A 115,056-nucleotide genomic window follows, 5' to 3' on the forward strand; every position below is an offset into this window, starting at 1 on the left:
CTCCAGGATGTTGGGCTCGCCCCCGAGGGCCGCCAGACAACTCGGAAACACGTCGACCAGATGCGGTGCCTCGGCGTCGAAGGCGGGAAGGTCGGCCAGGAGCGGGGAGGGCACGGGGCAAGTCTGGCACACCGCGTCGTGTCAGCGTCGGGAGCGTCGGAGGCCCCCGGTATCATGGGTGGCAAATGACGCCGAGAACCCCCGAGCCCGCGCCCGACATAGTCGAGAACATCGAAGACATCGATGTGTCGAGCGAGATGCAGGGCTCGTTTCTCGAATATGCCTATTCGGTCATCTACTCCCGTGCGCTCCCGGATGCCCGTGACGGCCTGAAGCCCGTCCAGCGACGCATCATCTACCAGATGAGCGTGATGGGGCTGCGGCCCGACCGCGGCCACGTGAAATCCGCTCGCGTCGTGGGCGACGTGATGGGCAAGCTGCACCCGCACGGCGATGCGTCCATCTACGACGCGCTGGTACGCCTGGCCCAGAGCTGGACCCTCCGACTCCCCCTCGTCGATGGGCACGGCAACTTCGGCTCCCTCGACGACGGCCCCGCCGCATCCCGCTACACCGAGGCGCGCCCGGCACCCGCGGCCCTCTCCATGACCGACGGCCTCGACGAAGACGTCGTCGACTTCATCCCGAACTACGACAACACCGAGGTGCAGCCCGACGTTCTGCCCGCCGCCTACCCGAACCTGCTGGTGAACGGGGCGAGCGGTATCGCGGTCGGCATGGCCACGAACATGGCCCCGCACAACCTCATCGAGGTGGTGGCCGGAGCGCGCTACCTGATCACGCATCCGGCGGCCACGGTCGATGACCTGATGCAGTTCATTCCCGGCCCCGATCTTCCCGGCGGCGGTACGATCGTCGGGCTGGCCGGCATCCGCGACGCCTACGCCACCGGGCGCGGTGCGTTCAAGACGCGCGCGAAGGTCAGCATCGAGACCCTGACTGCGCGGAAGGTCGGGCTTGTCGTGACAGAACTGCCCTACCTGGTGGGTGCCGAGAAGGTCATCTCCAAAATCAAAGACGGCGTGAATTCGAAGAAGCTGCAGGGCATCTCCGACGTCACCGACCTCACCGACCGCACCAACGGGCTGCGGCTCGTGATCGGCATCAAGACCGGTTTCAGTCCTGAGGCCGTGCTCGAACAGCTCTACCGCCAGACCCCGCTCGAAGACTCCTTCAACATCAACAACGTCGCGCTCGTCAACGGCAGCCCGCAGACGCTCGGGTTGAAGCAGCTGCTGCAGGTGTACGTCGACCACCGCATCGAGGTGACGACCCGGCGTACGCAGTTCCGGCTGCGCAAGCGCCGCGAGCGGCTGCACCTGCTGCTCGGCCTCCTGATCGCCATTCTCGACATCGACGAGGTGATCCAGGTCATCCGCAATTCGGATGACACCGAGCAGGCGCGCACCCGCCTCATCGACGTGTTCGACCTCGACCAGTTGCAGGCCGACTACATCCTCGAACTCCGGCTTCGCCGACTCACGCGTTTCTCCCGCATCGAGCTCGAAACCGAACGGGACCAGTTGCTCAAGGAGATCGAACACCTCGAAGCACTGCTCGCCAACAAGGCGCTCATCCGCCAGACGGTCTCCGAGGAGCTCGACGAGGTGGCCGATGCGCTCGGCACGCCCCGGCGCACGTTGCTGACGGAGGCGCGGGCGGCAGCGCCCACCACGGCCGCGGCCCGCCGTGAGCAGGTGTCGCTCGAACTCGCCGACACACCGTGCCGCGTGTTCCTCTCCACGACCGGCCGAACGATTCGCGTCGACCTGCCGACGCCGGCTGAGATCGTGTCGGGCGGTGGCGACAGCGACGGTGGTGCAGATTCCCCGGCCGACGGCTCCGTGCCCGGCCGCAGCCCGCGACCCACGGGTGCGCACACCCGGCGCAGCAAACACGACGCCGTGCTTTCGGTCGTCGAGACCACCACGCGCACCGAGATCGGTGCCGTCACCTCGCTCGGTCGGTTGCTCAGGATGAGTGTGCAAGACCTGCCCGTGGCGCCGGCGAACTCCGTGCAGCTCGGAGCCGGCGTGCGCATCGCCGACTATCTGGCCGTCGACACGAAACGTGAGCAGATCATTGCACTCGTCTCGCTCTCCTCCGACGTTCCGATCGCGCTCGGCACCAAGCTCGGAACCGTCAAACGCATCATCCCCAGTGACTGGCCGAACAAGCCCGACTTCGAGCTGATCGCGCTGAAGCCCGGAGACGAAGTCGTCGGCGCCACCCAGCCCACCGAATCGTCTAACCTCGTCTTCGTGGCTTCCGATGCCCAGCTGCTGCACTTCCCCGCCGCCGCTGTTCGCCCGCAGGGGCGCACCGCGGGCGGCATGGCGGGTATCAGCCTGGGCGCCGGTGCCACCGTGATCGCGTTCAGCGCGGTTGCGCCCGGTGCGATCGCTCCGGACGCCACCACCCAACCCGTCGAGGGTGAGCTCGCCGAGGCATCCGCTACCCGCATCGTCGTGGCCACCGTCGCCAGCAGCTCGGGCATGCTCCCCGGCACCGACTCCGGCTCGGCGAAGGTGTCGGAGTTTAGCGAGTTCCCGCCCAAGGGCCGTGCCACCGGCGGCGTGCGCGCCCACCGGTTCCTCCGCGGCGAGGATGCCCTGCAACTGGCCTGGGTCGGCCCCGAACCGGCCCTCGCGGTCGCTTCAGACGGTGCCGTGCGCACGCTGCCCGAGCCGGGCGCGAAGCGCGATGCGTCGGGAACCCCGCTGGCGGCCCCCGTCGCCTCCATCGGCTTCGCCGCCACGCTCCCCTGAGCGCACCGGTGCTCGCGTCTGTTCGACCCCGCAGCCGTGATCCTCGATCAGGCTGAGCGATCGCTCGATCAGCTGACGTCGAAACGCATCTGCGCCCGGATGTAGTATTCCGAGCTGCTGACGATCCCCTCCCGCGCGATCGAGTCGCCCACGCGGAGGTCGATACTCTTCCAGTTGGCCAGCCCCGAGGCATCCGGAATCCGACCGAGGTAGGTGGCGTACATTGCGCCGACACGGTCGCCGGTGGTCTCATCCGACATCCAGAACTGATCGACCACCCAGTTGCGACCGTGTGTCGTCGCAAGATCGCCCCACCATTTGTAGTCAGCGGCGCTGCCGTCGCGCCCGAGCAGCGCGTTGTAGAGCGACTTCGCAGAGGAGGTGTTGGTCGAACCGTGGTTCGTGTACCACTCCGCCGACTCGTAGAGCGACTTCAGGATGTCGTCGGTCGAGATGTACCCGAGCTTCATGTCGGTCAGCCACATGGCCCGGCCACCGGCATCCGGGGCCCGGCCCAGGATGGACTGGTAAGCGTCGACGATGCGCTTCAGCCGGTACTCGTCGCTCTCGACGAAGTTACGGGCCATCCACGCCGCCGGTGTCTCGGGCAGCTGATGGTCGTTGTAGAACTGGAACACTGCGAGCCAGGGTCGGATGTCGTCGACACTCGGGGTGCGCTGGAGGAAGTCCCAGTACTCGGCGTAGACGTTCGCCTCGGGACCGGTACCGAGCGGATTGCCGGCGTGGAGATTCGGCCGCACTTCGCGGAGGGTCGGAGCGATCGTCGCGGTCTCGCCCTCGTCCAGCATGAAGGCCGAACCGATCTCTGCGTCGCCGAAGTCGGAACCCGAGTACCGCACTATGGCGACGTACTCCCCCGGCTGGGCGAAGCTGAACCGGAAGGAGCCGGTCGCGCCGACGGTCGCCCGCTGCTCGGCCGTGGGGTAGAAACCGAGGCCCTGGTAGGCGATGTAGATGTCGACGACGGCCTTCGAGTAGTCGATGCCCCGGTCGCAGCCGTCGCTGCATCCGACATGTCCGGTGATCGACCCGTTCTCGAGGAGGTATCCGTCGGCATCGATCGAGCTGCCGGGTGTGATGGGTACCGTGGCGCCGTCGGGGTAGAACCCGTAGACCGAGCGCCACGCCTGCAGCACGTGTTTCGGATCGGAGTCGTCGTAGAACTGGATCCAGTAGTCGCCAGCCGGAAGGTCTGCGAGCACGTACCGGCCATCAGCGTCGCTCGTCGTCGAGCGGGAGAACGTCACCGCCCCCGTCGCGTCGAACTGCAGCGCCGACACGGTCGCCCCCGGCAGCAGCAGGTGATTGGCCGCTGTCGAGCCGGTCACCTCTCCTCCGTCGGGTGAGCCGGCGGGGAGCCCTCTGCCCACAGGGGGTCCCGGCTTGACCACGGGCGGATGCTGTGGAGTCGTGTACGGATACAGCTTGTAGAGCTCGGGGACAGGGTCGAAGGCGGCTGCCGAGGCGGCATTGGCGATGAGAGCGGCGCCCGCCAGAACGGCTGCAAGCACCATTGACACGATGCGTCGCTTCATGCGTCGGCCTCCCCCAGAACCCGTGCTGCCCGCTGTGGCAACCTCTCGACGCTAACACGCAGACAAGACTCGGGAGTCTGAGAGTCCTCACACGAAAGAAGCGGCGGCGAGCATCCGGTTCATGATGCCCGCCGCCGCTTCGAGCGTTCGGGAAGGGTGCGCGCTAGCGCTGCTCGAGGAGTCTGTCTGACTCGTCGTGCCAGCTCTTGGCGATCGGGAAGAGCTTCGCGTGCACCTCACGGCCGTGGTGGGCGCAGAAGAGAAGGTCTCCGCTGTTCATCTCGACACGGATGTACGCCTGCGCACCGCAGCTGTCGCAGCGGTCTGCGCCGGTCAGCTGGCGGCTCACTTGCAGATCGCCCACCACGTCGGTCTCTGTTGCAATTGATTGCATCTTCTGGCTCCTCACGGGTCGATACCTCAGACAATCTGTAGAACCCATACAAGCATGAGTATGTTCCCGCGATGTTACATTCCCCTGTGTTTCGCTCTGCGCGTAGCAGAGCGGTGCAGGCGAGTGTCTTCGCGGCTGTGGATGGTGGATCTAACTAGGCTAAGACGTCGGAACGTCCGGGCGACCCGCCTTGACGTATCCGCAGAAACATCCCAGTGAACCCGCTGAGCTAAGGAGCACCTGTGGCATCGTCCGACTACTCCGCCAGGCACCTGTCGGTACTGGAGGGTCTCGAGGCCGTGCGCAAGCGCCCCGGTATGTACATCGGCTCGACCGGGCCGAAGGGCCTCATGCACTGCCTCTGGGAGATCATCGACAATTCGGTCGACGAGGCGCTCGGCGGGCACGGCGATGAGATCTCGATCATCCTGCACCCCGACGCCAGCATCGAGGTGCGTGACCGCGCCCGCGGCATCCCGGTCGACATCGAACCGCGCACCGGCCTCAGCGGGGTCGAAGTGGTGTTCACGAAGCTGCACGCCGGCGGCAAGTTCGGCTCGGGGTCGTACGCGGCATCCGGAGGTCTGCACGGAGTCGGTGCCTCGGTCGTGAACGCGCTGAGCGAGCGGCTCGACGTGGAGGTCGACCGGGACGGCAAGACGTTCGCCATGTCGTTCCACCGCGGTGAGCCCGGCAACTTCGCTGACCCGGTGGGCGGCGCACCGTCACCGCGTTCGCCCTTCACCCCCTTCGAGAACCAGAGCGAACTGCGGGTTGTCGGAAAGGTGAAGCGGGGCGTGACCGGCACACGCATCCGCTACTGGGCCGACCCGCAGATCTTCACCGAACAGGCGCAGTTCCAGACCTCCGAGCTCGTCGACCGGGCACGCCAGACGGCGTTCCTCGTCTCCGGCCTCACACTCGACATCACGGACAATCGCGGTGAAGAGCCTCTGCACGAGACCTTCAGCTACGAAGGCGGGCTCGCCGAGTTCGTCGATTTTCTGGCACCGGATGCTGCGCTGACCGACACCTGGCGCCTGTCGGGTTCGGGCACCTTCGCCGAGACCGTTCCCGTGCTGAACAATTCGGGCGCGATGGTGCCCACCGAGCTCACCCGGGACTGCAGCGTGGACATCGCCCTGCGCTGGGGAACAGGGTATGAGACCGAAGTGAAGACCTTCGTGAACATCATCTCGACGCCGAAGGGCGGAACGCACCTCGCCGGCTTCGAGGCCGGGCTGCTGCGCTTCCTGCGAAAGACCGTCGACGACAACGCGCGCCGCCTCAAGGTCGGCAACGACAAGCTCGACAAAGAGGATGTGCTGGCCGGGCTCACCGCCGTGCTCACCGTGCGGCTGCCCGAGCCGCAGTTCGAGGGGCAGACGAAGGAGATCCTCGGCACACCCGCCGTGCGCGCCATCGTCACGTCGGTGGTCACGAAGGCGCTCACCGAGCGGTTCACCTCGACCAGGCGCGACGACAAGACGCAGACCGCGCTGGTGCTCGACAAGGTCGTCGCCGAGATGAAGTCGCGCATCTCTGCCCGGGCGCACAAAGAGACGCAGCGTCGCAAGAATGCCCTCGAGAGCTCTTCGCTGCCGGCGAAGCTGGTCGACTGCCGCTCGAGCGACGTCTCGGGCAGCGAGCTGTTCATCGTCGAGGGCGACTCGGCGCTCGGCACAGCCAAACAGGCTCGCAACAGTGAGTTCCAGGCGTTGCTGCCGATTCGAGGCAAGATTCTGAACGTTCAGAAGGCCTCGGTCAGCGACATGCTGTCGAACGCCGAATGCGCCTCGATGATCCAGGTCATCGGTGCGGGGTCGGGTCGCACCTTCGATCTCTCGGCGGCACGGTACGGCAAGATCATCCTGATGAGTGACGCGGATGTCGACGGCGCGCACATCCGCACGCTGCTCCTCACACTGTTCTTCCGGTACATGCGGCCGATGATCGACGCGGGCAGGGTGTTCGCGGCTGTGCCGCCCCTGCACAGGGTCATCGTGATGAACCCGGGAACGAAGCCCAACGAGACGATCTACACCTACTCCGAGGCCGAGCTGAGCGGCGTTCTCTCGGGGCTCGCGAAGTCGAAGAAGAAGTACCAGGAGCCCATCCAGCGCTACAAGGGCCTCGGCGAGATGGATGCCGACCAGTTGGCGCTCACCACGATGGACAAGCAGCACCGAATGCTCCGTCGAGTTCGGGTGGATGACGCGGCCGCCGCCGAGCGCACCTTCGAGCTGCTCATGGGTGACGACGTGGCCCCCCGCAAGGAGTTCATCATCGCCGGCAGCGACACCATGTCGAAGGACCGGATCGACACCTGAGTGCTCTTGGCGTGCCCTATTCGCTGAGGGGGGCCGACGCGATGGTCTCGCGGGCCTTCGCGGCGCGACGGTCGATCTCCACGAGGTCGGCCGGAGCCGCGGGCAGCGTCTCGCCGCGGCGGGCCAGCGCTGCCTCCAGCAGCCAGTCCGCGAGGGCGGGGTTGTTGGCGAGAACCGGCCCGTGGAGGTGGGTGCCGATGAGGTTGCCGACCCAGAAGCCCTCGGCACGATCATCCGGGGCCACCAGCACGGTCCCGTCGGCGTTCGCACCCGACGCAGCCACGGCCGCCGCGCCCGCAGACGCCCCGGGCCCCAACGCAGGCAGGTTGCCCCGACCGTAGACGACCGACCCGAGCGGGGTCGCATCACCGATCGACACTGAGGAGCCGCGGTTCTCGAACCCGACGAGGGTACCGAGCTTCGGCGACGAGACGACGAAGTCGCCCACTACACGCTCCCCCCCGACGACCGTCGTGACGGGGAAGACCCCGGCGCCGGTCAGCTCCGTGCCGTCGACAAGCGTCACCGAGCGCCCGAGCAGCTGAAAGCCGGCACCGACCGCGAGAAAGGGCACCCCGTGTGCCGCCAGCGCGCGAAGCGGCGGTGCAACGACGGGCAACCAAGCATACGTCTCGAGCTGTGCCGAGACCGGACCGCTGCCGATGAACACCAGGTCGACCGAGGCCGGCAGCGAATCACCGTCTTCGTAGCGTTTCACGCTCACGCTCACGCCGCGCGACTCTGCACGACGAACGAGAATTTCGACGTTGCCGTTCTCGCCGTTCATCCCGAGCGTTCGGGGGAACAGGTGCAGGATGTTCAGTCGATCGGCGGCCGACGACGCCCTCTCGGTGTCAGTCATGCCTGCCCACCCCCTTCGAGCTCCTTGAAGCCCAGAATCTTGCGAATGCCCATCATCTGCTCGTAGTTCAGGATCATCGTCTTTCGACCGTTCGCCGGCCGCGGCAGTGCGAGGAACCGTTTCAGGGCGGCCCGCACGTCGAGGTCGACAGAACCGACGGGAATGTCGGCGTACCCCAGGCGCACCGCGAACTGCCAGGCCTTCGAGCCGGTGATCACATCGACGTGCGACAGGCTCGAGAAGTCGATGTCGTAGATCCACGACGGATCGGGTGTGCCCTCGTCGACCGCCATGAAGACCTGTTCGGGCGTGGACCCCAGCGAATCGAGGTTCAACTGCAGGCTCGCCGGGTTCTTCATCATGATGATCTCGATCGATTCACCGGCGACCTGCAGCAGCTCGCCCCGACCGTAGACCGTCGACAGCCCGTTGAGGGCCGCGGTGACGAGTCCCGGGCGGAAGGCTGCTCCCATCACCGAGCGAGCGGTGGCGGTCGCTCCGGCCGCGTCGAGGGCGTAGTGCAGCCCACGCGCGGGCAGGCGCACGGCGATGTCGTGACCGTCGACCGCGAGTACGGCCTGGCTGTCACCGAGATCGGTCACCGTGACGGCGGCCTCGCGCGCACCGACTTCGGCGTGGGCATCACCGAACCGGTCGGCCGAGGCGACGCCGTGAGCGGCTCCTGCGATGAGCTCGGGTGAGGCCCCGAAGAACGAGACCTCCCGATCGCCCGGAATGCGTCGGTCCATGTCGACGAGGTGGTTGTCGTCCCGGTTCAGGATGAGAGAGGTCGTCGAGGTCATGGCGACCTGTTCGAGCATCCGCACCACGCGGTCGGGCTCGTGGTACCGGTTGAGCTGGTCGATCTGGATGTTCAGCAGGAGCACCGTGCGCGGCTTCAGCAGCTTCGCGAGCCGGGGGCCGTAGCCCTCGTCGACCTCGAGGATGGCGATGTCGGCGTCGAGCTTTCCGCCGAGCGACACCTGCGACAGCACGGAGGAGGCGATCCCCTGGGGCAGATTGCCGCCGGAGGGGTTCGTGAAGACCTTCAGGCCATGCTCGCGGAGGATGGCCGCGAGCATGTTCGTCGTCGTCGACTTCCCGTTCGAGCCCGAGATCGCGACGACCCCGCGGGGAATGGCCGAGATGGTGTCTTCGAGAAAGCGGGGGGCGATGCGGAGGGCGACGGTTCCCGGAATGGCGGAACCGCCCCCGCGCATCCGCGCGGCAACCCGAACAGCGCGACCGACTGCGACGGCTGCCGCGGTACGAACTCCCACCGGCTTATTCGAGGTAGTCGCGAAGCGACTGCGATCGGGAGGGGTGACGGAGCTTGGCCATGGTCTTCGACTCGATCTGGCGGATGCGCTCCCGCGTCACGCCGAAGGTGTCACCGATCTGGTCCAGGGTCTTCGGCATGCCGTCGCCCAGCCCGAAGCGCATGCGGATCACGCCCGCCTCGCGCTCGGAGAGGGAGTCGAGCAGCGACTCGAGCTGCTTCTGCAGCATCGTGAAGCCCACGGCGTCGGCGGGAACGACGGCCTCGGTGTCTTCGATGAGGTCACCGAACTCGCTGTCGCCGTCTTCACCCAGCGGAGTGTGCAGCGAGATGGGCTCTCGGCCGTACTTCTGCACCTCGACGACCTTCTCGGGCGTCATGTCGAGTTCGCGGCTGAGCTCCTCGGGCGTGGGCTCGCGACCGAGATCCTGCAGCATCTGCCGCTGCACGCGCGCCAGCTTGTTGATGACCTCGACCATGTGCACGGGGATGCGGATGGTGCGCGCCTGGTCGGCCATGGCACGCGTGATCGCCTGCCGGATCCACCAGGTTGCATAGGTCGAGAACTTGAACCCCTTGGTGTAGTCGAACTTCTCGACGGCACGGATGAGGCCCAGGTTGCCCTCCTGGATGAGGTCGAGGAACTGCATTCCGCGACCGGTGTAGCGCTTGGCGAGGCTGACGACGAGGCGGAGGTTGGCGCCGAGCAGGTGGCTCTTGGCACGCTGGCCGTCTTTCGCGACCCACTGCAGCTCGCGCTTGGCCGACGGGCTGAGGCCCTCGGAGTTCGCCAGCTTGTCTTCGGCGAACAGTCCCGCCTCGATGCGCATCGCGAGCTCGACCTCTTCGGCCGCGTTCAGCAGGGCGACCTTGCCGATCTGCTTCAGGTAGTCCTTGACCGGGTCGGCCGTCGCGCCGGTGATGGCGCTGGAGTAGACCGGTACGTCATCGTCGTCGTCGACCAGGGAGAGGACGAGGGCGCCGCTCGGCAGCGCCTCGGTCGTCGCGGTGCCGGTCGACTCCTCGTCGGTCTCGTCGTCGCCTGCCGTCGCTTCGGCGTCGGGGGCCACGGCGCCCGGTGCGATGACGACCACATCGTCGGCGACGACGTCATCGGCCACCGTGTCGTCGGTGTCGACATCCGCCGTGTCGATGTCGACGTCTTCGTCTTCGACGTCGGGATCGGTGGTGGCCTTGCTCGCGGTCGCCTTGCCCCTGGCCGTGGCCCGGGGTGCTGCCGTCTTCTTTGCCGCCGTCTTGGGCGCGGCCGTCGTCTTGGTGGCAGCGGTCTTGGGCGAAGCGGTCTTCGGTGCAGCAGCCTTCGGCGCTGCGGTCTTCGTGGCGGCGACCTTCGTCGCGGGAGCCTTCGTGGTGGCCATACGGATCACCTTTCACACTGGTGGAGATGACGGGAGGGACTGGATGCGCCCCCGCGCCACTGTCAACCAGAGTTGTTTTTTGACATTACTAAGACCCATGTCAAGTGCTGGGAATTCGCGTGGCAGACACGCTGACCACCCCAGAACAAGAACGGGTCTCTAGAGACAATTATTGCACGGATTGCGAACCTTGGCCGACAGATGGCCCTTTTGTCAAGGGCGCTTTCGTGACCAGGCTGCAGAGAGTGCAACCCAGAGGGGGGCCACCGATATTCCCTCGTCTTCTTCGAGCTGCGCCCTCGCGCGGCGCCTCGCTCGCACCAGAAAGAGCACTCCGAGCCCGATCACCACGTATTGCACTGCGAATGCCAGCTTGAAAGCGCCCACGTCATACAGGGAAGCGCTGAAGCCGACGTTGTGCAGAGCATCCAGAATCACCCCGATGAGGAACAGCATCACGAAGCTCGCCGTGAAGCCACCGACGTTCACCACGCCGTTCGCCGAGCCCAGCGTGTGCGGAGGGTTGAATGTGCGGGCGAAGTCGAAGCCGATGAGAGACCCGGGCCCGCCCGCGCCCATCGCGACCACGAGCAGCACCACCAGCCAGAGTGGTGGTGTGCCCGGCCAGACGAGAACGGCCGTCCACACGACGCCCAGCATCGCCACGATCCCGAGGACCAGGTTCGACCGTCGCGTCGGGAAGCGCGCGGTCAACAGTCCCAGGATCGGCCCCGACACGAGGCCGACGACCACGATCACGACCAGCAGCCCCGAGGCCAGGGTCGTACTGTAGCCGAGCGCCGAGACCATGAACGGAAACCCCCAGAACAGCGCGAAGACGGTGCCCGACGACTGCGTCACGAAGTGAGACCAGAAACCGAGCTGGGTGCCGGGCCGCCGAAGCGTCGGGCCGAGGCGCTTCAGCACCACGCCGAGCGTCGGCTGTTCGGGCGCGGTCACCGAGGGGGGCCTGTCGCCAAGCACGAGCAGGCTCAGGATGAACGCCAGCAGCGCCACGGAGGCCGCCGACGTGAACGCCGCGCTCCAGCCCGCCTCGTGCAGGACGATGGCGAACGGGACCGCCGAGAGAATCTGGCCGATCGCCCCGAGGTTGCCCATCCACTGGGAGAGCTGCGGCACGATGCGCCCGCTGAACCACGAATTCACGAGGCGGATGACCGAGATGAAGATCGCGGAGTCGCCCGCCCCGACGAGAACCCGGCCGATCACCGCGATGCCGATGTCGGTCGAGAACGCCAGGGTGAGCTGGCCCACGACCATGACGGCGGTGCCGACCACGATGAGCAGCTTCGGCCCCACCCGGTCGATGAGGATCCCGTTCGGAATCTGCAGTGCGGCGTAGACGATGAGCTGCACGACGGCGAGCGTCGAGAGGATCGCGGCCGAGGTGTAGTAGCGATCGGCGGCCGAGACCCCGGAGACCCCGAGCGAGCTGCGCTGCAGCACGGCGGCGATGTACGCCAGTGCGGCGACACCGAACACGAACCAGGATCGTTTGGAGTTCACCGGGAGAGTTTACCGGCGAACCCCGAGCTCCTACGGTGCGGCCCGAAGGGCCGACCATATATTCAGAGCCCGCGAACCCCGAGCTCCTACGGTGCGGCCCGAAGGGCCGACCATATATTCAGAGCCCGCCGAACCCCGGCCCCGAGTCGTCGCCGCGCCGCTTGATGGCGAGGAAGTTCTCGAGCTCCGCCGCGATCTCGTCGGCCGAGGGCAGCTCGCCGTCTTCATCCGTCAGCGGCGACCGCAGCCCGGCATTCTCCATGTAACTGTCGTGTCGCTCCTCGAGCGTGCCGACCAGCTTCTCGAGCTCGGCGTTCGACTGGACCTGCTGGTCGATCTTGGTCAGGAACTCTCGCCCCTCCTCGCGCAGCCTGTCGGTGGGGAAGATCAGGCCGGTCGCTGCGCTGATGCTCTCGAGCGACGCCAGGGCGGCGAGCGGGTACTCCGTGTCGGCCAGATAGTGCGGAATGAGCAGCACGAACCCGGCCACCGGGTGACCGAGCTGCTGCAGCCGGTACTCCACGAGGTGCAGCGCATTGGAGGGCACCTGGGTGTGCGGCCGCCAGACCGACATGGCGTCGGTGAGCTCGACGCGGTTGCCACTCACCGTCACGCCGATTGCGCGCGTGTGCGGCACCGGCATGGGAATGGAGTGCACCCACGTCGTGGTCTTCGCCTGGAAACGGTCGACCAGGTGCAGAACGGCGGCGGTGAACTGCTCCCAGCGGAAGTCGGGCTCGAACCCGTGCAGGAAGAGGAACTGCTGCCCCACCTCGTCGCTCAGCAGGTACAGCCTCAGGGTCTGTGGCTGGTAGTCGGTGAGGTGGTCCTGGTCGAAGTCGATGATGGGCCGGCGGGCCCGGTAGTCGAGCAGCGTGTCGTTGTCGAACTCGGCGACGACACGGTTGTTCAGCGTGTCGAGCAGGTAGTCGCCGAACTGGCTCACGGCCGCCCCGGCGTCGGTGAAGCCCGTCAGGGCAGCAACCAGGGGCAGGCCCTCCGGGATCATCTCGACCTCGTCTGCCAGTTCGAACAACTCCGCCGGATCCTTCATACGTCCACTCTAATCTCGTCGTCTGACACCAGACCCTCGAACGATCCGCCTGTGGCGAACGCCGCGCGTAGCCGCGTCATAGGGTTGAACGTATGAGTCTCCCCGATATCTCCCTCACCCAGACGACCCCCGCTGAGATCGACGCCGATGCCCTCGTGCTGGCCACCGCGAAGATCGACGAGACGGTGGTGATCATCGGCGGGGAAGCCCTGCCGGAGGAGGCACGGGCCGCCCTCGAGGCGATGTTCGCGGGCCTCGGCCACGGCGGCAAGAAAGACGAGGTGCAGCGCGTCGGGCCCATCACGGGCATCCGTTCGCCCGTCGTCATCCTCACCGGTCTCGGCCAGAGTGACCAGACCCCGGATGCCCTGCGGTACGCCGCCGGAGCAGCCACCCGCCGCGTGCGGGGCCTCGAGACTGTCGCGCTGGGCCTGCCCGTGACCAGCGTCGCCGATGCTCGCGCCGTGCTCGAGGGAGCGGCCATGGGTGCCTACGACTACACCGAGTACCGGCACTCGACGCTCGAGGGTCGCCAGGCCGGCGCATCCTCCCTCGTGTTGAGCTCGGCCCTCGAAGGAGCCGATACCGCGATCGCACCCGCACTCGAGACCGCTCGCGCCGTGGCCCTGGTGCGCGATCTGGTGAACGCGGCCCCGCTCGACCTGTACCCGGCGACGCTCGTCGAGCGGGCCGAGGCCGCCGCCCGGAGCCTTCCGGTCACGCTCAGGGTGTGGAACGAGGAGGCGCTCGAGGCGGAGGGGTTCGGCGGCATCCTCGGCGTCGGGCAGGGCTCGACGAGAGGCCCGCGACTGGTGCGCGTCTCGTACGAGCCGAGCGGGGCATCCCGACACCTCGCCCTGGTCGGCAAAGGCATCACCTTCGACTCCGGCGGACTCTCGCTGAAGCCGCCGGCGTCGATGATCGGAATGAAGAACGACATGACGGGGGCTGCGACCGTGCTGGCCGTGGCGCTCGCCGCCGCGGCGCTCGCCCTTCCGGTGCGCGTCACCGCCTGGCTCTGCATCGCCGAGAACATGCCCTCGGGCTCCGCGATCCGCCCCGGCGACGTGCTCAAGATCTACGGCGGCAAGACCGTCGAGGTGCTGAACACCGACGCCGAGGGGCGCCTGGTTCTGGCCGACGGGCTCGTGGCCGCCAGCGAGGAGCAGCCCGACGCGATCATCGACGTGGCGACCCTGACCGGGGCGCAGGTGACGGCGCTCGGCAACCGGTACGTCGGAGTCATGGGTGACGGCGAACTGGTCGCACAGGTGCTCGCGTCGGCGACAGCCACGTCGGAGACGCTCTGGCACATGCCGATGCCGGCGGAGCTCCGGCCCCTGCTGAACTCGGACATCGCCGACCTGCAGAACATGAGGCCCGGCAACACCGCGGGCGGCATGCTCATCGCGGCGATCTTCCTCCGGGAGTTCGTTGGCGACAGGGCCGACGGCACCGGCAGCATCCCGTGGGCGCACCTCGACATCGCCGGGCCCGCCGTCAACGGCGGCGAGGGATACGGGTTCACGGGCAAGGGGCCGACCGGCGTGACCGTTCGCACCCTGCTCGACCTCGCGGAACGGATGTCTGCGGAGTGACTCGTAGTAGGCTCGGGGGGGCGAAAAAAGTAGCTCGCCATCAAGACACCTGCCCATCCGCGGGTGCAGTCACCATGCTCGATGCATAAGGGAGTCTCTCAAGTGTCGGAAACCGATTTTGACATCGTCGTCCTCGGCGGCGGGAGCGGTGGCTACGCAGCCGCTCTTCGCGCCAGCCAGCTCGGCTTCACCGTTGCGCTGATCGAGAAAGACAAGCTCGGCGGCACGTGCCTGCACCGAGGGTGCATCCCGACCAAGGCGTTGCTGCACTCGGCAGAGGTGGCCGACGTGTCGCGCGAGTCGGCGAAGTACGGCGTGAAGACCACCTTCGAGGGCATCGACCTCGCCGCGGTCACGGCCTACCGCGAGGGCATCGTCTCCAGCAAGTTCAAGGGCCTGGAGGGGCTCATCAAGGCTCGCAAGATCACGGTGATCCGGGGCGAGGGCAAGCTCGTCGCACCGAAGACCGTTCGGGTCGGCGACGACCTCTACACCGGCAAGAGCATGATCCTCGCCACCGGGTCGTACTCGCGCACCCTCCCCGGGCTCGAGATCGGCGGCCGGGTGATCACCAGCGAGACCGCTCTCGCGCTCGACTACATCCCGAAGAAGGTCGCCATCCTCGGCGGCGGCGTCATCGGAGTCGAATTCGCCAGCGTCTGGAAGTCGTTCGGCGCCGAGGTGTCGATCATCGAGGCGCTCCCCCACCTCGTTCCCAACGAAGAAGAGTCGATCTCGAAGCAGTTCGAGCGCGCCTACCGCAAGCGCGGCATCGAGTTCTCGCTCGGCATCCGCTTCCAGAGCGTCACGCAGAATGACGAGGGTGTCGTCGTCACGCTCGAGAACGGCGCGACGGTCGAGGCCGACCTGCTGCTCGTGGCCGTCGGTCGCGGTCCGTCCACCGCCGGGCTCGGCTTCGAGGAGGCAGGAATCACGATCGACCGCGGTTTCGTCATCACGAACGACCGTCTCGAGACGAACATCCCGGGCGTCTACGCCGTCGGCGACATCGTTCCCGGCCTGCAGCTCGCACACCGCGGCTTCCAGCAGGGCATTTTCGTCGCCGAGGAGATCGGCGGGCTGAAGCCGCAGGTCGTCGAAGACGTCAACATCCCCAAGGTCACCTACTCCGAGCCCGAGGTCGCCTCGGTGGGCTACACCGAGGCGAAAGCCGTCGCGAAGTTCGGGGCCGACAAGGTCTCGGCGTACGACTACAACCTGGCCGGCAACGGCAAGAGCCACATCCTCGGCACCTCGGGTGTCGTCAAGGTCGTGCGGGTGAATGACGGCCCGGTCGTCGGCATCCACATGATCGGTGCCCGCGTCGGCGAACTGATCGGCGAAGGCCAGCTCATCGTCAACTGGGAGGCCTACCCCGAAGACGTGGCGTCGCTCGTGCACGCCCACCCGACCCAGAACGAGGCACTCGGTGAGGCGCACATGGCGCTCGCCGGAAAGCCGTTGCACGCCATGTGAGTGGCTTGCCCCAGCACGACCCGGCGATTGGGCTGCCCGCCTAAACTCGGTAACGACACACTGAAAATGCAGAACTGAAACGTCTTTCGAAGAGGAGACAAACTGATGAGCGAATCCGTCAACCTTCCGGCACTCGGCGAGAGTGTAACCGAGGGAACGGTGACCCGCTGGCTCAAGAACGTGGGCGACCGCGTCGAAGTCGACGAGCCCTTACTCGAAGTCTCGACCGACAAAGTCGACACAGAGATCCCGTCTCCCATTGCCGGTGTGATCGAGCAGATCCTGGTTCAGGAAGACGAGACCGTCGAGGTCGGCACTCCTCTCGTGACGATCGGTGACGGCTCGGGTGCCGGTGCCGGTGCTGCCGAGCCCGAGGCGCCCGCCGAGGCTGAGCCCGCTGCTGCCGAGCCCGCTGCAGTTCCCGCTGAGACGGTTCCGGATGCTCCGGTGCAGGCCTCGACCGACGCCGCTGCTCCCGACGCCCCAGCCTCCTCCGGCGAGGTGCCGTCGACGGATGCTCCGACCGAGGCCCAGGCGCCGGCCCCCGCTGCGGCTCCCGCCGCGCCCGCGGCACCCGCCACCCCCGCGGCACCCGCCACCCCCGCTCCGGCCGCTGCTGCTCCCGCTTCGGCGGAGCCCATGCCTGCAGCGCCTGCCGCCCCGACCCCGTCGGCCGCCCCGGCGACGCCGGCACCGGCCGCTGCTACTGCCACCCCGGCTGCTGCTCCCGCCGCTGCTGCTGCTCCCGCCGCTGAAGCGTCCGGTAGCAACGCCGGGTACGTCACTCCTCTGGTTCGCAAGCTCGCGCACGACCAGGGCATCGATCTCGCAACCGTCACCGGTTCCGGTGTGGGTGGCCGCATCCGCAAGGAAGACGTGCAGGCTGCGGTCGAAGCGAAGGCTGCTGCCGCCGCGGCGTCCTCTGCGGCGCCCGCCGCCGGGGCCGCATCCGCTCCGGCTGCAGCCCCCGCCCCGCTTGAGACGTCGCCGCTTCGCGGCACGACCGTTCCGATGTCGCGCCTTCGCAAGGTCGTCGCCGAGCGTGCGGTCATCTCGATGCAGACCAGCGCCCAGCTCACCAGCGTGGTCGAGGTCGACGTCACCAAGGTCGCCGCCTTCCGCGACCGGGTCAAGGGCGCGTTCGCCGAGAAGACCGGAACGAAGCTCTCGTTCCTCCCCTTCTTCGCGATGGCTGCCGCTGAGGCCCTGAAGGCCTACCCGATCGTCAACGCAACGATCGACGGTGACTCGATCGTCTACCCCGACCACGAGAACATCAGCATCGCTGTCGACACCGAGCGCGGACTGCTCACGCCTGTCGTGCGGAACGCCGGTGAGCTCGACCTCGCCGGTCTCGCTAAGGAGATCGCCGACCTCGCTGCCCGCACCCGCGACAACAAGCTGAAGCCCGACGAGCTCGGTGGCGGAACGTTCACGCTGACCAACACCGGTTCGCGCGGCGCGCTCTTCGACACGCCCATCGTGTTCCTTCCGCAGGTGGCCATCCTCGGTACCGGCATCGTCGCGAAGAAGCCTGTCGTCGTGACGGTCGACGGCTCCGATGCCATCGCGATCCGTTCGACGGTCTACCTCGCGCTGAGCTACGACCACCGCATCGTCGACGGTGCCGACGCCGCCCGCTTCCTCGTCGCGGTCAAGAACCGCCTCGAGGCCGGCGACTTCGCCGCCAGTCTCGGCATCTGAGCAGCACCGGAACACGCGCAACGCTCGTCAGTGCGCCGGCGGTCGTAGCTCCCCTAAGCGGGAGTGAAGATCTCCCTGATGCGCCACCCGGCCTCGCCCTTTACCAGAAGGAGCGAGGCCGGTTCTCGTTCACCCGCGTGCTCCTCTCCGGCCGTACTCCCTGTCTCGGTGCCGGGTCCCGGCGAATCGGGGGGTAGAGCGGCGAAAGGCTGTGAGCCGGTGGGCGGCTGCGGTTCACCGGGCTCGCTCGCAGAAGTCTGTGCGTCGGGCGGCTGCGGGCTCGCGGCCTGCGCGGCAGCAGGCTCAGCCCTGAGGAGCGCACTCGCCCCGAGCGCCTGAACGAGTGTCAGCACCCGGCCCTCCAAACGGTCAGGAGCCTGCGATACCTGCTCCCCCGAGGCCCGCAGCAGCGCGGCGACAGCGGCCTCGTCGACGGTGCGAGCCGCCGACCCCGCCTGATCGACTCCTGCCAGGCACGGGATCGACCTGGTTCGGAAGCACTGTGCCCGCGCCGCCAGAAGCGCAGCGCCTGCCGCTACCGGATCAGTGCCGACACCTGCCGCCACGGTCGCCGCCGCACCGGGGCTCGACACCGTGGGTTTTGCGGCAGCCGCCCCAGGCGCCTCCGCCTCCGCCCCCGCCCCTGCCCCGGCCCCGGCCCCCGCTTGCGATGCCGCGCCAGCCCTCACCGTGGACGTCGGCGCGGTACCGGGAACGACAGGAGGAGCCGCAGGCGAGGGCCCGCCAGCCGCCTCACCCCGTGGCGGTACAGCGAGAAGCGATCCTGCGACCGCCACAGCGCACACCACCGCGGCGACGATCGCTGTGCGTGGTCGGAGGCCGCGACGCGCCCCACCGTGGCCGCCACGCTCGCGTTCCCTCCACCAGTCCCGTGCGAGCCCCGGCGCCGATTTCGCCACCTCGCGCACCCGCGACGACAGCGCACGCATCCGGGCCCGGGGCCGCGCCGCGTCGAGGTCTGCCCGCGCGCGTTCCTCCACCTCCGACCGGATTCCCGCCAGCACGGCAGAACCCTCCGCCGCCCAGTCATAGCGCTCCCCCGCCCCCGGCGGCCCGGCCCCCGGCAGCTTCCCCACCCCAAGCTCCCCCGCCCCCGGCGGCCCGGCCCCCGGCAGCTTCCCCACCCCAAGCGGCCCGGCCCCCGGCAGCACCACCGCCTCGGGCTCCGCCATCGCGAACAGCTGTTCCTCGGCTTCGCGGTAGAAGGGCTCCCGCCGCCCTCGTTGCAGCGCAGCCAGCTCCGCGACCAGGAAGACACCGCACCCCGGCACGGCAGGCTCGACGCGACCCAGCGTGAGCTGCGCCAACGAGACGAATTGGCGGGCATCGTCGAACACTGCCCGCCTGAACCGCGCCGAACCGCGCGACACCCCCGCGCCCTCCCCTGCGCCACCCCCCGCGCCAACCCCCGCGCCACCCCCCGCGCCCGCCCCTGCACCCCCCAGCTCGAACTCCTGCGCCCCCTCCCACCCGTCGAGCACGGCCCGCCCGACGGGATCGAAGAAGACCTCCGCGGCCGTGATGCGACCGTGGGTGCACCGCAGGTCGTGCAACTCCCGCAGGGCCTGCAGGATCGGCACGAGAATGGTCACCGCCTCGCCCGGGCGGAGGGATCGGCGAGCGAGCAGGGCGGCGAGGGTCAGGGAGTGCACGAGAACGATGGTGCTGCACAACCGAGGAGCCGCGCATCCGGAACCACCGATCTGTGGAGAGTTCGCCCACAGCGCCACAAGTGGAGGAGAGGATGCCCACAACGGAGCAGCCACCGTGCGGCCGACTCGGTACCATAGGGGTATGGCACGCAGTAAAGAGAAAGCTCCGAAGGCTCCCAAGAAGCCGAAGGAAGACGGTCGCATCAAGCAGATGTGGCAGGTCTTCCAGATGACCCGTCGCTACGACAAGAACATCGTTCTCCTGCTCGTGCTGAGCATCCTGGTTCCCGTGGCGATCGGCCTCGTTCTTGCTCTGCTGCTCAGCGACGGCAACGGGTTCGTCATCGCGATGTGGATCGTCGCCGGCGTTCTGGCGGGCGTTCTGATCGCCCTCGTCGTGCTCGGCCGGCGCGCCGAGGCGGCCGCCTACGGGCAGATCGCCGGGCAGCCCGGCGCGGTCGGGGCTGTTCTCCGCAGCTCGCTCAAGCGCAGCTGGCGCGGCAGCGAGATGCCGGTCGCCGTCAACGGCAAGACCCAGGATGCCGTCTACCGCGCCGTCGGCCGCGGAGGCGTCGTTCTCATCAGCGAGGGCCCCAAGTCGCGCACCACCCGCATGCTCGAAGACGAACGCCGCAAGGTGCTCCGCGTACTGCCCAATGTGCCGGTCACCTTCCTCTACGTCGGCCCCGACGACGACGCCGTGCCCCTCCACAAGGTGCCGGCCCGCCTCAACCGCATCAAGGCGAACCTCACCAAGCCCGAGGTCATGGCCGTCAGCAACCGCCTCACCTCGCTCAGCTCGGGAAACTTGCCCATCCCCAAGGGCGTCGACCCCATGAAGGCCCGTCCGCAGCGCGGCCGCTGACACCCCGTCCGCAGCGCGGCCAATGAAGGCCCGTCCGCAGCGCGGCCGCTGACCCCCCGCCCGCTTTGCGCAGAAGCACCCAAACGAAACGGTTTGGGTGCTTCTGCGCAAAATGGACGCTCCCCGTCACACCGCCGAAACATCCTCGCCACAGTCGCTTCGTAGATTTGCCCCATCGGATACCGCATCGGAGCGGAGGATTTCCGCGTTCTGAGGGGTTCGTCCATGAGCAACAAAGTCCGTCTGCAGGCCGTGCGCGACGTCGAGGCCTACGTGCCTCCCGAGGTCAGCTTCACCGACACTGAAGCACCCGGGCAGGTGTTCGGCGAGAATGTCTTCAACCAGGTCGTCATGCAGAAGCGGCTTCCGAAGTCGGTCTACAAGTCGGTCATCGCGACCATCGAGCACGGCGCGAAACTCGATCCCCTCGTCGCCGATGCCGTCGCGAGTGCCATGAAGGACTGGGCGCTGGAGAAGGGCGCCACCCACTACGCGCACGTCTTCTATCCGCTCACCGGGCTGACGGCCGAGAAGCACGACAGCTTCTTCGAGCCGGTCGGCGACGGAACCGCCCTCGCCGAGTTCGCCGGCAAGACCCTGACCCAGGGTGAGCCCGATGCTTCCAGCTTTCCGAACGGAGGCCTCCGCAACACCTTCGAGGCCCGCGGCTACACCGGCTGGGATGTGACGAGCCCCGCGTACGTGCTCGAGAACCCGAACGGCAATACGCTGTGCATCCCGACCGTCTTCGTGTCGATGACGGGCGAAGCCCTCGACCACAAGACTCCGCTGCTCCGCTCGCAGCAGGCGATGGGCGCGCACGCCGAGCGCATCCTGAGGCTCTTCGGCCACACCGACCCCGAGCACGTCGTCTCGTACTGCGGGCCCGAGCAGGAGTACTTCCTCGTCGACCGGCACTTCTTTCTCGCCCGCCCCGACCTGCTGAACGCGGGTCGCACGCTGTTCGGGTCGAAGCCGCCCAAGGGCCAGGAGTTCGACGATCACTATTTCGGCGCCATCCCCGAGCGGGTGCTCGGTTTCATGATGGACACCGAGCGTGAACTCTTCAAGCTCGGAATCCCGGCCAAGACCCGCCACAACGAGGTCGCACCCGGTCAGTTCGAGATCGCGCCCATGTTCGAGAAGGCCAACCTCGCGGCCGACCACCAGCAGCTGCTCATGACCACGTTCAAGTCGATCGCCAAGAAGCACGGCATGGAGTGCCTGTTCCACGAGAAGCCCTTCCAGGGCGTCAACGGATCGGGTAAGCACGTGAACTTCAGCCTCGGGAATTCCGAGGTCGGCAGCGTGTTCGTGCCCGGCGACACCCCCCACGAGAACGCGCAGTTCCTGGTGTTCTGCGCGGCTGTCATTCGCGCCGTGCACACCTACGCGGGGCTCCTCCGCGCATCCGTCGCCAGTGCGACCAACGATCACCGGCTGGGAGCGAACGAGGCTCCCCCGGCGATCATCTCGATCTTCCTCGGCGACCAGCTCGCCGACGTGTTCGAACAGATCGCGAAGGGCCCGGCCACGAGCTCCAAGGGCAAGGGCAAGATGGTGATCGGCGTCGACACGCTGCCGGTGCTGCCGACCGACCCGGGAGACCGCAACCGCACCAGCCCCTTCGCGTTCACGGGCAACCGCTTCGAGTTCCGCGCGCCGGGTTCGATGCAGACCGTCGCGGGCCCGATGACCACGATCAACACGATCATGGCCGACTCGCTCGACTACATCGCGACGAACCTCGAGGCCGCCGTGGCCGAAGGAACCGATTTCGACCAGGCCGTGCAGACCATCCTCACCGAAATCATCAACGAGCACGGCGCGGTCGTCTTCAACGGCGACGGCTACGCGGATGCCTGGCCCATCGAGGCTGAGAAGCGCGGCCTGGCGAACCTCAAGACCACCCTCGACGCGCTGCCCGAGCTCATCACCGAGCCGGCCATGGAACTGTTCGAGAAGTACCACGTCTTCAACCACCGCGAGATGCACAGCCGCTACGAGATCGGGCTCGAGCAGTACGCGCTCACGATCGGGGTCGAGGCGCGACTGACGCTCGAACTCGGAACGACGGCCGTTCTGCCGGCGGCCATCCGGCACCAGACCGAACTCGCGGTGAACGTCGGTGCGCTGAAGGCTGCGGGAGTGGAGGCCGACACGACCCTGCTCGAGGCGGTGTCGGCTCCTCTTGCCGATCTGCGGGCGGGTCTGGTGACACTCAAGAGCGCGCTCGAGGCCGAAGGCCACGATGACGCCCTTGCCGAGGCCGAGCATGCTCGAGAGGCGCTGCTTCCCGCGATGGCCTCGGTTCGCCAGGCGTCAGACACGCTCGAAGACCTGGTGGCCGATGACCTGTGGCCGCTGCCGACCTACCAGGAGATGCTGTTCATCCTCTAGCGACGCACCAACACCGTTCCCGCGAAGACATCGTGGAGCCCGCGCTGGTCTGAAACCCAGATCAGCGCGGGAATGGTCAGGATGAGCAGACCGGTACGGATGATGGGGCGCCACCAGCCCGCGTAGGTGCCGTCGACCTTCACCAGGCGAAGGCCCAGCAGGAGGTGACCGAATCCGCCGCCTGTGAACACCAGGAGCACGATCTGCTCGGCCACGAAGATGAGGGTCGCAGCCCACGGGTTGCCGAAGAAGAAAGCAGCGTAGACGACAAAACAGACCGCCCAGTCGATGAGGAGTGCGATCATCCGCCGCCCGGGTCGACCGACCGAACCGCGCCCCTCCTGCGGAAAACCGAGGCGTTCACCGGGCCAGTTGCTCGGAGCGGCTCCGGACCAGCGGGAGGGGGGCTTGGCATTCGACACGCGATGAGTCTAGGTGAGCCAGCTTGGCGTCACCTCCTGTAACGTGCCCGAAACAATTGCGACACGGCAGAGTAATGGCTTCGCTGTACCCTGACGGGAGCCGCGTCTGCGACTGGTAGTGCCAGCCCTTCAGAACCACCCATTCAGTACCAACCATTTGGAGTCTCTCAAATGTTCAGCGATTCTTCCGAGGTGCTCAAGTTCATCAAGGACACCGACGTCAAGTTCCTTGATATCCGCTTCACCGACCTTCCCGGCGTGCAGCAGCACTTCAACATTCCCGCATCGACTGTCGACGAGGACTTCTTCTCCGTCGGCCAGATGTTCGACGGCTCGTCCATCCGTGGGTTCGCGTCGATCCACGAGTCCGACATGCAGCTCATCCCCGACGTGTCGACCGCTTACATCGACCCCTTCCGTGTCGAGCGCACCCTGATCGTCATCTTCGACATCTACAACCCGCGGAACGGCGAGATCTACAGCCGCGACCCGCGCCAGGTCGCCAAGAAGGCCGAGAAGTACCTCGCCTCGACCGGCATCGCCGACACCGCGTTCTTCGCTCCCGAGGCCGAGTTCTACATCTTCGACGACGTGAGATACGAAGTGAAGCAGAACAAGAGCTTCTACTCGGTCGACTCCAGCGAGGGCGCATGGAACTCGGGCCGTGAAGAAGAGGGTGGCAACCTCGCCAACAAGACCCCCTTCAAGGGCGGCTACTTCCCCGTCAGCCCGGTCGACCAGCACGCAGACCTCCGCGACGACATCTCGCTGAAGCTCATCGACTCGGGGCTCATCCTCGAGCGTGCGCACCACGAGGTCGGCACCGCCGGCCAGGGCGAGATCAACTACCGTTTCGACACCATGGTGCACGCGGCAGACGACATCCTGAAGTTCAAGTACATCGTGAAGAACACGGCCACCCAGTGGGGCAAGACCGCGACCTTCATGCCGAAGCCGCTCTTCGGAGACAACGGGTCGGGCATGCACACGCACCAGTCGCTCTGGAACGACGGCTCTCCGCTGTTCTACGACGAGGCCGGTTACGGCGGGCTCAGCGACGTGGCGCGCTGGTACATCGGAGGCCTGCTGAAGCACGCTCCCGCGGTGCTCGCGTTCACGAACCCGACCGTCAACTCGTACCACCGCCTAGTGCCGGGTTTCGAGGCTCCCGTCAACCTGGTCTACTCGGCCGGCAACCGCTCGGCGTCCATCCGCATTCCGATCACCGGCACGAACCCGAAGGCGAAGCGTATCGAGTTCCGTGCTCCGGATGCCTCGGGCAACCCGTATCTCGCCTTCGCCGCGCAGCTCATGGCGGGCCTCGACGGCATCCAGAACCGCATCGAGCCGCACGAGCCGGTCGACAAGGACCTGTACGAGCTTCCGCCCGAGGAGGCGAAGAACATCCCCCAGGTTCCCGCGTCGCTCGGCGAGGCCCTCCTGGCCCTCGAGGCAGACAACGAGTTCCTGACCAAGGGAGGCGTCTTCACGCCCGACCTGATCGAGACCTGGATCGAATACAAGCGCGAGAACGAGATCAAGCCGATCGCGCAGCGCCCGCACCCGTTCGAGTTCGAGCTCTACTACGGCGTGTAGCCACGCCACAGAACCGCAGAACCGCAGCACCGCACAGGGGCCGCACTTCCTCCGGGGGTGCGGCCCCTGTGGCGTTGCGGTGCGGCCGCCGCGCCGTGTCGGCGCAAAGGAGGACTGCGCGGGGCAGGGAAGTGGGAAATACTGGAGGGGTGTCCCGTCCCTCACGACTCCTGCGCTCTGCGGCCGTCGGGGTGCTGGCGGTGGCGCTTCTCACGTCGTGTACGACACAGATGAAGCTCAGCGCCCCGGTCACAGTGACCGCGACGGTCACGGCCACGCCGACACCCACGCCGACCCCGACGCCCACTCCCACACCGACACCCACGCCGACGGTCGTAGAGACGCCGGAACCGCCGCCTCCGCCCCCGCCGCCGACTCCCCCGAACGCCGTGGGCGGCCAGACCGACGGCGGGAACACCCCCACGACACCGGTCGTCGGAGACACGGGGCCGCAGTCCTACGCGGTCGGGAAGGTCTCGCAGGTCAACGACTATGAGTTCCGGTACACGGTCGTTCGGGAAGACCAGGTGCTCGCCATAGCCTCCCGCTTCAACCTCCAGGTGATGGATGTCGTGCGCGTGAATTTTCCCTGCGCCGACCCGCTCAACGTTCAACCGGGCGACGTGCTCGACATCCGGTGGCCCCTCGAATCGGAGCAAGTCGGCTGCTGACGGCTCTGCAGAGCGCCGCCCGGATCAGCCCAGATCAGCCCAGTTCAGCTCAGGCCAGCACGGGGCACAGCATCACGGGCTTCAGCAGCTGCTGGCGCTCAGCCATGAATTCCTCCTCCGAGACCCGACCAGCGCGACGACGGCGACCGAGTTCCCCCAGGGCCGCATCGATCTCCGCGACCCTGGCCCGGCGTTCCGCGCGTTCGGCAGCTCGGCGTGAGCCGGCGGCAGCGGCGACGAGCAGGTGCTGCACGTGTCGATGAGATGTCAGAATTCTGTTCGCTTTCACAACGAAGTCATTCGGAGACCCCCGAATACCGGATTGCTTCGATGGCCGTCACAGGGCAAACGCTCAGGTCGGGCGGAACGTATACCGGGCGCTACTGCTGGTTCTGCGTGAGAGTGACCCCGTACGAGGCTTCGGCGCTGTTGAAGAAGGTGTCGCGGTCGCGCACGATCGCCTGCGGCGGCAGCTGCTCTGATCGGGTCGAGGCCGTCGATGACCGCCGAACGGCGGTGCCGATGGCCAGAAACTCGATCAGTCCGTTGCCGAGGTCGTACACGTAGGTCTTGATACCGACGACATCGTCGGCTCCGACCGCCGTCGCCTGCTGCTGCACTTTGGCGAGCGACTCCTCGCGGGCACCGTAGATGAGCTGGGTCAGCTCGCTGATCTCCCCCTTGACGAGGTTCTTGAACGCCGAGGTGATGCCACCGACGAAGCCGAGCGAGTAGACCGAGGTGCCCATCACCAGCTTCATCGGCGCGTAGCCGATGCGTGCCAGGCTCCACATCTCCTCAGCCGTGAGGTCGCTCGTCACGACGCCGATCGCCTCGAGTGCCGGGTCGGACATGTCGTGCCGAGAGGCGGTACCCACCATCAGCATCTCCTGCACGGCCGTTCCGCCGAAGGGCAGGATGTTCGTGGTGATACCCACGACCGCGTTGGCCCCCACCGACTGCGCCTCGCCCACGATGCGCTGCAGCGCGAGGTTGCGGGTACGGGAGAACAGGTCGCTGTACTCGGTGACCTCCCCCCGGGCGAGCTGCCGGAACGCCCCCGTGATTCCGCGGCCCACCCCGATCGAGTAGGCGACGTTGCCCATCACGAACGAGACCGGGGTGTAGCCCGCGTCGATCTGGCAGAACAGCTCCTGCCCGTCGCTCGATGTCGTGAACGCGACATCCGGAACGCCCTCCTTCTGGTGCACCGTCGATGCCACCGAGAGGAACTCGATGTTCTGGGCGTGGAAGATCAGTTCGGTCGTGACACTTGTCGCGCCGTGCCCCTGGCTCTGCTGCATCTCGGCGATGAGCCGCTGCATCGACAGGTGTCGCCCCTGGGTGATCATGTCGGTGATCGCGCTGACCTCACCGCCCACCATCCCCCTGAACCCCGCGCTCAGCGACCCGAGAAAGCCGCGGGAGAAGACGCTGTTGCCGACCAGCAGGTTGCCCGGGTGGTAACCGAGCAGGTCGACGCAAAACATCTCGTTGCCCGACAGGCCGCTCAGCACCGACTGCCGACGGGGAGGGGTCGTGGGATCGGTCATGGCGTTCCTTTCACAGAAGCGAGCGAACCTCAGCCTACAGCGAACCGTAGAAGTCGCGCTCGAAGACGGCACGCGCACGGCGTGTGACCGCCAGGTAGTCCTCCTCGAGCGCCGTGGCCGACCCCGGCGGATACTCCAGCAGGCGTGCCACGCCCTCGAGCTGGCGCCGGTCGGCGGGCAGCACGTCGCCCGTGCGGTTGGTCCAGAGCGTCATCGCCGACCGCGCCCGCGACGCGAAGATCCACGCGTCACGGAGCTTCGCGGCATCCCCCTCGTCGACATACCCTGCTGCGACTTCGGAATCGAGAGCATCGAGTGTGGAGGTGGTTCTGAATTCCGGATGCTCGGCCCCGTGCTCGAGCTGGAGCAGCTGCACGTACCACTCGACGTCGCTCAGCGACCCGCGCCCCAGCTTGAGGTGCCGTGCCGGGTCGGCGCCCTGCGGCAACCGCTCCTTCTCCACGCGCGCCTTGATGCGCTTCACCTCGCGCACCGCGTTCTCCCCGATGGACGCGGGGTAGCGAACCTCATCGGCCACCGCCTCGAAATCGAGCATCAGCGCCGCATCGCCGACGACGCCACGTGCTCGCAGCAGCGCCTGCGCCTCCCAGGTGAGCGACCAGCGCCGGTAGTAGGCACGGTAGCTGTCGAGTGAACGGACGACGATACCGTTCTTGCCCTCGGGGCGCAGGTCATTGTCGAGCTCGAGCGGCAACCGGTGGTCTTCGGTCAGCCGCACGAGCTCGTTGACGATGAACCGCGCCACCGACTGCGCGGTCTCCGGGTCGACCGAGACCGCACGGTAGACGTACATCACGTCGGTGTCCGAGCCGAACCCGATCTCGCGTCCGCCGTACCGGCCCATGCCGATGACCGCGAACTCGATGCCGTCACCCCGGGCCAGCGCCGCCGATCCACGGATCGCGTCGAGCGTTCCCTGCAGGAAGACGGTGGTGATGTCGGTGAGCCCGCGCGCGAGCTCCTGCACGGTGAGAAGACCCAGGATGGCGGCGCACGCGAGACGCAGCACTTCCCGCCGCCGCGCGGTTCGCAGGGCGGCGGCCACGGCATCCGGCGTGTCGTGGCGCGCGATGGTGGCGCTCGTCTCACCCCAGAGCACGGCGAACGGGCGGGGTCTGAGCTCGTGGTCGTTCTCGAGCCAGGCTGCGGCCTCAGGGATGCGTTCGAGAAGCTCGGCCGCGAAGCGCGAGCCCGAGAGCACCTGGGTGAGACGGGATGCAGCTCCTGAGGAGTCGCGGAGCATCCGAAGGAACCAGTACGTCTCGCCGAGCGTGTCACTCAGCCGCCGGAACGCGAGCAGCCCGTAGTCGGGGTCGGCGCCGTTCGCGAACCACTGCAGCATGACCGGCAGAAGGTGCCGCTGGATGGCGGCACGCCGCGAGACGCCCGCGGTCATCGCGCGGATGTGGCCGAGGGCGCCCTTCGGGTCGAGAAACCCGATCGCGGCCAGGCGGGCGACGGCCTGCTCGCTGGTGAGGCTGATCTCGTCGGGGCCGAGCGCCGCCACCGCGGCCAGCAGCGGTCGATAGAACAGTCGATGGTGCAGCGTTCGCACGCGCACCTTGATGGCGTTCCAGATCTCGAGCAGGGCGGGCGCGCTCGGCGCCAGCTCGGTCGCCCGGGCGAGCACGCGCTGCCCGAACTCGTCGCGCGGAACCAGGTGCGTGCGCCGCAGCGCCCGCAACTGCAGGCGGTGCTCCATCAGCCGCAGAACCCGGTAGTCCCGGGAGAACTCGTGCGCCTCGACCCGGCCGATGTAACCCTGGTTCGCGAGCGCGGCCAGCGCGGGCAGGGTTCCGGCCTGCCGCACGAGGGGATCGTTCTGGCCGTGAACGAGCTGCAGCAGCTGCACGGTGAACTCGATGTCGCGAAGCCCGCCGGGCCCGAGCTTGAGCTGATAGTCGACTTCGTCGACCGGAATGTGGTCGGTGACGCGCTGCCGCATCTTCTGCACCGACTCGACGAACCCCTCGCGCGACGCACTCGTCCACACCCGGGGAGCGACCGCGTCGGCGTACCGGCCGCCCAGGGCGAGGTCACCCGCCAGCGGCCGCGCCTTCAGCAGCGCCTGGAACTCCCAGCTCTTCGCCCAGCGTTCGTAATACGCGATGTGCGACTCGAGCGAACGCACCAGAGCGCCGGCCTTGCCCTCGGGTCGGAGGTTCGGGTCGACCTCCCAGAGCGCCGGCTCCCTCGTCGTCTCGGTGATGCCGTGCATGGTCAGCATCGCCAGTGCGGTGGCGATGTCGATCGCGCGGGCGGTGCTGAGGCCCGCCTCCTCGTCGCCCTCCCCCACGAAGATCACGTCGACGTCGCTGACGTAGTTCAGCTCGCGGGCGCCGGCCTTGCCCATGCCGATGATCGCGAGTCTCGTCGAAGCCACCTCCGCGCTGTCGAAGTACCAGCGGCTCGCACCGCGAGTGGATGCCCGGCGGCGCGCACACGCCAACGAGGCGTCGAGCGCGGCGGCGGCCAGGTCGGCGAGCGTGTGTGCGATCAGGTCGACACCGGCCACCGGATCGGCCTGTTCGAGGTCGAACGCGGTGACCTGCGCCAGCACCCGGCGGTACCGGACGCGCAAGCGCACCCAGTCGGCATCGCCGGCGGCCGCGGCCGCGAATCCGTCGACGGCCGCCACGGCGCCCAGCAGATCGTCCTGCAGCTCCTCGGCCGTCGGAAGACGCGAGATGCGCTCGGCGAGAGCCCCGAGCTCTTCGGGGTGGGCGAGAAAGAAGTCGGCCAGCCCGCTCGATGCACCGAAGACGCGAAGCAGCCGGGTGCGGGTCGGCTCCTCGGCGAGCAGGCCGCGCGTGGTCACGGGGAGCGTCGCGTGCGGCCTCTTGTCGACCGCCTCCCGCCCGGAGCCCGGCACCGGCTGGCGGAGCATCTTCACGAGGTACGACAGGGCCTGGTCGGGGTCGGCGGTCATTCGCAGCGAGGCGAGCAGATCATCCACCCCCACCGCACCGATCTCGCTCGCCACCCCCAGGTCACGGGTCGCCTCCTCCAACTCGGAGAAGCCGACCCTGGCCAATTCGGTGAGGCTCAGCGAGCCGGGTACGCGTGCCATCGGGAGCTCGTTACAGCATCTCCAGGTTGCTCTTCAACTCGAACGGCGTGACCTGGTCGCGGTACTCGGCCCATTCCCTGCGCTTGTTGAGCAGCACGTAGTTGAAGACGTGCTCGCCCAGTGTCTCGGCGACGAGTTCACTCTTCTCCATCTCACCGATCGCCTGGTCGAGGCTGGCCGGCAGCGAGTTGTAGCCCAGGGCACGGCGTTCGGTGTCGCTGAGGCTCCAGACGTTGTCTTCTGCTTCGGCCGGCAGCTCGTAGCCCTCCTCGATGCCCTTCAGCCCGGCCGCGAGCAGCAGGGAGTAGGCGAGGTAAGGGTTGGCCGCCGAATCGATCGCACGGTACTCGACCCGCGACGACTGGCCCTTGTTCGGCTTGTAGAGCGGAACGCGAACCAGCGCCGAGCGGTTGTTGTGGCCCCAGCACACGAAGCTCGGGGCCTCGTCGCCGCCCCAGAGGCGTTTGTACGAGTTGACGAACTGGTTGGTCACGGCAGTGATCTCGGGGGCGTGCTTCAGCAGCCCGGCGATGAACTGGCGGCCGATCTTCGACAGCTGGTACTCGGCACCCGCCTCGAAGAATGCGTTCGAATCGCCCTCGAAGAGCGACATGTGGGTGTGCATGCCCGACCCCGGGTGACCGGAGAGTGGTTTCGGCATGAACGTCGCATAGACACCCTGCTCGATCGCCACCTCCTTCACGACGGTGCGGAAGGTCATGATGTTGTCGGCCGTGGTGAGCGCATCGGCGTAGCGCAGGTCGATCTCGTTCTGGCCGGGGCCGGCTTCGTGGTGGCTGAACTCCACCGAGATGCCGAGGTCTTCGAGCATCCGCACCGAGCGGCGGCGAAAGTCGTGGGCCGTGCCGCCGGGAACGTTGTCGAAGTACCCGGCCTTGTCGACGGGCTCGGGGCCGTCTTCGCCGTATTGCGACGACTTCAGCAGGTAGAACTCGATCTCCGGATGCGTGTAGAACGAGAACCCCCGGTCGCCGGCCTTGGCGAGGGTGCGCTTCAGAACATTGCGGGGATCGGCCACCGCGGGCTGGCCATCAGGGGTGGTGATGTCGCAGAACATGCGGGCAGTGGGGTCGATCTCGCCGCGCCACGGCAGGATCTGGAAGGTGGTGGGGTCGGGATGCGCGAGCACGTCGGCCTCGAACGACCGCGTCAGGCCCTCGATGGCCGAGCCGTCGAAACCGAGCCCCTCGGCGAACGCGCCCTCGACCTCGGCGGGAGCGATGGCGACGGATTTGAGGGTGCCCACCACGTCGGTGAACCACAGCCGAACGAACTTGACCCCGCGTTCTTCAATGGTTCGAAGAACGAAGTCGCGCTGCTTATCCATCGACGGTTGTTACCTCTCTCCGGCACGTGTTCTGCCGCTATTAGGCTAGTGGCTATGCCGAGACTTCGCTTAGCACTGGCCCAGACCAACCCCGTCGTCGGTGATCTCGAAGGCAACTCCGCCGAGATCGTCGCTGCCGTTCGCCGTGCAAGAGATGCCGGTGCCGACCTGGTCGCCTTCGGCGAGATGGCGCTCTCGGGCTACCCGATCGAAGACCTCGCATCGAGGCCGTCGTTCCTCGGTGCCTGCCGTGCGCGGGCCGCCGGGCTGGCGACCGAGCTCGACGAGGCCGGTCTCGGTGACATCGTCGTCGTCGTCGGGCATCCCGATGGCCCGTTCGAACCGCGGGCGTTCACCACCACGAACGCGCCGACCGCCATCGCCCAGAACGTGGCCTCGATCATCCAGAACGGAGAGATCAAGGCGCGCTACGCCAAGCACCACCTGCCGAACTACTCGGTCTTCGACGAGTACCGCATCTTCATCGCCGGTGACGAGCTGCTGGTGCTGCGGATGCGCGGAATCGACGTCGCCCTCATCATCTGCGAAGACCTCTGGCGCGACGGCGGCCCGGTGAACCGGGTGGCCTCGGCCGACGCCGGCATGCTGCTCGTCATCAACGCCTCGCCCTACGAGCGCGACAAGAACGAGGTGCGCCTGCCGCTCGTCGTGCGACGCGCGGTCGAGAACGACACGATCGTCGCCTACGTGAACATCGTCGGCGGGCAGGATGATCTGCTCTTCGATGGCGACAGCGTCGTCGTCGACCGGCAGGGCTCGATCATCGCGCGGGCGCCGCAGTTCGTGCCCCACCTCCTCGTCACCGACATCGATGCCGAGGCCGCGACGCTGGACGATCTGCCCCCCGATGTCGCACGCGTCACCCTCGAGCTGCCGATGTCGGGCTCCCTCACCGACCAGACGGCGCTCACCGCCGACGTGGCCGTGGTACCCGACGAACTCGAGCAGGTCTGGAACGCCCTGGTGCTGGGGCTCGGCGACTACGTGCGCAAGAACGGCTTCCGCTCGGTGACGCTCGGGCTGTCGGGCGGTATCGATTCCGCTGTGTGCGCCTCGCTCGCGGCCGACGCGATCGGCGCCTCCTCGGTCTATGGCGTGTCGATGCCCAGCCGCTGGTCCTCCGATCACTCCCGTTCCGACGCCGACGACCTCGCCGAGCGCATCGGCGTCCACTACGAGACGCAGGCGATCGCCGACCTCGTGCAGCCGATCGAGACGCAGCTCGCGCTGGACGGAATCGCGGCCGAGAACTTGCAGGCGCGCATCCGGGGCATCATCCTGATGGGCCTGTCGAACCAGCACGGCCACCTTGTGCTCACGACCGGCAACAAGAGCGAGCTCGCGGTCGGCTACTCGACCATCTACGGCGACTCGGTGGGTGGTTTCGCGCCCCTGAAAGACGTGCCCAAGATGCTGGTCTGGGAGCTGGCGCGCTGGCGCAACGCTTTCGCAGCCCGGCGCGGTGAGACGCCGCCGATCCCCGAGAACTCCATCTCGAAGCCCCCGTCGGCGGAGTTGCGGCCCGACCAGACCGACCAGGACTCGCTGCCCGAGTACGAGATCCTCGACGCCCTGCTGGAGGACTACATCAACGGCGGCTTCGGGCGCAACGAGCTCGTCGAGCGCGGATTCGATGCCGAAACCGTCGACCGCATCATCTCGCTGGTCGACCACTCGGAGTGGAAACGCCGCCAGAGCGCGATCGGCACGAAGATCTCCCGCACGGCCTTCGGCCGCGACCGCCGCCTCCCCATCACCTACCGCCCCACCGCCGTCGATTGACTCTCTTCAGAAGTGAGACACCTGCGGACACCTGAGACCGGTGCGCGTGTCTCACGTGTCCGCAACTGTCTCACGTGCCTTCCGTAGACTGGGCTGCATGTCAGAGCAGCCTCCCCGCAAACGCGTTCGCACCCGGCACTTCCAGAACGCGAAGGAGAACGGCATCCCGATCGTCGGGCTGACGTCGTACGACCAGCTCTCCGCAGCGATCTTCGACGCCGCCGACATCGACTTCCTGCTGGTGGGCGACTCGGCGGGCAACAATGTCTTCGGCAACGAGACCACGCTCGCCGTGACCGTCGACCAGCTCATCCCCCTGACCCGAGCCGTCGCCGGCGCCGCCAAGCGCGCGCTCGTCGTGGCCGACATGCCGTTCGGTTCCTACGAGGGCGGCCCCGACGACGCTCTGCGCACGGCCGTGCGTTTCATGAAGGAGTCCAACGCCCACGCCGTCAAGCTCGAGGGCGGGGTGCGGAGCGCCGCGCAGATCCGGCGCATCGTCGACGCGGGCATTCCCGTGATGGGGCACATCGGGTTCACGCCGCAGAGCGAACACGGGCTCGGCGGACACATCATCCAGGGCCGCGGCTCAGGGGCTGAACAACTTCTCGACGACGCGCGCGCGGTCCAGGCCGCCGGTGCGTTCGCCGTCGTGCTCGAGATGGTGCCGAGCGACATCGCCGGCCGCATCACGAAGGAGCTGAGCATCCCGACCATCAGCGTCGGTGCCGGCCCGCACACCGACGGCCAGCTGCTCGTCTGGACCGACTTCGCCGGCTTCTCGCAGGGCCGAACCCCCCGCTTCGTGAAGCAGTACGCGAACCTCACGCAGGTGCTGACGGATGCCGTCACCGCCTTTCGTGACGACGTCGCCTCCGGCGCGTACCCGGCCCCCGAGCACGAGTACGAGGGCTGACCTGCGGCTCGTCGAGCCTGTGCAGCGCGACCCGGGGTCAGTCGTTGGCGGCGTCTTCTTCGGCCCACTTGGCGGAGTTGGCACGAAGCTTCTCGAGGGCGTGCTCGGCCTCGGCCCTGGTCTCGAACGGGCCGACGCGGTCGGGGGCCGGCGAGACATACCCGAGCTCGACGTCGCCGGTCGTGAGGTTGTACCAGTACTGCTTCGACGGGTCGCCGGACATGAGAGCTCCAAGGGGTCGTGAACTACGATCGATCCTATGCCCAAGGACTCAGCAGGCCACCTCACCCCGGGCCGGGTCTCTCCGCTCCGAACCGTTCCCGCAAGCATTCCCCGACCGGAATACGTCGGCCGCAGAGACCCGGATGAGGGCGGCGGCAGCGACGTCTACTCCGGCGAGGAACTGGCGAGCATCCGCGAGTCGTCACGCATCGCCGCCGAGGCTCTCGCCCACGTGGGCGGGCAGGTGCGCCCGGGTGTCACGACCGACGAGTTGGATGCTCTGGGTCACGCCTTTCTCATCGAGCACGGCGCCTACCCTTCCACTCTCGGCTATCGCGGCTACCCCAAATCGCTCTGCACGAGTGTCAACGAGGTCGTCTGCCACGGAATCCCCGACAGCACTGTTCTCGATGAGGGCGACATAGTGAACATCGACATCACGGCCTACCGGAACGGGATGCACGGCGACACGAATGCGACCTTCTTCGCAGGCGAGCCGAGCGAGGAGGTGCGCCTGCTCGTGGAGCGCACGCGCGAGGCCATGAACCGAGGCATCAGGGCGGTCGCACCGGGCCGACAGGTGAACGTGATCGGCCGGGCGATCGAATCGTACGCGAAGCGGTTCGGCTACGGCGTCGTGCGCGACTACACCGGGCACGGTGTCGGGCAGCAGTTCCACTCGGGGCTGGTCATTCCGCACTACGACGCCGCACCTCGCTTCGACGACGAGATCGAGGTGGGGATGGTGTTCACGATCGAACCGATGCTCACCCTCGGGGGCCAGGCGAACGAGCTGTGGAGCGACAACTGGACCGTCGTCACCCGGGACCGGTCTGTCAGCGCCCAGTTCGAGCACACGCTGGTGGTCACCGAGCGCGGTGCCGAGGTTCTGACCCTGCCAGAATAGAGTCACGCGCGCTTCAGCATGGAAGCGGGAAACGAGGATCCACGATGACTGGCAGCACAGACTCTTCGATTGCCATCGGCATCGACATCGGCGGCACGGGCATCAAGGGTGCCATCGTGAACACGGCGACCGGCGAACTGCTGAGCGACCGCATCAAGCTCGACACCCCCGAGGGTGGCAAGCCGAAAGACGTCGTCGCCACGGTCGAGACCCTCCTCTCCCAGCTGTCGGATGCTCCCGCCGGAGCTCCCATCGGTATCGACTTTCCCGCCGTGGTTCAGAACGGCAAGACCATGTCGGCTGCGAACGTGTCGAAGAAGTGGATCGGCCTCGAGGCCGAGAAGCTGTTCGAAGACGCTCTGCAGCGCGACATCACCTTCGTCAACGATGCGGATGCCGCAGGGTACGCCGAGGTGCGCTTCGGTGCGGCGAAAGGCAAGAACGGCCTCATCATCATGACGACGCTCGGCACGGGCATCGGCACGGCGATCATCTACAACGGTGTGCTGATTCCGAATGCCGAGCTCGGGCACCTGCAGATCGACGGCGGCGACTACGAGCACAAGGCGTCTTTCGCAGCCAAGGAGCGAGACGACCTCAACTGGACGCAGTGGGCCGCACGCCTGCAGACCTACTACGCCGAGCTCGAGAAGCTGCTCTGGCCCGACCTCATCATCGTCGGCGGTGGCGTGTCGAAGAGCCACGACGAGTTCCTGCCGAAGATCTCGATCAACACTCCCCTGGTGCCGGCGACCCTGCGAAACAACGCGGGCATCCTGGGCGCAGCCTCGCTGGCCCTCGAGCCGAAGGTGCTTCCGAACGCGAACCAGCTCGTCGGCGAACCGGGCGAGAGCGCCCACAGCCTGCGCTGAAGCACCCCGGTGGGGTGGGCGCGAAAGGGCCGGTCACTACGCCGGGTTCTGTCTGAGGCCCGCGTGCGAGCACGCGAACCCGTGGACGGCCATCTATCTACGACGTACGTTGCCGCACGCCTCCAGCGGTCTACCCGAAGACACGACGAGCAGCCGTATTGCCTTCTGTCTGACCTTGCTCCGGGCGAGGTTTACCGAGCCAGCCATGTCACCATGGCAGCTGGTGGTCTCTTACACCACCGTTTCACCCTTACCCCGGCCACCCGGAGGCGGCCGTGGCGGTCTGTTCTCTGTGGCACTGTTCTCTCGGGTTGCCCCGGGTGGGTGTTACCCACCGCCCTGCTCTGGTGGAGCCCGGACGTTCCTCGGCGACTGTCGCACCCGCGAACGGATGATCGAGCCGACGCGACCGTCTTGCCGACCCTTTCGCGTGACCCAGTCTAGCGAGGATCGCCCGCACGGCCCGACCCCTGGGGCCAGACAGCTCAGAGGCCGGACTCCTCCGTGCGCACCAGGATGCAGCTGCTGTCGGGGTCGAGCACCACGTCGTCGGGCGCCGCGAGCCTGATCTTCGCCAGGTCGCTCTCATGCAGCTTCACATTGCTGCCCATGGACACTCCGCGCGTGAGCAGTGCCGCGCCGATGCCGTAGCGCTGCCGTTGGCGATCGTAGAGCGCCAGGAGTTCATCGCCGATGCCGCCCGCGATGAGGTCGCGGTTCAGCTGAACGCCCTTGCGCTCAGCATCCAGTGTCACGAGGGAGGCGTCGCGGCTGGTTCGGAGGGCATCCTGTTCGGCGGTCAGCTCGCCCATCTCCTCCGTCACGACCGCCAGCCGGGAGTTGATCTCGTCGATGCGCTCCATCACTGCGAGCTCGATGTCTTCGAGGTCGCTCTGACGCTTCGTGAGCGACGTGATCTCGTGCTCGAGACCCTGGATGTCTTTCGTCGACGTGCTGGTCTGCAGCCGTGCGCGATCGCGCTCCATGCGGGTCGTCACCACGTGCACGTCGGACTCGACGCGGGAGATCTCTAGCTCGGCGTCTTCGAGTTCACCCCGCACTGAGGCGAGCCGGTGCGACACCGTACCGATCTGCGTCTGGAGTTCGGCCAGCCGCTTCAGCTCGGGGAGGGTCTTCGCCTGATGGCCGAGCTGCGCGAGGCGGGTGTCGGCGGCCTGCAGGTCGAGCAGCGACCGTTGCTCTGAAGCGGGTGCTTTCATTTCGAAGATCCTTCGGTTCTGTATGGAGTTCGGGAGGCGGTTCAGGATGTCGCGGTCACTGTGTCACGACGAAGTCCCACGGGTCGGTGCGCAGCTCGCTCACGGTCACGGTGACCCCTGGCAACGCCGCCCGCAGTTGTTCGGCGGCGACGTCGAGCCACAGCCACTCGCTCGCCCAGTGTGACACGTCGACGAGCGCCGGACCGCGACCGAGAGCCCCCTGCTCCTTCGCTTCCGACGCGGGATGGTGCCGCAGGTCGGAGGTGATGTAGACGTCGGCGCCCCGTACGCCCGGTTCCCCGAGCAGCGAGTCGCCGGCTCCCCCGCAGAGGGCGACCCGCGAGACCAGCCGTTCGTAGTGCCCTGCGACCCGGATTCCGGTGGCCGTGGCCGGCAGCAGTTCGGCGAGCTGCAGGGCGAGGCGACCGAGCGTGATCGGTTCGACGAGGGTGCCGACCCGGCCGATTCCGGTACCGACCACCGCCGACCGGCCGCGCGCGGCGACGAGGGGAACGGCATCCTGAAGCCCGAGCCGCGAGGCGATGACGGCGCAGACGCCGTTCTCGACGATGTCGGCATTGGTGTGGGCCGCGACGAGGGCGCAGCCGCCACGGATGAGACGCGCGAGCAGCGCGCCCTTGTAGGTGCTCTCGGCGACGGTGGTCACTCCGCGGAGGAGGAGAGGGTGGTGCACGAGCAGCAGGTCGGCCGACAGGTCGAGCGCTTCGTCGACGGTCTCTGCCACGGCATCGACGGCGAGATGGATGCTCGTGATCTCGGCGTCGGGCGACCCGCTGACCAGGCCGGGGGCGTCCCACTCCTCGGCATTCTCCAGAGGCCAGAGCTGCTCGATGACGGTATTGACCGTTCGGAGGGTGGAAGTCACACTGTCAACTCTACTGGCGACCCGTACTATAAGCTCTCAGCTTCTATGACGGGAATATCAGCTCCGGGCTGATATCGCGAGGAGCACGATCGCTCCCCCGGCGACGGCCCAGCTGACCAGACTACCCACGAGGAAGTACTCGGCTTTGGTGCCCGAGAGACCATCTCCTGAGCCGGCGTCGTTCGCGATCTCGGGAAAGCGCACAATTCCCTTCGCTGCCACGAGTGCGGCGACGATCGGGTAGTACCCCGCCAACACCATGCCCACGATGAGCAACCGCTCGAGCGGCCCGATGAGGCGGCCGCCCTTCAGATCGGCGTGGGTGCGGCCTCCGTCGACTGTCGGTCGGCCCGCGCTACCGCCGGCGCCGACCCGCAGGGTGGTGCGTACCAGGATGTTTGCGCTCTCGCAGAGAAAGAGCAGCACTCCGAAGCCCAGGGCCAGTGCCGCAAGCGGAACCTCCCGCAGTACGGCCGACGGCGCGTCTGCGTGGCCGTCGACGAGAAACCCCTGTGCCGTGACGGCGGTGCGATCGACGAGGAGGAGCAGGATGAGCACGGCGACGAGACCCACGACGGCGCCCCGGCCGCCCAGCCCCGACCGATGCTCGGCCGAGGTGGTGAACGCGAGCCAGCCGCCCGCGGCGAGCAGTGCCATCAGGGCGAACACGACAGGTACCCCGAGTCCGGTGACAGCGATTGTCGCCAGTGCGAGCCAGATCACCGCGACAGCGGCCGCCGCAGCCGCCGTCGCGGTGCGGCCCCGGCCGAGCGCCCGGTTGCGGCAGAGGTCGGCGAGACCGATCGCGGCGAGGAGGAGAGCGGTCAGCACGGTGCCTCCGCATCCCGCAAACCCGCATCCCGCACACCCGCATCCCGAAGGTCCGCATCCCGAAGCTCCGCATCCCGCAGCGACTGGATGCCCGCCTGCAGGGCGGTCACGCCCGAACGCCGGATCGACTGCGACACCGCCGACTGCGAGATCTGCTCAGCCTTGGCCATACTGGCCTGCGAACGACCGAGCCAGGTGCCGAGCGCGAGGCGCCTCTCGCGCCCGCTCATCTGGCTGACGACGTGGTCGCGGCTGAGCAGGTAGGCGTTCACTGACGCCTCGAGCACTGCCGTGCCGGCGGCCGTGCCGGGCTCGGCGTCACGGAACCAGCTCCGGAGGGAGGGCACCCGGGTGTCGGCACGCTGGTGTGCCTCGTCGATCGCCTCGCGGGCCGACCACCACCCCGGTCCGTCCTGGATGATACCCGTCAGCCCGGTGCCCACTGAGCGGATCTCGCCGCGACCGATGCCGAAACGGCAGTCGACGGGTTCAGGCATCGAGAGCCTCGCGACCAGCGTCGCCTCGAGCGCGTCGGCCACCGTCGCGTACACCGCCTGGAATTCGTCGCCCACGGTCGCGGCCAGCGGCTCGACGGGCCGCGTTCGGTCGTTCACTGCGTTCAGTGCCTCCTCGATGCGTACCTGCATCGAACTCCGCTCGGGAATGGCGCGGGAGTCGACGAGATCGAGAATCACCGCAACTGGTACTCGTTTCACCATGACTTAACCATACTGCTTATATTCACTGACTATTAGCTCTCAGCTAATAGTTTTCGAGTCCGGCCGATGAGACACGGTCACAGTGAACTTGGCACTCTGACCGATGACCAGAGTGGCCCCGACGAGCCGCCGCAGGTCGGCCTGGTAGGCGAGGTGCGAGTTGAAGACCGTCAACAGCCGGCCGCCCGGGGCGAGCACCCGTCCCGCCTCCCGGAACAGCTCGAGCGCCACGCCCGTGTGCACTGAACTGTCGACATGGAAGGGTGGATTGCACACGATGAGGTCGGCCGAGCCGTCGGGCTGCGCCGTGAGACCGTTGTCGCGCACGACCGAGACGCGCGAGTCGAGCCCGTTCGCCCGCACCGTGGCGAGCGCCGAAGCGCACGCCGCAGCGGACTGGTCGGTGGCGATGACACGCAACTGCGGAAAGCGGATCGCCAGCACCGCCGCGATGACCCCGGTACCGCAGCCGAGGTCGATGGCGACGGGCGAAGCCGCAGGCGGCACCACCGCTTCGAGGAACTCCAGAACGAACCGTGTGCCGATGTCGAGCCCGGTACCGGCGAAGACGCCACCGTGTGCGGCGATCGAGATTCCCAACTCGTCGTTCACCGCGACCCTGGGGTAGGGCCGGGCATCCGGAGCAGAAGCCTCAGAGCCAGCCACAGAGCCAGCCACAGAGCCAGCCACAGCGCCAGCCACAGCGCGCGGAACCCGGGCGACCAGAACCCGGGACTTCTGCCGCGCGAGGGACGCGCGTACGTCACCGAACGACTCACCGAGCGTGTCGTTCATGGCACGCGAGAGGTGCTTGATGCGGCCGCCACCGAAGACGGCCACATCGGGGTGAGCGAACCGGGCCACCGCATCGGCGATCTCGTCGAGCTCCGCCAGCGCCCGCGGCAGCTGCAGAAGCACGACCCGCGCATCTGCCAGCAGCTCTTCGTCGAGTGGCAGTGAACGGTAGACGCCTCTCAGCCCGAGCCGCGCCGCGTTCGCTCGGAGGGCCTGCTCGCCGACCAGTCTGTCCTGGTGCACCCGGATGCCCGCCAGCCCGAAGGCGTCGGCGGCGCCCAGCGTGAGCGCTCCGTACCGGTCACCGATCACCACCACGGAACCGGCCTCTGCCCCGAGAAGCGACGGCGCTGCCTCGTCGAGGATGAGCCGGTCGGTGGCATCGCTCGCGAACAGGTTCGGCGCCTCGACATCCGGCGTGCGCCGCAGCGTCTCGAGCAGTTCGTACATCGCACCAGTCTCCCGCACACCGCCGACACCGGGGCACAGCCGACACCCGCGCCCCGTCGATATCGTCAGCCCCCCGGATGACGACGAGCCACCGCACACCCCCCGTCACCGCGGGCTATCATCGGGACATGACCGCCGGGGGCACGACGACAGCCGGGATCCGCCTCACGGGGCTCGACGTCGCCCGCGGCATCGCCGTTCTCGGCATGTTCGTCGCCCACACCTGGCCGGCCTCCGACAGTGCATTCTCGGAACTCCTCACGACCGTGGCGGGCGGGGAACGCCCGCGCACACTCTTCGCGGTGGTCGGCGGTATCTCCCTCGCCCTCTTCGTGCAGAGTCTCGGGCGGCGTGCCGACTTCGACACCCGGCGCATCCGGCAGACCGTGGCGGTGCGGGGCGTCGCCCTCGTCGCCCTCGGACTCTTCCTCCAGACGATGTACAGCGGCGTCTCCGTCGTACTCGACACCTGGGGTCTGCTCTTCCTCGTCTTCGTCCCGCTGCTGAAAGCCCCGACCCGGTGGCTGGTGGGAGGCGCACTCATCGCACTGCCGGTGGGCGTCGCCCTGCAACTGGCGAGCGCACGGTGGACGCCGCGGCTCACTCCCCAGGGCAGCCTGTTCACGCAGCCACTCGACTGGTTCGTGTCGGGCAGCTATCCCCTACTCATCTGGGTCGCCTTCCTCGCGGTCGGCTTCGTGCTGGCCCGCCTCGACATCACCCGCAGGCAGACGCAGCTCTGGATGCTCGGCGGCGGCCTCGCGATCGCCGTGCTCGCGAACCTGCTGCAGTGGTTCGCGCTTTCTCCCGAGACCTTCGCCGGCGAGGTGGCGCTGCACGCCTCGGCGGCGGCCGTCGCGGTGGCAGTGGTCTCAGCGCTCAGCCTGGTGACGACGAGCAGGGCCGTGTCGATCATCCTGTACCCGCTTGCGGCGGTGGGGATGATGCCCCTGACGATCTACACCGGCCACGTGCTCGCTCTGGCGTTGCGGTACTGGATCGACCCAGCCCAACCGCGCATGAGCGAGACCCTCTGGGTGGTGCTCACCATTACGAGCCTAGTGCTGGCGACGCTGTGGCGGAGGTTCCTCGGGCAGGGACCGCTCGAGCGGGTGTTGCGAACCGTGGACGGCAGCGCGCCACCCACACGCCCCGTTCAAACGAGCCGCAGAACCTCCCGAGCGAGGGCCTAGCCCTTCGCGGGCCTAGCCCTTCCAGGGAACCGTGGTCACCGGCTTGCCGAACTGGTCGACGGTGTCGACGCCGCTGTTCGCGACCACGTCGTCGAAGGTGGCCGACGAATCATTCGGCAGGGCCATGAGTTCGACGCGGCTGTCGAGCCCGTCGGGGCCGACCACCACTGCACGCTGGCTGGGGTAACTGCCCTGGCCCATGAACATGGTGCCTCGGCCGATGAGGGAGTTTCGTGCCGTCTTGATGCCGCCGAGCTGCATGACGCCGACACCGATTCCGTGGGCGCCCTTGTCGCCCGAGGTGACGATGTTGTAGCCGTTCACGGTGGCGCCCACCCCACCGCTGAGTTCGAGCTGGTAGCCGCCGAGCGCCGAGTTGCCCTCGAGGCGGATTCCGTTGATGTTGAGCTCGGAGACACTCGAGGCGGTGTTCGTGGTCGGGATGGCGAGAAAGCCGCGACCGGCCTTGTTGCCCTGGCCGCAGCCGATGATGCGCACGTTGTCGAAGCGGGCGTTCGTCGGTGCGATGCGCACGCCGCCCGAGATGCAGTTGATGATCTCGGTGTCGCGCACCACGACATCGATGGCGTTGATTCCATCGCAGTCGTAACCCCAGCTACCGGCATTGATGATGCGCAGGCCGTCGATCACGTTGGCGTAGGAGTACTCGTCGTTCGCCGCCGTGAAGACCTCCCGCGCAGCGAAGATCCCCGCCTTGCCCGACCCGGAGATCTCGAGGTCGACGAACCGGCTGTGCAGGAGCGAGCGCGTGTAGATGCCATGGCGCCCCGCGCTGGTGCCGAAGATGCTGAAGTTCTTCAGCGTGACCCGGGCCTTGTTGTTGGCGCCGGGCCCGGTGCTGGTGCCGGTCTTGCCCTTCACCACGAACGCATCCCCGGTCGAACCGGAGATCTGACGGAGCCGCGTGACACCACGCCCATAGCCCTCCACGATGACCTCGGGGAAGCCGTAGGGCACGCCGGAACCCACCTGGCGGGCGATGGCGGGGTCGTCGTAGTTGAACCCGGTGCTCCGCACCCGGATGTCGCCGGGCGGCAGGTACCCGTGGCCGCCGGTCTTCATGAGGGCCAGGAAGAAGGCGTTCATGGCGACGGTGTGGTCGGCGTCACCGGATTTGAAGCCGAACTGTTCGGGGTAGTAGACCCGCGATTGGTCACCGACGACGGTGGCCGCCTCGGCGCTCGACGGCTGCGAGAGTACCGGTGACACCGCTGCTCCGACCCCTGCCGTCGCGGCGGCCGCGAGCAGGATGTTGCGGCGGCTGATACCGTTCGCCGCCGGTGTCGATCCGCTGTCTTCTGGCCCGGCCTGAAGCATGATGGTTCTCCCCCGAATCGTCACTGCTGTGGGCCCTACCGGGATCGAACCGATGACATCCACGGTGTAAACGTGGCGCTCTACCAGCTGAGCTAAAGGCCCTGGTTATAAAAACCCTAACAGGAGCTACACGCGCGCGGGCTCGAGCTCCTCCAGTGCGGCGCGGTAGGCCTCGATGGAGCGTGGTTCGCCCGGCGCGGTGATGAAGCTGGCACGGATGATGCCGTGGGTGTCGATGACGAAGGTGGCCCGGTTGGAGAAACCCTTGCCCTCCAGGAACACGCCGTACTCCTTCGCAACCTCGCCGTGCGGCCAGAAGTCGGCGAGGAGGTTGAAGTCGAAGCCCTTCTCCTCGCTCCAGGCGCGGAGGGCAGACTTTGAGTCGACCGAGATGCCGAGCAGTTCGATGCTGTTGTCGCGGAACAGGGCGATGTTGTCTTCGAGGGCGCAGAACTCGCTGGTGCAGACGCCCGAGAAGGCGAGGGGGTAGAAGACGAGCACGACCGGCTTGACGCCGCGGAACTGGCTCAGACGCACCTTCTCGCCGAACTGGTTCGACAGTTCGAAGTCGGGGGCGAACGTGTCGTTTTCGAGTGCCATGACAGGCGATCCTTCCGGTGACAGGTACCTTGCCCGCCAGACCCAAGCTCGAAGTCTAATCCCTTAGGCTTGTCGAGGCTCAGGAATCCGTGAACCGGAACCCCGGCTGTGTGAATGATCTCTACAACAAAGAAGAGAGAGGTTGACGTTGACTGTCAACGACCAAGACCCGTATTCGGTCACGAACATCGATGCCGATCCCGACGAAACCGCCGAATGGTCTGAATCCCTCGACCAACTGGTCGCCGCTCGCGGCCACGGCCGCGCCAGGGAGATCATGCTCAGCCTGCTGAAGCGCAGCAAAGAGCTGCACCTCGGCGTTCCGATGGTTCCGACCACCGACTACATCAACACCATTGCTCCCGAGAACGAACCCGACTTTCCCGGCAACGAAGACATCGAGCGCCGCTACCGCGCCTGGATCCGCTGGAACGCCGCCATGCTCGTGCACCGCGCCCAGCGCCCCGGCATCGCCGTCGGTGGGCACATCTCCACCTACGCCTCCAGCGCGTCGCTTTACGAAGTGGGCTTCAACCACTTCTTCCGCGGGCAGGATGCCCCGGGCGGCGGCGACCAGGTCTTCATCCAGGGTCACGCCTCCCCTGGTACCTACGCCCGTGCCTTCCTCGAGGGCCGGCTCGACGAGAACAGGCTCGACGGGTTCCGCCAGGAGAAGTCGCACGCGGGCGGCGGGCTGAGCTCGTACCCGCACCCCCGCCTCATGCCGGAGTTCTGGCAGTTCCCGACCGTCTCGATGGGCATCGGCCCGATCAACGCGATCTACCAGGCCCAGGCCAACAAGTACCTCACCAACCGCGGCATCAAAGACGCCAGCGACCAGCAGGTCTGGGCTTTTCTCGGCGACGGCGAGATGGACGAGGTCGAGAGCCGCGGCCAGCTGCAGGTGGCCGCCAACGACGGTCTCGACAACCTCAACTTCGTCATCAACTGCAACCTGCAGCGCCTCGACGGCCCGGTGCGCGGCAACGGCAAGATCATCCAGGAGCTCGAGAGCTTCTTCCGAGGCGCCGGCTGGAACGTCATCAAGGTCATCTGGGGCCGCGAATGGGACTCGCTTCTGCAGAACGACAGCGAGGGCGCCCTGCTCAACCTGATGAACACGACTCCGGATGGCGACTTCCAGACGTACAAGACCGAAGACGGCGCGTTCGTCCGTGAGAACTTCTTCGGGCGCGACCCGCGGGCTCTGAAGCTCATAGAGGACTACAGCGACGACCAGGTCTGGGGCCTGAAGCGCGGCGGCCACGACTACCGCAAGGTCTACGCCGCGTTCAAGGCGGCCTCTGAGCACACGGGCCAGCCCACCGTCATCCTCGCCCACACCATCAAGGGCTACGGCCTGGGCAAGAGCTTCGAGGGCCGCAATGCGACCCACCAGATGAAGAAGATGACGCTCGAAAACCTGAAGATGTTCCGCGACGAGATGCACATCCCCATCACGAACGCGAAGCTCGAAGAGAACCCGTACCTCCCCCCGTACTACAACCCGGGTGAGGGCGACGAGGCCATCGAGTACATGCACGAGCGCCGCCGGGCGCTCGGCGGCTACCTGCCCGAACGCCGCACGAAGCACACGGCGATCACGCTGCCCGACGACTCGGCCTACGCGATCATGAAGAAGGGCTCCGGAACGCAGGAGATCGCCACCACCATGGCCTTCGTGCGCCTGCTGAAGGAGATGACGCGGTCGAAGGACTTCGGCAACCGCGTCGTGCCGGTCATCCCCGACGAGGCGCGCACCTTCGGTATGGATGCGTTCTTCCCGAGTGCCAAGATCTACAACCCGAACGGCCAGCACTACACCAGTGTCGACCGCGACCTGCTGCTCGCCTACAAGGAGAGCCCGCAGGGCCAGATCGTGCACGTCGGCATCAACGAGGCCGGTGCCGTCGCCGCGTTCACCGCAGCGGGCACCTCGTACTCGACGCAGGGCGAGCCGCTCATCCCGGTCTACGTCTTCTACTCGATGTTCGGTTTCCAGCGCACGGGCGACGCCCTCTGGGCCGCGGGCGACCAGATGACCCGCGGGTTCATCATGGGCGCGACGGCCGGTCGCACCACGCTGACCGGCGAGGGCCTGCAGCACGCCGACGGCCACAGTCACCTCATCGCCTCGACCAACCCGGCCGTGGTGTCGTACGACCCCGCATACGGATACGAGATCGGCCACATCGTGCGCTCGGGCCTCGAGCGGATGTACGGCGGAACGCACAGCGATCCGAACGTGATGTACTACCTGACTCTCTACAACGAGCCGATGGTCATGCCCGCGGAGCCCGAGAACGTAGATGTCGAGGGCATCGTCAAGGGCATTCACTACCTCAAGGGTGGTTCGGTCGACGGGCCGAAGGCGCAGATCCTCGCCTCCGGCGTGGGTGTGCCGTGGGCCCTCGAGGCCCAGCAGCTGCTGGCCGACGACTGGGGTGTCTCAGCCGATGTCTGGAGCGTCACGAGCTGGACGGAGCTTCGCCGCGACGGCTTGCGCGCCGAGGAGCACAACTTCCTCAACCCGAGTGAGCAGCCCCACGTGCCGTACCTGACCGACAAGCTCTCGGGCTCGCACGGTCCGTTCGTCGCGGTCAGCGACTACATGCACGCGGTTCCCGACCAGATCAGGCAGTTCGTGCCCGGTGACTACGCCACGCTCGGGGCCGACGACTTCGGCTTCAGCGACACCCGGCCCGCCGCCCGGAGGTACTACAAGATCGACGGCCCGTCGGTGGTCGTGCGCGTGCTCGAACAGCTTGCCGCACGTCACGAGGTCGACCCGAACGCACCGCAGTGGGCGATCGACAAGTACCGTCTGCACGACGTCGCCGCCGGCACCTCCGGATCGGCGGGCGGCGAGAGCTGAGCGGCCAGGAGGCCGCCCCCGCGGCTGCACCGCACACACCGCCAACATCGAAGATGGCCCGCACAAAAGAACAGACGCTCGCCTGGCTCCGCACGGTGTCGGGCGAGTTGTCGACCGCGACGATCAAGAAACTCGACGAGACGCTTCCCTGGTACGGCGACATGCCGCCGGGGAGGCGCTCCGCCGTCGGACTGGTCGCGCAGGCCGGTATCAAGTCGTTCATCACCTGGTACGACGACCCCACCACGACCACCTGGATCGCCTCCGACGTCTTCGGTGCGGCTCCCCGGGAACTGCTGCGCTCGGTGAGCCTGCAGCAGACGCTCCAGCTCATCCGCGTCGTGGTCGAGGTCGTCGAAGAGCGCATCAAAGGCGACCAGTCCCTCCGCGAGGCGATCCTGCTCTACTCGCGGGAGATCGCCTTCGCGTCGGCCGACGTCTACGCCCGTGCCGCCGAGGCACGCGGCCTCTGGGATGCGCGGCTCGAGGCGCTCGTCGTCGATTCCATCCTCTCGGGTGAGTACGACGACGAGCTCCCGAGTCGCATTGCCGCCCTCGGCTGGCACGGCCACGGCGCGGTCAGCGTGCTGGTCGGCACGACGCCGCGGATGCTCGACGTCGACCAGCTGCGCAGAACCTCACGCCACCTGGCGGCCGACGTTCTGATTGGCGTGCAGGGCGGCCGGCTGGTGCTCGTCATCGGTCGTTCCCAACCCGCGGTCGGAGCGGCCGACGAACCCCTCCCGGGTGCTGCCGTCGAACCCACGCTCTCGTTCATGGAGATCGCCAAGGCGCTGGAGCCCGGCTTCGGGCCCGGCCACCTTGTTCTCGGACACGAGGTGCCGAGCTTGGTCGACGCATCCCGCAGCGCCAAGGCGGCCCTGGCCGGCTTCGCGGTCGCCAAGTCGTGGCGGAACGCCCCACGGCCGGTGTATGCCGACGATCTGCTACCCGAACGCGCCCTCGCCGGCGACCCGCTCGCCCGGTCGACGCTGGTCAACCGGGTGTACCGTCCGCTGCAGGACCAGAGCCCCGAACTCATGACCACACTGTGGTGCTACCTCGACAACGGGCGGTCGCTGGAGGGCACAGCCCGGGAACTCTTCGTGCACCCCAACACCGTGCGCTACCGACTCAAGCGGGTCTCCCACGTGATCGGCTGGGATGCGACCGGCGCCCGTGAAGCCCTCATCCTGCAATCGGCGCTCATTCTCGGGTCGATGAACGAACCTGACCCGGCCGTGCGTCGTCGTTAGAGGCATTCGCCAATACTTTCCCCCATCTTTGTGCGCTTTTCGACACCGACTCCTTCCCAACCCTTGAAAGACTGAACTCCATGATCGTGATCGTCTGCCCCGGCCAGGGCTCACAGACCCCCGGCTTTCTCGCACCCTGGGTTGCAGAACCCGCCTTCGCCGGACACCTCGACACCCTGTCGCAGCTGGCGGGGCTCGACCTGGTGAAGCACGGCACCGAGAGCGACGCCGACACCATCCGCGACACGCGCATCGCCCAGCCGCTCATCGTGGCGGCGGGCCTCCTGGCGCTCGGCGCCCTGCTGGCCGACGGTCGTCGCAGCCGCGTGGGGGGCGTCGCCGGCCACTCGGTGGGGGAGATCACCGCCGCCCAGGCCGCCGGCATCCTCACCGAGAGCGAGGCGATGACGTTCGTGCGCGAACGCGGGGCGGCGATGGCCGAGGCTGCCGCGATCACGCCGACGGGCATGAGCGCAGTGGTCGGTGGCGATGAGAGCGAACTGCTCGCGGCCCTCGCCGAGCTCGACCTGGAGCCCGCGAACTTCAACGGCGGCGGCCAGATCGTCGTAGCCGGTGCCCTCGAGAGGCTGGCCGAACTCGCCGGTGTCGCTCCCCGGGGCGCCCGTGTCATTCCGCTCCAGGTCGCCGGCGCGTTCCACACCCGGTACATGCAGCCCGCGGTCGAGCATCTCACCGATGTCGCGCACACGCTCTCCCCCACGCATCCCTCTCTTCCCATCTGGACCAACCGCGACGGTGGTGTGGTCGACACCGGGGAGTCGTTCGTCGACTTGCTCGTCGGCCAGGTCTCGTCGCCGGTGCGCTGGGACCGCACGATGGCGTCGTTCCTCGACGCCGGCGTGACCGGCATCATCGAGGTCGCACCGGCCGGCGCCCTGGTCGGGCTGGCCAAGCGGGGCCTCCGAGGGGTTCCGTCGGTGGCCATCAAGACTCCCGACGACCTGCCGGCCGCCATCGAGATGCTGGAGCAGAACGCATGAACCGCCCCACACTGCAGCAGTCGAAGGGCCACGAGTTCACGCGCATCTACGCGATGGGCGCAGCCCGGGGCGACCTCGTCGTCGGGAACGAGGAGCTCGTCGAGGCCATCAACTCCTCCGACGAGTGGATCCGCCAGCGTACCGGCATCATCGAACGGCGACGCGCATCGAAGGACATCACCGCCGTCGACCTCGCCGTCGAGGCTGGTCGAGAGGCGATCGAGACGTCAGGCATACGCCCCGACCAGATCGGTGCAGTCATCGTGGCGACGGTCAGCAACCCGGCGGTCACCCCCTCGGTCTCGGCCCTCGTCGCCGAGCGCGTGGGTGCGGGTACCGCTGCGGCCTACGACATCGAGGCCGCCTGCGCCGGCTACGCGTACGCCATCGCGCAGGCAGACGCCCTGGTGAGATCCGGCGTCGCCGAGTACGTGCTCGTCATCGGTGCCGAGAAGCTCAGCGACTTCGTCAACCCAGCCGACCGAACCATCTCCTTCCTGCTCGGCGATGGCGCCGGGGCGGCCGTCGTCGGCCCCAGCGACTTCCCCGGCATCTCGAAGTCGATTCTCGGCTCCGATGGGTCGAAGTGGGGAGCCGTCGGCATGGAGGGCACCTACGTCGGCTTCCGGGCCGGTGAGAACGAGTGGCCCACCATGCGGCAGGAGGGCCAGACGGTCTTCCGCTGGGCCGTCTGGGAGATGGCGAAGGTCGCTCAGCAGGCCCTGGACGCGGCCGGTGTCACGGCCGCCGACCTGACCGCTTTCATTCCCCACCAAGCCAACATGCGAATCATCGACGAGTTCGCGAAGGTGCTGAAGCTGCCCGACAGCGTCATCATCGCGCGTGACATCGCCACGACAGGCAACACGTCGGCCGCCTCGATCCCCCTCGCGACGCACCGGCTGCTCGCCGAGCATCCGGAAGCCGCCGGAGGCCTCGCCCTGCAGATCGGTTTCGGCGCAGGTCTCGTTTTCGGCTCGCAGGTCATCGTCCTGCCGGGGAACCCGCCCGCTCTGACCTAAACTGAGTGTCGCCTCAAACGACTCAACTGTCGAACGAGAGACCCCCAACACGCCTGACTCAGGCGCCATCCAAGGAGACAAATAATGGCATTTTCCACCGAAGAAGTTCTTGCTGGCCTGGCCGAGCTCATCAACGACGAAACCGGCATCGCTGCCGACACGGTGGAGCTCGACAAGTCGTTCACCGACGACCTCGACATCGACTCCATCTCGATGATGACCATCGTCGTGAACGCCGAAGAGAAGTTCGACGTCAAGATCCCCGACGAAGAGGTCAAGAACCTCAAGACCGTCGGTGACGCTGTGACTTTCATCACCAACGCGCAGGCCTAGGCTCCCGCAGCAGCGCACCACCCTCCGGATGACCGGGGTCGCCTCCCGCGCCCCGGTCTCCTGCACCACCCGCCCGTCTGATCCACAGAAAGTCCAGCTCATGAGCAAACGAATCGTCGTCACCGGAATCGGTGCCACGTCTCCCCTCGGCGGAACGGCCGAAGAGAGCTGGCAGGCCCTGCTGGGCGGCGTTTCGGGCAACCGTGCGCTCGAACAGGACTGGGTCGAGAAGTGGCAGGTGCCCATCACGATGGCCGCCCAGGCGGTCGTCCCCTCGGCCGACGTGCTCACGCGCCAGGAGACCAAGCGCCTCGACCCCAACAGCCAGTTCGCCCTGACCGCGGCCCGTGAAGCCTGGGCTGACGCCGGGTCCCCCGAGATCGACCCCGAACGCCTCGCAGTCGACTGGGCCACCGGTATCGGTGGCCTCTGGACGCTGCTCGACGCCTGGGACACACTGCGCGAGCGAGGCCCACGCCGCGTCCTGCCGATGACCGTCCCGATGCTCATGCCGAACGGTGCGGCCGCGGCCATCAGCATGGACCTCGGCGCACGCGGCTTCAGCCGTACTGACGTCTCGGCCTGCGCGTCGAGCACCGAATCGATCGCGAACGCCTACGATCACCTCCAGGCCGGTCTCGCCGACGTCATCGTCGCCGGCGGCTCCGAGGCGAGCATCCACCCGCTCCCCATCGCTTCCTTCGCCGCCATGCAGGCGCTCTCGAAGCGAATGGATGATCCCGCCACCGCCTCACGGCCCTACGATGTCAACCGCGACGGCTTCGTGCTCGGGGAGGGCGCGGCGGCCGTCGTGCTCGAGACGTATGAACACGCCGTCGCCCGCGGGGCGAAGATTTACGCCGAACTTCTCGGTGGGTCGGTCACGAGCGACGCCTACCACATCACCGCTCCCGACCCCGAGGGCTCGGCAGCGGCGCGCGCGATGAAGGCCGCCGTGGAGAATGCCGGCTACACGCTCAGCGACGTCGGGCATATCAACGCCCATGCCACCAGCACCCCGGTCGGCGACATCGCCGAGTACAACGCCCTGCGCCGCGTCTTCGGCGAAGCAGTCGAGGGCATCCCGGTGTCGGCCACGAAGGCATCGACGGGTCACCTTCTGGGCGGTGCCGGTGCCATTGAGGCCATCTTCGTGATCAAGGCTCTGCAGGAGCGGCTCGCTCCTCCGACGATCAACCTCCATGACCAGGATCCCGAGATCAAGCTCGACGTCGTCATCTCACCGCGTGCCCTGCCGCCGGGCGACCTGCTGGCGATCAGCAACTCCTTCGGCTTCGGTGGCCACAACGCCGTGGCGGCCTTCAAGACGGTCTGACGCCCGCCTCACCCACCCGCACGCGCACGCCCGTGATGGCTCGAAGGGCCCCAAATCGTGCCACAGCCGGGGCCGTCCAACGATTTTGGCCCCTTCACGGCCAGTCACCCGACCGAGTGCAGCCAGACCACGGGCGCAAAATCGCTGGCGTACCGGAACGGCTCGAGTTCGTCGTCCCACGCCTGGCCGAGGGCCAATCGCAGCTCGCGGTGCAGCTCGAGCGCGTTCGTGCCAGCGGACTCCATGGCTGCACGCACGCGATCCTCGGGGATGACGGTGTTGCCCGCGCTGTCGGTCTGCGCGAAGTAGATTCCGAGATCGGGCGTGTGCATCCATCGTCCGCCGTCGCGGCCCGGGGCCGGATCTTCGGTGACCTCGTACCGCAGGTGCTCCCAGCCCCGCAGCGCCGAGGCGATGGCCGCGCCGGTGCCTGCCGGGCCCTCCCAGTAGAACTCGGTGCGCTGGGACCCGCGCAGTACGGGCTGCTCGATCCACTCGAAGTTCACCGCACGACCAATGGCGCGACCTGCGGCCCACTCGACGTGAGGGCAGAGCGCGCGAGGAGCGGAGTGAACGTAGACCACTCCGCGTGCGACTGATGCCACCATCTGTTTTCTCCATTCGTGAGGTACGTCTTCCCCAACGACCTGTGAATGGATGCTCGGGCCGAAGCGGCCCGGGAACGGTGGCAACCGTATTCAATTGTGCGGCCCACCTCGGCGAGTCCGCTGGCTCCAGTATGCCTGACCGGCGGGCCGAATGACAAGGCTGTAACTCACCGCGCTACGCTCATTCGAACGAGAAGGGTCGTGGTCGCGTGTCGGTGAGGTCGAGCATCCTGGCGCTGCTCACCCTGGGGCCGGCCTACGGACTGCAGGTGCATTCGGAGATCGAGGCACGCACCTCCCGTCTCGGCAGGATCAATGTCGGGCAGATCTACGCGACACTGACCCGACTTGTCGAGGCAGGCCTCGTCGAGCCCGTTTCTGCTGACCTCGACGGCTCCGTTCCGCCCGGAACGGCGGTAGCGCGACTCCCCTTCTATGAGCTGACAACCGCGGGCCGGCTCGAGGCCGGAACGTGGCTCGCCGGCGCACCGGAAGGAGAGCCCGCCTGGGAGGAGATGGTCGAACACATCCTTCTCGCGTGCACGCTGCCCGGTGCTGATCCGTTGCGGCTGCTGGGCAGTTATCGCACTGTGTGGAGTCGCAGCCCGGAATGCACCCCTTCCGAACCCCACGACCTCGCCGAGTCTGCTCGCCGCCAGCTCACGGAGGCGGCCCTCCGATGGCTTGGCGAGGTCGAGCAGCGGTGGATGTCGGGAACGCTTCTCACCCGCGCCCTGTCGAGTGACCGACCCCGTCGTGGGCGCCGGCCGGTTGCGCGCAGTTGACAGATTCTCGCTCCTTGCGGCTTATATGAGTATGCTTCATGTATCTGTCAGCCTGCGGCTCGGATGCCGCCTGCCTCCCTGGAGCGACCATGACCATCTCACGACTCACCGCATTCCTCCTCGTCGTACCTGCCGTGTGCACGGTTCTGTTGCTGGCGGGGTGCTCCAGCGCCTCGAACGACGTGCCACTGTCGACGGGAGCACCAACCGCCCGTGCCCAAGACCCGACCCCGCGCCCGACGGTCTCGGCACCATCCGTTGAGCAGACCGGTGACGTGTTCGCGCTGGCGGTCGGCGACTGCCTGAACGATGGCACAGACACCCATGTCTCAGAAGTACCGACGGTCGACTGCGCCACCGCCCACGACCTCGAGGTCTACTACGAGTTCGACCTCCCCGATGCCGAAGCATTCCCCGGAACGGGCCCGGTCGGCGATGCTGCCGAAACCGGGTGCAGGAACCAGTTCGACTCCTTCGTCGGGGTGAGTTACGACCAGTCGATCCTGGCGTTCACCGAATACGTCCCGACCGAGACCTCCTGGGGCAGCGGCGACCGTACCGTCATCTGCGTACTGGGCGACCCCAACGGAAAGACGACCGGCACCCTGCGAGGCGCCGCGAGCTGACCTGGCACCTGCATCGCCCAGCTGTGCGAGACGTCAGCTGGCCTCGCGGCGGGGCACTTCGGGCTCCTGAACTCGCTCGAACCCCCGCCGCACCTCGGTGGCGATAGCCGCAGCGCCCCGCCTCGACGTGATGATCGTGTAGTGGTTAACGTGGGCCACCAGGCGGTGGTTCAGCCCGGGCCATTCGCGCCGGGCGATCTCGAGCTCGCGGACGCTGTAGACACCCGGCGCCTCATTGAGCAGACCACGCGGTGCAGTCAGCAGAACGGCCGCGTCATCCACCTCCCGTAGCCGCTCCCAGAGCGCCGTACTGCCACTGAGCTCGCGGGCGTCGATACTCAGGGCGGCCTGGGAGGCGATCGGTCGGTACTCGATCTCGGCGTCGGCGCCGAGTGTCTCGTCGAGCAGATAGTCGACGTAGGTGTCGAGCTCCGGGCTCCAGTCCCGCGCGAATGCCGGGTGCATCTGTCGGAATCGCCGATGGGTCGCCGGGCTGGAGAACACCAGCTCGAGCCCCGCCGCCCGCCTGCCGAGAACGGTCTCGAGCAGATCGGCGGGATCGCACGTCAGCGGTACGGTGAGCGGTAGTCCGCCGTCGACGAGTACGGCCCGGGTGAAGCTCTCCCGCCGGGCCTGCAGGGCCGCGACAGCTGCAAAGGCGCCCAGCGAATGACCGACGAGAGTGACGCCTGACAACTGGAGGGCATCCATCACCGTGAGAATGTCGGTGGCGTGCTGGTCGATTCCGAACGGACCGGGCAGCCCGGCGCTTCTGCCGCGACCACGGAGGTCTGGGGCGATGATGCGCACCTCGGGAAGCGCGGCGGCGAGAGACGCCCAGACGAGGTGGGCGCCCTCCATGCAGTGCAGCGCCACCACGACGGGTGCTTCTTCGGCCCATGGACCCTGTGGACGCCACTCGCCGACGCGCAGGCAACCGCCCCGCACCGCGATGTCGTGAGTGTGATAGCTCACCGGACGAGCCGGTGGGAGGTTGCTGAACGTATTCGGTTCTGACATGGAAGGTACCCCAAATTGCAACGGTGGCAGCGCAAGCGTGCCGGCACAGCGCCCCTAAGACCCGGTTGCGAGTCGAGCCGTAGAAACGCTAACCGGTGCGCTGACGCACGTCAACAGTCAGTGACAAAAAATCACCTCTTGCAACCGAATTGTTCTGAATTCTGTCGCAAGTCCATGCAAACGTTGGCTGGGTGGCGCCACTGCGAGCGTCGTCCACGGGTGACGCTCGCCACGAGGTATCGTTGACCAGCGGCAGCGTCACGGCGTCGGCCGCGCGGGGCGTTAGCTCAGCTGGTTAGAGCAGCGGACTCATAATCCGTCGGTCGCGGGTTCAAGTCCCGCACGCCCCACCGACTCACGCGTCACACGGCACGCACGCCCCACCGCACGGGGTTCACTCCGTGGGCAGGTCGATGATGCGCATCGATGACGTGTTCAGCGACTCTGCCGCCATCGTCTCGTCGATCGCCGCGGCATCCACGTCGTTTGCACCCCGGTAGAGGCGCTCGAAAGTCACGATCGTGCGCTGCAGGTCGTGCTTCTCGATGAGTTTGAGTGAGGCGTGCTTGAACTCGTCGAGCTTCTCCTGGGGCAGGCGCAGCAGGAATTCGAGCCGGTCGGCCATCTGCTGGGAGTCGCCGGGCGCGAAGAGAAAGCCGTTCTTGCCGTCTTTCACGAGATGCGGTAGCGCCATGGCGTCAGCGGCGACGATCGGCAGGCCTGAGGCCATCGCCTCCATCGTCGCGATGCTCTGCAACTCGGCGACCGACGGCATCCCGAAGATCGTCGCGTTCGTGTAGGCGGCGCGGAGCTCCTCCTCGGTGACATAGCCGGCGAAGTGCACGCGGTCTTCGAGGCCGAGGGTCTTCGACAGGTTCTCGAGGTGCTTCAGCAGGTCGCCGCCACCGACGATGTCAAGCTGAACGTCGAGGTCGGCCGGTAGCAGGCCGACTGCCCTGATGAGAACGTCGATCTGCTTCTCACCTGTGACGCGCCCGACGAAGAGGATTCGGTTGCCCGTGCGCGGCTCGAAGCTGGGCGTGTAGTTGTCGGCGTCGATACCGCAGGAGATGGCGAGCACGCCGCCCAGACCGGTCGACTTCTCGAGGAACTCCGCCGCCCTCTGGGTCGGGGTCGTGACCACGTCGGCGCGCCCGAAGGTGCGCTTGGCAGCCCGCCAGGCCATGCTGACCGCCTTCTCCTGCCACGACTTCGGCAGCAGGGTGAATTCGAGCAGGTTCTCGGGCATGAAATGGTTCGTGCCGATGATGCGTATGTTCTTGCGCTTGCGTGCGGCGATCGAGAGGCCGCGGCCGACGATGATGTGCGACTGGAAGTGCACGACATCGGGGTCGACCTGTTCCAGAATGCGATCGCTGTTCCTGTTGATGAACCAGGGCTCCGACCAGCGCAGCCAGTCGTGCGGATACCAGCGGAAGCTCCGCAGGCGGTGAACAGTGATGTCCTGGCCGTCGTACGATTCCGTCCAGGTGCCGTGTTTGCGCGAGGCGGCCGGTGCCACGACGTGCACTTCGTGTCCGCGGGCAGCCAACCCGGATGCAAGCCGCTGCGAGAAGCGCGCACTTCCGTTCACGTTGGGAGAGAACGTGTCTGCTCCGATGACGACCTTCAGTGGCTTCGCGGGGACGGCGTCTGCAGCTGCAGGGTACGGGCCGGAAGGAGCTGGCAAGTGAGAACTTTCTGGTTCGGGAGGGCGGAGGTCGAACATCTGTCACCACAACGGTCTTTCGGAGAATCTACCCTAGTAACCGCAGTCAGTGACCGGTCTGCGGGTGGTAGCGGGCGAGGCCGAAGACACCGAGAACGGCCAGGATGCCCGTCAGCACGAAGCCGACGAGAGCGAGCGGCGGGGCAAGCTGAGCCTCGCCGAGCACCACGATACCGATACCGACCGCCACCATCGGGTCGATCACGGTCAATCCGGCGATCACCAGGTCGGGTGGACCCGATGCGTAGGCCGTCTGGACGAAATAGGCTCCAGCGGCCGCGGAGGCGAGGAGACCGACCAGGCAGATGAACGTCAGCCACTCGAAGTCACCCTGCTGCAGTCGGCTGATGACGACCTTGGCGAGGGTGGCGACGAAGCCGTAGAGCACGCCGGCGCCGACGATGTACGAGACGGCTCGCATCCGCTTTCTGAAGAGCACGAACAGAGTCACGAACAGGGCCAGCACGACGGCCAGGATGATGACGATCGTCACGAGCTGAGGGTCTTGAATGGGCTTGTCGACGGCGGTGAACGCCGCAATGAGAACGAAGAGAGCGACGCCTCCGACGCACATCACGATGGAGATGACGGACGCCCGGTTGAGCTTGCTTCGCGTGACCCGAGCGTTGAGGATCGACGTGATGACGAGGGCGATCGCTCCCAGCGGCTGCACCACGATGATCGGAGCGAAGTTCAGGCTGGTGAGCTGGAAGACGATCGCCAGGGCCAGCATGAGCGACCCGAGAACCCAGGAGGGACGACCCAGCAGGGCCAGGAGCTGCTTGACGTCGAGCCCACCGGTGGCCTGCTGGCTCGCTGCCTCGACCTTGTTGACCCCGCGGTGCTGGAACTGTGCGCCGAACGACAGAAAGACGGCACCGATCAGGGCGATCGGGATGCCGATGGACTGAATGGGATTCGAGGCGAGCTCGGTGACGGCGGCGAGTTCGGGGGGCACCCGTCGACAGTATCGCGGTTTGCGCGCGGATAGGCTTGACGACATGGCTGTTCTTCCCATTCGGATCTTCGGCGATCCGGCGCTCCACTCCCCCGCACTTCCCATCACTGCATTCGACGACGATCTGCGTGTTCTCGTCGCCGACATGGTCGACACGATGCATGCGGCGCCCGGTGTCGGGCTCGCCGCACCGCAGGTGGGTGTCGGGCTCCGGCTCTTCGTGTATGAGTACACCGACACCGACGATGTGGTGCACTCGGGCACGGCGGTGAACCCCGTGCTGCTTGTGAGCCCCCCTCCCGTCGAGGAGGCAGACGAAGACCTCGACTCCGAGGGTTGCCTCTCTTTTCCGGGTGAACGGTTTCCACTCGTCAGGTCGGCGGATGCTCTACTGCGGGCTTTCACCGTGACGGGCGAGCCCTTTGAGGTAGCTGCGTCGGGCTGGTTGGCACGGATCTTCCAGCACGAGTACGACCACCTCGACGGGTACCTCTACGTCGACAGGCTCGAGTTCTCGTACGCCAAGGCCGCGGGGAAGATCGCGCGTAAGCGCAGCTGGGGTGGACCGGGCCAGAAGTGGATGCCCGGGGTCGACACTTTCGAGGGCGGGGCCTAAATCGGCGGATGAACCGGGTCAGCATCGGGTCAGCCGGCTGCCCGCGACCCGGGTGGGGCGGCCTGCTGGATCGGCGTCACTCTGGGGTGCGGTATGCTTTTGGCTGCACGTTTCGGCGGGCAGGGTCGGGCGCAAGCCGTTCGATTCGGCCCTCAGATGTTTCGTGATAGCGTAACTAAGCTGTTTCAGCATTCCTCGATAGCTCAATTGGCAGAGCAGCCGACTGTTAATCGGCAGGTTCTTGGTTCGAGTCCAAGTCGGGGAGCGAAAAGGTCGTCAGGGCTCCACCCCGGCGGCCTTTTTTCATGCCCGGATGCGGGGTGGGCGCATCGTTTGGCGTGTTTGTAGGACACTCCGTGGGGAGGTGTGCAATGCGGTTGCGCTGCCGCGCCCTGCGGGCTTGCCGGGAATGGATGGGGCGGGTCGGGCGGATGGCTGGGTCAATGGCTGGGTGCCTGCGCTCGGGGCGTCAGGGAGGTGGCTGGGTCGGATGGCCGGGATTGTGCACTGACGGATTCCTGTGTGCGTGATAGAGGATTTGGGGTGCGCGAGAAAGGGATGCCCGGTGCGCGGCAGCGTGATGCCGGGTGCATGGAGGCGGGGAGCCGGTGTGCTGCGAATGACCGGGTGTGGGTTGGGGTTATCCGGTTTGTGGGAGTGGGCGGGCGCGGTTTTGTTGGCAGGGTCGGGGGGTTTGTCGCCAGTCGAGCCAGTCGGGGGGTATCAAATGCGGGGTTCCGTTTCGCATCACCAGCTTCCACCTCGTTTTGTGCACATGGGAGTGGTGGAAGTGGCAGAGCAGGGCACCGTTGTCGAGATCTGTTTTGCCCGGTTGGTGGGTTTTCGTTTGCCAGCCCTCGACGTGGTGTGATTCGCACCAGGACGGTGGTGCTTCGCAGGAGGGCCACACGCAGCCGCCGTCGCGGGCGGCGAGGGCACGGTTTTGCGCGGCGGTGAACAGGCGCTTCGTTTTGCCGTGCTGCAACACCTGACCCTGGCCACCGAACAAAGTCGTGATGACATCCGAGTGGCAGAGCAGGGTTTCGATCGTGCTCGCGGGCACGGGTTCGGTGAGACCATCGATCCAACCGATACCGCGACCGGAGATGACGTCGTCGAGGGTGGCGTGCACGTTCACGGTGGGGGCGGCCCCGTTCAGGCGCGGCATCGACGGAAGGCCGGCTGCGGCGGTGACGAGTTGCAGGAGACCGTCGGCGAGCTTCTGACCCCTGGTGCGGGTGTCACGAAGCAGCGGGTCGACCGAGTCGCCGTCGGGGGCGGTCAGGTCGTGGGTGCCGGCGCCGGTGCTGGTGCCGGTGGGGTCGGTGAAGGTGGGGATGCGGGGGCTGGTGAACGGCTCAAGGGCTGCCCGCAAGTGACCGGCGGCGGTCGGGGGCAGGAGGCCGGTGAGTTTCGTCATCCCGGTCTTCTCCGTGACCAAAGTCAGGGTGCGTTTGTCGTGCAGTTGCGCCTCGGTGGGCTCGACACCGTCGGGGTCGAGGTGCGCGATCATCCGCACCGCGAAACGGTCGATGACATCTGCCGAGTAGCACTGGCCCCCCAACGACTCTTGCGCCAACGACACCAACTGGGCTTCGGCCTCGATCAGAGCATCCGTGAACCCCGTACATTTCGCCACCCGGCCGAGCCGGGTCGTGATCACGGTCGCCACGTCGAGACCGATCGCACCCAACCCGACCGCCTCCGCGACGTGGGAGAACGCGGGCAGGTTCGGCAGCCCACACAGCGACATCGTCACCCGCAACTCCCCACCGACCTTCATCAGCTTCTTCGCCGTGTGCTCGCTCGTACCGGTGTTCGCGGCCAAAAACCCGGCCGGGGTGGTGAAGTTCGACGCCTTCGACAACCCGTCCTCGCCGAGCTCGGGTCTGCACCTCTCAGCCACCTCCCCCGCCAGCTGCAGACGCAACGATGTGACCAACCGTTCCAGGTACTCCACCTGCACCACCCCAGCCATCAACTCACCAGTGGCAAGCCCCATGGGCGCGGCAGCCCCGGCACCCGATCCGGGGTCGAGTACGCCCAACCCGATGAGGGCATCCACGCACCCCACAATCGCCGACGCGGTGTCGACTTCGGGTGGTGTGGCGGGTGGTTTCATGACTCCAGTCAAACACCAACCACTGACATTACCTCAGCAAAAACACCCTCAAACAGACCAGTTCCCAAAATAGTTTCTGAGAGTTTTTGGCAGAATGAAAGCGTGAGCGACGCGGACGAAGCAAGGCCCGCCGTGCGCGCCAGCCTCGCCGTCGGAATTGCCACTGCGGCCTACGGAGTCTCGTTCGGAGCACTCGCTACGGCGGCTGGACTGGATATCTGGCAGACGTGTTTCATGAGCCTCGTGATGTTCACGGGTGGTTCGCAATTCGCTCTCGTGGGTGTGATTGCTGCAGGAGGTATCGCGGCCGGGCCGTCGGCGATCGCCAGCGCCACCCTGCTCGGCTCACGCAACGTCATCTACGCACTTCGCATGTCTCCGGTTGTCGGATCCGGCTGGTTGAAACGAATTGGCGCCGCTCACTTGACGATTGATGAGTCTGTAGCTGTCTCGGCCGCACAGTCGACTCCGCGAGCACAGCGGGTCGGATTCTGGCTCACGGGCCTGATCGTCTTCGTCGGCTGGAATATCACCACCCTGATCGGTGCGCTCATCGGCGACCTGATCGGCGACGTCAGCGCCTATGGTCTCGATGCCGCGGCCGCGGCTGCGTTTCTCGGCCTGCTGTGGCCACGGCTGAAGCAGTTGCAGGCCCAGGCCGTCGCCGTGGCGGCCGGAGTGGGCGCCGCGGCGCTCACTCCCTTCGTGACGCCCGGTCTGCCGGTGATCATCGCAGCAAGTGTGGCCGTGATCGTCGGTGTGACCAACTGGTTGGGCGCAGCATCCGGAGCCGATCGCGAAAGCGGCACAGCCGAAATCGAACCGATCGAGGGGATGCCATCGTGACGCTCTGGCAGGTTCTCATCGCAGCGGCCATCGCGTGCTTCGCTCTGAAACTCACCGGGTACGTGATTCCGCCTGCACTGATCTCACGCCCTACGCCAGCGCGTGTCGCCAATCTGCTGACAGTCGCGCTCCTCGCTGCGCTGATTGCCGTGCAGACGTTAGGGAACGGGCAGCACCTCGTCGTGGATGCACGGGTGCCCGCCGTGCTCGTGGCGGCCGGGCTCTATACGCTGAAGGTGCCGTTCATCGTCGTCGTCATCGCCGCCGCGGTCGTGGCCGCGGGTATCCGCGCCCTCACATGACAGAACCCACGACGGGCCCTGATCGACGCTTCTCTCAGTACCCCGCCTGCGGGTCGACGATTCCCGCGAAGGCCCCATCACCCAGGAACGCGGCCACGTTCTGCCGCAGGCGCGCTGCCAGCAGCGGCGCCGTCATCTCGGGTGTGTCAGCGCTGTGCGGGGTGATGATCGCGTTCGGGGACGACCAGAGCGGATGCCCGTCGGGCAGGGGCTCCGGATCGGTGACATCCACGCCCGCACCCGCGATCTCGCCCGAAGCGAGGGCGTTGACCAGTGCGTCGGTGTCGATGAGTCCGCCTCGCGCGATGTTCACGATGTAGGCAGTCGACTTCATCAGCGCGAACTGGCTCGGTCCGAAAAGATGACGGGTTCCATCGGTCATTGCCGCCGCCACGATGACGAGGTCGGCTTCGGGCAACACGTCGTCGAGAGCATCCGCTCCCACGGTGCGGTCGGCTCCGGGCACCGCATCGGCGCTTCGACGTACGACGGTGACCGAGACGCCGAACGGGGCGAGCAGGTTGAGCAGTTCGACGGCGATACCGCCTGCGCCGATGATGACTACGTGGCGGCCGTAGAGTGACTCACCCGACGGACGCGCCCACGAGGTCGCGCGAACACGGGTCGGGATCTCGCGCATCAACGACAGGGAGAGGGCCAGGGCATGCTCGGCGACCGGTTGGGCGTAAGCGCCTTTCGCGCTCGTCCAGAGCAGCTGTGGGCGGTCGTGCTGCTTCAGCTGGTCGGCGAAAGCATCGACACCCGCCCAGGGCAGCTGCACCCACTGCACCTGCGGATTGGCGTCGAGTGCGGCCGACAGATCACTGCCCGATCCCGAGGCGAGCCAGACGATCGCGCGGGTCTCCGGCGACAGCTCGGCAACGTCTCCCCCGGCCTCGGTGATCGCGTCGACGAAGATCTTCTTCGGGCGCGGCAGTACGGCGATCGGCCCGGCGGCCGGACGCCGGTCGGCGGCCAGCGGTGTCGCATCGACCGCGAGCACGGCTCGGTGCTGCCCGGCGTGGGGGCCGGCAGCGTCGGGCTGGTCGTTTCGTGGGGTACTCATCGGTCCACCGATCGTGCGAGGCCTGTGACGTAGGGGTGCCGCGGATCTCGCAGAACATCATCGATCGTACCCGCGCCGACGACGACCCCCTCGTGCAGCACGATGATGCGGTCGACCGATCGTCTCAGCACCTCGAGGTCGTGGCTCACGATGAGTGCAGTCGCACCCCGCTCCCGCTGCATCGCGACGATGACATCGATGATCGGGCCGCGGATGGACACGTCAACACCGGCGGTGGGCTCGTCTGCGACGAGAAAAACCGGGTCCAGGATGAGCGACCGTGCGATCGCGACACGCTGGCGCTGACCGTTCGACAGTTCGTGCGGGAGCTTTCGTGCCGTTGAGACAGGCAGCAGCAGAGCATCCAGCAGCATGGCGACCTTGAGGCTGGCCTCCTTCTCGCTGTAGCGCTTGTCGCGCGAGAAGATCGGCTCGGCGACGAGTTCGGCGACGGTGAGGTTCGGGGCGAACCCGCCACCCGAGCTCTGGGGCAGATAGCCGACACCGTACGTGAGCCTGTTGAACTTGCGACCGCGCACACCTTTGCGAAGGTCGAAGCCGAGAACCCGGAACCCTCCGCCGACGATGCGCGGGTTGACCTCAGCCGATCTCGACCCGCTCTGGCCCGAGGCGACGTGCGCGAAGGTGGACTTGCCCGATCCGCTGGAACCGACGACACCGACGATCTCGCCGGGCTCGACGCGCAGGCTCACGCCCCGCACCGCCGTGTACACCGGGCTGACGCTGTGGGCGGGATACTCGATCGTCACGTCGGACGCGAGCAGAACGGGCTCACTCATGGCCTCGAGCTTACGGCGCTCAATCCGCCTGGATGGCGCGCCTCTCCGCCTCGAGCTGCATGAGTTCGCGGTTGAGGGAACGGTACGCCTCGGGGTCTGCTGTCGAATCGGTGCGTTGCAGCCGGCCGTGCACCTCGGCCTTGCGACGCACGAGATGCCGCTCGATGAGCGATGACGTCACACGCCGGAGATAGACATCGAGCTCCCGCTCGGGTCGCTCGGGAACCGGAGCCACGGCGAGCTGCTCGACGAGCCTGACGTACTGCGGTGCGACGGCACCCGCGATGACGGCGACCCAGTCGGCCCGCTCGTAGTCGTCGATCGAGGCCGCTATCGCACTGCGGACAGCGGCGAGGGAGGCATCGCTGAACCCGACGACGGATGCCCGGGCCAGCAGTTCGCGACCGACGACCTTCGGGTACTGCAGCATCGCCATCAGCGCGTCCCGTTCGAGGCGAACCGCCGTCGTCGCGGGTAGCTGCGTGAGCGAGACGGACGGAATGGCAGGAACGGGGTCGGCGGAATGGGCAGAGCCGCGCTGAGAGCCGGGCTGAGCCGAGCCGGACTGCGCCGAACCGGGCTGCGCCGAGCCGGGCTGAGCCGAACCGGGCTGAGCCGAACCCGACAGCGTCTGGCCCGGTCGCCCGAGGCTGTGCTGTGGCCCCGTCTGAGTGCGATCGGATCCGTCGCCCTGGCCTCGACTCGCCGCGCTCATCGGTGCACGGTCGAACGACCCGGTCTGGCCGCGGTCGGCGGTTGCGGGGCGCCCCGAACCGGCGGGAGAGGACGACGACGGCGTGCTCACCCGCGCGGAGCCCGCGTTGCGCTGCCCGGACTCCTCCCGCCGCCTGGCCGCCTCGACGGCCCGCGTCGCCTCGTCGAGCTCGATGCCGAGCAGCCCGGCGAGTTCACGGGTGTATCCGGGCCGAAGCGCCGGGTCACGGATGTCGGAGACGATCGGTGCCGCTTCGCGAAGCCCCGCGGCTCGTCCCTCGACGGTGTTCAGGTCGTAGTTCAAGAGTTTCTGGCGGATCGCGAATTCGAACATGGGCTTCTTCGACGAGATGAGGCGTCGAACGGCATCATCTCCCCGGCTGAGCCGGAGGTCGCAGGGGTCGAGACCGTCGGGGGCCACCGCGACGTAGGTCTGCGCCTCGAAACGCTGCTCTTCACTGAACGCGCGGAGTGCGGCCTTCTGGCCCGCAGCATCCGGATCGAAGGTGAACACCACCTCGCCGAGGCCCGAGGTGTCGTCTCCGAGAATGCGCCGGATGATCTTGATGTGGTCGACGCCGAACGCCGTTCCGCAGGTGGCGACCGCCGTCGTCACGCCCGCGAGATGGCAGGCCATGACGTCGGTGTAGCCCTCGACGACGACGACCTGCCGTCCACGGGAGATGTCGCGCTTCGCCAGGTCGAGCCCGTAGAGCACCTGGGACTTGTGGTACACCGGCGTCTCAGGGGTGTTGAGGTATTTGGGCCCCTTGTCATCGTCGAAGAGACGCCGGGCTCCGAAGCCGACGGTCTGGCCGGTCTGGTCACGGATGGGCCAGACGAGACGCCCACGGAATCGGTCGTAGGAGCCGCGATCACCGGAGCTGGTCAGGCCGGCGACGCTGAGCTCCTCGGCCGTGAATCCCCGGGAACGCAGGTGTTTGCCGAGATTGTCCCAGCCCTGGGGGGCGTAGCCCACGCCGAAGCGTTCGGCGGCTGCCGCATCGAAGCCACGTTCGCCCAGGAACTGTCGCCCGGCATCCGCCCCGTCGGTCATGAGTTGCTCGGTGAACCACTCCCGTGCCGCCTCATTCGCCGCGAGGAGCCGGGCGCGGTTGCTGTGGTCGCTCGCCTGGCCGCCGTCTTCGTAGTGCAACTCGAAGCCGATACCGGCGGCGAGACGTTCGACGGCCTCGCTGAAGGTGACGTGGTCGACCTTCTGCAGGAAGGAGAACACGTCACCCCCTTCGCCGCAGCCGAAGCAGTGGTAGTAGCCGACCTGGGGGCGCACGTGAAAACTCGGGGAACGCTCGTCGTGGAACGGGCACAGCCCCTTCATCGACCCGACGCCCGCACTCTTCAGGGTGACGAACTCCCCGACCACATCGGCGATGTTGACGCGCGAACGCACCTCGTCGATATCGTTCCGTCTGATGAGCCCGGCCACGCGCGTCACGCTCCCGGTTCGGAGGCGGGCGAGGTGGGCGCAGGCGAGGTGGGCGCAGGCGAGGTGGGCGCGGGCGAGGTGGGCACGGACGAGGTCGGCACGGGCGAAGTCGGCACCGACGCGGCCGGCACAGAAGAGGCCGACCCGTGCACACCACTCACCGCAGTGAGCCGACCGTGCCACGCCAGGGCGGACTGGTCGGTCAGGCTCGCCACCTGGTCGACGATGACCCGCTTGCGGCTGTCGTCGCTGCCGGCCGCCGCCCAGTCGTCGACGAAGGCCGGTTCGAGGTGCCGGTCGCCGCCGGCGAGCAGCGTTTCGGCCAATTCGACGAGCAGGTCGCGCTGGGCCCGGTAGATCGGTTTGCGTTTCGTGCTGGCCATCACGAACGCAGCGACGATGCCCTTCAGAACGGCGATCTCGGCGGCCACCGATCGCGGAACCACGACGTTCGCGTTGTAGCGGCTCAGGCTGTCGGCTGTGAAGGCCTCCCGCGTGGCGTGCGTGGCCGACCCCGCGAACCGCCCGATCATCTGGCTGGTGAGATTCTTCAGGCGAGCCTGGTCGACGCGGCTGCCGTTCCACGAATCGAGCCAGACGTCGAGAGAGTCGAGACGGTCGAAGGCCGCGATGAGCTCCGCATGGCTGAACGACCCGCCGACCCAGGAGTGCATGCTCGAGACGAGTGCATCGTGGTCGACCCTGCTGCCGAGGGCCGGAACATCGATGTACCCGTTCAGCACCGCATCTTCGAAGTCGTGCACCGAATAGGCGATGTCGTCGGAGAGGTCCATCACCTGTGCCTCCACGCACAGCACACCGGCGGGGGCACCCTCTCGCAACCAGGTGAAGACGGGGGTGTCGTCGCTGTAGACGCCGAACTTCTGCCGCCCGCTCGCATCGGTGACGGCATCCTCGACAGACCAGGGGTACTTGCAGCTCGCGTCGAGACTGGCGCGGGTGAGGTTCAGCCCGAACGATTCGGAGCGAGCCCCGAACACCTTCGGTTCGAGCCGCGTGAGTATGCGCAGGCTCTGAGCGTTGCCCTCGAAACCCCCGATGTCGGCGGCCCACTCCGAGAGAGCCCGCTCGCCGTTGTGCCCGAACGGCGGATGCCCCAGGTCGTGTGCCAGACAGGCCGTGTCGACGACGTCGGGGTCGAGCCCCAGGCTCGCTGCGAGCTCCCGGCCGACCTGGGCCACCTCGAGGGAGTGCGTGAGGCGGTTGCGTGCGAAATCGAGATCGGCCGTCGGGCTCAGCACCTGCGTCTTGGCAGCGAGACGCCTCAGCGCCCCCGAGTGCAACAGGCGCGCACGATCGCGGGCGAAGTCGCTGCGGCGGCTGTAGTGCTCCTCGGCGAGGGGACGCTCGGTGTCGTGCAGCGTGTACCCGCTCGTGGGTGCGGACTGCACGGCCGCAGCCGGGCCGTGCGAGGTGACCGCCGCCGAATCGATGAGCGCGGGTGTGACGGCCTCGGCCCGGGCGCTACCCACCGCTGTGCTCCAGCTCGGCGCCGGCGAGCTCGCGGAGCCCCGGTGTGTCGAGGCTGCGAGAAGCGAGCCACCCCTCGGGCAGGTGGGGCTTCTTCGGTCGACCGGCACGCCCGCGCGGGCCCTCGGCGTCGACACCCGGGTAGGGCAGGCCGGCGTCGAGGGTCGCGAGCAGGTCGTCCATCTCGGCGAGCGACGTGACCATGGCCAGGGCCGAGCGCACCTCGTGACCGACGGGGTAGCCCTTGAAGTACCAGGCCACGTGCTTGCGGATGTCGCGGCAGGCGTGCTCTTCGCTGTCGAAGAACTCCGTGAGCAGCACGGCGTGGCGGCGCAGTGCCTGGGCCACCTGGCCGAGCGGCGGGTGTGCACGGGCGGCCAGTGCCTGGGCCTCGCTGATCTCGCCGGCACGCGCCCGGAAGGCCGCGGCGAGGTCGCCGAACAGCCACGGGCGCCCCAGGCACCCTCGGCCGACCACGACACCGTCGCAGCCGGTCTCGTCGACCATGCGCAGGGCGTCGTCGGCCGACCAGATGTCGCCGTTGCCGAGCACGGGAACGCTCGTGATGGTCTCCTTCAGCTTCGCGATGGCCGACCAGTCGGCCTGGCCGGAGTAGAAGTTGGCGGCCGTGCGGGCGTGCAGCGCGATGGAGGCCACCCCGGCGCCTTCGGCGGCACGGGCGGCCTCGAGGTAGGTGAGGTGGTCGTCGTCGATGCCCTTGCGCATCTTCACGGTGACCGGGATGTCGCCCGCCGCCGTCACGGCCGCTTCGACGATGGACGCGAAGAGGTCGCTCTTCCACGGCAGGGCCGCACCGCCGCCGCGCCGGGTCACCTTCGGAACGGGGCAGCCGAAGTTCATGTCGATGTGGTCGGCTCGATCTTCGGCCACCAGCATGGTGACCGCCTCACGCATGGTCTTCGGGTCGACCCCGTAGAGCTGGATCGACCGGGTCGTCTCGGAGGGGTGGTGCGCGATGAGGCGCATCGACTCGGGCGTGCGCTCGACCAGTGCGCGGCTCGTGATCATCTCGCTGACGTACAGCCCCGCGCCGTATTCCCGGCAGAGCCGCCGGTAGGCGGTGTTCGTGATGCCCGCCATAGGCGCGAGAACAACCGGCACATCGAGCGCGATCGGACCGATCGTGAGCGTGGGCCGGGTGGCGGCGGAAGGCGTGGCAGACATTTGATCAATTCTCCCAGAATTTACCGGGCGCCGAGCCGTCAGGACGCGTTCAGTGGAGAACCGTCAGTTCTCGTCGTCTGTGGAGGAGTTATCCGCCGTCTGATAGACCGTGTCACCCCTCGAGGCAGGCGCGGTCCCGTCCGTCACACCCTCACCCGCGCCGACCGGCGCACACACCCCGTCCACCCCGCAGACCATTCCCTCGGGCACCGCCCCGCCGAGCAGCGTCAGCACGGGCGAGACGAGAAGCGGAACCCCCGAGCGCGACCCGGCCTCGCCGCTCACGGCGCCACCGCCGAACGCTCGTCGGCCAGCTGGCCCAGCAACTGCGAGAAGACGGCCGCATCCTGGGCACCCGACACTCCGTACTTCGCATCGAACACGAAGAACGGAACGCCCTGGATGCCGTATTCGACGGCCTGGGCCTGATCGGCTTTCACGGCCGGCAGGTATTCGTTCGCGCCGAGTGACCGCAGCACGTCGTCTCGATCGAGCCCGATCTCTGCGGCCAGGTCGGCGAGGTCGTCGTCACGCCCGACATGGCGACCCTCCTCGAAGTACGCCTTCAGCAGGCGCTCCTTGGCCTCGAGTTGCACTCCGTGCGCCTTTGCGTAGTGGATCAGCTGGTGGGCCTTGACCGTGTTCGTGTGCTGCAGAGCGTCATAGTCGTAGTGCAGGCCCACCTCTCTGGCGATGCCGGTGACGCGGTCGAGCATCGCCATGGTCTGCTCGGGCGCGAGCCCTTTGTGCTTCGCCAGGAAGTCGATCTCGGTGCCGTCGAAGTCGACGGGCGTGTCGGGCGCCAGCTCGAAGCTGTGGTACTCGACCTCGATGTCGAGCGGATGATCGCCCGCACCCGCACGATAGGCGGCGATACCGCTCTCGAGCTTACGTTTTCCGATGTAGCACCAGGGGCAGGCGATGTCGCTCCACACGTCGATCGTGATCGGACCACCTTCGACCTGCACGGATTCACTCATGCGAAAGACAACGGAGCGCGCGGGAAGGCTATTCCCCCGCCAGCGGTTGAAGGGGGCATGACAGACGAAGAACCCACAGGCCGCGACCGCGTCGAGGCGGATGCCCGGGGGCGCGGTCTCGCCATCGAGATCGTCGAGCGCCCAGCCGCCGACAGCCTCGAGAGTGCCGCGGCGCTCCTCGGACTCTCCCCGAGCGATGTCGTGAAGTCCCTCGTCGTGAAGCGACACGATGGCGACTACCTCTTCGCGCTCATTCCCGGCGACCGCCAGATCAGCTGGTCGAAGCTCCGCGCGCTCGTCGGTGTCAACAAGCTCTCGCTCCCCTCACCCGACGCAGCACTCGAGGCGACCGGGTTCGAGCGCGGCACCATCACCCCGCTCGGCAGTCTCTCTGCTCTGCCGGTCTTCGCCGACGAACGGATGACCGGCAGACGCGTGGCGCTGGGCGCCGGTGCACACGGCTTCTCCCTCTTCACCGACGCCGACCCGCTTCTCGCCTCGCTCGGAGCAACCGTGGCCGACATCTCCGACCCCCTCAAGCCTCGGAACTAGCGCGTTAGAGCCCGGCGGGGGTGTCGACCGCTCCCCCGAAGCGGCGGGTGCGCCCGGTGTAGTGCTCGATGGCCTGCCAGAGGTCGGCCCGAGTGAAGTCGGGCCAGAGCTGGTCGAGGAACACCATCTCGGCATACGCCGACTGCCACAGCATGAAGTTGCTCGTGCGCTGCTCGCCCGAGCTTCTTACGAAGAGATCGACGTCGGGCAGGTCGGGAACATACAGGTGTTTCTGAATGAGCTTCTCCGAGATGCCCGACGGTTTCAACCGCCCGGCGGCCACCTCGACAGCCAGCTGCTGGACGGCATCCGTCAACTCGTTGCGACCGCCGTAGTTGACGCACATCGTGAGCGTGAGTGTCGAGTTGGCGGCGGTGAGCCGCTCGGCGAACTGCAGCTCGTTGATGACCGACGCCCACAGGCGCGGCCGCCGCCCCGCCCAGCGCACCCGCACACCCCACTCGTTCAGCTGGTCGCGCCGCCGGTGCAGTACCTCCCGGTTGAACCCCATCAGAAAGCGCACCTCATCGGGCGACCGCTTCCAGTTCTCGGTCGAGAAGGCATACACGCTGAGGTGCTTCACACCGATCTGGATGGCGCCTGCGACCACGTCGAGCAGCGCCGCTTCGCCGGCCTTGTGACCCTCCACCCGGGTGAGGCCGCGGGAGTTCGCCCAGCGGCCATTGCCGTCCATCACGATCGCGACGTGCTTCGGCACCTGCGAAACCGGAACGTCGGGCGGGTAGACGCCGGTGTAGTCGAGAGGGCGGAACTCTGCGGCGGTGGGCGAGGTCTTGGGCACGCGGCTCATGTGGTCGGAGCTTTCCTGTCGGGGGCAGCAGGCAGGGCGGATGCCCGTTGCCGGGCCAGCTGGGCATCGCGCAGCGTGAAAGTGGTCTGGTTCGACCTGTCGACGTGCTGCAGTGAACGCAGCCCACGCTCGAGGTGCCACTGCGCATAGGCCGCCACGATACCGCTGGCCTGCGACTTGACGCGTTCGGCGGCACCGTCGGCGCTCGGCCAGTCCCCGGAGAGCAGGGCGCTCAGCAGCCCCAGGGTATCGGCGTCGAGCCGCGGGGTGCCGGGGGGCGCCAGCTCGTCGCTCACCACACCGCCGAGCTGCACGACGAACGCCGAATGCGGCCCGGGTGCTCCCGAAACCGCACAATCGTTGAAGCTCGGGGCCCAGCCCGCCATCGACAGCGCCCGCAGCAGGTACGAGTCGAGCGTCACACTCGAGCCGTGCTCGCCGCGGGAGAGCGAGCGCAGCGCACCCACCAGCAGAAGGTACTGCTGGTGCGTGGCATCCGCCTCAGTGAGCTTGTCGGCCGTCTCGACCATCGCACTCGCGGCCGTGTAGCTGCCGTAGTCGGAGGCGATCTCGGCGCCGTACGAGGCGATCGTCACCGCCTGGGTGATCGTGTCGAGGGTACGGCCCTCGAAGAACTGCACATCGGCGACCATGAACGGTTCGAGCCGGGCACCGAACTTCGAGGCGGTGCGGCGAACACCCTTGGCCACGGCGCGGATCTTGCCGTGCTGCCGCGAGAGCATGGTGACGATGCGGTCGGCTTCACCCAGCTTGTGGGTACGCAGCACGACGACTTCATCACGGTAGAGGGGCACCCCCCAATTATCGGCCCCACGGCTGACAGTGCGGCGGGTGGGCACGCCCGGGGGCCGGTTTTGCGCAAAAGCACCCAAACCTGTGGTTTTGGGTGCTTTTGCGCAAAACGCGCGGCTGTGTGGGCGGCGCTAGACCGCTGCGAGCTCGCGGTCACGGCCGGTGACCCGGATGGCCCGGTTCACCGCGCTGACGACAGCCTTCAGGGAGGCGGTCGAGATGTCGGCGTCGATGCCGACGCCCCAGAACGTGACCCCGTCGACCTGGCATTCGACGTACGCCGCCGCGAGGGCGTCGCCGCCGGCGCTGAGTGCGTGCTCGACGTAGTCGAAGAGCCGCACCTCGACGCCCTCCTGGCCGAGGATGTCGAGGAACGCCGCGATCGGGCCGTTGCCCGAACCGACGAGTGACCGTGCATCCTCGCCGTCTCGCAGGTCGACCGAGAGAGAGGTCTGGCCGGTGAGGTCGCTCGAGGTGCTGGTGCGGGTGAGCTCGAACCGACCCCACTTGTCTTCGGCGCGTGAGAGCGGAGCGGGCAGGTATTCGTCCTGGAAGATCTCCCAGATCTGGCCGCTCGTGACCTCGCCACCATCGGCATCCGTCTTGGCCTGCACGACACCGCTGAACTCGATCTGCAACCGGCGTGGCAGGTCGAGTTTGTGGTCGGTCTTCAGCAGGTAGGCGACGCCGCCCTTGCCCGACTGCGAGTTGACGCGGATGACCGCCTCGTACGACCGGCCGAGGTCTTTCGGGTCGACCGGCAGGTAGGGCACCGCCCACAGCAGTTCGTCGACGTGCACGCCCTGGGACGCGGCATCCGACGCCATGGCCTCGAAGCCCTTCTTGATCGCGTCCTGGTGCGAGCCGCTGAAGGCGGTGTAGACGAGGTCGCCGGCCCAGGGGTGACGCTCGGGAACCTTCAGCTGGTTGCAGTATTCGACCGTACGGCGCACTCCGTCGAGGTCGCTGAAGTCGATCTGCGGGTCGATCCCCTGCGTGAACAGGTTGATGCCGAGGGCGACGAGGTCGACGTTGCCGGTGCGCTCTCCGTTGCCGAAGAGGCAGCCCTCGATGCGGTCGGCTCCGGCCAGGTAGCCGAGCTCGGCTGCTGCGACGGCGGTGCCGCGATCGTTGTGCGGGTGCAGCGAGAGCAGCACGTTCGAACGGTAGGCGAGGTGCCGCGACATCCACTCGATCGAGTCGGCGTAGACGTTCGGCGTGGCCATCTCGACGGTCGCGGGCAGGTTGACGATGACCTTGCGCTCTGCGGTCGGCTGAAAGACGTCGAGCACCTGGTTGGTGATGTCGAGTGCGAAGTCGAGCTCGGTACCGGTGTAGCTCTCGGGGCTGTACTCGTAGTACACGGTGGTCTCGGGAATGGTCTTCTCATACTGACGGCAGAGACGGGCGCCCTCCAGCGCGAGGTCGATGATCCCCTGCTTGTCACTTCGAAAGACGACGTCGCGCTGCAGCACGCTCGTGGAGTTGTAGAGGTGCACGATGGCCTGTCTGGCACCGGCGATCGACTCGTAGGTGCGCGCGATGAGGCTCTCCCTCGCCTGCGTCAGAACCTGGATCGTGACGTCGTCGGGAATCGCGTTCTCGTCGATGAGGCTGCGCACGAAGTCGAAGTCGGTCTGGCTCGCACTCGGAAAGCCGATCTCGATCTCCTTGTAGCCCATGCGCACCAGAAGGTCGAACATGATGCGTTTGCGCTCGGGGTTCATGGGATCGATGAGGGCCTGGTTGCCGTCCCGCAGATCGACCGCGCACCAGCGCGGAGCTTCGGTGATGGTCCTGGTCGGCCAGGTACGGTCGGGCAGATCGACCGCGAACGTCTCGTTGTACGGGCGGTACTTGTGAATCGGCATGGCCGATGTGTTCTGGTTGTTCTTCATGGGACTTTTCTTTCGGGTCTGATGTGGTGGCCCGAGGTGCGTCGACAACGCACGAACTCCGTGACGGGGGAAGGACTAGAAGGCCCCGTCACGGCAGCTAAGAAGGAGCAGACCGAGAAACACCCTCTCAGGCTAGCACTACGATGAGCGGCCGAGAAAGCCGAGGGCATGCCTCGCGGAGAAGGTCGGCACATAGGCGCGGGCGAGGCTCACCCCCACGAGCGGCAGGGTGAGCGGATCGGCGTAGGCCAGATAGAGAGGTACCCGGGTCGGCTTGAACTTCTGTTTGAACGACAGCAGCGACTGGAACCCGTACACCGGTTCGAGTGCTCGGCCGAGCACTCCGAGCAGGGCCTGCGTCGCGCCCTCCTGTTTCGCGGAATCCTCCGTGCCGCCCTGGGCGAGCGGAGCGGCCGACAGGCTGACGAACGACAGCCCCGCCGCCCGGGCTCGCAGGATGGTCTCGGCGATCGTGAACTCCATGACCCCGTTCACCGAGTCGGACCGCCGGCGCATGAAGTCGAGCGTCCAGCCCACGACCTCTCCGTCGCGGTAGCTCGGCAGCCAACTCGTGACGCCCAGCACCTGGTCGTCGGCGTCGACCGCGAGCATCAGCCGAACATCCGGATCGATCAGTTCGTCGAGCCCGCCGAGGGTGAAACCCATTTCGGGCAGGTCCTTCTCGGCGACCCACTGCTCGGAGATGTCGCGCACCTGGGCGACCTGGGACGTGCTGAGGCGGGCGAACGACGTCCATTCCGCCGTGATGCCGAGCTTCACGGCTTTGTTGATGGCGGTACGGATGCCCTGCATCTTTTTGCCCTCGAGCGAGAAGCGGGGCAGTTCGACGACGGCCTCCTCGGCCACCTGCATGAGCGAGAAGTCGAGGGCCGTGAACTCCGCCGCGAGATCACCGGAGACCGCGTAGAAGACGGGGGTCCAGCCGTGGTCGGTGCAGTACCTGGAGAACTCCGCGATGGCCCGGCCCCGATCATCCGGAGCACAGAGCGGTTCACCGGTCGCGATCGCGATGCCGTTGATCACGCGGTAGGCCACAGCGGCCGCGCCCTGCTCCGGGCCCTGGAACCAGTAGTGGTGGCCCGTCCACGTGGCCATCCAGGAGAGCGAGCCGGTCACCCCGGTGTGAAGGAGCGAGCGGATGCGGGCACTCGCGTTCGCCTCAGACCCCACCTTGAGCCGCGTGATCGAGAGCAGCGAGGCGACGATGACAATGACCCAGAACACCGGGCCCACCCATTCGTAGAGCACCCGGGCGGCATCGCCGGTGGGAAAGACATCGGAGCGCTCGAGCGACAGGAAACCCACGGGCATGAACCTCTCCGGCAGGTCGACGAGCAGGTCGGAGAGGGTCACGGCGGGGCTGAACTGGGCCCGGAGCGCCCAGGCCGCTGCGACGTAGGCGGCCGAGACGCTCAGCAGCGCCACGGCGACGAGGAGAAAGAAGCGCGCCGTCGTTCCCGTCGAGAATCCGCTGGGGAAGATCGGCAGGCTCGCCACCAGCAGAACGGCGATCACCAGCGGCAGAACGATCGAGATCACGACCGAGATGCTGTACTGGTCGAACTGCCCGTTCGAGAGATCGAAGAAGGTGTTGGCGCCGATCGCCGGGAAGACCCCGTAGTAGACCAGGCCGAGGAGCGCGAAGAACAGGTTCACGGCGACGGCCAGCCAGAGCGCCACGCGGCGCCCGCGAACGATGCCGAGGGCGGCCACCAACAGCACCACGAGGGGCAGCAGCGTCACCAGTACCGGGCCCACACCGTCGAGGCGCGAGGAGGCCACCGCATCGGAACACAGGTCGCTGTACTGCCCCGAGACGCAGGCGGCCGCGATGTCGGCCTGGTTCGACAGGGTGTCGCGAAAGAGCAGCCCCAGCGGTTGCAGCGGCCCGAAACCGTTCGGCGAGATGATCGTGATGAGCGGGCCGATCGCGGTGATGACCACGAGCGAGGCGATGAGCGACCGCAGTTCGCGGTGACTGCTGCGGCTGAGGCGGCTGCGGGGCCGGCCGAACTTCAGCCGGTGCAGCAGCATGCCGAGGAACACCCCCGCCACCGCTGCGAGCCCGCGATAGAGATCGGAGGGCATGCCCGAATACAGCACGAACATCAGCAGCGCGGCGAAGCCGAGGATGCGGATGCGCCGCCGCAGCAGCGGGCCCGCGAACGCACTGGCGGCCATCAGGGTGCCGATGACCGGGATCAGCGGGTCGATCGTCGAGTGCGACCGGATCTGTTCGGCCGCGATGATCCCGAACCAGATGCCGAGCCCCTGTACGGCGAGCCCCAGCGTTCCGCCGACGATCGCGACGGTGAGGTACGCGATCACGGTTCGCCACGTGCCGAGCAGCCGCTCTGCCGCCCCCAGCACGATCAGGATGATCGGCACCAGAATGACGATGTGCAACGCTCTCGGTGCGAACAGCACGCTGGTCAGCGCGGCGAACCAGTGGTGCTGGTCGACGACCTGGTTGAAGCTCATCGAGAGCACGTTCTCGAAGAGCCGCCCGATCGAGGCGTGGAAGAGCAACTGCAGGATCCCCACGAGGATGGCGACCCCGGCGATGACCCACGTGAACGGGATCGACGCCGCCCAGCGCCCGACCGCCCCCAGCGCCCGGGCACCGCCGGTCATCCCTCTCGCCCGTGTGCCCGCTTTCCCCGTCGCATCCTGCAGCTCGTCGCTCACGACCCGAGCCCCCAGTTGGCCGCCAGCAGGCCGACGCCCCGCGCGAACGAATAGGTCGCCGTCGTGTAGTCGTGCGCGCTGTCGGGGGCCTCGAAGTAGGTGGTCCGCATACCTGCTGTCTTCGCTGCGGCCGACACCACGAGGGTATGGGCGCGGTACTCGAGGTCGTTCGCCCCGACGGCGAAGATCGCGAATGTGCTGGCATACGGTGTGTGTTTCTTCAGAATGGTGAGCGGTTGTGCGTCGGAGTAGGCGCCGGGGTTGCCACCGAAACCGTCCTGGATGGTCGCCTGGGTGTCTCCGTTGGCGGGTACGAGCTCACCCGAGATGTCGAGAAGAGAGCCGAAGAGCTCCGGATGCCCGGCCCCCAGTTGGATCGAACAGGTGCCACCCTGGGAGAAACCCGCGATGGCCCACCCGTCGGGGGATGCGGCGACCGGGAGGTTCGCCGTGATCCAAGTGACGACATCGACGGTCAGGTACGTCGCCGAATTGCCGAGTGCCCCGTCGACGCACATCGGGTTGTTCGTTGGGTCACCGAGCTGGTCGGGCGAGACCACGATGGGTGCCAGTCCGTTGTGCAACCGGGCGTAGCTGTCGAGCGTCTCGGTGAGGTGCGCCGAGACCAAGGGATCGGCCGGGTCGCCGGGCTGGCCCGACAGCGCGATGACCACCGGAAGTGCCGGCGGGTCGGCGGTGAGGGCGGCGGGCGGGAGGTAGACGAGCGCATCGCGGGCATCGAAGCCCGAGACGGTGGCCGGAATGTGCACGGTGCCGACCACCCCGGCCGTCGGCAGACCCGCGGGAGGGAGCCAGCTGCTCGACAGCGGGGCCTGCAGCACCGTGGCCGCGCCCAGGGCCGGCAGCGTCGACGACTGGTAGGGAGACACGCCGACGAGCGACTCGAGCGTGGGGTAGGTGCCGATGTCGATGTTGAAGCTCATCGCGCTCGTCGCAGCGAAGACCACCGCGCCGAACAGAGCGACGATCCTGCGGCCCAGACGGCCCGCCACGAGAGAACTGACGGCGAGGGCGAGGGCGGCGAACCCGGCTGCGATCCAGCACCGGGTCACGAACGAGAAGGCGACCCCGAAGAGGTCGAGCAGGTCGCCGAAGATCCAGGCCACGAGCAGGCCGACCACCGCGCCCACGACCAGCGACCCCAGACCGACCAGAAGCCAGCGCGTGCGGCGCCAGCTGCGATTCGGGCGCACAGTGAGAAGAAGCAGCGCGATGACAGCCGCGACGGCGTAGACCCCAAAGACCAGTGGCGAGTCGATGATGCTGGTGCTCCCGAGAGAACCCATGCGCCAACCTCGATCTGTACTGCCCAGCCCCCGCGCATCCACGGTGCGGGAGTGCGGCGACCAGTCTGGTGGGCCATTCTGAATGTAGTCTGTAGAGACCGAACCGAGAGGCGTGAGGCAATGACAGACGCTGTTGAGCCAGCCGCGAACCCTGCCGGCGACACTCCCCCCTCAGATGCTCGCAACATCCTCATCTCGGGCGGATCGGGCTTCATCGGCACCGAGTTGACCACCCAGTTGCGGCGTGCCGGGCACACCGTCACCCTCCTCGTGCGGCACCCCACACGCAACGCCGACGAGCGCATGTGGGACCCGGATGCGGGGTGGCTGAACCCCGAGGTCATCGAGCGTGCCGACGCGGTCATCAACCTCTCGGGCGCCTCGATCTCGAAGCTCCCCTGGACACTGTCGTACAAGCGCACCATCCTCGAGTCCCGCGTGAACGCGACCACGACGCTCGCCGCGGCCATCGCCAAGGCGAAGAACCCGCCCGCGGTTTTCCTCAGCGGGTCGGCCGTCGGCTACTACGGCGATCGGCCGGGCGAGGTACTCACCGAGCAGAGCGGAATCGGCGAGGGGTTCCTGCCGAAGGTCGTCGATGCGTGGGAGCGGGCATCCCGCCTGGCCTCTCCGGCCAGCCGCGTTGTGAACGTGCGCACGGGGGTCGTGCTCGGCCAGGGCGGCCTGACCGGCACGCTGAAGCTCATCGCGAAGCTGGGCGGGGCCGGGCCGCTGGGCTCGGGAACGCAGCACTGGCCCTGGATCAGCCTGTACGACGAAGCCGCCGGCATCCGCCACCTGCTCAGCTCGGAGCTCGAAGGCCCGGTCAACCTTGCGGGCCCGACGCCGGCAACGGCGGCCGACGTCATGCGTACGATCGCCGAGCAGGTGCACCGCCCGTACTGGCTGCCCGCTCCGGCGTGGGCGATCAAGGGCATTCTGGCCGACGCCGGGCGGGAACTCATCCTGTCCGACCAGAACCAGTCGCCCCAACTGCTGCTCGACGACGGGTTCGTCTTCCGCGACGTCGATCTCGAGCAGACGGTGGAGAAGGCGCTGGCCGGCTAGAGCACCCATGAGCTGGGCGTGCACGGGCTAGGCGCTCACGGGCTCCGCCTCGTAGAACGCGATCGCCTGGCGCAGAGCTCTTCGGGCGCGTTTGCGGTCACCGCTTGCGTCGTAGGCGAGTCCCAGCCGGAACCAGGCCCTCCAGCTCTCGGGAGCCGACTCGACTTCGGCGCGATAGATCTCGAACTCGGCATCGGCCTCGGCTCGGTAGGGTCGCCCGCTCGGCCGCTTCGGCAGGTCGTCGACCGGCAGTTCGTCATCGGCGCGCAGGATGCCCACCAGTTTCTGGGTGCGAAAACCGAACAGCAACTCGCGGTACAGGGCCCAGGCCCCGACGATCGGCAGCACGAGCAGGGCGATCCCGATGCCGACCCCGGCCGGATTGCCCGTCGAGATGAACAGAACGGCGTGCTGGAACACCAGCACGAGGTACATGACGAGCAGCAGTGCCATCACGAGGGCTGCGATGCGGCCCTTCATGGAGTCGCCGCCTTCGAACTGTGCGCGAGCAGGCGCGGCAGATCGATCAGCTTGTCGAGCCCCACCACGACCCCCGTCGCCTCGGTCGCGGCGCGGAGACCGAGCAGTATTCCGGCCTCGTACGAGGTGGGCGAGAGAGTCTCGTGGCTGAAAGTCAGCACCTCGCCGACTCCACCGAAGATGACCTCCTGCTTCGCCACCACACCCGACAGGCGCAGGCTGTGCACCGGCACACTCGCCACCTGCTGGCCGCGAGCCCGTTGGTCGGTGTGCGGAGCCGAGACCGGGCCCACCGCGGCGCGCGCAGCACCGATCAGCTCGGCGGTACGCGTGGCGGTGCCCGACGGGGAGTCGACCTTGCCCGCCCCATGCGCCTCCACGATCTCGATCGAATCGAAGAACTGGGCAGCCATCGCCGAGAACGCCGTCGCGAGCACGGAACCCAGCGAGAAGTTCGGCACGATCACCACGCCCACCGTCGGTGTCTGGGCGAGCCGGTGCTCGAGGGCGAGGATGCGGTCCCCCGACCATCCGGATGTTCCCACCAGCACGTCGATACCGTGCGTGACCGCGAAGTCGACCACCGACTGGCTCACCCCCGGAACCGTCACGTCGAAGACGACATCGGCCCCGATCATCTTCTCGAGCGCATCCTTCGACGACAGCTCGGCGACGATCTCGAATTCCTGCTCGTCGCCCTGCATCGTGCGCGTCAACAGGTCGTGCGCCAGCTGCCCCATCTTACCCGTTGCGCCGACGATCGCGACCTTCGTACTCATGGGCCCAATCTACCAAGCGCACGTAGGCTTTCCCTGTGCACCTCGTCGAACGCCCCGTCACCGCGCCGGATGCCCACCTGCTGTTGACCCACTACTTCACCAGTCGCGAGCTCGACTTTCCGCGCGCCCTCGGCACCTACCGGGTGACGTACCCCGACCCCGCCCAGTTCGTGCCGCCCGCCGGGGTGTTCCTGGTGGCGACGGACGACACCGGCGAGCCGGTCGGGTGTGGCGGAATCAGGATGCTGCCCGCATCCGACCGCGCCCGGCTGCCAGAGCGCGGCGTGGCCGGCTCGGCCCACAACGCCCCCACCCCGGTGTACGAGGTGAAGCACGTCTGGCTCGAACCGGCCGCGCGCGGGCAGGGGTGGGCGAGCATCCTGATGGCCGCCCTCGAAGACCGCGCCCGTGCTTTCGGCGCAGACACCGTCGTGCTCGACACCAACGCCAGCCTCGCCAGCGCAGCCCGTCTCTACGCCCGCCTCGGCTATGGGGGCGTCGGACCCTACAATGACAACCCGAACGCGACGAACTGGTACCTCAAGCGCCTCGGCTGACGCCCGTCGCCTTCGCTCGGGGGTCAGGCACGGCCGTGCGAGGTGCGCGAACGTCGTGAGACGGAGTCGAGCGCAACGGCGAGCAGCAGCACCAGGCCGGTGACCATGAACCGGAACGACGAGTCCAGGTTGAGCAGCGTCAGGCCGCTCGAGATGGACTGGATGACGATGATTCCCAGCAGGGCGGCGAAGGCGGTACCGCGGCCGCCGAAGAGACTGGTGCCGCCGATGACAGCGGCGGCGATGGCGTTGAGATTCACGTCACCGGTGCCGCTGGATTGGCTGGATGCGGCCAGCCTGGATGCAGCGAGGATCCCGCCGACTGCGGCGAGGGTGCTGCAGACGACGAAGACGGAGGTGTAGACCGTCTTGACCCTGATGCCCGCGCGGCGTGCCGCCTCGACGTTGCCGCCCACGGCGAAGACGGCACGGCCCCATTTGGTGCGGGTGAGAGCGTAGTTCAGAATCAGCACGAGCGCGACGAAGAGAACGAACATCCAGCCGATGCCGCGGGCGATGTTGAGGTACCACGCGGCGAAGCCGAGTCCGATGAGCAGGGCGCCGCTCTTCAGGGCGATGAGGCTCAGCGGTTGGGCGGAGAGACCTGCACCTCGCCGTGCCCGAGCCTTGGCCAGGTCGCTGAGGAAGAGCCCGCCTGCTGCGATGACGACGAGCACATACGACAGCCACGCTGGTACGAAGGCGAGTTGGGCGAAGATGACGAGAGGTGAGTCGAAGGGGATGTTGATGGTGCCGATCCCCTTGAGAACGTAGAGCTGCAGTCCGAGGAAGCTGAGAAGGCCGGCGAGGGTGATCACGAAGCTCGGTACTCCGAACCGGTTGAAGATCTGTCCATAGACCCAGCCGATGACCACGCCGGTGAGCACTGCCACGGCGATCGCGGCGAACACGTTCCAACCGAGGTTGACGAAGAGGATGCCGATGATCGCTGAGGACAGTCCGCTGACAGAGCCGACGGAGAGATCGATCTGAGCGACGAGCAATACGCAGACGATTCCGAGCGCGATGACTCCGGTGGGTGAGGATTCCAGGAGCAGGTTCACCAGATTGGCTGCGGAGAGAAACCCGTGGTTGAGGATCTGCAGCACGGTCCAGATGACGGCGAGGCCGATGACGACCGGAAGTGCGCCGAGGTCTCCGCCCCGGATCTTGTCGACGAAACCGGCAATGGTTCCGCGGATGCCTTCTCTGTTCTGCAGGCGTTCATCCTGCAGGTCGGAGGGGCGGGTGGCTGTGTTCGTCATCGCTCGGTTTCCTTGTCGTTCAGGTTCTCAGACGACGGTGGCTCGACCGTCCCGTCGGGCAGCACGGTGGGCTGGATGGTGCGCAGGTCGACCTGGCTGGTGCGCCGGGTCACGGCGTTGTCGGTTGCTCCCGTGATGGCCGCGATGATCTCCTCCGGGGTCACCGTGCCGACTTTGTAGTCCCCGTTGTTCCTGCCGAGTCTGAGCACGACGACGCGGTCGGCGACGGCCTGCACATCGGCCATGTTGTGGCTGATCATGATGACTCCGAGGCCTCGCTCGCGGAGTCGTTCGACGAGGTTGAGCACTTCGGCTGTCTGCGCGACTCCCAGTGCGGCTGTCGGCTCGTCGAGGATGATCACTTTCGGGTCGCCGAGGAGTGAGCGGGCGATGGCGACGGTCTGGCGCTGGCCACCGGAGAGGGAGGCGATCGGAATCCGCACCGACGGGATCTTCGCGGAGAGCTGTCGCAGAAGCTCCCAGGAGCGCACCTCCATGGCGATGTCGTTCAGGCGGGCAGGGCGCAACTCCCGCCCGAGGAAGAGGTTCTCGATGACGTTGAGGTTGTCGCAGAGCGCCAGGTCCTGGAAGACCGTCGCTATTCCCAGGTCGAGCGCAGACGTGGGGTTCGGGATGGCTACGGGCTGGGCGTTGAAGTGGATCGTACCGGCGTCTGGCAGGTGCACCCCGGAGAGAACCTTCACGAGCGTCGATTTGCCGGCGCCGTTGTCGCCGACGATGGCGACGACTTCGCCCGCAGCGACGTCGAGGCTGATGTCGGTGAGTGCGGCGACGGCGCCGAAGCTCTTGCTGATGCCGCGGAGACTGAGGATGGTGGCCGGGGCGGTGCTCCGGTCGAGGGTGGATGTGGTCATCTGGTCCTTCTGACGGGTCGGTTGAGGGGGGCGGGCGCGGGGGTGATGTGCTTCCGCGCCCGCCCTTCACGTGGTCGGCTGTGCAGGCCGAGGCCGGCTACTGGATGCCGGCCGTCGTGCAGGCTGCCGCGTACTCGCCGGTGCAGACCTCGGCGGCGGTCATGATCTTGCTGTCGAACAGAATCTCTTTGATGTTGTCGAGCGTGACCACGTCGGGGTTGAACAGCTGCGACGGAGTGTCGTAGAGGGTCGCTTTACCGTCGACCTTGGTGCCCTGGGCGAAGGAGTAGGCAACCTCTGCCGCCGCGTCCGCGACGATGCTGATGGGTTTGGAGATGGTGTTGTACTGGGTGCCGGCCAGGATGCGCTGAGCCGCGGCGACCTCTGCGTCATTGCCCGTGACGGGGGGCACAGGGCTGGTTCCTGCTGCCTTGAATGCTGCGATGACGCCGCCACCCGTTCCGTCGTTCGCTGCGACGACACCGTTGATCTTCGTGCCGAACTGGGTGATCTGACCACTCGCCCAGTTCTGTGCCTGGGCCGGGTCCCACGCCGGAGTGTCGAATTCCGCCAGAACCGTCAGGCCGCTGGAGTCCACGGCCTCGTGGATCCCCTTCTTGATGAGACCCGCAGCAGCGTCGGTGGGCGAGCCGTTCACGATGAGGATGCTGCCGGCCGGGTCGGTCGCCTTGACCTTGTCGACGAGCGACTGTGCGATGGCCTTTCCGATTCCCTCGTTGTCGAAGGAGACGTAGTAGTCGGCCTTCTGGGTCGGGATGGGGCGGTCGTACGCGATGATCGGAATGGATGCCGCGTTGGCCGCGACGACAATACCGGCCGCCGCAGTCGAATCGACGGCATCGATGACGATCGCGTTCACGCCCTGGGCGATGGCCGAGTTCGCCTGCTGTTGCTGGGTGTCTGCGCTGGCGTTCGCATTCGAGTAAAGAACGGTGCAGTCTGCACACAGTTCCTTGACCTTCGCTTCGAACAGAGGTTTGTCCTGCTGCTCGTAGCGGGTCGAGGCGAGGTCCGGCATGAGGAACGCGATCTTGTAGGCGCCGCTGGTGGATGCTGTTCCACCGCCCGCCTGTTCGACGCATCCGCTGAGAGCGGCGGCGCTGAGGATGGCGGCCAGAGAAACGACCGCGACCTTGGCATGGATCTTCTTCATTTGCATCTCCCTTGATGATGTATATCGGTGACAGTAACAGCATTCTGGTCGTTTTGTGACATATTTGTTGGGATATTTAACACAATGGATGTGACGGACCGCCGATACACCGTGGCAAGCAGCTCTATGCTGTGTGCATGGCTGAACCGAATGTTGCTCGTCAGACCAAGGCAGCGCGGCAACGGAAGATCGTCGACCATCTGGGTTCCGTGTCGTCGGCCACAGCGGCAGAGCTCGCCGACCTGACCGGCGTGAGCCCGATGACTGTTCACCGTGACATCGATGACCTGGCCCGCCGAGGCATCCTCCGCAAGTTCCACGGCGGCGTGTCGGTGTTGCCCACGACGGTCTTCGAGAGCAGCTCCGAGTTTCGGATGCAGACCCGCTCGAGCGCCAAGAACGCCCTGGCCCGGGAAGCGCTGAAGATGGTCGAACCGGGGATGTCGATGTTGCTCGACGACTCCACCACCGTGCTCGCCCTGGCCCGGCTTCTGGGCGATGTGGGGCCCTTGACGGTGATCACCAACTACCGGCAGGCCATCGAGGAGCTCCGCGAGAACGAGGACATCCGGCTGATCATCACCGGGGGTCAGTATTCACGAACCCATGACTCCTTCATCGGTATTCCCGACCAGTCCTCTGCCGAACCCTACGCCGTCGATATCGTGTTCCAGTCGACCTCGACGATGGGCACGGAGATGACCTACCACCAGGAGCAGGACATCGTTCTGATGAAGCGTGCGATGCTGCGCTCAGGCACCCGGCGTGTGCTGATGATGGACAGCTCGAAGGTGGGACGAACGTCTCTGAACCGGTACGTTCCGGTTTCGGAATTCACCGATGTCATCCTCACCGACGACGTCGACCCGTCCATCGTGGCTCAATTGGCCGAGAAAACCGTCGTGCATCTCGCCACCTCGCGGCCATGATCGACAAGTTCTACCAGAAAGCTTGATATTTGTATCAGACCGAGTGGTAATCTGCTCGCATCGGGTAATGAGGCTCCTGGCCATCACTCCCGCGATGTGCCAGAAAGGCATGACATGCCCCACGTGCTCGCAGCAGGCGACTTGTTCGTCACGCCGTCCCTCTTCATCGATGCCATAAAGGCCCGCACAGGCCCTGAGGCCGAGGTGTCGTTCAGCGAACTGACACTGCCCTGGCCGATTGAGCCGTTCGGGCCCGTCGGTTCGGTGAACGAGGCGAGCGGAGACCCTACGGCACTGATCGGTGCCCTCGCGGGCGCCGAGGTCGCCGTGACACAGATGGCACCGTTCACTGCAGAGGTCTTCGAAAGCTCACCCGACCTCAGACTGATCAGTGTCTGCCGCGGCGGGCCGGTCAACGTCGACCTCGACGCTGCAACCCGCGCAGGGGTCATCGTGTCCTTCGCCCCGGGGCGGAACGCCGTTGCGGCAGCAGAGTTCGCCGTCGGGCTGATGCTCACCGCCATGCGCCGCGTCGTCATCGCCGACGCCGACCTGAAGAAGGGAACGTGGCGGGGTGACTACTACACCTACGACAACGCCGGATCGGAACTCGACGGCGCAACGGTGGGACTGATCGGATACGGCGCGATCGGTCGGATCGTCGCCCGGATCCTCCGCGCGTTCGGCTCCACCGTGGTCACGTTCGATCCATACGCGAGCGCCGAGGCCATCGCGGCCGACGGTGTCGAACTCGTCGAGCTCGAGGACCTGCTTCGCCGATCCTCGGTCGTCAGCCTCCACGCCCGGCTCACCGCGGAGACCCATCATCTCCTGAACGCCGAGAACCTGTCCCTCCTCCCGGTCGGCGCGGTTCTGGTCAACAGCGCGCGCGGCGACCTGCTCGACTACGCACCCCTGCCAGAACTGCTCTCCAGCGGAAGGCTGGGAGCCCTCGCCCTCGACGTGTACGACGTCGAACCACCATCCGCGGACTGGCCGCTCTTCGCCGCCCCGAACGTGGTCTTGTCACCCCACCTGGCGGGAGCGACGAAACAGACCGCGGAACGCGCCGCGAACATCGTCGCCGATGACATCGCCGCCTACCTGCGCGGAGACAGACCCCGGTACGTCGCCAACCCTGACGTGTGGAACGTGCTCTCCGAGAGGTTTGGCTCATGATCGTCGGCGTCGATATCGGAACCTCGATCACCAAAGCCTCCGCCATCTTCCACGACGGCAGGGTCGGTGCGACCGCGAGCATGCCGTCCCGGCTCATCCAGCTCAGCGGCGGGCGTGTGGAACAGGACCTCGAGAACGTGCTCGACTCGGTCGCCTCTGTGGTCAGGAGGATCGTGGCCTCTGCGACAGAGCCCATCGAGGCCGTCGCTCTGACCGGACAGGGGGATGGTCTCTGGCTTCGGGATCACGAAGGTCGAGCCGTCAGGCCGATGATCTCCTGGATGGATGCCCGGGCCGCCGACACCATCGAAGAGTGGAACACAGGTGGCGCCTCGAGTGTGTCGCAACAGATCTTCCGGCTCACCGGATCCGGTATCTTCCCCGGCTGCCACGCAGCGCTGCTCCACTGGCTCGCGCAGAATGAGCCTGAGTCCCTGGCGCACGCTGCCGTCGCGGGTTACTGCGTCGACGCCGTCATCCACAACCTCACCGGTGTCATCACGGTCGATGCATCCGATGCCTCCCTGCCGTTCATGGACGTCACGACCGGGCAGTACGTACCCGGAGCTCTCGAGCTCTGCGGTATCGGTGAGTGGGCCCATCTCCTTCCCGCCCCCGCAGGACCGGGCGCGCTCTTCCGGCTCGACGACCGGGGCGCTGACCTCCTGGGGCTGCCGGTGGGCACCCCCGTCACCGGCGGGCCCTACGATCTGCAGGCCTGCGGATTCGGATCCGGCACCACCCGGTCGGGCGAAGGCACGCTTGTCGTCGGCACCACCCTCAGCTGCCAGGTGCTCACGGAAGACAGGACGATCCCGCCCGACGCCGACCCCGCAGGAATGTGGCTGTGCACGCCGGAGCCCGGGCTCTACCTGCGCGTCATGCCTTCGATGGTCGGAACAGCGAGCATCGACTGGCTGCTCGGTCTCTTCGAACTCGCCCCCGAGGCATTGAACGACTTGCTCCTTCTGAGCGCTCCGGGTGCAGACGGAGTCAGCGCTCTCTCCTTCCTCTCCCCCGCCGGTGAACGCGCACCCTTCGTCGACCCGCTCGCCCGCGGCCAGTTCTCGGGGATCCAGCTGCGAAGCACCCGGGCAGACATCGTGAGAGCCCTCTGCGAAGGCCTCGCGTTCGCTGCGCGACACTGTTTCGAGGTCATGGGACTGAGCGACGACGTCGCTGCATGTGGTGGTGGATTGAAATCGGAGGAATGGGCGCACATCTTCGCCGACGTACTGGGTCGGCCGCTCTACCTGCCGGATGACGCCGCCGTCGGAGCACGGGGAGCCGCGATGATCGCGTGGGCACAACTCGGACGACCCGTCGACAGCGATCTCTGGCGCGCCCAGAGGCGACGCATCGACCCCGACCTCGATCGAGCGGCGCTCTACAACACCCTCTACGGCGAATACCAGCAGCGACTCGACAGCGCCCGCGCACTCTGGCCCCTCGGCAGGGTGGCGCATCCGGAAGGTGCCGACAGATCCACCCGCGCCGGCTCGATCACCCCATGAGTGCTTCCGATGAGCTCTGGATCGGGATCGACGTCGGAACCCAGAGCGTGAAGGTCTCCGTCGTCGACGGTGCCGGCGCGCTCCGGGCTGCAGCAGGCTCACCACTGCACAGCATCCGGGAGAAACATGCCGGAGGGGATCGCCACGAGCAGGACCCCCAGCAGTGGATCAGCGCGACCAGGGAAGCGCTCGGCGACGCCCTCCAGGGAATCGGGCCCTCTGAGAAGTCGCAGATAGGCGGAATGGCAGTCTGCTCGACCAGCGGCAGCATCACCCTCGTCGACGCTGAGGGCCGCCCTGTCTCAACGGGGATCATGTACGACGACGCCCGGGCCGGTGAGCTGTCGGCGGAGGTCGCCGCAGCCGACCCCGGGCTCTGGGCCAGACTCGGCTACCGGATCCAGCCGACCTGGGCGCTACCGAAGATCCTCTGGCTCGAGCGCAACCGCCTCCTCGACTCAGCGCCGGAGACCCCGCATTATGTAGCCCACCAGGCAGACGTCGTCGCCTCCGCCCTCGTCGGTCACCGCGTCGCCAGCGACTGGAGCCACTCGCTAAAATCCGGGTACGACCTCCTCGAGGAGCACTGGCCCACGCTGGCTCTGCAGCACCTCGGCATCGATCCTGAGGTGCTGCCGGTTGTCGTTCCGCCCGGAACGGTTCTCGGCAACACCTCCTCCTCCCTCACTGCGACCACCGGTGTTCCGACCGGAGTACCGGTGTTCGCCGGGATGACTGACGGGTGTGCAGCCCAGCTCGGAGCCGGTGCAATCGGCCTCGGTGACTGGCATACCGTCATCGGCACGACGATGGTCATGAAATCGGTGAGCACGCAGCTGGTCTTCGATGACGCCGGAGCCGTGTACTCACACCGCTCCCCCGAAGCGGCACGGTGGCTCCCGGGGGGAGCGTCGAACGTCGGTGCCGGCATCCTCACCACCCTCTTCCCCGGCGCGCAGCTCGACGAACTGACCTCCGCCGTCGCGGCCCGCTACGATCACCGCACGGCTGACCTCCCCTTCAGCTACCCCCTTCCCGGAGTCGGCGAACGATTCCCTGTCGTCGCACCGCAAGCGAGAGGCTTTGTGAGCAGCAACGGCCAGGATCATCCGATCGATGAAGCCATCGAGCATCTGGGGCAGACTGCCGCCTACGCCGCCATTCTGGTCGGCGTGGCCTGCGTCGAACGACTCGCCCTCGAGCAGCTCGCCCGCGCCGGAGCGGCGACGACAGGAACGATCAGTTCCTCGGGCGGAGGAACCCGAAACGCCTGGTGGGTGCAACTTCGCGCCGATCTGATCGGCAGGGAGATAACCGTCTCATCCACCGCAGACGGATCCACCGGTATGGCGATCCTCGCCGCCTGGGCCGGGCAGAGCCAGCCCGAGGTGCCTCTCGCCTCCATCGCTTCGACGATGTCGCATTCGGAGATCACCTACCGGCCGAATGCAGAACGATCGGTGGAACTCGAAACGGTCTACCGCACGTTTCTCGCCGCAGTCACCAACAGGGGGTGGATCGCCCCGTGACCGTTCTGCACCTCGCCCGCCACGGCGAAACGGTGTGGCATTCGGAGAACCGGTACGCTGGCTCCTCTGACATCGCCCTCACTCCGAAAGGTGTCGGCCAGAGCCAGGCGCTCGCGCGCTGGGCAGAAGCCCACGGCGTCACAGACATCCACACTTCCGACCTGCAGCGCGCCATCCAGACGGCCAGGCCCTCTGCCGACGCGCTCGGACTCCAGCTGCACCAGGATGCCAGGCTCCGCGAGGTGCACTTCGGTGCAGGCGAGGGACTCACCACCGAGGAGATGCGAGTGAGCTTTCCCGGGGCCCTGCAGTCCTACCGGCGAGCACCCGCCACGTCACCGCTGCCAACAGCTGAGAGCGGCCAGCACGCCGTCGACCGGGCATGGCCGGCCCTCCACGAGATTGCCGGCCGACGAGACGGTCGTGAACCCGGGAACGCACACCCAGAACGGGTTGCGCTCATCGTGATGCACTCCACACTCCTGCGCCTCATTCTCTGCCAGACCCTCGGAATTCCCCTGGATGCCTACAGAACCGCGTTCCCCACGGTCATCAACGTCGCCATAACCACCATCAGCCTCCCCCGCGACGGTCGCTCCGGCGGGTCACTGCTGGCCTACAACACCCCGGTCTGATCGTTCGCACCGTCACTCCGGCAGATCCAGCGTTCTCGCTGTCTCGTCGGAGGGGCTGCGACGGCTGCGGTCGCCCAGTTACATCTCTGCGAACCGGTCCCAGTCGGGAGAGAACTCGCGTGAGGCGGGGTCGAGAAACTGGAACCGGGCGAGGTTCGGGGTTCGGCCGCCGTCGCCGATGAGGGGTGCGTAGAACGCGCGGCCGAGTTCATTGGCTCGGCCGGTTCAAAGCGGTTCTACTCACTCGTGGGCGGGGCCGCCCCGAGAGGGGAATGCCGTGGGTCGCGACCTCGCTCCGCCGAAGACCTGCGACCCGGCGGTTGGGACCGGCTTGGAGCGTCGGCCCGCGTGTCTTCAGTCCGCGTCGTCGAGGATGGCTGCAGTTCCGGCCGATGATCGAACGGAGAATGGTCTCGTGTTTCGGGTTGCTCTCATCGGCCAGGAACACGCGATCGATCTTCGCGAGAGACCGGGGGTTGTCAACAACGTAGCGGTTGCGGCGTGTTCTTGCCCATAGTCATCCAGGGCGATGATCAATCCTTCGGCAGCAAGCTCCCGCACCCTCTCGACGATGGTGGAGTCGACCCGGCCGAGAGAGTTCTCGGTCAGCTCCAGGCACATCCGTATCGCCGGGTGCATGAGCCGGCGGGCGCGAAGCGCGTTCACGAACCCGTCACGGAGCAGCTGGTCGGCCTCGATGTTGATGCTGAGGAAAGACACCTCGGGTGTGATGGTCTGGGAGGCCGTCATGTGATGCAGCGCACGGTCCGTGATCTGCAGGGTCAGATCATCCAGCATTCCCTGGTCCCGGGCAATATCGATCAGGGTCGGCGGGCTGAGCGGGGTGTTGTCGGCGCGGGTGTATCTGGCCAGGACTTCGAACCCGACGATGTACCCGCCAGCCACATCGACAACGGGTTGGAACGCCACCGTGACCGAACCTTCGCGAATCGCGCCCATGACCTCTGCGACGAGACCGATTGACTCCGCAACCAGACCTTCAGCATGTTTTCGTTCTCGTTTCTGTTCATACATCCGTTCGTCGGCCGCTTTCATCACCTCATCGAACGTCGAACGACCAACCGGGGCGGGCGCTCCGATACCGATTCGTGCATCTATGGTCAACGACTCGATCTGGACCGGTTTCTCCACCGCACGGCCGATGCGCGACGCGACCGCGCTGGCAGTGTCCGAGTCCAGGAGTACCGCGAATTCGTCACCGCCTATCCGAGCAACGATGTCCTCTGCACGAACGCTCTTCCGGATCCGACGCCCGACGATATCGAGCACCGTGTTGCCGACGGAATGACCGTGCGTGTCATTGACGAGTTTGAAGTCATCGAGGTCCATCAACAGGATCGCGTACCGACCGGGTTCCGTGAGGGCCTGGAATTCCTCGAAGAAGCCGCGGATGTTCAACAGGCCCGTCACAGAATCTGTTGTCGCCTGGTCACGGAGTGTTCGCGTGCTTCGGCGGTCATACAGTGCTTGGGTTGCGATGTGCGCGAGCGCCTCCAGCGCTTTGCGTTCCAGTGCGGAGAATCCGTCGGAGTCTGAGCGGCGGGTGAGGATGATGTGGCGGGTTGTGTCTCCCGGGGCGTGCACCGGAGCGGAGAGTTCGAATGGGCGCCCCGGTTTCGCATCGATGCGGGTGCTGCCAGCAGGAATGGTAGCGCGGGCGGCGTTTTCGAGCGCCACCAGAATCGTTTCGTCACTACCCCACGGCAAGGCGAGGGCAGCGTTGATGAGACCGTTCAGCTTCTGCTCGAGACGGGTGCGCCGCACCTGCTGGCTGATGACAAGCAGTACCAGCGCGACGATGAGGAGGCTGTTCGCTGAGCGGATCTCCAAACCAGCGCCCAGATCGATCCTGCTCACCGGCGCAGACAGATGCGCCCTGGCATACCCGAGAACGCGATCACCGCCTGCACATACTCCGAACCGATCGCCAACACCGCGTAGGCCAACACAGACGGCACGACGGCGAGCACCGGCCACCATCCGAAACCCGGGAACAGACCCCGCACCAGAACGAACGCCGCCCCGGACCGAGCGGTCAGACCCGACCAGTACACAACAATCAGCCACGACCGACGAAGGATCACCTGAATGAGGAGGATCGAGATCAACCAGAGCACAAGAGCGCTGACCGGTTCGACATCCTCGGCGATGAACGCCAGCACGACGACCGCGACGCCGATCGACACGGTTCCCACACCAGACGCCAACTCGATCCGGAACGGCAGCACCAACCACATCGCAGCGAACAGAACCAGGAACGGCAACCAGAGCGAAGGAAGAGATTCGACCCGGGAGACGAACAAGACGGCAGCCACACCGACGCCGGCGAAACCCACCCACAACATCGGTCACCTCAACGCGTGGGACCGGCCCTGACCGAGGCTCTCAGAGATCTCACTCATGCGGAACGACGAACCCGTTCGCTTCGATGCGAGCGGACGCGATCTCGGGGGTCGACAGCCCGAGCACCCGAAGACACGATGAGGCGATGGTGGCATCATCGTCTTCTGCGGCCGCGTCGGTGGTGTCGCGGCGCAGTTGGATGACGAGTTCGACGAGCTGGATGAGGAGCGATCCGATTCGGTGCTCGCTGAGGGTGGCGATGACGTCCGGGTGCGCAGCCGCGGCCCCGAGTCGGCCGTAGCTGGCCTGGAGTCGTACGCGCTCGTTGCGAAAGTCGTCGTACCTCGCATCCTGGATCTCGGGCAGCAGATACAGCGTGCCGATGTTGTGGGGGGTGCGGCGGAGCGTTCGGGCGTCGGTGCTGGCAAGCGCGAACAGGGCCCCGGCCGGGCTGATCCGTTCGGGCACGAGGGCTTCGATTCCGTCGACGAACTCGATACTCGGCCGCACCGAACCGGAGAGGAGTTCTGCGAGGATGTCGTCCTTGCCGGCGAAGTGGTAGTAGAGGGACTGTTGCCGGATGCCGACCCTGTCGGCGATCGCGCGGGTCGAAGCCCCGGAGAAGCCCGACTCGGCGAAGAGAGCTGCGGCTGCGTCGAGGATCTGTTCTCTGGCCGTCAGGGTGCCGTCGGGTGCGTCAGCGTTGGCTCGGGGGCGACCGGCTCTGCTCGGTGGTGCGGTGGTCATGGTCTCCATGGTCTCACCCCGAAGGTTCGGCACAGTCGTCTACCCGGTGTTCAAAGCGGCAGCCAGGCGAGCCAGCCGCCGTAGCCGCTGATGTCCTGTGTACCGATGGTGGCGACCGATTCGCAGAGAAACCCCGACACGGCAGAGCCGTCTTCGAGCATCACCTTCCCGATGGCCATCGGTGAGGGCAGGGCGGCGACGAAGGTGCCAAACCCGGCGGCCGGCAGCGTCCACACCTCCCCCGCAATCGCGGTCCCGCCGGTGACGACGCGTACGAGGCCGGGCTTCGGCGGTGTCGTGTCGAGGGCGAAGAGGGCGTAGTCGGCGCTGGTGCGGATGCTTCGGGAGAAGGTGCCTCCAGCGGAGACGAGCTGCTGGTTGAGCGGTTGATCGGTCAGGTGTGCTCCGACGACGAGGATGTCGATGGCGGGCTGGAGCAGGCGCTCCGCGATGTGGTGCACAGCGAGGTCGTGGAACGCGGGTGCGGTGATCATCACACCGAAGGGAAGCCCGTCCACCGTACCGGCCGGGATGGAAGTGGAGGTCATGTCGAGCAGGTTCGCGAAGTTCGTGTACCGGCCCATCCGGCTGTTGCCGCCGATGGGGTCGGCGGCGAGTTGTTCGAGGGTGGGGTGCCAGGTGGTCGTCGGGGTCAGCAGGGCATCGCATCCGGCGAGAGCGGTGCGGGCGACCGAACCGAGGCGATCGAGCTCCTCCCTGTCGTGGAGGAGTTCGACGGCAGTCTTTGCCGCGCCGCCGAGCACGATTGCGGCTACAGAGGGGTCGAGATCGGAGCCGATGAGGTCCCGGTGCTCGTCGATGTGGGCGCCGACGGCGGCGTACCTCTCGGCGACGAAGGCGCCGTCGTAGAGCAGCACGGCCGCTTTGAGAAGGGCGGTGATGTCCACCTCGACGACGTCGACTCCGGCAGCCCCGAGGCGCGCTGCCGCTCTGCGGAAGGCCTCGGCCCAGCCGGGGGCGAGGCCCTCGAGTTGATCGGCCGTCGGGATTCCGATGCGAGGCCGGGACGGCAGCACGGAGCCGGCCGCGTGCTGGGCCGCCTCGTCGGGAGTGCGCGCGAGGGGGTCGATGCCGTCAGGTCCGGTGAGCAGCTCGGCAGTGTTCCGCGCGAGGCCCAGCTCGCGCGCGAAGACCGTGACGCAGTCGAGGCTGCGGCACGCGGGAACGACTCCGGTCGTGGGGATCCGGCCGCGGGTGAGTTTGACGCCGACGATCCCGTTCAGTGCGGCGGGAACCCGGCCGGACCCGGCGGTGTCTGTTCCGAGAGCCACATCGACGATGCCGAGGGCGACGGCGACGGCTGACCCGGAGCTCGAGCCGCCGGAGATGCGGCTGGGATCCCAGGCGTTGCGAACGGCGCCGAAGGGACTCCGGGCGCCGACGAGGCCGGTCGCGAACTGGTCGAGGTTGGTCTTTCCGATCACCACGCTGCCGGCGTCGCGCAATCGGCGCACGGCGGTGGCGTCTCGGCCCGGCCGGTAGCGGAAGCTGGGGGCTGCGGCTGTGGTGTCGAGTCCGAGAACGTCGATGTTGTCCTTGACCCCAGCGACAGTTCCGGCGAGAGGGAGGCTCTCCCCCGCTGCGACACGGGCGTCGATGGTGGCAGCCTCGGCGAGGGCATCCTGCTCGTCACGGATGCTGATCCAGATCTCGGGACGGTCGAGGGCGCGCAGGCGCGCATAGGCGGCCGTCACGCGATCGACGGAGGTGGGGAGTGTCATTTCGCGTCTCCGATGATCGAGAGGAGGATCTGCCCGGGTGCGACCTGCTCGCCGGGGCGGACGTGGATTTCGTCGATGGTGCCGGCCTCGTCGGCGAGCACGGAGGACTCCATCTTCATCGCCTCGAGCGACAGCAGTTTCTCGCCTGCTGCGACTCTCTGGCCGGGTTCGACGGAAACCTGCCAGACGGTCGAGGTGAACGGAGCGGAGACGCCGATGGCGCCCTCGGCGAGGATGACCGGGTCGGCGGGCTGCAGTTCTTTCGCATCAGGACGAACGTCGAACTCGCCGGATGCCCGCCAGCGCTCCTTCTCTTCGCCGAACGCCCGCGCCTGCACGGCACGGAAGTCCGTGATCGACTCGGCGTTGTCAGAAAGAAACCGCTGGTGGTCCGCAATCGCGAAGCTGCCCTCGACGGTCTCGAAGTCTCCCCGCCCGGCGTCGGTCTCGGCGCGCAGCTCGAGGAGCTCGTCGGCGCCGACCGGGTACCACTCGATGCGGTCGAAGAACTTCAGGGCCCAGGGGTTGTCGGCGAAGAGCCCGCCGCGGCGGAACCTGTTCCAGACCTGCACGGTGCGGCCGACGAACTGGTAGCCGCCGGGCCCTTCCATGCCGTAGATGCACAGGTAGGCGCCGCCGATACCGACCGAGTTCTCCGCCGTCCAGGTCCGGGCGGGGTTGTACTTGGTGGTGACGAGACGGTGCCGCGGGTCCAGCGGGGTGGCGACGGGCGCACCGAGGTAGACATCTCCGAGTCCGAGCACGAGGTAGGTCGCGTCGAAGACCGTCTTCAGCACGTCGTCGACCGAGTCGAGTCCGTTGATGCGCCGGATGAAGTCGATGTTCGACGGCGTCCACGGCGCATCGGCCCGCACCCCGTTCATGTACCGCTCGATCGCGAGGTGGGTCGCCGGGTCATCCCACGACAGCGGGAGCCGCACGGTGCGCGAGGGAACAACGAGTTCGTGGGTGGCGGGGATGTCCTGCTCGATCTCCCGGAGCATCCCGGCCAGTGTCGTGGCCTTCAGTCGGGTGGAATCGGTGTGGATCTGCAGCGAGCGGATGCCGGGGGTCAGCTCGAGCACACCGGCAGGCGACTCGTCCTTCAACCGGGTCATGAGCGCGTGCACGCGCATCCGGAGGCCGAGGTCCAGGGTGAGGTCGCCGTACTCGACGAGGAGGTTGTCGTCGCCGTCGCGCCGGTAGGTGACCGAGGGGCGGTCCTCGTCTGCATCCAGTCGGGCGATCACTCCGTCGTCGCCGTCTCCCCCGGCGCTTCTCACCGTGAGGGATGCGACGTCGTGGATGTGGTCGGCGGCATCGGCTTCGCGCACGGGGACGAACCGGATCGTGTCACCGGGTCGCAGCTGACCCAGTTTCCACAGCTCTCCACTGCCGACGACCGCTGGGCAGACGAAGCCGCCGAGACTGGGGCCGTCGGGGCCGAGGATGATCGGGGTATCGCCGGTGAAGTCGATGGCGCCGACGGCGTAGGGGTTGTCATGGATGTTCGACGGGTGAAGGCCTGCCTCGCCGCCGTCTTCCCGGGCCCATTCCGGGCGGGGGCCGTCGAGACGCACACCCGTGCGGGCGGAGTTGTAGTGAACCACGTAGTCGGTGGCGTAGAAGACGTCCATGTCGGCGCGGGTGAAGAACTCCGGGGCGCCGTGCGGACCCTCAGTGACCCCGATCTGCCAGGCCGAGGTGAAGGCGGGGCGGCGGACCGCCGGGGTGGAGCCGCCGACGGTCCCGAGCCGCGCGCCGGGACGGAAGGCAGGGTGGGGGGCATCGGAGTCCGACGATCCCGGTCTCAGAACGTCCCCGGGCAGCAGGGCTCGTCCGGCGTGACCTCCGAAGCCGCCGAGAGTGAAGGTCGACGCGCTCCCCAGGTACAGGGGCACGTCGATGCCGCCACGCACGGCGAGGTAGGCGCGCTGACCGGGCCCAGCAAGGATGCCGATGGCCAGCACGCTGCCGGCCGCGGCTTCGACCGGTTCCCACATCGGCAGCGGCTCGCCGTCGAGGGTGGCGGCCGCTGGCGCGCCGGTCAGAGCGATCAGAGTGGGAGCGCTGAAACGGAGGGTCGGGCCCGTGGCGGTGATCTCGAGTCCCGGGGCGCCGGCTGGGTTGCCGACGGCCAGGTTCGCCTCGGTGAGCGACACGGCGTCCATGGGTCCGCTCGGCGGTACGCCGATCTGCCAGTATCCGGTGCGGCCGGGGATGTCCTGCACGGTGGTCATGGCGCCGGAGTCCAGAACGTCGATGCGCGGATCAGGGTCAGAGGCCTCGTCGAGGGTGGAGGTGGAGTGCACGGCGGCGCGGAGGGCGGTCTCGTCAGTGAGCGCACGGAGCAGGCCGAGGTTCGTGACGACGCCGTCGATACGGCTGGTGTCGAGCCCCTCCCGGAGGAGGTCGAGCGCGGAGTCACGGGTGGGGGCTGCGGCGATGACTTTTGCGAGCATGGGGTCGTAGTACGGCGAGACTTCGAGGCCGGTCTCGATCCACCCGTCGATGCGCACCCCGCTGAGCGCGGGGCCGCCGTGACCCGGAAAGACCGCCTGAGTGACGAGGCCGGAGCTCGGCAGGCCGTTCTTCGCGGGGTCTTCGGCGTAGACGCGCGCTTCGAGGGCATGGCCGACCGGAACGAACGGGGAGGTGAACACGTCGGGTTCGATCCCATCGGCTCCGTCGCGGGCGAGGCGGAGCATCATCGCAACGAGGTCGACCCCGTAGACCTCCTCAGTGACCGGGTGCTCGACCTGGAGGCGGGTGTTCACCTCGAGAAACGACGCCTCTTCGCGGATCGGGTCATAGACGAACTCGACGGTGCCCGCAGAACGGTACGACACAGAGGAGGCGAGAGCGTGGGCTGAATCGTGGAGCTGCTGGCGCACCCGGTCGGGAAGAGCGGGTGCGGGCGCCTCTTCGATGACCTTCTGGTTGCGGCGCTGAAGGGAGCAGTCGCGGTCGCCGATGATCGCGACCCTTCCGTCACCGGCTCCGAAGAGCTGCACCTCCACGTGCCGGGCCGGGCGCACAAGCCGTTCGAGGAAGACCCCGGCGGAACCGAAGTTCTTCTCGCCGAGACGGGCGACGCGGTCATACGCGTCACGCACCTCGGCGGCTGACGCACAGGCCTGCATGCCGATCCCGCCGCCGCCGCCGGTGGCTTTCAGCATGACCGGCATCCCGATTCTCTCTGCTTCGGCGACGGCCTCAGCGGCGGAGGACAGCAGCCCGGTGCCGGTGAGCATGGGCACGCCGGCGAGGGCAGCGAGTTCGCGTGCAGTGTGCTTCTCACCGAACGAGGCAATCTGATCCACGGTGGGCCCGACGAAGCTGATTCCCTCGCCTTCGATGCGGCGTGCGAATTCGAGGTTCTCCGAGAGGAACCCGTAGCCGGGATGAATGGCACCGGCACCGACCCGGTGTGCGGCGTCGAGAATCCGGTCGATGTCGAGATAGGACCCGCGAGCAGGAGCAGGCCCGAGGCGTATCGCCTCGTCGGCTTCGCGCACATGCGGCGCGGCCCGGTCGGCGTCGGAGTACACCGCAACGGTTCGGAGGCCGAGCGAGTGTGCGGAACGGATGATGCGACGGGCGATCTCGCCGCGGTTGGCAATGAGCAGCGTGTCGAAGGCGGAGGTCACGCGTCAGCCGATCCGGTTGCAGACGACGCGTCTGTGATGATCATCCGGAGGGGTGTGCAGTTGAAGTCGTTGCACGGATTGTTCATCTGCGGGCAGTTGGAGACGATCACCAGAACGTCCCGCTCCGCACGGAGGGCGACGCGTTTGCCGGGTGCAGACATCCCGTCGACGATGCCGAGCGTGCCGTCCTCCTCGACGGGCACGTTCATGAACCAGTTGATGTTGGAGACGAGGTCGCGGGCGCCCAGGCCGTGCCGGGCCGCTTCGGCGAGGAAGTTCTCGCGGCAACCGTGTTGGTGTTCGGTGTGGAAGCCGTAGCGGAGGGTATTGGACTCTTTCGAGCAGGCACCGCCGATGGTGTCCTGCCGGTCGATCTCATTGCCGGTGATGGTCATCAGTGGCCGGCCGAGGTTCGAGCGGAGCACCGACCCCTCGCGCAGGTAGGCGTTGCCCTGCCAGGCAAGAGTGTCGGGCACCGAGTACCGCTCGTCGGTGTCGTGGAAGTCGTAGACGAGGAAGTCGGCCGACTGGTTGCCGCCGACATCGACGATGGTGAGGGACTGGCCGGCGCGCAGCATCGCGGACCAGGGTGCGAGGGGCGCCACGGTCTCGTCGCTGACGATTGCGCCACCGGCGAGCGGGCCCGACAAGTCGAGCGGTGAATCGGGCGTGAAGTGCGCACCGACGGGAACGGTGGAGCTGATGGTGCGCGTACCGCTCAGCTGCGTGGTCGTGGTGGTGGTGGTGGTGGTGGTCACAGTCCTCGGGCCTCCGCGTAGTCGATGGAATTGAGGTAGGCGCGGTTCACCTCGGGCGTGGCGGTGAACTGCGGGTCGCCGGGAAGCGTGGGGGTGCCCGGCCACGCGTGCACCCGGAGGGGGCCGACGAGATAGTCGTCGGCGGGGTCGAGCGGGTGGGGCACGTTGACGATGAGCACCAGCAGTGGGATCTCTGCCACGAGCTCGACGTGAGTGCCCGGCCCCGCTCCGCCCTGGAAGGTCAGTGCGCCGTCGGGTTCGACGTGCACGGCTTTGAAGAAGGAGATACTGGGCGGGAGGTCGCGGCCCGTGAGCCCGTGCTTGGAGGCGGCGAGAAGGAACCGTGACCTGCCGGAGGGGGCGGGACCCTGCGGGTCGGCGGATCCATACTTGGCGATACTGGATTCATCGGTGGTGGTGCCGCAGAACGTGTCGTGGCGTCCGGAGGTGTCGGCGGTGATGGTGGCGAGTGCGCGGCCGTCTCCGGAGAGCAGCGGGTGGCCGGAGCCGAGGTAGGCCTGCCAGGGGATCTTGATGGTGTCGGCGACGTTGAGCCGCTCGCTGGTCTCGAGCGCATTGAACAGGATGACGTGGGCGCAGGCGGCACCGGTCGGGTCATCGAGACGGATGCGTGTGCCGCGCGAAACGATCCGGTGTGTGTAGCCCCCGGGGGCGACGGTCTCCGCCCAGACGAGCGCGGCTGCAGGGACACCGTCGGGCACGAAGGGCGAGGTCGCCGCCGGCCGATAGGGCATCTGGTCAGAGGTCTGCAGCGCTTGCGCGCGAGCGTCGGCGCGGGCGGCGAGAACGCTGTCTGTGAGGTGGTCGTCGGCAATCGAGGGCATGGCGCCGTCGCTTTCTGTGGGGGTGCCGCCCGCGAGGGCGGGCGGCACCGGGAGGAATCGGTCAGGCGATGACGTCAGCTGGCGTACCGACCTGCGATGCCGACGCCGGCAGATGGCCGAGCCGGATGGCCCCGTCGCGGGCGTGGTTGCGGCGGTGCACGAGGTAGCCGGCAACGAGAGTGGCGCCGATGAAGAGCAGGGCACTCCACTGCAGCCACCAGGTCTCGCCGGTGAGATCGTAGATCTCCGCCCGCGGCCAGACGAGGTTGATCACCATGCCGATCTGGTAGAGCACGGCGAGCACATTCAGGGGGATGCCCCATCGGCCGAGCGTGAACAGCTTTCTCCCGTCCTCGTCGACACCGGGTGGGAATCCCTCTTTCCGCGAGGTGACCCGACGCACCAACAACGGGATGGTGACACCGAGGTAAGCGAGGTACAGCATCGCGATGCACAGGCTCGACAGGGCGGTGAAGATCGCGCTCTGCCCGAAGTTGACGGCCAGGGCGAGGGCAGCGCCGACGCCGACGACGATGCTCGTCGCAATCGGTGTTCCCGTTCGCGGCGAGACCCTCGCGAGGGTACGCCAGAACGGCAGGGCACGTTCACGGGCCATCGAGTACATCATGCGCGAGCCCGAGGTCTGAACGGCCAGGGTGCAGGCGAAGACGGCGACCGCGACGGCGACGAGCAGCAGTCGTCCGAAGACCGGGCCGAGGCGTTCCGTGACGACATAGGCGATGCCACCGCTGGCGAGGTTGCCGTCGGTGAGGCTCGGCGCAGACACCAGGGCGGCGATGATGAGCAGAGCCCCACCGAGACCGGAGACGATCACCGCGCGAAGAATCGTCTTCGGGATCGTTCTGCGCGGGGCGTGGGTCTCCTCCGCTAGCTCACCGGCAGAATCGAAACCGACCAGAACGTAGGCGGCCATGAGCGACGAGGCGAGAAACGCCCAGACATAGGGATCGCCGGTGGGGCCGGCGCCTTCCGTCGTGAAGACGACCGAAGGGTCCCGGGCAGGCAGCAGCAGCAGAGCTGCGACAAGCACGATGACCCCGACGATCTCGATGAAGACGCCGACGCTCGTCGCCAACGCCATGATGCGTACGCTCAGGATGTTCACGACCGTCGTGATGACGAGCAGGATCACGCCCAGCAGCACCGCGTTCTGCGCCCCCGTGGCCGAGGCAAGCGACGGGTCAGCCGTCGGTCCGCCCACTATCTGGAAGCCCTCCCAGATAGCAGGGAGCACGGCCTGAACGGCGATCGCGGCGACCGCTACCGTCAGGGTCTGAGCGACGATCATCACCCAACCGGTGAACCAGCCGAACGTCGTACCGGCTAGCCGGCTCGCCCACTGGAAGATCGACCCAGCAATCGGCCAGCTCGCAGCGAGCTGGGCGAAGTTGAGGGCCACCAGCAGCTGCCCGACGAAGACGATCGGCCAGGTCCAGAAGAACGCAGCCCCCCCGATCCCGAACCCCAACCCGAAGAGCTGGAAGACCGTCGTGAGGATCGACACGAACGAGAAGCCCGCAGCGAAGGATGCGAACGAACCCACCCCACGGTGGAGTTCCTGTCGATAATGGGTGACTGAGGGTGATGACGTGGAGTGGAGCGTGGGTGGTTCCTGGGCACTCATGGGCACAGCCTTCCGCGAACGAACATCCAATAACTGTCGATTGACAGGCAGTGATCTCATGGTGGGTGGCCGCGGTTGCCAGCCCATTTCACGCGTGTTAACTTCCTGTTTCGTGCCCCGCTGCAGAATCGAAGACGGCACGGTGACGGACGGTCCGTTCGTCCCGAGCAAGGAAGCCGGCCGCCCTTCTCCAACCCGCTCGCCCTTTTCTGACTCGGATTTCGCGGTTCGTGTCGAATCGGGGCTTGCCCGTTCGCTGTGGAGATGAAACTGTTCCCCTAACGAAAGGACACGACCGTGAAGTACGTCATCATGTTCACAACCACCCCCGAACTCGACGCAGCGGTATCGCCTGAGCACGCCGAGCAGGTCTACCGCCGCACCTACGACTGGTTCGGCACGCACAGCGAGGTGATGACCGAGTCCGGCGCCCAGCTGCAGCCGGTCACCACCGCGACCACGGTCAGCTACGGCGGCGACGCACCGGTCGTGGCCGACGGGCCGTTCTCGGAGGCGAAGGAGGTCATCGGCGGATTCCAGGTGATCGATGTTCCCGACCTCGACGCGGCAATCGCCGTCGTCAAGACGTGGCCGCTGCTCGAGCTGCCCGGCGTTTCGGTCGAGATCCGCCCGATCATCGTCTACTAGCGCCACATCGAGCCGTGAACGAAACGGATGCCGCGGCAGCGGAATCAGGCCGCTCGAAAGCCGCGGCATCCGATCAACTCCTCGCACGGACGATCCGCGAGGAGTCCGCGCGGATCGTCTCGGCGCTCACGGGCTGGCTCGGGAGCCTCGACCTTGCAGAGGAGTCGGTCGCCGAGGCAATCGAGGAGGCCGTGCGCCAGTGGCGCACCCGCGGGGTGCCGCCCAATCCCGGAGGATGGCTGACGCAGGCGGCCCGCCACAACGCCATCGATCGCCTGCGGCGCGAGAAGCGGTACCGCGAGAAGCTGGCCCTACTCACCGATCCGCTTGAGGCCGCACCGCTCATCGTGGCAGGCGAGCCCGACGAGCGACTGCCGCTGCTGTTCGGGTGCTGTCACCCCGCTCTCTCGCCGGACGCGCAGCTCGCTCTGACGCTCCGTGCGATCTGCGGACTCACGACCGCGCAGATCGCGCGTGCCACCCTGGCCCCGGAATCGACGGTCGCGCAGCGGATCGTGCGAGCCAAACGAAAGATCGGGGCCGCCGGCATCCCCCTGCGGATCCCCGAGGGATCCGAGCGGGCCGAGCGCCTCAACATCGTCCTGACCGTCATCTCCGTGATGTACAGCGAGGCCCACCTGGTTGCGGGCGGAGACGCGGCCGCGGACCGCGACCTCGCCGACGACGCCCTGTGGCTCGCACGCGTCGTCGCACACGAACTTCCGCGGGAGGCGGAGGCGCAGGCGCAGGGACTGCTCGCACTGCTGCTGTTCCACCGAGCACGCGAAGGGGCACGCGCCGTCGATGGAGAGCTCGTTCTGCTCGCCGATCAGGACCGGGCGCGGTGGGATCGCGGACTGATCGACGAGGCACAGGCCGTTCTCGAGACGGCGGCGATGCTCCGACGCCCGGGGCGCTGGCAGCTGCACGCGGCGATCGCCGCATGCCACTCCGACACGCGCGACGGCAGTCACACCGACTGGCTCCAGGTGCTCACGCTCTACGACATGCTGCTCGCGTACGACTACTCACCAATCGTGCGGCTGAACCGCACGGTTGCGCTTGCTGAGGTCGACGGACCGCAGGCGGCACTGGACGAGGTGGATGTGCTGCGGCGCACCCTCACGGGATACCACCTCTGGCACGCCGTGCGTGCGCGGATGCTCCGGCACCTCGGCCGTCGGGACGAAGCGATGGCCGAAGACCTGTGCGCCCTGGAACTCACAGCGAACGACGCTGAGCGGCGCCTGCTGGAGGCTCGGGTCGATCGCTGAGGCGGGAAGCGTCGGAAGGGTGGCCGGCAAAGACCGGACGGATGGTGCTTGGCATCCTCGCCACCCCGGCCGAGTACGAACGCGAACTCATCGGCGAAACGGGATCGAAATAGACCGCGATCTTCCCGCATTGTCGGCGGAAGTGTTCGCCGCATGAGCTAATGCAGCGACCTGCCTCTGCCGATAGTCGTAATGTACCAACAAGCTGGCTGACGGGCTTAAAGTGCCCAACCTGCTCGATTTTGTCAAGGACGGGAGTCGCCCGCACTCCCCGTGGGCGGGTCAGTTCCGGTACTCCCGATGCGACCCGGGTGCCTGCGCGGTATCAGTATCGGGCAAGACTTCAGTTTTGAGTGTCATTCCTCAAACTGGGCGCGGTGCGTACCGTTCTGAGGAGACGGAATATCGTCTCTCACGGAAGATGAAACAGACATGACTACTGAAACGAACATCATCGACGACGTGACAAGCGCTACTCTCGAAGCGTTCGCTCACGGCCTGGCCCACTCCTCCCGCTCCCCGATACTGCGCACACCCGCCTCCGTCGGGTTGGAGTTCGAGGACATCAGCTACCCCTCGTCCGATGGCACACCGCTGGAAGCGTGGCTCATTCCATGCGCAGGATCGGACAAGCTGATCGTAGCGATGCACGCCTTCGGCTTCAGCCGATACGGCTTCCCCTCCCACCTCGAACCCTGGAAATCCGCCTTCGGCCCGGGTAACGACACCGAGATCGACTTCCTTCTCGACTACGAGATCCTGCACGCCAACGGCTACAACGTCCTCGCCTTCGATTTCCGGAACGCAGGCGTGAGCGGAGACGCCAACGGGGGCATCGCGTCGAACAACCGATTCGAGACGCGCGACGTCTTCGGCACGCTGAACTACATCCACTCCCGGCCGGATCTAGCCGGGATGACCCTCGGCCTCTTCTCCCGGTGCATGGGGGCAAACGTCACGTTCCGCGCGATCGCCGAAAACCCGGAGGCCTTCGGTGAAGTCAGGTGCCTCGTCGCACCGCTACTCCTGTCGCCGCGAGCGTTTCTCGAGACGTCGTTGGCGTCGGCCGGCCTTGCAGAGTTCGTCGACGAGACAGATCGTCGCTTCCAGCAGATAACCGGCATTCCCACCGAAGGCGGCCGCGTCAGCGCATGGGCGCCATCGGTCACCATGCCAACACTGACCTACGGTGTCCATGACGATGTCATCACCCGCCCTTCCGACCTCGAGGACGCCTACGACGCCCTCGGGACAGACCAGAAATCGATGTTCTGGATCCGCGACACCCCCCGCCGGTGGGATGGTTACAAGTACTTCCAGCGCCACCCCGAGAAGATTCTCGAGTGGTTCGCCGAATACATGAACTGAGGGCGATTATGAGCGTGCAGGGCGACATCGTCGCAGCGATCATCGCGCTGCACGACTCCGCGGGGATCGACCACCCCGAGCTCGGAGTCAGGGTGCGGGTCTCGAGGTCGCCCTCCGACCCCGCACAGGTCCTCTTCGACCCGGTACTCCACCTGCCATTTCAGGGAAGGAAGCGCCTCGTCGCCGGGTCCAGCAAGATCGAATACGGAGCCGGGGATCTGGTGATCCTGGCCGCGCATATGCCGGCTTTCGTCGAAGTGATAAAAGCCACCGGCGAAACGCCGTACGTCGCCTTGGAGATCCCATTCGACCGTCACGCTCTTTCGGCGTTGGTCGCGGAGATGCCAGCCCGTACTGCAATGGTGAGCGACGTTGGCCCGGTCACCGTCGGTGATGTTCCTGAAACCGTCCTCGGACCTGTGCTGCGACTCCTTCAACTCCAGTCCGAGCCGGCCGCAGCCGCCGTACTCGCCGCCGACGTCCGGCGCGAGATCTACTACCGGCTACTCGGCAGCCACCTCGGTGACCCGATCCGCGAGCTGCTCCGAGCCGAGTCGACCCTGACCCGGATCGACGAGGTCACCAGCTGGATGCAGGATCACTTCGACCAAAGCATACGAATGGAAGACCTTGCCGCACGAGCACAGATGAGCGTCGGGTCTTTCCATCGCCAGTTCCGGCAGATCACCGGCAGCACCCCCGGCGCGTACCACAAAGCAGTTCGGCTTCATGAAGCGCGGCGACAGATCGTGGAACAGTCTGGGACGCTCGCCCAAATAGCTTCACGAGTCGGTTTCGTCAGCCCATCCCAATTCAGCCGTGACTACAAACGGACCTTCGGAACGGCGCCGTCCCATGACGCGACCGCCTTCCGCACCTAGAGAACCGTCCCGCCACATCCTGACACCGCAGCATCCTGACACCGTGACCTCGTACCGAGAAAGGCTCCTCATGCCCGTGACACGCGTCGAGAAAGACCGCAGTATCTACCGCAGAACCGGGCCGACAGGAGATGAGCACTACGGCTGCTGGGACTGGACCGCGGTCAGCCCGCCCGAATCGTTCGAAGTCATCGACCGGTTCGCCGACGAGACGGGCGCCGTCAACACCGCTCTTCCAGCGACCCGCATGGTCTTCGAACTCGCAGCGACGGATGCCGGGTCCCGTCTCACCTGCACCTCGCACTTCGATTCTGTCGACCAGTTCGAACAGTTTGCTCGAGATGGGCGTACTCGAAGGAACCCGCGAAGCCATGGCGCAGATCGACACCGTGCTCGCCGACCTGATGAGGGTGTGGTTGCTCGGGCCGGACGGCTGGACGATGCCGGTCTGCGAGATCGCCGCGAAAGTGGGTCACAGCTACCGGTACATCTGGGAACCAGTGAGCGGTGGCGAGGGATTCGGCTTCACCGGAGAGTTGCTCGAGAACGAGCCGCCGCACCGAGCGGTCACCACTGAAACCATGATCGGAGCGGACTTTCCTGCGTCGCTCAACGAACTCACTCTCACACCGGTCGACGGCGGAACCCTGCTCTCGCTCGTTATCACCGACGCCGCCCAGCGCGACGCCATCCTTGCCACGGGAATGACCAGCGGGATGGAGACCAGCTATCAGCGCCTCGAGAGCATCCTCGCGGTCTCTTTCACAGCCTGATCATCTGGCTGATGAAGGATTTAGTGTGCATTGTCGCGGCGGCCGGTGGTCCGAGGCCGGTACGAATCCTTCCCTCTGTATTTCTGCGATCCAGCGTAGGCGTGCGGGGGATCTCGAGAGTGTCCGGCAAACGAATCGTCTGGCCGTCAAGCTAGGAGCTTGGCTGTCCCACCGATAACCGTTGGTTGGTCACGTGACCGCGCCCTCATTCGCTCACACCCCGAGGTGCTTATGCGAGAAGGAAGACGTCGATGGCCCGTGAGACACGCTGAGTGAGCTGGGCGCGAAGCTGTTCGGGGCTGCCGACGAGTGAGGGTTGGAAGTTCGAGAATCCTTGCCAGAGTCCGAAGAGGTGCTCGGCGGCTTCGTTCGGGTCGGTCACGTTCACCTGATCCGCTGCTGCGGCGTGCTCGAGCACTCGTGCGAGGTTCGCCTTTGTCCGTCGCGGACCGGTCTCGTAGAACCGTCTCGCAAGATCCGGGTCGCGGCTGAGGTTGCGGGCCACCCCTGGTCTGCTGGCTGGCTTCGATCTGTTCCATCGCTCGCAGGACACCGGCCTGGAAGAGGGCGGTTTTGTCGGCGAAGTGTTTGTAGAGAGTGGCTTTGGACACGCCGGCTTTCGCTGCAATCGATTCGAGCGTCACTGCTTCGACGCCATGTTCGGGAAAGAGGTCCCAGGATGCTCCGACCAGTGCAGCCAGTTTCTCGACGTCGACCGGGCGTCCGAGGCGCGGGACCCACCGGGTTGACGCTTGCAAACATCCTGACCCGGTACGGGATTCCCGTGCGAATCCTGGAGAAAAAGCCCCGACTCTCGACGCAGACCGGCAGACGGGCATCCGGGGACTGCCGCAGCCGGCCTTGCAGACCAGGGCGTCGCGGTCGAATTCGGTTCCGAACTTCTCTCACTCACGCAGACCGCTGGCGGGGTCACCGCCGAGATCCGCGTCGACGGATCCATCGAGCGGGCCCACTTCTCCTCCGTCGTCGGTGCCGATGGCCACGCCGGAATCACACGCCTCTTCACCCGACTGAACTTCGAGACCAAGAAGACCGGCGTCGCGATTCGCCAGCTCGACTGCCGGCTTACCTGGCATCGCCTCTCCACGATGGATCAGATGTGGCTGTCCTACTTCGAACACGGCTTCGCGGTCGTCGTCCCACTCCGCGGCGGAGTGCACCGGGTCCTGGTCATCGAGCCCACAGACGCGATGCCGAACCGTGAACCAACCCTCGCCGAGATGCAGCACAAATTGCGAAGTGTCGCGGACGATCCTGACCTCACGCTCACGGATCCCGAATGGTTCAGCTACACCGATCTCTCGATGGGTATCGCGCCCGGGCTCATCGACGGACGCATCCTCCTGGCCGGGGATGTCGGTAACCCGGTCCTTCCCAACGGCGGGCGAGGGATGAACACGGGGATCGCCGACGCGTTCAACCTCGGCTGGAAACTCGCCGCCGTAGTTCAACACGACGCCCCCGATGCGCTGCTGCAAACTTCCGACACCGAGCGGCACGCCCTCCGAACCGCCCTTGAAAAGGCCCAGTTCGCGAGCCTGAAATACACGACCCTGCGTGCGACCGGGCCCTGGACTCCCAAACCGTCCGAGGGTTCAACAGCATCCACCTGCTCGACCTGCTCTACCGCGGCGGGTGGACCCTGCTCGCATTCACGGGCCAGCGCTCGACCGCGTCGACCCGCCTCCTCGTGGAGAGGACAGAGCGATTGTGCGCCCGCGTCTCGACGTACGTCATCACTACCGACAGCGCGTCGGCGCCCGCCAGCGACGAGCCGGGGCGCATCCTGTTCGACCTCGACGGAGAAGCGCACCGAATTTACGGGGCAACCGTCCCCACCCTTGTCCTCGTCCGGCCGGATGGGCACTTGGCAATGCGCGTGAATCTTGATGCAGCAGCCGACGTCGAGAGCTCCCTCGATACGTGGGTTCCCGACGCAACACAGCAGTTCGCTGCGACCAGGAGCGACATCGAAACTGCTCAGGCGAGATGAAGTGTGGTTCTCACGGCCAAGATTTGGCGGCCCCGACATGGGTGTCGCCCCATTCGATCAGAGCTTCGACAGCCTCCCATGCGTCCCGGATCTTGTCCGGGGCAACATCGACGGGAAGCGTGGTGAGGGCTGCGTAATGCTTCAGGCGGAGAAGCTCGATGTCGGGGTGGTCGCGGTCGTAGCCCCGGGGCGCCGTCTTCAAAGCCGGACCCGCCATCTCGAAGCCCGACGAGACGAGGGCATCGATGATCTCCGTGAGCTGCGCCGCGGCGGTAGGAACAGAGTCGATAGCGGTCCGGGCGCGAACCAACTGATCCCGGCTGGGTTCGTAGATACCCCCGCCAGCCTCGAGATGATCTGCGGTCAGGCTCAGATAGACGCCCCCAACCGAACCGGCCCACATGCTGGCATTGGTCTTGTAGGGCGACTTGTCGGGACTGAACCGCACATCACGGTTGGGTCGCATGACCCGACCGGGCCCGTAGGTCTTCTCCGCTTCGCCGAGCAGATCCTCCAGAGGCTGCCGAACAGCGGTGTCATACTGCTGCCTGTGCGCATCGAAGAACTGCCGTGAATTGTCTTTCGCCAGGCCGGCCAGGAAGGCACTCGCATCTGACCCGAATCCGGTAAACGTCATGACACCACTCTGCCTGTTATCGCCCGTCACTGGGCCACTGGATATTGACGATCCCCAAAGGCATTACCTGTGTTTCAATGCTTGAGAATTCGTCCTTGGTGCTCCCTCTGGCGGACCATTCGCACCCCCAACGGCGACACCGCCACACTGCACGTCAGACGCACAGGCGCAGCCCTCCATGCATACGCCTGGGGTGCCGCCGCCGCCGACGCAATCGCCAGCGCACCCGATCTTCTCGGTGCGCAAGACGATCCCACCGGGTTCGAACCGAACCACCCACTTCGTCCGGCAACGTGCCTTCGGTGACGCGGACGCGGTGTCCCCGAGGTCCCCGCAGGCCACGAGCGCCTCGCGGCTGAAAGCGTCGGCCCTGTCATGCTTCTTCGGCGGTGAGGTCGATCCGTTTCTCCCTGGTCGGCGACCTTCACGGGGTTCTCTCCACGCAGCAGATATGGTCACAGGCGCTTCGAAAGAACCGGTGGGCGATGTTTCCACCACAAGAAGCCGCTGCCCGGACTCTCGAAGCTCCTCTTCTACCACAGCCATCAACGCCTTCCCCAGACCTCCACGCTTCAGTGTCGGGTCGACAGCAATCATCGTGAGATCCCAGAGACGGTCACCGGCAGGCTTGGGTTGAAAGTAGGCGACTGCGTGAACAGTGCCAGCCGCATCATCAACGAGGCACCGGTGTTCGGGGACCGCACTCGCAAAGTAGTCCCTCAGGAGTGCGTCACTCCGAGGGCGGGCCGCCCGCGGCCACCGCCGGGTCCATCCACATGATCTCCCACCCGTGGCCGTCGGGGTCTTCGAGGTCGCGTGAGTACATAAAGCCGTGATCCTGCAGTGTGCCGGCGGGCTCGGTGCCGCCCGCAGCCACCCCCTTGGCGATCAGCTCGTCGACCTCCTCGCGGGAATCGACCCCCAGCGCATTCAGCACCTGCGCGTAGCGCTTCGGATCAACCAGCTCCTTCTCGGTGAAGGTCGAGAAGAACGGCTTTACGAGCAGCATGATGTAGATCGAGTCCGACAGCACGATGCTCGCCGCGTTCTCGTTGCTGAACTGCGGATTGATGCTGTATCCGAGGGCCGTGTAGAAGGCCTTCGACGCCTCGAGGTCGCTGACCGGCAGGTTCACGAAGATGTTGTTGGTCGCCATGGGGTTCTCCTCGTCGAGCGGTGATGGTGGGCACAGTCAACCAGAATCTGCAATGAAACAGTCTCCTTCGCCCAGAATGGGTCATCGACGTCCCGGATGTGGACTCAGCGATCTCCCTCGTGAAGACCTGGCCGGGGCTGGACCTCGGCGGCTGTGGCGTGGAGCGTCCGATGGTGACGGACTACATCTAACGCGAGCAGTGATTGAATCGGATGCCGCCTCGACATCGCCGAAGAGGCGGTGGCCGAGGCTGTCGAGAAGCGTTGCGCGCGCGGCGGGGCGACGGGATTCCGCCGAACCCCGGCGGAGGGCTCACCCAGGCTGCACGTCACAACGCCCTCGACAGGCTCCGCCGAGAGAGAGGCTTCCGGGAGAAGCTGGCGGGTTTGGCACCCGAGGTCGAGCGGGGGCATGCGACTGAGGATCCAGCCGACACCGATTCGTCCGACGGTATCGACGACCGGCTGTCGCTGCTGTTCGGCTGCTGCCACCCCGCGCCGTCGCAGGAGGTTCAACTCGCACTCACGCTGAGAGCCGTGTGCGGCCTCACCACCGCTCAGCTCGTTGCCGGCGGCGACGTCACCTCGAATCGCGACCTCGCCGACGACGCGCTGTGGCTGGCAGGCGTGATCGCGGCGGCGCTGCCGCGCGAGGCGGAAGGTCAAGGCCTCGCTCGCGTTGCTGCTGTTCCACCGCGCGCGCGAGAAGGCCCGGTCCGTGGACGGCGAGCTTGTGCTGGTGGCCAATCAGGACCGGTCGAGATAGAACAAAACTCTCACCGTTCGCGCCAGCGCCGAGCTGAAACAAGTCGCCCCGCTACATCGCTCCGGCTGTTAGCAGCTGCACGCTGCGGTCGCCGCGTGCTCCGCGGATGCTGAGACCGCAGCGAAACCCGACTGGCTGCAGGTTCTTGTTCTTTACGACCTCCTCCTCGGCTTCGACCCATCGCCTGTTGTGCGGCTCAATCGTGCTGTCGCGCTGGATCGGGCGGGAGCATCAACGGCAGCGCTCAGCGAGGTCAACGCCCTACCCGCCTTCCCTGTCGGCCGCCTTTCGAACTGCGTCCGGTACACGAAAGTGGATCGGGAAGCGCACGAGGTCATACGAGCAGATACTGCCCACCATTGAAAGACACCGGCTTTAGCGGGCCGGTACGCTGCCGATGGATTCACGATACAACGCAAAGGGCTCGGCATTGGGGCGGCAACGGCGCCGTAACGCGGCTCACGCTAGAGAGGGCGGGCGACGACGGCGCCGTCGGGCAGCTGCACCGTCTCCCCGAGGTGCCGGGCCGACGGTCTCAGAGTTCGATCCAGAGAGCCTTTCGAACGGCTGGACACCACACCCGGGCCTCCTGCAAGTTCTTCTTCCCACTGACCCACGGATTGAGACCGCGTCAGCGGTAGAGTCCAAAACTTAGACCTTCCCTCTCGTCAACCGACCTGAGACGCCGGTTCTTCAAACCGTCCGGGAGCGTAACCGCCCGGTACGCACCGCGGCGCTGCGCGTACTTTCCGGGATAAATGCACCGTGTCGGTGCAAGAGGACGCTTCCAGGACAATAGTGAGATGGTGGTCAAGAAGCCTTTACCTCGCATCGCTCGATCTTCGCCGACGCTACCCGAAACATCGCCCTTACAGTATTGGCTGGGTTCCGCCTTCGCAGTGGCCATTGCTTCTCCAGAAATCGCAGATAGTCAGTTGTTTCGGGAGGAGCGCGCGTACATCGCTGGTGCAACTGAGAATCGTCGTGAGGAGTTCGGGGCGGTGCGCGTGTGTGCACGACGAGCACTTGCATCACTAGACGTGGACGCAGGCGCACTCGTGCCTAATGGTGACCGCTCCCCGAGTTGGCCTGAGGGGGTCATCGGTAGCCTCGCGCATTGTCGGGACCTCTGTATTGCAGTGGTCACCACTGAACCTCACGTCCTCGGAGTCGGAATCGACGTGGAAACGTGCACGGCTGTCGATCTCGGACTTGAAAGCGTGGTTTGCACGGAAACTGAGCGTCGTTTTATTGATTCGTACCCGAGATACCTGCGAGACGACCTGCGCACGATGATCTTCTGTGCGAAGGAAGCCGTCTATAAATGTCAGTATCCGATAACAAAATTTTTCCTCGACTTTCTGGATATTGAGATTACGATAGCGGAATCTCTAGACACTTTTGTTGTCGCAAAGGTTCATCATGATCCCGATATCTCGCAGTTGCTGTCGCGGGTTGGGGGCAGTATCGTGCAACTAAACGGCTTCACTTTCGCCGTAGCAACGCTTACTGCATCTATGAGCGCTGAAGCGAGCTCAACGACAAAGGCAGTCAGGTCCTGATAAACCGTAAGTCCCGATAGTCCTGACAAGGTTGACGCAGAGCAATGTCAATTCCAGCATTCAATGCAGATGGCTTCCTACCCCCATATATCGGGCGCAGGGGGCCGCCAGAGTGGCTTTCGCCCTATCCCACTACCGCCGTTGAAGTGGTCAGGATATTCGGCACGACGTTATCACGGTGCGCTATTTTGGACGGTTGGCTAAACCATAGAGCGGCTCTGAGAGCAGCCGGTTTCGGTCGGGGATTTCAATGGCTGGTGGGAAGCTTTGTCGAGGATACGAACCCGAACGATCTCGATACCGTAGCCTTTCTTTTTCGGCCACCTGGGGTCGGGGATAGCAGCGCTCTCGCTGACCTGATGGAGATCAACAGTGCGATCTTCGACCGGGCAAAGGTCAGGGCTTCCCATGGCGTCGACTTCATCCCGGTCGACCTAGAGGGTGCACAAGAAGAGCTGATCAAGGAAGTCTGTTATTGGCTGGGTATGTTTTCCCATCGTCGAAACGACGATCTCTGGAAAGGCGTGCTTCAAATCACACTTGAAGATGAAGCTGAGGATAAAGCAGCGTACGCCCTACTCGAGACTCTGACGGTCAAATTGAGCGCGTAGCCAGGGCGGGGTACGAACGCGGGAAGCCCTGGTTGAGCAAATCGGGCATCGGACAACTCTGGCGCTGCTCAAACGACGGATGTCATCGGCGCCGACACGTGTTCAACCGTATTTCGACACGTCTCGGCTGTGGTTCGCGACCAGCCAAAGACCACCGCATACTAGTGACACCCGCAGGACATTACCGACGGCAGAGAAGCCGTCCGGAAGGGATTCAAGTGTATGAAGAACCCGCAGTTACAGGGGGCGAGACCGTCTCGAAGGTAGATGACAGCGAGGAAGCCCGGGGCTCTGGCTTCAACTCTCCAGAGAGAAATTTGTTCACGTGCGTAGTGGTGGGCAGTGGATCATTCGCAATTCACTGCATCACGCGCCTTCGCGCTCAAGGCTATTCCGTTCGAGGTGTTCTTGCATTCGACCACCTTCTTGGCAACTGGGCCAGGGATGAAGGCTTTCAATTTCTAGACTCGGTCGCCAGTCTGGATCGACTGATGACGCGGGAGAACATAGATTGGATCTTTTCGATCGTCAACCCGAAAATTCTTCCAGCGTCCTTGCTCCGGCGCGCGTCGGCAGGCGCGATAAATTATCACGACAGCCCATTGCCTCGCTACTCCGGGCGCCATGCGAGTTCGTGGGCGATTTTAGCTGGAGAAACGCGACACGGTATCACTTGGCATCGCATGATTGGCGACGTCGATGCGGGAGAGATCCTTCTCCAGCGTCATTTCGCAATCGAAGATGACGACACTGCACTCAGTTTGAATCTGAAGTGCTATCAGGAGGCCGAGAAAGCCTTCGAAGTCCTGCTTTCCCGCCTCAATACAGGAAGTTCGAGAGGCTTCTCTCAAGATCCAAAAGATCGAATGTTTTCTTCTCGTTTTCGTCGTCCGGAAGCGGCTGGATTTGTCCGCTGGGATTCCCCGGCACGAGATGCATCGAGACTCGTCCGTGCCATGAATTATGGCCCGGATCGCACTAACGCGTTGACCTGCGCGAAAATCTACAGTCCTCAAGAAATTGTTTGTATTGGCCGACTCGAGATGTCGACAACCAAATCCGGAGGTTCGCCGGGAACTCTACTCGGCATCGCGGAAGACGGCTGGCGAATCACGACGGGCACGAACGATGTCATCGTGAGTGAACTATCAAGAGCGGGAGGCACCACGGTAGATCCGCGCGTCTTGGCCGACGAACTCTCATTCGCTCCTGGCAAAAAATTATCCGTTCTGACCGATGCTGAATGTAACGCGCTGCAAGAACTACACCAACGGCTGGCAGTGCACGAAGAATTTTGGTTGCAGCGTCTTGAGCGTCTCAATCCCTCGCAACTGTCCTCCCAAAGCATGAGCACATTGCGACAAGAAGCCCGTGTGGAAGCTACGACGTGGGAGCGTTGCCCTGGTCTCGACAAAGCCGACTCGAATACGCGTGTCAATCATCTCCTCGCCACCCTGAATGTCTATCTAGCCCGTGTGACCCAGCAGTCGAAGATCGAAGTCGGCTGGGACACCGGAATGAGCTCGTCTTCAACCTCACCGGCATTGGCGCGTCTCGTTCCGATGGAAGTGGAGGTTAGTCTCGATTCTCTCTTCGATGAGATTTGTAAGTCGGTCGAATCCGAGCGCGAATTAGTCGCCAACAACGCCACCTACCCGCTCGACCTTCTCAATCGTTACCCGCAGTTGAGCGGTAATCAACAGCTTCAAGCCACTCAGCCCTGGCCTATAGCAGTCAGCGTGATTGCCGGGCAGCAAGAAAAACGAGTGGAATCGTTCGCAGGCGCTGCGTCACTCGGATCTCTCACGCTCGAAATTCGAGAATGGGATGGGTCCGTTCGTTGGATCTACGATTCAGCCGTTTTCGATTCCAGTGAGGTCAAGTTCGTTGCGCGACAGTTCTCCGCGCTCGCCGGCGCCGGGTGTAGTCCCGAAAATAGGCTGATGCCGGTCGGCCGTATTGATTTGGTTGGGCCGGATGAGCGGCGTCTTTTGGTGGAGGAGTGGAATGACACGGTCGTTCCGTTTGCTGAGGAGGCGTGTATTCATGAGATGTTCGAGGCCCAGGCGGAACGCTCCCCCGATGCGGTGGCGCTGGTCTACGAA

The 115,056-nt window shown here is 66.5% G+C and carries 98 protein-coding genes, 3 tRNA genes, 1 other RNA gene and 4 pseudogenes; 47 read left to right on the forward strand and 59 right to left on the reverse strand.

Annotated features, from left to right (window positions below; all coding sequences use genetic code 11):
• The first annotated feature begins 185 nt into the window (after positions 1-185).
• Positions 186-2,789 carry a DNA gyrase/topoisomerase IV subunit A gene (locus tag B7R24_RS08320; RefSeq protein WP_116418515.1) on the forward strand — a complete coding sequence of 868 codons (2,604 nt, stop codon included), beginning with the start codon at positions 186-188 and terminating at the stop codon, positions 2,787-2,789.
• 68 nt (positions 2,790-2,857) lie between these two features.
• Here the strand turns inward: B7R24_RS08320 and B7R24_RS08325 are convergent, their stop codons facing one another.
• Both B7R24_RS08325 and B7R24_RS08330 read right to left on the reverse strand, forming a co-directional pair.
• Positions 2,858-4,345 (reverse strand): DUF4214 domain-containing protein, encoded by a 1,488-nt coding sequence (locus tag B7R24_RS08325; protein ID WP_116418516.1) that lies wholly within the window; start codon positions 4,343-4,345, stop codon positions 2,858-2,860.
• A gap of 163 nt (positions 4,346-4,508) precedes the next feature.
• Entirely contained in the window at positions 4,509-4,739 is a 231-nt protein-coding gene (locus B7R24_RS08330) for a DUF7455 domain-containing protein (protein ID WP_116418517.1), read from the reverse strand.
• A gap of 242 nt (positions 4,740-4,981) precedes the next feature.
• Between B7R24_RS08330 and B7R24_RS08335 the strand changes: the two genes are divergently transcribed.
• On the forward strand, positions 4,982-7,069 hold the full coding sequence (locus B7R24_RS08335; RefSeq protein ID WP_116418518.1) for a DNA gyrase/topoisomerase IV subunit B: 2,088 nt from the start codon (positions 4,982-4,984) through the stop codon (positions 7,067-7,069).
• A gap of 16 nt (positions 7,070-7,085) precedes the next feature.
• On the opposite strand, the gene B7R24_RS08340 is transcribed toward B7R24_RS08335, so the two are convergent.
• The 5 genes from B7R24_RS08340 to B7R24_RS08360 form a co-directional block, all read right to left on the reverse strand.
• Entirely contained in the window at positions 7,086-7,931 is an 846-nt protein-coding gene (locus B7R24_RS08340; RefSeq protein ID WP_116418519.1) for a type 1 glutamine amidotransferase, read from the reverse strand.
• Entirely contained in the window at positions 7,928-9,211 is a 1,284-nt protein-coding gene (locus tag B7R24_RS08345; RefSeq protein WP_253259352.1) for a MurT ligase domain-containing protein, read from the reverse strand. Before B7R24_RS08345 ends, B7R24_RS08340 begins: the two co-directional genes overlap by 4 nt.
• 4 nt (positions 9,212-9,215) lie before the next feature.
• A complete protein-coding gene (locus B7R24_RS08350; protein ID WP_116418520.1) occupies positions 9,216-10,589 on the reverse strand; it encodes an RNA polymerase sigma factor in 1,374 nt (457 codons plus the stop codon).
• Between the two features lie 213 nt (positions 10,590-10,802).
• Entirely contained in the window at positions 10,803-12,116 is a 1,314-nt protein-coding gene (locus tag B7R24_RS08355; protein WP_116418521.1) for an MFS transporter, read from the reverse strand.
• Between the two features lie 118 nt (positions 12,117-12,234).
• Entirely contained in the window at positions 12,235-13,170 is a 936-nt protein-coding gene (locus B7R24_RS08360; protein ID WP_116418522.1) for a proteasome assembly chaperone family protein, read from the reverse strand.
• Positions 13,171-13,262: 92 nt separating this feature from the next.
• Here B7R24_RS08360 and B7R24_RS08365 point away from each other — a divergent pair, with 92 nt between their 5' ends.
• From B7R24_RS08365 to sucB, 3 genes are all read left to right on the forward strand, one after another.
• Complete coding sequence (locus tag B7R24_RS08365) at positions 13,263-14,768, forward strand: leucyl aminopeptidase (RefSeq protein ID WP_116418523.1); 1,506 nt, start codon at positions 13,263-13,265, stop codon at positions 14,766-14,768.
• A gap of 81 nt (positions 14,769-14,849) precedes the next feature.
• A complete protein-coding gene (gene lpdA, locus B7R24_RS08370; RefSeq protein ID WP_437123519.1) occupies positions 14,850-16,244 on the forward strand; it encodes a dihydrolipoyl dehydrogenase in 1,395 nt (464 codons plus the stop codon).
• A 105-nt stretch (positions 16,245-16,349) separates the two neighbouring features.
• Positions 16,350-17,948 carry a 2-oxoglutarate dehydrogenase, E2 component, dihydrolipoamide succinyltransferase gene (gene sucB, locus B7R24_RS08375; RefSeq protein WP_116418525.1) on the forward strand — a complete coding sequence of 533 codons (1,599 nt, stop codon included), beginning with the start codon at positions 16,350-16,352 and terminating at the stop codon, positions 17,946-17,948.
• 53 nt (positions 17,949-18,001) lie between these two features.
• Here sucB and B7R24_RS08380 read toward each other — a convergent pair whose 3' ends face one another.
• A complete protein-coding gene (locus tag B7R24_RS08380) occupies positions 18,002-19,735 on the reverse strand; it encodes a hypothetical protein (RefSeq protein WP_147304001.1) in 1,734 nt (577 codons plus the stop codon).
• A 28-nt stretch (positions 19,736-19,763) separates the two neighbouring features.
• Between B7R24_RS08380 and B7R24_RS08385 the strand changes: the two genes are divergently transcribed.
• Together B7R24_RS08385 and B7R24_RS08390 are read left to right on the forward strand one after the other, a co-directional pair.
• Positions 19,764-20,486, forward strand: coding sequence for a DUF4191 domain-containing protein (locus tag B7R24_RS08385; protein WP_116418527.1), 723 nt, complete (start codon positions 19,764-19,766; stop codon positions 20,484-20,486).
• A 225-nt stretch (positions 20,487-20,711) separates the two neighbouring features.
• Positions 20,712-22,886 (forward strand): glutamine synthetase III family protein, encoded by a 2,175-nt coding sequence (locus B7R24_RS08390; RefSeq protein WP_116418528.1) that lies wholly within the window; start codon positions 20,712-20,714, stop codon positions 22,884-22,886.
• Here the strand turns inward: B7R24_RS08390 and B7R24_RS08395 are convergent.
• Positions 22,883-23,308 (reverse strand): RDD family protein, encoded by a 426-nt coding sequence (locus B7R24_RS08395; protein WP_253259353.1) that lies wholly within the window; start codon positions 23,306-23,308, stop codon positions 22,883-22,885. The genes B7R24_RS08390 and B7R24_RS08395 overlap by 4 nt on opposite strands.
• Before the next feature lie 171 nt (positions 23,309-23,479).
• On the opposite strand from B7R24_RS08395, the gene glnA (B7R24_RS08400) reads away from it, so the two are divergent.
• Positions 23,480-24,904, forward strand: a complete 1,425-nt coding sequence (gene glnA / locus B7R24_RS08400) for a type I glutamate--ammonia ligase (RefSeq protein WP_116418530.1) — start codon at positions 23,480-23,482, stop codon at positions 24,902-24,904.
• Positions 24,905-25,053: 149 nt separating this feature from the next.
• Positions 25,054-25,575, forward strand: coding sequence for a LysM peptidoglycan-binding domain-containing protein (locus B7R24_RS08405; RefSeq protein ID WP_116418531.1), 522 nt, complete (start codon positions 25,054-25,056; stop codon positions 25,573-25,575).
• 49 nt (positions 25,576-25,624) lie between these two features.
• Here the strand turns inward: B7R24_RS08405 and B7R24_RS08410 are convergent, their stop codons facing one another.
• The 4 genes from B7R24_RS08410 to glnA (B7R24_RS08425) form a co-directional block, all read right to left on the reverse strand.
• Positions 25,625-25,828, reverse strand: coding sequence for a hypothetical protein (locus tag B7R24_RS08410; RefSeq protein ID WP_116418532.1), 204 nt, complete (start codon positions 25,826-25,828; stop codon positions 25,625-25,627).
• A gap of 127 nt (positions 25,829-25,955) precedes the next feature.
• Complete coding sequence (locus tag B7R24_RS08415; RefSeq protein ID WP_116418533.1) at positions 25,956-27,128, reverse strand: heavy metal-binding domain-containing protein; 1,173 nt, start codon at positions 27,126-27,128, stop codon at positions 25,956-25,958.
• Positions 27,129-27,162: 34 nt separating this feature from the next.
• Complete coding sequence (locus B7R24_RS08420; RefSeq protein WP_116418534.1) at positions 27,163-30,219, reverse strand: bifunctional [glutamine synthetase] adenylyltransferase/[glutamine synthetase]-adenylyl-L-tyrosine phosphorylase; 3,057 nt, start codon at positions 30,217-30,219, stop codon at positions 27,163-27,165.
• A gap of 10 nt (positions 30,220-30,229) precedes the next feature.
• Complete coding sequence (gene glnA / locus B7R24_RS08425) at positions 30,230-31,567, reverse strand: type I glutamate--ammonia ligase (protein ID WP_116418535.1); 1,338 nt, start codon at positions 31,565-31,567, stop codon at positions 30,230-30,232.
• A gap of 54 nt (positions 31,568-31,621) precedes the next feature.
• Between glnA (B7R24_RS08425) and B7R24_RS08430 the strand changes: the two genes are divergently transcribed.
• Complete coding sequence (locus B7R24_RS08430) at positions 31,622-33,370, forward strand: NAD+ synthase (protein WP_116418536.1); 1,749 nt, start codon at positions 31,622-31,624, stop codon at positions 33,368-33,370.
• A 97-nt stretch (positions 33,371-33,467) separates the two neighbouring features.
• Positions 33,468-34,286, forward strand: a complete 819-nt coding sequence (gene panB / locus B7R24_RS08435) for a 3-methyl-2-oxobutanoate hydroxymethyltransferase (protein ID WP_116418537.1) — start codon at positions 33,468-33,470, stop codon at positions 34,284-34,286.
• Positions 34,287-34,323: 37 nt separating this feature from the next.
• Here the strand turns inward: panB and B7R24_RS08440 are convergent, their stop codons facing one another.
• Complete coding sequence (locus B7R24_RS08440) at positions 34,324-34,509, reverse strand: SPOR domain-containing protein (protein ID WP_116418538.1); 186 nt, start codon at positions 34,507-34,509, stop codon at positions 34,324-34,326.
• A 36-nt stretch (positions 34,510-34,545) separates the two neighbouring features.
• Here B7R24_RS08440 and map point away from each other — a divergent pair, with 36 nt between their 5' ends.
• Together map and ppgK are read left to right on the forward strand one after the other, a co-directional pair.
• Positions 34,546-35,415, forward strand: a complete 870-nt coding sequence (map, locus tag B7R24_RS08445; RefSeq protein ID WP_116418539.1) for a type I methionyl aminopeptidase — start codon at positions 34,546-34,548, stop codon at positions 35,413-35,415.
• Between the two features lie 44 nt (positions 35,416-35,459).
• On the forward strand, positions 35,460-36,287 hold the full coding sequence (ppgK, locus tag B7R24_RS08450; protein ID WP_116418540.1) for a polyphosphate--glucose phosphotransferase: 828 nt from the start codon (positions 35,460-35,462) through the stop codon (positions 36,285-36,287).
• 21 nt (positions 36,288-36,308) lie between these two features.
• Here the strand turns inward: ppgK and rnpB are convergent.
• The 6 genes from rnpB to B7R24_RS08480 all read right to left on the reverse strand — a co-directional run bounded on the left by rnpB (position 36,309) and on the right by B7R24_RS08480 (position 41,188).
• Positions 36,309-36,712, reverse strand: an RNA gene (gene rnpB, locus B7R24_RS08455) — RNase P RNA component class A.
• Positions 36,713-36,772: 60 nt separating this feature from the next.
• Positions 36,773-37,507, reverse strand: a complete 735-nt coding sequence (locus B7R24_RS08460) for a zinc ribbon domain-containing protein (protein ID WP_116418541.1) — start codon at positions 37,505-37,507, stop codon at positions 36,773-36,775.
• 55 nt (positions 37,508-37,562) lie between these two features.
• Entirely contained in the window at positions 37,563-38,393 is an 831-nt protein-coding gene (locus tag B7R24_RS08465; protein ID WP_116418542.1) for a Nif3-like dinuclear metal center hexameric protein, read from the reverse strand.
• A 57-nt stretch (positions 38,394-38,450) separates the two neighbouring features.
• Entirely contained in the window at positions 38,451-39,224 is a 774-nt protein-coding gene (locus B7R24_RS08470) for a hypothetical protein (protein WP_253259354.1), read from the reverse strand.
• Complete coding sequence (locus B7R24_RS08475) at positions 39,218-39,943, reverse strand: SatD family protein (protein ID WP_116418543.1); 726 nt, start codon at positions 39,941-39,943, stop codon at positions 39,218-39,220. Before B7R24_RS08475 ends, B7R24_RS08470 begins: the two co-directional genes overlap by 7 nt.
• Positions 39,944-39,982: 39 nt before the next feature.
• Positions 39,983-41,188: a class I SAM-dependent methyltransferase gene (locus tag B7R24_RS08480; RefSeq protein WP_116418544.1), complete on the reverse strand. Its 1,206-nt coding sequence runs from the start codon at positions 41,186-41,188 to the stop codon at positions 39,983-39,985.
• Between the two features lie 128 nt (positions 41,189-41,316).
• Between B7R24_RS08480 and B7R24_RS08485 the strand changes: the two genes are divergently transcribed.
• Positions 41,317-42,381 carry a DUF418 domain-containing protein gene (locus B7R24_RS08485; protein ID WP_172582754.1) on the forward strand — a complete coding sequence of 355 codons (1,065 nt, stop codon included), beginning with the start codon at positions 41,317-41,319 and terminating at the stop codon, positions 42,379-42,381.
• A 12-nt stretch (positions 42,382-42,393) separates the two neighbouring features.
• On the opposite strand, the gene B7R24_RS08490 is transcribed toward B7R24_RS08485, so the two are convergent.
• The 3 genes from B7R24_RS08490 to B7R24_RS08500 form a co-directional block, all read right to left on the reverse strand.
• Positions 42,394-43,719, reverse strand: coding sequence for a hypothetical protein (locus B7R24_RS08490; protein WP_147304962.1), 1,326 nt, complete (start codon positions 43,717-43,719; stop codon positions 42,394-42,396).
• Positions 43,720-43,748: 29 nt separating this feature from the next.
• A tRNA-Val gene (locus B7R24_RS08495) sits at positions 43,749-43,821 on the reverse strand.
• A 24-nt stretch (positions 43,822-43,845) separates the two neighbouring features.
• Positions 43,846-44,319 (reverse strand): peroxiredoxin, encoded by a 474-nt coding sequence (locus tag B7R24_RS08500; RefSeq protein WP_116418547.1) that lies wholly within the window; start codon positions 44,317-44,319, stop codon positions 43,846-43,848.
• Between the two features lie 148 nt (positions 44,320-44,467).
• On the opposite strand from B7R24_RS08500, the gene aceE reads away from it, so the two are divergent.
• From aceE to B7R24_RS08530, 6 genes are all read left to right on the forward strand, one after another.
• On the forward strand, positions 44,468-47,194 hold the full coding sequence (gene aceE, locus B7R24_RS08505; protein WP_116418548.1) for a pyruvate dehydrogenase (acetyl-transferring), homodimeric type: 2,727 nt from the start codon (positions 44,468-44,470) through the stop codon (positions 47,192-47,194).
• Between the two features lie 53 nt (positions 47,195-47,247).
• Positions 47,248-48,450 (forward strand): PucR family transcriptional regulator, encoded by a 1,203-nt coding sequence (locus B7R24_RS08510; protein WP_116418549.1) that lies wholly within the window; start codon positions 47,248-47,250, stop codon positions 48,448-48,450.
• 80 nt (positions 48,451-48,530) lie between these two features.
• Positions 48,531-49,451: an ACP S-malonyltransferase gene (locus B7R24_RS08515; RefSeq protein ID WP_116418550.1), complete on the forward strand. Its 921-nt coding sequence runs from the start codon at positions 48,531-48,533 to the stop codon at positions 49,449-49,451.
• The gene (locus tag B7R24_RS08520) at positions 49,448-50,473 is read left to right on the forward strand and encodes a beta-ketoacyl-ACP synthase III (RefSeq protein WP_116418551.1); all 1,026 of its coding nucleotides are present in this window, start codon (positions 49,448-49,450) and stop codon (positions 50,471-50,473) included. The genes B7R24_RS08515 and B7R24_RS08520 overlap by 4 nt, the downstream gene beginning before the upstream one ends.
• Positions 50,474-50,557: 84 nt before the next feature.
• Positions 50,558-50,806, forward strand: coding sequence for an acyl carrier protein (locus B7R24_RS08525; RefSeq protein WP_116418552.1), 249 nt, complete (start codon positions 50,558-50,560; stop codon positions 50,804-50,806).
• A 100-nt stretch (positions 50,807-50,906) separates the two neighbouring features.
• Positions 50,907-52,142 carry a beta-ketoacyl-[acyl-carrier-protein] synthase family protein gene (locus B7R24_RS08530; RefSeq protein WP_116418553.1) on the forward strand — a complete coding sequence of 412 codons (1,236 nt, stop codon included), beginning with the start codon at positions 50,907-50,909 and terminating at the stop codon, positions 52,140-52,142.
• Between the two features lie 104 nt (positions 52,143-52,246).
• Here the strand turns inward: B7R24_RS08530 and B7R24_RS08535 are convergent, their stop codons facing one another.
• Positions 52,247-52,750, reverse strand: coding sequence for a DUF3145 domain-containing protein (locus B7R24_RS08535; protein WP_116418554.1), 504 nt, complete (start codon positions 52,748-52,750; stop codon positions 52,247-52,249).
• 209 nt (positions 52,751-52,959) lie between these two features.
• Here B7R24_RS08535 and B7R24_RS08540 point away from each other — a divergent pair, with 209 nt between their 5' ends.
• Both B7R24_RS08540 and B7R24_RS08545 read left to right on the forward strand, forming a co-directional pair.
• Complete coding sequence (locus B7R24_RS08540; protein ID WP_116418555.1) at positions 52,960-53,535, forward strand: PadR family transcriptional regulator; 576 nt, start codon at positions 52,960-52,962, stop codon at positions 53,533-53,535.
• 89 nt (positions 53,536-53,624) lie between these two features.
• Positions 53,625-54,161: a septum formation family protein gene (locus tag B7R24_RS08545; RefSeq protein WP_172582755.1), complete on the forward strand. Its 537-nt coding sequence runs from the start codon at positions 53,625-53,627 to the stop codon at positions 54,159-54,161.
• Positions 54,162-54,194: 33 nt separating this feature from the next.
• On the opposite strand, the gene B7R24_RS08550 is transcribed toward B7R24_RS08545, so the two are convergent.
• Positions 54,195-55,181 (reverse strand): alpha/beta fold hydrolase, encoded by a 987-nt coding sequence (locus B7R24_RS08550; RefSeq protein ID WP_116418557.1) that lies wholly within the window; start codon positions 55,179-55,181, stop codon positions 54,195-54,197.
• A 276-nt stretch (positions 55,182-55,457) separates the two neighbouring features.
• Here B7R24_RS08550 and B7R24_RS08555 point away from each other — a divergent pair.
• Positions 55,458-55,531: transfer RNA gene (locus tag B7R24_RS08555), tRNA-Ile, on the forward strand.
• Between the two features lie 44 nt (positions 55,532-55,575).
• Here B7R24_RS08555 and B7R24_RS08560 read toward each other — a convergent pair.
• Entirely contained in the window at positions 55,576-56,871 is a 1,296-nt protein-coding gene (locus B7R24_RS08560; RefSeq protein WP_253259355.1) for a glycosyltransferase, read from the reverse strand.
• An 85-nt stretch (positions 56,872-56,956) separates the two neighbouring features.
• A complete protein-coding gene (locus B7R24_RS08565; protein WP_253259356.1) occupies positions 56,957-57,868 on the reverse strand; it encodes a DMT family transporter in 912 nt (303 codons plus the stop codon).
• A gap of 43 nt (positions 57,869-57,911) precedes the next feature.
• On the opposite strand from B7R24_RS08565, the gene def reads away from it, so the two are divergent.
• Positions 57,912-58,484, forward strand: coding sequence for a peptide deformylase (gene def / locus B7R24_RS08570; protein ID WP_116418560.1), 573 nt, complete (start codon positions 57,912-57,914; stop codon positions 58,482-58,484).
• A 192-nt stretch (positions 58,485-58,676) separates the two neighbouring features.
• Positions 58,677-58,749: transfer RNA gene (locus B7R24_RS08575), tRNA-Asn, on the forward strand.
• Between the two features lie 375 nt (positions 58,750-59,124).
• On the opposite strand, the gene B7R24_RS08580 is transcribed toward B7R24_RS08575, so the two are convergent.
• Positions 59,125-60,606 (reverse strand): HNH endonuclease signature motif containing protein, encoded by a 1,482-nt coding sequence (locus B7R24_RS08580; RefSeq protein WP_116418561.1) that lies wholly within the window; start codon positions 60,604-60,606, stop codon positions 59,125-59,127.
• Positions 60,607-60,708: 102 nt separating this feature from the next.
• On the opposite strand from B7R24_RS08580, the gene B7R24_RS08585 reads away from it, so the two are divergent.
• Positions 60,709-61,452, forward strand: coding sequence for an AzlC family ABC transporter permease (locus tag B7R24_RS08585; RefSeq protein WP_116418562.1), 744 nt, complete (start codon positions 60,709-60,711; stop codon positions 61,450-61,452).
• Entirely contained in the window at positions 61,449-61,754 is a 306-nt protein-coding gene (locus B7R24_RS08590; protein WP_116418563.1) for an AzlD domain-containing protein, read from the forward strand. Before B7R24_RS08585 ends, B7R24_RS08590 begins: the two co-directional genes overlap by 4 nt.
• A 34-nt stretch (positions 61,755-61,788) precedes the next feature.
• On the opposite strand, the gene B7R24_RS08595 is transcribed toward B7R24_RS08590, so the two are convergent.
• The 7 genes from B7R24_RS08595 to B7R24_RS08625 all read right to left on the reverse strand — a co-directional run bounded on the left by B7R24_RS08595 (position 61,789) and on the right by B7R24_RS08625 (position 69,437).
• Positions 61,789-62,820, reverse strand: coding sequence for a D-isomer specific 2-hydroxyacid dehydrogenase family protein (locus B7R24_RS08595; protein WP_116418564.1), 1,032 nt, complete (start codon positions 62,818-62,820; stop codon positions 61,789-61,791).
• The gene (locus B7R24_RS08600; protein WP_253259357.1) at positions 62,817-63,620 is read right to left on the reverse strand and encodes an ATP-binding cassette domain-containing protein; all 804 of its coding nucleotides are present in this window, start codon (positions 63,618-63,620) and stop codon (positions 62,817-62,819) included. Before B7R24_RS08600 ends, B7R24_RS08595 begins: the two co-directional genes overlap by 4 nt.
• A 19-nt stretch (positions 63,621-63,639) precedes the next feature.
• Positions 63,640-65,781, reverse strand: coding sequence for a DNA primase (gene dnaG, locus B7R24_RS08605; RefSeq protein WP_147304002.1), 2,142 nt, complete (start codon positions 65,779-65,781; stop codon positions 63,640-63,642).
• Positions 65,782-65,786: 5 nt separating this feature from the next.
• On the reverse strand, positions 65,787-67,193 hold the full coding sequence (locus B7R24_RS08610) for a deoxyguanosinetriphosphate triphosphohydrolase (protein ID WP_172582763.1): 1,407 nt from the start codon (positions 67,191-67,193) through the stop codon (positions 65,787-65,789).
• A gap of 73 nt (positions 67,194-67,266) precedes the next feature.
• On the reverse strand, positions 67,267-68,457 hold the full coding sequence (dusB, locus tag B7R24_RS08615; RefSeq protein ID WP_116418567.1) for a tRNA dihydrouridine synthase DusB: 1,191 nt from the start codon (positions 68,455-68,457) through the stop codon (positions 67,267-67,269).
• Positions 68,458-68,520: 63 nt separating this feature from the next.
• A complete protein-coding gene (locus B7R24_RS08620) occupies positions 68,521-68,742 on the reverse strand; it encodes a hypothetical protein (RefSeq protein WP_116418568.1) in 222 nt (73 codons plus the stop codon).
• Positions 68,739-69,437: a DsbA family oxidoreductase gene (locus tag B7R24_RS08625; protein ID WP_116418569.1), complete on the reverse strand. Its 699-nt coding sequence runs from the start codon at positions 69,435-69,437 to the stop codon at positions 68,739-68,741. Before B7R24_RS08625 ends, B7R24_RS08620 begins: the two co-directional genes overlap by 4 nt.
• A 57-nt stretch (positions 69,438-69,494) precedes the next feature.
• Here B7R24_RS08625 and B7R24_RS08630 point away from each other — a divergent pair, with 57 nt between their 5' ends.
• Positions 69,495-69,989 (forward strand): aminoacyl-tRNA deacylase, encoded by a 495-nt coding sequence (locus B7R24_RS08630; RefSeq protein ID WP_116418570.1) that lies wholly within the window; start codon positions 69,495-69,497, stop codon positions 69,987-69,989.
• A 4-nt stretch (positions 69,990-69,993) separates the two neighbouring features.
• Here B7R24_RS08630 and B7R24_RS08635 read toward each other — a convergent pair whose 3' ends face one another.
• From B7R24_RS08635 to B7R24_RS08655, 5 genes are all read right to left on the reverse strand, one after another.
• Entirely contained in the window at positions 69,994-70,800 is an 807-nt protein-coding gene (locus B7R24_RS08635) for an isoprenyl transferase (protein ID WP_116418571.1), read from the reverse strand.
• On the reverse strand, positions 70,797-71,615 hold the full coding sequence (gene recO, locus B7R24_RS08640) for a DNA repair protein RecO (protein ID WP_116418572.1): 819 nt from the start codon (positions 71,613-71,615) through the stop codon (positions 70,797-70,799). Before recO ends, B7R24_RS08635 begins: the two co-directional genes overlap by 4 nt.
• 129 nt (positions 71,616-71,744) lie before the next feature.
• The gene (gene leuA / locus B7R24_RS08645; RefSeq protein ID WP_116418573.1) at positions 71,745-73,511 is read right to left on the reverse strand and encodes a 2-isopropylmalate synthase; all 1,767 of its coding nucleotides are present in this window, start codon (positions 73,509-73,511) and stop codon (positions 71,745-71,747) included.
• Positions 73,512-73,649: 138 nt separating this feature from the next.
• Positions 73,650-76,220: a bifunctional lysylphosphatidylglycerol flippase/synthetase MprF gene (locus B7R24_RS08650; RefSeq protein WP_147304003.1), complete on the reverse strand. Its 2,571-nt coding sequence runs from the start codon at positions 76,218-76,220 to the stop codon at positions 73,650-73,652.
• A complete protein-coding gene (locus B7R24_RS08655) occupies positions 76,217-77,527 on the reverse strand; it encodes an alpha/beta hydrolase (RefSeq protein ID WP_116418575.1) in 1,311 nt (436 codons plus the stop codon). Before B7R24_RS08655 ends, B7R24_RS08650 begins: the two co-directional genes overlap by 4 nt.
• A gap of 120 nt (positions 77,528-77,647) precedes the next feature.
• On the opposite strand from B7R24_RS08655, the gene B7R24_RS08660 reads away from it, so the two are divergent.
• Positions 77,648-78,595 carry a TIGR01777 family oxidoreductase gene (locus tag B7R24_RS08660; RefSeq protein WP_116418576.1) on the forward strand — a complete coding sequence of 316 codons (948 nt, stop codon included), beginning with the start codon at positions 77,648-77,650 and terminating at the stop codon, positions 78,593-78,595.
• 27 nt (positions 78,596-78,622) lie between these two features.
• Here B7R24_RS08660 and B7R24_RS08665 read toward each other — a convergent pair whose 3' ends face one another.
• Together B7R24_RS08665 and dapB are read right to left on the reverse strand one after the other, a co-directional pair.
• A complete protein-coding gene (locus tag B7R24_RS08665) occupies positions 78,623-79,075 on the reverse strand; it encodes a hypothetical protein (protein ID WP_172582756.1) in 453 nt (150 codons plus the stop codon).
• Positions 79,072-79,854: a 4-hydroxy-tetrahydrodipicolinate reductase gene (gene dapB, locus B7R24_RS08670; RefSeq protein ID WP_116418577.1), complete on the reverse strand. Its 783-nt coding sequence runs from the start codon at positions 79,852-79,854 to the stop codon at positions 79,072-79,074. Before dapB ends, B7R24_RS08665 begins: the two co-directional genes overlap by 4 nt.
• Positions 79,855-79,889: 35 nt before the next feature.
• Here dapB and B7R24_RS08675 point away from each other — a divergent pair, with 35 nt between their 5' ends.
• Positions 79,890-80,411: a GNAT family N-acetyltransferase gene (locus tag B7R24_RS08675; protein ID WP_116418578.1), complete on the forward strand. Its 522-nt coding sequence runs from the start codon at positions 79,890-79,892 to the stop codon at positions 80,409-80,411.
• A gap of 23 nt (positions 80,412-80,434) precedes the next feature.
• On the opposite strand, the gene B7R24_RS08680 is transcribed toward B7R24_RS08675, so the two are convergent.
• The 3 genes from B7R24_RS08680 to B7R24_RS08690 all read right to left on the reverse strand — a co-directional run bounded on the left by B7R24_RS08680 (position 80,435) and on the right by B7R24_RS08690 (position 83,725).
• Positions 80,435-81,676 carry a sugar ABC transporter permease gene (locus B7R24_RS08680; RefSeq protein ID WP_116418579.1) on the reverse strand — a complete coding sequence of 414 codons (1,242 nt, stop codon included), beginning with the start codon at positions 81,674-81,676 and terminating at the stop codon, positions 80,435-80,437.
• Positions 81,673-82,551, reverse strand: coding sequence for an ATP-binding cassette domain-containing protein (locus B7R24_RS08685; protein ID WP_116418580.1), 879 nt, complete (start codon positions 82,549-82,551; stop codon positions 81,673-81,675). The genes B7R24_RS08680 and B7R24_RS08685 overlap by 4 nt, the downstream gene beginning before the upstream one ends.
• 97 nt (positions 82,552-82,648) lie before the next feature.
• A complete protein-coding gene (locus B7R24_RS08690) occupies positions 82,649-83,725 on the reverse strand; it encodes an ABC transporter substrate-binding protein (protein WP_216363650.1) in 1,077 nt (358 codons plus the stop codon).
• Between the two features lie 137 nt (positions 83,726-83,862).
• Here B7R24_RS08690 and B7R24_RS08695 point away from each other — a divergent pair, with 137 nt between their 5' ends.
• From B7R24_RS08695 to B7R24_RS08715, 5 genes are all read left to right on the forward strand, one after another.
• Complete coding sequence (locus B7R24_RS08695; protein ID WP_116418582.1) at positions 83,863-84,654, forward strand: DeoR/GlpR family DNA-binding transcription regulator; 792 nt, start codon at positions 83,863-83,865, stop codon at positions 84,652-84,654.
• A 114-nt stretch (positions 84,655-84,768) separates the two neighbouring features.
• Positions 84,769-85,833: a 2-hydroxyacid dehydrogenase gene (locus B7R24_RS08700; protein ID WP_116418583.1), complete on the forward strand. Its 1,065-nt coding sequence runs from the start codon at positions 84,769-84,771 to the stop codon at positions 85,831-85,833.
• Complete coding sequence (locus B7R24_RS08705) at positions 85,830-87,347, forward strand: FGGY-family carbohydrate kinase (RefSeq protein ID WP_116418584.1); 1,518 nt, start codon at positions 85,830-85,832, stop codon at positions 87,345-87,347. Before B7R24_RS08700 ends, B7R24_RS08705 begins: the two co-directional genes overlap by 4 nt.
• Positions 87,344-88,876, forward strand: coding sequence for an FGGY-family carbohydrate kinase (locus tag B7R24_RS08710; protein WP_116418585.1), 1,533 nt, complete (start codon positions 87,344-87,346; stop codon positions 88,874-88,876). The genes B7R24_RS08705 and B7R24_RS08710 overlap by 4 nt, the downstream gene beginning before the upstream one ends.
• Complete coding sequence (locus B7R24_RS08715; RefSeq protein WP_116418586.1) at positions 88,873-89,511, forward strand: histidine phosphatase family protein; 639 nt, start codon at positions 88,873-88,875, stop codon at positions 89,509-89,511. Before B7R24_RS08710 ends, B7R24_RS08715 begins: the two co-directional genes overlap by 4 nt.
• Positions 89,512-89,589: 78 nt before the next feature.
• Here the strand turns inward: B7R24_RS08715 and B7R24_RS18075 are convergent, their stop codons facing one another.
• The 9 genes from B7R24_RS18075 to B7R24_RS08755 form a co-directional block, all read right to left on the reverse strand.
• A complete protein-coding gene (locus tag B7R24_RS18075; RefSeq protein WP_253259360.1) occupies positions 89,590-89,691 on the reverse strand; it encodes an MmyB family transcriptional regulator in 102 nt (33 codons plus the stop codon).
• 174 nt (positions 89,692-89,865) lie between these two features.
• Positions 89,866-91,389: a GGDEF domain-containing protein gene (locus B7R24_RS08725; protein WP_172582757.1), complete on the reverse strand. Its 1,524-nt coding sequence runs from the start codon at positions 91,387-91,389 to the stop codon at positions 89,866-89,868.
• Positions 91,386-91,877, reverse strand: coding sequence for a hypothetical protein (locus tag B7R24_RS17580; protein ID WP_172582758.1), 492 nt, complete (start codon positions 91,875-91,877; stop codon positions 91,386-91,388). The genes B7R24_RS08725 and B7R24_RS17580 overlap by 4 nt, the downstream gene beginning before the upstream one ends.
• Before the next feature lie 49 nt (positions 91,878-91,926).
• Positions 91,927-92,622, reverse strand: coding sequence for a TetR/AcrR family transcriptional regulator (locus B7R24_RS08730; protein WP_116418612.1), 696 nt, complete (start codon positions 92,620-92,622; stop codon positions 91,927-91,929).
• Positions 92,623-92,672: 50 nt separating this feature from the next.
• On the reverse strand, positions 92,673-94,364 hold the full coding sequence (locus B7R24_RS08735; protein WP_116418588.1) for an allophanate hydrolase: 1,692 nt from the start codon (positions 94,362-94,364) through the stop codon (positions 92,673-92,675).
• Positions 94,361-98,014 carry an urea carboxylase gene (gene uca / locus B7R24_RS08740; RefSeq protein ID WP_116418589.1) on the reverse strand — a complete coding sequence of 1,218 codons (3,654 nt, stop codon included), beginning with the start codon at positions 98,012-98,014 and terminating at the stop codon, positions 94,361-94,363. Before uca ends, B7R24_RS08735 begins: the two co-directional genes overlap by 4 nt.
• Positions 98,011-98,772, reverse strand: coding sequence for an urea amidolyase associated protein UAAP2 (locus B7R24_RS08745; RefSeq protein ID WP_116418590.1), 762 nt, complete (start codon positions 98,770-98,772; stop codon positions 98,011-98,013). Before B7R24_RS08745 ends, uca begins: the two co-directional genes overlap by 4 nt.
• Entirely contained in the window at positions 98,769-99,617 is an 849-nt protein-coding gene (locus B7R24_RS08750) for an urea amidolyase associated protein UAAP1 (RefSeq protein WP_116418591.1), read from the reverse strand. Before B7R24_RS08750 ends, B7R24_RS08745 begins: the two co-directional genes overlap by 4 nt.
• A gap of 61 nt (positions 99,618-99,678) precedes the next feature.
• Entirely contained in the window at positions 99,679-101,262 is a 1,584-nt protein-coding gene (locus B7R24_RS08755; RefSeq protein WP_116418592.1) for an APC family permease, read from the reverse strand.
• 297 nt (positions 101,263-101,559) lie between these two features.
• Here B7R24_RS08755 and B7R24_RS08760 point away from each other — a divergent pair, with 297 nt between their 5' ends.
• The 5 genes from B7R24_RS08760 to B7R24_RS17775 all read left to right on the forward strand — a co-directional run bounded on the left by B7R24_RS08760 (position 101,560) and on the right by B7R24_RS17775 (position 106,206).
• Positions 101,560-101,910 carry a YciI family protein gene (locus tag B7R24_RS08760; RefSeq protein ID WP_116418593.1) on the forward strand — a complete coding sequence of 117 codons (351 nt, stop codon included), beginning with the start codon at positions 101,560-101,562 and terminating at the stop codon, positions 101,908-101,910.
• A gap of 14 nt (positions 101,911-101,924) precedes the next feature.
• Positions 101,925-103,184: an RNA polymerase sigma factor gene (locus B7R24_RS08765; protein ID WP_116418594.1), complete on the forward strand. Its 1,260-nt coding sequence runs from the start codon at positions 101,925-101,927 to the stop codon at positions 103,182-103,184.
• Positions 103,185-103,616: 432 nt separating this feature from the next.
• Positions 103,617-104,552 carry an alpha/beta hydrolase family protein gene (locus B7R24_RS08770; RefSeq protein ID WP_116418595.1) on the forward strand — a complete coding sequence of 312 codons (936 nt, stop codon included), beginning with the start codon at positions 103,617-103,619 and terminating at the stop codon, positions 104,550-104,552.
• Between the two features lie 8 nt (positions 104,553-104,560).
• Positions 104,561-105,433 (forward strand): AraC family transcriptional regulator, encoded by an 873-nt coding sequence (locus B7R24_RS08775; RefSeq protein ID WP_116418596.1) that lies wholly within the window; start codon positions 104,561-104,563, stop codon positions 105,431-105,433.
• A 341-nt stretch (positions 105,434-105,774) separates the two neighbouring features.
• Positions 105,775-106,206 (forward strand): SRPBCC domain-containing protein, encoded by a 432-nt coding sequence (locus tag B7R24_RS17775; protein ID WP_216364027.1) that lies wholly within the window; start codon positions 105,775-105,777, stop codon positions 106,204-106,206.
• 229 nt (positions 106,207-106,435) lie between these two features.
• Here the strand turns inward: B7R24_RS17775 and B7R24_RS08785 are convergent, their stop codons facing one another.
• Both B7R24_RS08785 and B7R24_RS18390 read right to left on the reverse strand, forming a co-directional pair.
• The gene (locus B7R24_RS08785; RefSeq protein WP_172582760.1) at positions 106,436-106,711 is read right to left on the reverse strand and encodes a TetR/AcrR family transcriptional regulator C-terminal domain-containing protein; all 276 of its coding nucleotides are present in this window, start codon (positions 106,709-106,711) and stop codon (positions 106,436-106,438) included.
• A 61-nt stretch (positions 106,712-106,772) separates the two neighbouring features.
• Positions 106,773-106,907: pseudogene (locus B7R24_RS18390) on the reverse strand (TetR/AcrR family transcriptional regulator); the annotation flags it as partial.
• Between B7R24_RS18390 and B7R24_RS18395 the strand changes: the two are divergent.
• From B7R24_RS18395 to B7R24_RS18405, 3 genes and pseudogenes are all read left to right on the forward strand, one after another.
• Positions 106,886-107,032 (forward strand): annotated as a pseudogene (locus B7R24_RS18395) (FAD-dependent monooxygenase); the annotation flags it as partial. The pseudogenes B7R24_RS18390 and B7R24_RS18395 sit on opposite strands and share 22 nt — an antisense overlap.
• Before the next feature lie 97 nt (positions 107,033-107,129).
• A pseudogene (locus tag B7R24_RS18400) lies at positions 107,130-107,687 on the forward strand (FAD-dependent monooxygenase); the annotation flags it as partial.
• A 143-nt stretch (positions 107,688-107,830) separates the two neighbouring features.
• Positions 107,831-108,220, forward strand: coding sequence for a hypothetical protein (locus B7R24_RS18405; protein WP_367302616.1), 390 nt, complete (start codon positions 107,831-107,833; stop codon positions 108,218-108,220).
• Positions 108,221-108,230: 10 nt separating this feature from the next.
• On the opposite strand, the gene B7R24_RS08805 is transcribed toward B7R24_RS18405, so the two are convergent.
• From B7R24_RS08805 to B7R24_RS18085, 3 genes are all read right to left on the reverse strand, one after another.
• A complete protein-coding gene (locus B7R24_RS08805) occupies positions 108,231-108,857 on the reverse strand; it encodes a DUF2461 domain-containing protein (protein WP_116418600.1) in 627 nt (208 codons plus the stop codon).
• Between the two features lie 63 nt (positions 108,858-108,920).
• Entirely contained in the window at positions 108,921-109,694 is a 774-nt protein-coding gene (locus tag B7R24_RS18410) for a GNAT family N-acetyltransferase (RefSeq protein ID WP_367302617.1), read from the reverse strand.
• A complete protein-coding gene (locus tag B7R24_RS18085; protein WP_116418602.1) occupies positions 109,588-110,013 on the reverse strand; it encodes a VOC family protein in 426 nt (141 codons plus the stop codon). Before B7R24_RS18085 ends, B7R24_RS18410 begins: the two co-directional genes overlap by 107 nt.
• A gap of 654 nt (positions 110,014-110,667) precedes the next feature.
• Between B7R24_RS18085 and B7R24_RS18415 the strand changes: the two are divergent.
• The 4 genes and pseudogenes from B7R24_RS18415 to B7R24_RS17330 all read left to right on the forward strand — a co-directional run.
• A pseudogene (locus B7R24_RS18415) lies at positions 110,668-110,778 on the forward strand (DUF6596 domain-containing protein); the annotation flags it as partial.
• A gap of 803 nt (positions 110,779-111,581) precedes the next feature.
• The gene (locus tag B7R24_RS08820; RefSeq protein WP_172582761.1) at positions 111,582-112,340 is read left to right on the forward strand and encodes a 4'-phosphopantetheinyl transferase family protein; all 759 of its coding nucleotides are present in this window, start codon (positions 111,582-111,584) and stop codon (positions 112,338-112,340) included.
• Positions 112,341-112,384: 44 nt separating this feature from the next.
• Positions 112,385-112,951: a DUF6932 family protein gene (locus tag B7R24_RS17325; RefSeq protein ID WP_147304005.1), complete on the forward strand. Its 567-nt coding sequence runs from the start codon at positions 112,385-112,387 to the stop codon at positions 112,949-112,951.
• A 218-nt stretch (positions 112,952-113,169) separates the two neighbouring features.
• A partial coding sequence (locus B7R24_RS17330; RefSeq protein ID WP_301182471.1) for a formyltransferase family protein occupies positions 113,170-115,056 on the forward strand: 1,887 nt, incomplete at its 3' end.

The organism is Subtercola boreus (assembly GCF_003399645.1).
Classification (GTDB): domain Bacteria; phylum Actinomycetota; class Actinomycetes; order Actinomycetales; family Microbacteriaceae; genus Subtercola; species Subtercola boreus_A.

Bases quoted from the DNA above. Each gene is read 5' to 3' on its own strand.
- B7R24_RS08510 (WP_116418549.1), top strand. From the start codon at position 47,248: ATGGCCCGCACAAAAGAACAGACGCTCGCCTGGCTCCGCACGGTGTCG.
- B7R24_RS08820 (WP_172582761.1), top strand. From the start codon at position 111,582: ATGGTGGTCAAGAAGCCTTTACCTCGCATCGCTCGATCTTCGCCGACG.
- B7R24_RS08525 (WP_116418552.1), top strand. From the start codon at position 50,558: ATGGCATTTTCCACCGAAGAAGTTCTTGCTGGCCTGGCCGAGCTCATC.
- B7R24_RS08500 (WP_116418547.1), bottom strand. From the start codon at position 44,319: ATGGCACTCGAAAACGACACGTTCGCCCCCGACTTCGAACTGTCGAAC.
- B7R24_RS08680 (WP_116418579.1), bottom strand. From the start codon at position 81,676: ATGACGAACACAGCCACCCGCCCCTCCGACCTGCAGGATGAACGCCTG.
- B7R24_RS08460 (WP_116418541.1), bottom strand. From the start codon at position 37,507: ATGAAAGCACCCGCTTCAGAGCAACGGTCGCTGCTCGACCTGCAGGCC.
- B7R24_RS17775 (WP_216364027.1), top strand. From the start codon at position 105,775: ATGGGCGTACTCGAAGGAACCCGCGAAGCCATGGCGCAGATCGACACC.
- map (WP_116418539.1), top strand. From the start codon at position 34,546: ATGCCCAAGGACTCAGCAGGCCACCTCACCCCGGGCCGGGTCTCTCCG.
- B7R24_RS08350 (WP_116418520.1), bottom strand. From the start codon at position 10,589: ATGGCCACCACGAAGGCTCCCGCGACGAAGGTCGCCGCCACGAAGACC.
- B7R24_RS08330 (WP_116418517.1), bottom strand. From the start codon at position 4,739: ATGCAATCAATTGCAACAGAGACCGACGTGGTGGGCGATCTGCAAGTG.
- def (WP_116418560.1), top strand. From the start codon at position 57,912: ATGGCTGTTCTTCCCATTCGGATCTTCGGCGATCCGGCGCTCCACTCC.
- B7R24_RS08705 (WP_116418584.1), top strand. From the start codon at position 85,830: ATGATCGTCGGCGTCGATATCGGAACCTCGATCACCAAAGCCTCCGCC.
- B7R24_RS08600 (WP_253259357.1), bottom strand. From the start codon at position 63,620: ATGAGTGAGCCCGTTCTGCTCGCGTCCGACGTGACGATCGAGTATCCC.
- B7R24_RS17325 (WP_147304005.1), top strand. From the start codon at position 112,385: ATGTCAATTCCAGCATTCAATGCAGATGGCTTCCTACCCCCATATATC.
- B7R24_RS08625 (WP_116418569.1), bottom strand. From the start codon at position 69,437: ATGAGTGAATCCGTGCAGGTCGAAGGTGGTCCGATCACGATCGACGTG.
- sucB (WP_116418525.1), top strand. From the start codon at position 16,350: ATGAGCGAATCCGTCAACCTTCCGGCACTCGGCGAGAGTGTAACCGAG.
- B7R24_RS08415 (WP_116418533.1), bottom strand. From the start codon at position 27,128: ATGACCGATCCCACGACCCCTCCCCGTCGGCAGTCGGTGCTGAGCGGC.
- B7R24_RS08485 (WP_172582754.1), top strand. From the start codon at position 41,317: ATGACCGCCGGGGGCACGACGACAGCCGGGATCCGCCTCACGGGGCTC.
- B7R24_RS08595 (WP_116418564.1), bottom strand. From the start codon at position 62,820: ATGAGTACCCCACGAAACGACCAGCCCGACGCTGCCGGCCCCCACGCC.
- B7R24_RS08690 (WP_216363650.1), bottom strand. From the start codon at position 83,725: ATGAAGAAGATCCATGCCAAGGTCGCGGTCGTTTCTCTGGCCGCCATC.
- B7R24_RS08750 (WP_116418591.1), bottom strand. From the start codon at position 99,617: ATGCCCTCGATTGCCGACGACCACCTCACAGACAGCGTTCTCGCCGCC.
- glnA (WP_116418530.1), top strand. From the start codon at position 23,480: ATGTTCAGCGATTCTTCCGAGGTGCTCAAGTTCATCAAGGACACCGAC.
- ppgK (WP_116418540.1), top strand. From the start codon at position 35,460: ATGACTGGCAGCACAGACTCTTCGATTGCCATCGGCATCGACATCGGC.
- B7R24_RS17580 (WP_172582758.1), bottom strand. From the start codon at position 91,877: ATGTTGTGGGTGGGTTTCGCCGGCGTCGGTGTGGCTGCCGTCTTGTTC.
- B7R24_RS08685 (WP_116418580.1), bottom strand. From the start codon at position 82,551: ATGACCACATCCACCCTCGACCGGAGCACCGCCCCGGCCACCATCCTC.
- dapB (WP_116418577.1), bottom strand. From the start codon at position 79,854: ATGAGTACGAAGGTCGCGATCGTCGGCGCAACGGGTAAGATGGGGCAG.
- dusB (WP_116418567.1), bottom strand. From the start codon at position 68,457: ATGTCTGCCACGCCTTCCGCCGCCACCCGGCCCACGCTCACGATCGGT.
- B7R24_RS08550 (WP_116418557.1), bottom strand. From the start codon at position 55,181: ATGTCAGAACCGAATACGTTCAGCAACCTCCCACCGGCTCGTCCGGTG.
- B7R24_RS08325 (WP_116418516.1), bottom strand. From the start codon at position 4,345: ATGAAGCGACGCATCGTGTCAATGGTGCTTGCAGCCGTTCTGGCGGGC.
- B7R24_RS08480 (WP_116418544.1), bottom strand. From the start codon at position 41,188: ATGTACGAACTGCTCGAGACGCTGCGGCGCACGCCGGATGTCGAGGCG.
- B7R24_RS08775 (WP_116418596.1), top strand. From the start codon at position 104,561: ATGAGCGTGCAGGGCGACATCGTCGCAGCGATCATCGCGCTGCACGAC.
- B7R24_RS08770 (WP_116418595.1), top strand. From the start codon at position 103,617: ATGACTACTGAAACGAACATCATCGACGACGTGACAAGCGCTACTCTC.
- B7R24_RS08340 (WP_116418519.1), bottom strand. From the start codon at position 7,931: ATGACTGACACCGAGAGGGCGTCGTCGGCCGCCGATCGACTGAACATC.
- B7R24_RS08710 (WP_116418585.1), top strand. From the start codon at position 87,344: ATGAGTGCTTCCGATGAGCTCTGGATCGGGATCGACGTCGGAACCCAG.
- B7R24_RS08580 (WP_116418561.1), bottom strand. From the start codon at position 60,606: ATGAAACCACCCGCCACACCACCCGAAGTCGACACCGCGTCGGCGATT.
- B7R24_RS08755 (WP_116418592.1), bottom strand. From the start codon at position 101,262: ATGAGTGCCCAGGAACCACCCACGCTCCACTCCACGTCATCACCCTCA.
- B7R24_RS08730 (WP_116418612.1), bottom strand. From the start codon at position 92,622: ATGACCACCGCACCACCGAGCAGAGCCGGTCGCCCCCGAGCCAACGCT.
- B7R24_RS08700 (WP_116418583.1), top strand. From the start codon at position 84,769: ATGCCCCACGTGCTCGCAGCAGGCGACTTGTTCGTCACGCCGTCCCTC.
- B7R24_RS08515 (WP_116418550.1), top strand. From the start codon at position 48,531: ATGATCGTGATCGTCTGCCCCGGCCAGGGCTCACAGACCCCCGGCTTT.
- B7R24_RS08655 (WP_116418575.1), bottom strand. From the start codon at position 77,527: ATGGGTTCTCTCGGGAGCACCAGCATCATCGACTCGCCACTGGTCTTT.
- glnA (WP_116418535.1), bottom strand. From the start codon at position 31,567: ATGGATAAGCAGCGCGACTTCGTTCTTCGAACCATTGAAGAACGCGGG.
- B7R24_RS08630 (WP_116418570.1), top strand. From the start codon at position 69,495: ATGACAGACGAAGAACCCACAGGCCGCGACCGCGTCGAGGCGGATGCC.
- B7R24_RS08665 (WP_172582756.1), bottom strand. From the start codon at position 79,075: ATGAAGGGCCGCATCGCAGCCCTCGTGATGGCACTGCTGCTCGTCATG.
- B7R24_RS08475 (WP_116418543.1), bottom strand. From the start codon at position 39,943: ATGGTGAAACGAGTACCAGTTGCGGTGATTCTCGATCTCGTCGACTCC.
- B7R24_RS08520 (WP_116418551.1), top strand. From the start codon at position 49,448: ATGAACCGCCCCACACTGCAGCAGTCGAAGGGCCACGAGTTCACGCGC.
- panB (WP_116418537.1), top strand. From the start codon at position 33,468: ATGTCAGAGCAGCCTCCCCGCAAACGCGTTCGCACCCGGCACTTCCAG.
- leuA (WP_116418573.1), bottom strand. From the start codon at position 73,511: ATGAAGAACAACCAGAACACATCGGCCATGCCGATTCACAAGTACCGC.
- B7R24_RS08735 (WP_116418588.1), bottom strand. From the start codon at position 94,364: ATGACACTCCCCACCTCCGTCGATCGCGTGACGGCCGCCTATGCGCGC.
- B7R24_RS18085 (WP_116418602.1), bottom strand. From the start codon at position 110,013: ATGGCGACCAACAACATCTTCGTGAACCTGCCGGTCAGCGACCTCGAG.
- B7R24_RS08430 (WP_116418536.1), top strand. From the start codon at position 31,622: ATGCCGAGACTTCGCTTAGCACTGGCCCAGACCAACCCCGTCGTCGGT.
- B7R24_RS08660 (WP_116418576.1), top strand. From the start codon at position 77,648: ATGACAGACGCTGTTGAGCCAGCCGCGAACCCTGCCGGCGACACTCCC.
- B7R24_RS08420 (WP_116418534.1), bottom strand. From the start codon at position 30,219: ATGGCACGCGTACCCGGCTCGCTGAGCCTCACCGAATTGGCCAGGGTC.
- B7R24_RS08535 (WP_116418554.1), bottom strand. From the start codon at position 52,750: ATGGTGGCATCAGTCGCACGCGGAGTGGTCTACGTTCACTCCGCTCCT.
- B7R24_RS08360 (WP_116418522.1), bottom strand. From the start codon at position 13,170: ATGAAGGATCCGGCGGAGTTGTTCGAACTGGCAGACGAGGTCGAGATG.
- B7R24_RS08530 (WP_116418553.1), top strand. From the start codon at position 50,907: ATGAGCAAACGAATCGTCGTCACCGGAATCGGTGCCACGTCTCCCCTC.
- B7R24_RS08390 (WP_116418528.1), top strand. From the start codon at position 20,712: ATGAGCAACAAAGTCCGTCTGCAGGCCGTGCGCGACGTCGAGGCCTAC.
- lpdA (WP_437123519.1), top strand. From the start codon at position 14,850: ATGCATAAGGGAGTCTCTCAAGTGTCGGAAACCGATTTTGACATCGTC.
- B7R24_RS08545 (WP_172582755.1), top strand. From the start codon at position 53,625: ATGACCATCTCACGACTCACCGCATTCCTCCTCGTCGTACCTGCCGTG.
- B7R24_RS08490 (WP_147304962.1), bottom strand. From the start codon at position 43,719: ATGCTTCAGGCCGGGCCAGAAGACAGCGGATCGACACCGGCGGCGAAC.
- B7R24_RS08385 (WP_116418527.1), top strand. From the start codon at position 19,764: ATGGCACGCAGTAAAGAGAAAGCTCCGAAGGCTCCCAAGAAGCCGAAG.
- B7R24_RS08440 (WP_116418538.1), bottom strand. From the start codon at position 34,509: ATGTCCGGCGACCCGTCGAAGCAGTACTGGTACAACCTCACGACCGGC.
- B7R24_RS08635 (WP_116418571.1), bottom strand. From the start codon at position 70,800: ATGAGCCGCGTGCCCAAGACCTCGCCCACCGCCGCAGAGTTCCGCCCT.
- B7R24_RS08695 (WP_116418582.1), top strand. From the start codon at position 83,863: ATGGCTGAACCGAATGTTGCTCGTCAGACCAAGGCAGCGCGGCAACGG.
- B7R24_RS08365 (WP_116418523.1), top strand. From the start codon at position 13,263: ATGAGTCTCCCCGATATCTCCCTCACCCAGACGACCCCCGCTGAGATC.
- B7R24_RS08320 (WP_116418515.1), top strand. From the start codon at position 186: ATGACGCCGAGAACCCCCGAGCCCGCGCCCGACATAGTCGAGAACATC.
- B7R24_RS08805 (WP_116418600.1), bottom strand. From the start codon at position 108,857: ATGACGTTTACCGGATTCGGGTCAGATGCGAGTGCCTTCCTGGCCGGC.